This is a genomic window from uncultured Gilliamella sp. (genome assembly GCA_945271295.1).
GTDB lineage: Bacteria > Pseudomonadota > Gammaproteobacteria > Enterobacterales > Orbaceae > Gilliamella.
On sequence record CALYPG010000003.1, the window covers coordinates 57,672 to 163,672 of the forward strand.

The window sequence follows — 106,001 nt, forward strand, 5'->3', positions numbered from 1 at the left end:
TTGTAATAAAGGCAGATTAGCCCCAGAACTAGTAAGTAAAGGTTTAATACTACTCGCTTCTTGCGCTAACATAGCTGCAAGTACATGTTCAGGTTCAATATATTGATTATCTTTGCCAAGTGCCATTGACTGAGCATCAGCCAATGCTTGTTGAAATTTATTTGTAAGTCGGTCTAACCGCATATTAATATCTCCTTAGCAATAAATTTGGCTTAAATGTATTAGAGCACTTAAACCATCTGCTTGATTACTAAATAAGTATGGAAGAATAAATTTCAAGAGCTTGTCAACAAAATTTTTTTGAGGCTTAAAAGTCCGTTGGCAATGCCAACGGATTCAAGCTAGTTTTCAGTTAAAAATCATAATGTAACTTTGCCCAAACTACTCGTCCTGGCTCCGCAATTTGCTGATTTGCGGTATAACCAAAAGTTGCTACACCACCACGATTCAGGTGTTCAACATAGTATTTATTGAATAAGTTATCAACTCCCGCTGATAACCAAAATTGCTTGGTAATGCTGTATTCGCCATTAAGTGAAAAAATACCGAATCCCTTACTACTAGCAAAATCTTTACCAATAACATTACCTTGATCTTTAGCAATACGATGTTGGGAGTTAACTAATCGCCACAAGCTACCAATAGACCAATTATCAGCGTGATAATGTAAACCCAATTTCAATTCTAACGGAGGAATTTGTGGTAATGGTTTATGATTATCACGATTTTTAGCCCAAGAATAATTAAGTGCCATATCAGTAATAATATTGGTGGTGATGTGGTAATTAACATTCAATTCACTACCTAAAGTTCTGGCATCAACATTATTTACATTGTTGGATTTGCCGAGAGTAGTATAAAGAATATAGTCATTCACCCAACCGACATAACTCGACAACTGCACATTTAATGTGTCAGTTTTATAAATTATTCCGGCATCGAGTTGCGTTGTTTTTTCGGGATTAAGTTTTTTAAACATCTGCACTTTATTACTGGCACTAAATAATTCCCAATAATCCGGGAAGCGACTAGTATAACCAAGCCCAGTATATACCGTTGCCACATAATCAGTAAGATCATGTTCATAACGCATAAAACCACCCGGTAACACTTTATGTCGACTCTGATTTAATTGCGTAGCATCGGCACTATAACGATCAACTCGCATACCAGAAATAATCGTGTCCACATCAGTCAAATAAAGGTTTAACTCACTAAATAACCCATAATTAGTAATTTTAGAATCTTTCTGCCAATTATGGGTGGTTAACATATTTCGCCGAGTTTTGCTTTTGTGCGTGTCTTGGCGGCCATCTATCCCTAATTGTAATTTGAAGATATCACTTGATTGCCAAGTAGTATTAATCCTTCCGCCAACGGTTTTTCTAGAAGGATTCGATTCCATTTTACGCATTCTAACAGGGCGCAAATGGTAATTATCCATCATATGATTGATATAATTATAGTAAAGCTGACCTTCAAGCTTGGCTAACAGTTCAGCAATATTTGCTTGTTCAAAGCGCATACCTAAAGATTCACGCAAAAAGCGCGAACCATCCATACCCCGATCTGCGTAACTGGCTTTACCATTACCTTTACCAGCGGTCACTTCTAACGCGGTGTCTTTATTGGGAGTAAAACCTAATGCAATATCACTATTCCAACGACTCCATTTTGAATGCACCCGATCATTGTTACCATCATGATAATCGTTGGCTTTAGCATGATTGCCAATCAACCTAATGTAGCCATCTTCATTACCAAATGCACCATCAAAACTTTGATCGAAGCGACTATTAGTACCTGCTAACAAATCACCACGCATAAAACTATCAGTTTTTGAAAAGCGCAAAATATCCCGTTCAAATAAGATAGTGGCAGCCGATCCCATTGGCCCCCAGATGACTGTTTCAGGGCCTTTTATCATGGTAATTCGATCGTAAGTTTCAGGTGAAATATATGAGGTTGGCGTATCCATTCTACCGCCACAGCCACCTAAAATTGTGCCACCATTAGTCAAGATATTCAGCCTTGAGCCAAACATACCTCGGAACACCGGATCGCCATTAGAACCGCCTTTGCGCACCAGTGAAAATCCTGAAATCGTCTTTAAATAATCAGCTCCATCACTCGCCGGTACGGGTTGCCTTGGTTTTTTAGGATCTGTTATTACCATAAGTGGTGCAGATTGTTCCACCATGGTAACAATCATCGTGTCTTGTGAAGTTTTATCAATTTTGGGATTTACTTCAGTATCAGCATAGGCTAAATCACTTAAAATTAACGCAATTAGCCCACTCAAATAAATTAATTTGTTATTTTTATTGTCAGTAGTCATACCGACTCCTATTGTTTTTACATACAATTAGTCTGAATTTACTAACAGTAAATGACCATTGCATAAACTCGCTGGTAAAAAATTGCGCATAGCATTACAACCAACTTGTTTTATTGGCATTTATTTACTGTTATTAAGATTGAAAACCGTAATTTCACAACTTAAGCATTAGCCTACTTATTGAGTAATTACTGGTAAATTATTGAAAAATTCAAATTAAAGGAGGGGCACGAATGAGGTGACTATTGTAATGGTAAACTTTTACAAACTCGGGTGTGTAATTTTTTATCACCGAGATTGACATAAACACTTTTACCATTGGTGCATTAACATAAATTAATACTGGTACATGCATAAACAGTTCGCAGTAATCACACATACTAGTCCAGCTATCTGGATTGGTGGTATGTTTTACATGGTGTGTTGCCTGGTAAGTTAAATGTGGATCTTTTGCAGTAACCGTATTGGTTTGGTGACAATGTGATGTAGATGACTGCTGATGAATTGTTGGTGCAGTTATTCTAGAGACAAACGGAATCAGCGTTAGTAACAATATACTAACTATACCAAGATAACCGGCGCCATTTTTAAGTTTCATCAGATTATTACATCAATTTGATAACCAGATATTGGCATAGTAACGTAAAAGTGAATTAATTAAAATGATAATCATTATCAATTTTATTGATTTGCTATTTTTACAATAAAAAAATAAGCAATGAACATCTTAAAAAACTAGATAAGATAATTGAGATTATTAATAACTAAATTCAATTGATTAAATTTAGATAACTAACTTATTTAAAAGGCATATTTAACATATATAGGAAAGGTGAATTCAGCGGGTAGTTTATACTAAAACGTATAGTTAACCTGAAACTTTTTTACAAAATATTAATAATCTGGTGCAGTTTCGCCCATGATGAATTATGAGTTTTAAATCAATTCGATAAAACGGTTTGAGTAAAAAGGAATATAACACAAAATAACTTTTGTTTCATAAAAGTCTAAAATGTGTGCAATCAACCCATCCCCAAAATTAATAAAAAAACGATAGCAATTCACCTCTTACTATTTTGATTAATAAACAATTGGTTATAATAAAGGGGATTCGCTTAGGAATAAGCCATATAAATATAAATAAAACACGAACTGCCACTTTGAACTATTGTTTATTTTTTTCACTTAAACTTATATTAAATAGATAACAATAAACTACCATATATTTACAACTATTATCGATTTAATTCACCGGATATCACTTATTTCAATAAATTATCATAATAACTTATTTTGAAAAAAAGATTGCAAAAAATAACAAATCAACGTAATTTACATACACAAATAAGATTATCTTAATTGATAACATAGAATAAGTAACTACAAACTGAATTTAATTATTATAGATATGGATATTACAGTACGGTTCGTTATTCGCTTTTCGACACAATTTAACATTACATTACCTATTTATCGTGCTTTCATACACGATAGTACTGACTTATATATCGATGCAAAATCACCATTTAACCGATGCCATAACTATCATCTAACTGTTAGTAACTCACCGATTAAACAAATAATTTCAAACCCAACAATCATCGATAACAACCTATTAAATCACATAACCAATACCCATTAAGTCAAATGGACAGAAATATCAGGGAGAAACCATATGGTGAAAGAATTAACAAACCTCATTAATCAATTTAGTGAAGGTTTAATCAATGGATTAATCGGTAAGGTTAGCCATAATCGTTACACTTTAACCATTGATAAACTTAGTTCACCAATTTCGATTTTACGGCTTGAAACTCAAGAACAGTTAAATCAACCATGGCGTTACACCATTGCTTTTACCAGTTCAGATAAAATGTTATCAATTAATTCTGTGCTCAACCAACAAGCCACGTTTTCATTTAATCCTGTTACTGACACATTATTAAACACAGCGATACATTCACTCAGCGATTTACCATCCATCAATAATCCACGCCGGATGTATGGTGTGATAACCGAGTTTAGTCAATTATCGGTTAATAAAGACGAAGCACTTTATCAGGTAGTATTATCATCGAGACTAGCAAGACTTGCCTTAAACCGTAATAATGCAATATTTCAAAATATGAGTGTAGTAAGCGTAGTTGAAGAAGTACTACGTAGTCACGGATTTACTGGTATTGATTATCGCTTAGCATTAAAAGATAGCTATCCGATACGCGAATTTATTACCCAATGGAACGAAAGTGATTTGGAATTTATTCAGCGTTTACTGGCAGATGTGGGGATATGGTTTCGTTTTGAAAGTCATACCCAACATGATTGCGACGTAATGGTATTAAGTGATTATGAGCAAGGTTATCATCAAGCGACTGACATTGATTACAAACTTGAAACAGGAACGCTCGACAGTGAAGTAGAAAGTGTTTGGGAGATGGCATTACATAGTCAAATAGTGGAATCATCGGTAAAAGTGCAAGATTATAACTATCGTAAAGCCGATGAAAATCTATTGTGCGAAATGAATACTCAACCGACAGATATCACAACATATGGTACAAACTACCGTTACGCGGAGCATTATAAAAGTACCGGTGGTGACAAACAAAACAGTAATACCCAAGATAACAATCATGACAATAGTGGTAATATTGAAAGCGGTCAATGGTATGCCCGAATTCGTCATGAACATGCAATTAGCCGACAAATTCTTATAACCGGAAAAAGCAATAGCTACACCTTAGCGCCCGGTCAGCATATACGCATTACCGGCAATCCATTACCTGCACTGCAAGAAGGCGTAATAATATTAACTATAAATGGGCAAGGAAATCGTACTGATGCCTTTGAACTGAGCTTTACCGCCATTGCTTACCAGGTTTTAAAACCCTATCGCCCGGCTCCAATAGCGTGGCCCAAAGCCGTAGGTACATTACCTGCTCGAGTGACCAGTCCGGATAACGATATTTACGGTTATATCGATACCCAAGGGCGTTACCGGGTTAAGTTTAATGTTGACTTAAAAAACTGGAAAAATGGTCAAGAAAGTCTGTGGGTCAGACTGGCTAAGCCGTATGCCGGTCATACCTATGGATTTCACTTCCCACTTATTAATAACACTGAAGTAGCCATTGGCTTTATGGATAATAATCCAGATCGCCCCTATATTGCGCATGCCATGCATGACAGTGCTCACCCTGATCATGTAACAACGGTAAATAAACATCGCAATGTCATCCGTACGCCAACTAACAATAAGTTACGCATGGACGATAAACGAGGTAAAGAGCATATCAAGCTTGCTACCGAATACGGCAAAACGCAACTAAATATTGGTCATTTAGTGGATCAAAACAAAGAACAACGTGGTGAAGGGTTTGAGCTACGAACTGATGAATGGGGAGCTATCGCTGCTGAAAAAGGTTTATACCTAACCAGCCAGACCGAGCCAAAAGCACAAGGCAAACAACTTGATATGCAAGGTGCGATAACGCAACTTGAAAATGCGCTATCAATCGCTAAAGCACTGCAAAATGCAGCAAACAGCTCACAAGCACACACCGCTGAGACGGATAGCCAGGCGCAACTTAAAACATCATTAACTCAACTAGCTGAAAGCGGAATATTAGCTTATGCACAAGAAGGTATTGCCTTAACCAGTCCGGAAGATATTCAGCTATCAACCAGCAATAACGTAACTGTCACTGCTGAAAACCAAACGGATATCAGTGCTTTAAAAAATATCACCGCATCATCGGCCGAAGCAATAGGTCTGTTTGCCCATAAATCAGGTATGAAAGTATTTACCAATCAAGGCGATATAGAAGTGCAAGCGCAAAATGCCAATTTAGCCATGGCGGCCAAACAAGACATTAAAATAGATAGTGTAGAGGGTAAAGTAAGTATAACCGCCAGTGAAAACATCACGTTAATTTGTGGTGGTTCATATATCAAAATAAACGAGAGTGGTATCGAGCTAGGGACTTCGGCTAATGTCTATTTTAAATCAAATGCCTTACAAAAAATGAGAACAGCAACATTAAATTATGATCCAATAGATGTTCCTGCTTTATTTACTGCACAAGATATGCAAGAAGGCATCACACTGATGCTTGAAACTGAAGATGGTTACCCAATTCCCATGACCAAATATGTGGTACGGTTTAAAAATGGTGAATTACGACAAGGAAAATTAGATCGCGAAGGGAAAGTAGTTTTAAAAAACGTCCCTATTGGTATGGAATATGCTTATTCGTATCCTGATATAGACGATATATTAGCCAAAGCCAATGCCCAGCGATTACATAAAGCAATCGAAATTGGAAATGCGGGTGAAATGATTAATTACTTAAGCTATGCCGAGGAAATCGTCGCAAAAACGATTGAAGTTTATCAACAGATTTATCACGAAAATCTGGTAGAAAATATTAAAAAATCAATTGGACCTTATAACAATCATAAAGATTTAATTAATTTTCTTATAAGAAAAGCGAATCAAAACAATAAAAAAAATATTAGGATTTAAAACAATGGATACTGAAGATTATATCATTGTTGCCAAACCAGCCTTAAGGTTTGTGACACCAAATAGAAGAATATCCTTTTTTTTAAAGAAGGTTAATCCAGACGCTACAGATGTAGAACATTTAATTGTTAGTTGGTATTGTGTAAATCATAGTGATGAAGAAAAAGAAAAACAGAAAATAATTTATGGACCTAAAACCTCAGAATGGCTAGGAACTAAATGGATATACAGAGGTACACATACTGTGACATGTACCGTGAAGAAAAGTCTAGGTGATAAAAACCCAAAAACTTATCTTTACGTGCAAAATGTGATAAGTGATGAGGAATGCTTAAGTTATGACAGTGGTTCATTTGATGAAACAGATAATCCATTTACTGTATTACATAACTTAAGCAGACAAATTGAATTAATTCGATCCCTTGAATCACAAAGCCAGCTAAGTGAAGAAGAAAACAGCAAATATCAAGAACGTATGGACAATATGGAAACTTATCGTGAAAAATTAGAATATTTGCTAAAAAAAATACCAGATAGCCATAAAGATAATTTTAATAGAATTACTGCCAGACACTACTCATATGAATACCCTGATAGTAACTCAATCCTGTTACAAGTCTGTTATTTTTATAACAATAATAGTACTTATCTATTAGATTGGACTAGTCCTGTACAACAAGGATGGTGCGGAGTATTTATTGGTAAAGGGGATAATGAACAGGCAGCTGTACTTGATGCATTAAAAAAGTGGCAAAGGAATAACCGTTATCCAGAAGGGACCTTAAAATGTCGTTATCTTCGTTTTAATCACCCTACTCTAGAAATTCCTAAATATGATGCTGAGGGGCTACTCCAATGGAGTATAGAAGATCACTATTATTCTGAAGAATATCAATTTACTACCGATGGCAAAACTCTGCAAGATAGCATTTCCAATGCACTGAATTGGGTGGCAATTTGTGGCTCAATCGTTGCTGGAACAATATTATTTTTTGTGCCAGGTGGGCAAGTAGGAACTGCTGCATTAATCGGACTTGCAGCTTCATCATTAGCTACTGTATTAGCTGGTGTTACTGCTTCAACCATTAATATAGCTCAACGTTATAATACTGGTTTCAATAACTGGAAAGAAGATGGCTTAGATTCCCTATGCATAGTTGCATACTTGTTGGGGCTTGGTTCAACAGTAGCCTTAAGAAAATGGGGACCACTATCATTTTTATCTCAGCAAGCAGGTAATGCTGCTAAAGCTAATGCCGTTAAAACCATGTTAATTGGTCAAGTTGCAGCTGATAGTACGCAAGCTATCATGATTTCTGTCGATGTTGCTTCCGCCATTTATTCTACAATAGACGATAAAACCATTCCAGCAGATGAAAAACTATCTCGAATTCTTCGTTTATTAGCGGCAGGTGTCACTGTCGGCGCTTTAACTTATGTTAATATTAAAGCTACTAAGGCTAATTTTGATTTCATAAAGGAAGACCCTTCTGTAATTCGCAAAATGACCAGACAAGAAATCGATGATTTCTTAAACGACCCCAAAACCGTCCTGATTGAAAATGGCGAAGTAATAACTAAAATACCAACTGAGGGAACAACGCATCCAACACAAAGCGAATCCGCTACATATCCCGAATCAAGTGTTGCTATTCGGCAATTGCAAGAGTTAAACTTAACACCTGCTTCAAGTGATTACACCCATTCATCAACGACTATTATTAATAATATTTTAGTCCCTCATCCAATTTATTTACGCTTTTTAAATAGTAAATATGAACCTGAAACTTTTTTAAAATATGTACTTTATCAGCATGTCAATTTTGATAATGGTAATGAAGCAACAAAACGATTACTTTTTAACTCAGAACCACAAATTATAGCCAGAACTAGTAATGCGCAAATACATAAAACAACTGCTAATATTATTGTCAGAGAAGAAAAATTTCTTAATGATATTGCTGCGTTTCAAGCAATGGCTAAGGCAAGGAATATGTCTATTAACAAATGGAAAGAAAAAGTAGCGATATCTCGTGCAACCTGTGAAATTAAGGGGATCACCTTGTATAATACAAGGGAGTTCAGTAACTTACCGTTTGATTTAAAAGCCGCGAAAGAAAAAGGAGTTGTGATTGACACAGGGAAATTTGAAAATGGTTCTGCGCCAATTAAAGTAACTGATATAGACAGGTATATTGCAACACTAAATAAATATTACCCTAGTGAAATGGATGAGTTAACTGAAGGGTGGATAAGAATCTATATAGTTAAACATAATGACCATTTACAAAACCTTAATGGTATGCCAGGCGCACATGCTGAAGTATTAGCGGTTGATGATGTATTAAAACAACTGCGCGCACAAAAATTAGATCCAGAAGAATATTTAAAAGATATTGATGTCTACACCCTTAAAACCAATCGACCGAACAAACAAGATGAATTTTTAAAAGAATTTCCAGCCTGTGCTAATTGTAGTGGTATATTAGATCCACGAATTAACATTCATACAGGACGAACAGGAGAATAAAATGAATACAACAAACAATATAAAAGTATTTAATCAACCCGTACGGGTGGAATTAAGTCATTTACAAATTATCCAAGATTTTTATGTTTTAAATGATGTGTTATTTACCGGCTTGGCTTATGACCACCGGGAAGAAAAGCTATTTAAAGTCTACCAAATCACTGAGGGCAAAATTACCGCTGAGCAGGATTTTGGTTTTTTTAAACATGCCCAGCAAGTAAAAATCGATTATTATGTGATTGTAGATGATTATGAATTCGGGGATGCACTATATTATCATGGTAAACTATTTAATGGTGTTACTTATGAATATAAAGATGGATTTGTTTTTTCTGAGGTATTATGGAATGATGGTTATGCGGTAGAATCGATCGACTGGTATCCTGATGGTTCGGGATTAATTCGTTTCTATGAAACCAATTATAAGGAAGATAAATGTAAATTCGAATGGAATTATAAGCAGCTTATGAATATAAACTGCCGAAAAGAAAATGCGAATTCACTGACGCGTTTTACGCTCGAAATCAACGACCAAAATCAAATTAAATCGTGTGTTTTAAATGCTAACGATATGGCGTGTTTAGATAATTTGATTCCGCGTGATGATATCCCTTTACCCGCCAACAGTTTAAGTGGATTGCTAGCTTATTATCCCTTAGCGGAGGAGATTTCTCTGTACGGTTTAAGTGATAATGGATTTAATTATTTTATGCATCATAGTGATTTTCGGCCCATTAAAAAATTAGAGTTATCCACTGAAAATTTATCTTTGCCAGTACTGAACAAATTAACGACGTTACCCAATTTAAAAACTATTTTTTTTAAAGAAGGTGGGATAAGTCGCTATCAACTTGCAGACTTACCAGAAAAAGAGAGAGCAATCAAACAACAACAGTGCGATGAACGTAATCATGTTTTGTTAGATTTATTATTTGTTCTACAAGCTCAACAAAATTGTGACATTCAGCTTAATGCACGTTCAGGTCTGCTGTTTTTCTATTCCAAACAGGATGGCGAAATAGTTGCCGATGTCAATCAAAGCGATTTTAATTATCTTTTCAATGCGTTACCGCTTGAGCAAATTACTGAGCTTGAGTTACGGCAACATAATTTGCCTGTTGAGTTGTTAGCAAAATTGGCACAATTGAGTCATTTAAAAAAATTATCGATCAAAGAAAAAAAAGGGATCAGTACTGCCCAACAACCGGCAGATAATCAAACTCAAAACATTGCCTACCAACGACGTGAAGCCCGCAATCAAGCTTTATGGACGTTATTAAACCACCTGCAGTCAAAACTGCATTGCGATATCAAACTGATATCTGAAAATTTGCAAGAGTTTGAAAAGCGCTATCAAGATGAATCGATATAATGAATACAACAAACAATATAAAAGTATTTAATCAACCGGTACGGGTGGAATTAAGTCATTTACAAATTATCCAAAATTTTTATGTTTTGAATGATGTGTTATTTACCGGCTTAGCTTATGACCACCGTGAACAAAAGCTATTTAAAGTCTACCAAATCACTGAGGGCAAAATTACCGCTGAGCAGGATTTTGGTTTTTTCAAACATGCCCAGCAAGTGAAAATTGATTATAATGTAGTTATAGATGATTATGAAAACGGGGATGCATTATATTATCACGGTAAATTGTTTAATGGGGTTACTTATGACTATAAAGATGGGTTTGTTTTTTCGGAGATGTTATGGAATGATGGTTATGTTGTAGAGATAATAGGCTGGTATCCTGATGGTTCGGGATTAATACTTTATTACAAAACCGATTATAATGAAGATAAATGTAAATGCGAATGGAATTATAAACAACTTATTAGCATTGATTGCAGAAAAGGAAATATCAATAAAGAAACAAGTTTTACTTTAACCCTCAATGAGCAAAATCAAATTAAGTCGTGTGTTTTAAGTACTCACAATATGGCGTGTTTAGATAATTTGATTCCGCGTGATGATGTCCCATTGCCCGCCAACAGTTTAAGTGGATTATTAGCTTATTATCCTTTAGCAGATGATATTTTTTTGAACATTTTTAGTGATAATGATTTTAATTACTTTATTAACCATACCGACTTTCGGTCGATTAAAAAATTAAAGTTATCCACTGAAAATTTATCTTTGCCAGTACTGAACAAATTAATGGCGTTACCCAATTTAAATACGATTTTTTTGGATGAAGGTGGGATAAGTGACTATCAACTTGCAGACTTGCCAGAAAAAGAGAGAGCAATTAAACAACAACAGTGCGATGAACGTAATCATGCCTTGTTAGATTTATTATTTGCACTACAAGCTCAACAAAATTGTGACATTAGGCTTGATACAAATTCAGGGCTGCTGTTTTTCTATTCCAAACAGGATGGCGAAATAGTTGCCGATGTCAATCAAAGCGATTTTAATTATCTTTTAAATGTCTTACCGCTTGAGCAAATTACTGAGCTAACTTTACGTCAATGTAAATTTCCGATTCCCTTACTCGAAAATCTTGCCCAATTTTCACATTTAAAAAGATTATGTATTGAAGAAGATATCAGTAATAAAGTTAATGATAATCAAAATAAAAACGTTGCTTACCAACAACGAGAAGCTCGCAATCAAGCCTTATGGACATTATTAAACGACCTGCAGTCAAAACTGCATTGCGATATCAAACTGATATCCGAAAATTTGCAAGAGTTTGAAAAGCGCTATCAAGATGAATCAATATAATGAAAAATGAATACAACAAAAAATATAAAAGTATTTAATCAACCGGTACGGGTGGAATTAAGTCATTTACAAATTATCCAAGATTTTTATGTGTTAAATGATGTGTTATTTACCGGCTTGGCTTATGACCACCGTGAACAAAAGCTATTTAAAGTCTATCAAATCACTGAGGGCAAAATTACCGCTGAGCAGGATTTTGGTTTTTTTAAACATGCCCAGCAAGTAAAAATCGATTATTATGTGATTGTAGATGATTATGAATTCGGGGATGCACTATATTATCATGGTAAACTATTTAATGGTGTTACTTATGAATATAAAGATGGATTTGTTTTTTCTGAGGTATTATGGAATGATGGTTATGCGGTAGAATCGATCGACTGGTATCCTGATGGTTCGGGATTAATTCGTTTCTATGAAACCAATTATAAGGAAGATAAATGTAAATTCGAATGGAATTATAAGCAGCTTATGAATATAAACTGCCGAAAAGAAAATGCGAATTCACTGACGCGTTTTACGCTCGAAATCAATGAGCAGAATCAAATTAAATCGTGTGTTTTAAGTACTCACAATATGGCGTGTTTAGATAATTTGATTCAGCATGATGATATCCCTTTACCCGCCAGCAGTTTAAGTGGATTACTGGCTTATTATCCCTTAGCGGAGGAGATTTCTCTGTTCATTTTTAGTGATGATGATTTTAATTACTTTATGAATCATAGTGATTTTCAGTCTATTAAAAAATTAGAGTTATCCACTGAAGATTTATCTTTGCCAGTACTGAACAAATTAATGGCGTTACCCAATTTAAAAACTATTTTTTTTAAAGAAAATGGGGTAAGTGACTATCAACTTGCAGACTTGCCAGAAAAAGAGAGAGCAATCAAACAACAACAGTGCGATGAACGTAATCATGCTTTGTTAGATTTATTATTTGCACTACAAGCTCAACAAAATTGTGACCTTAGATTTTATGCAAATTCAGGTCTTGTATTTTTCTATTTCAAACAGGATGGCAAAATAATTGCCGATGTCAATCAAAACGACTTTAACTATCTTTTCAATGCGTTACCGCTTGAGCAAATTACTGAGCTTGAGTTACGGCAACATAATTTGCCTGTTGAGCTGTTAGCAAAACTGGCACAGTTGAGTCATTTAAAGAAATTGTCAATTAAAGAAAATAAAGGGCTCAGCACTGCTCAACAACCGGCCAATAATCAAATTAAAAACGTTACTTACCAACAACGTGAAGCCCGCAATCATGCCTTATGGACATTATTAAACCACCTGCAGTCAAAACTGCATTGCGATATCAAACTGATATCCGAAAATTTGCAAGAGTTTGAAAAGCGCTATCAAGATGAATCAATATAATGAAAAATGAATACAACAAAAAATATAAAAGTATTTAATCAACCGGTACGGGTGGAATTAAGTCATTTACAAATTATCCAAGATTTTTATGTGTTAAATGATGTGTTATTTACCGGCTTAGCTTATGATCACCGTGATAATATATTTTTGTAAAGAAGTTTCAGGTTAGCTATACGTTTTAGTATTTAAATTCACCTACACCCAGCAATTTAACAATTTGTGATTTACTCAAACCAAATCATTGATGCCATTCTTCCAGTGTTATGTTCACGACGGTAGGAGTAAAATTTATCTTGTTCGGTATAAGTACAATAATCACCACCAAAAATTTGAGTAATGCCTAGTGCAGTTAAACGTTGTTTAGCAATTAAATACAAATCTGCTAGATATTTTTGTTGTGTTGCATTGATTAATTTAAATGCATTGCTTGCTTCATTTGCCACCTTTTCAAATTGCTTTTTCACTTCAATGCCAACTTCAAATTTTTTTGCACTAATTGCAGGCCCCATCCATACTATAATGTCAGATGGTGCACAACTAAATTTGCTTACGGTATTTTCCAAAATGCCATTACATAAGCCTCGCCAACCGGCATGGGCAGCAGCAACTTCATCCCCTTTACTTGAGCAAAATAATACTGGCATACAATCGGCCGTTAATACCACACTAACTTGTTTAGCTTGGTGAGTATATGAGGCGTCAGCCTCAATAATCGTTTTTTGGTCAAGCATACTGTTTGGAAGTTGTAATTTAATAGATGAAATATCAACTACAATAGTACTGTGTGTTTGATTGAGCCAATATGGCTCACTTGGAATTTGTTCAGATTGAATTATGCGTCTGCGATTCTCAACAACATTAGGGTAACTATCACCCGTTTTACTCCCCATATTTAAACTATCAAATGGTGCAATGCTTACCCCACCTATTCTTGTTGTTGTAAAAGCTCGAATATTTTTAGGGGCTGACCAATAAGGGTAAATAGGTTTAATCATAATGGTTACCAATCTAAATCATCTTTATGCAATTCCGTATCTTGTTGCAGTGCTTGAATCAGTTTTTGCATATCTTCAGGAATCGGCGCATGCCATTCCATTTGTTCTCCTGTTACAGGGTGAAATAAACGTAACATGGTTGCATGTAACGCTTGCCGATCAAAATCACGCAAAGTTTGTATGAAAACTTCGCTAGCTCCTTTAGGTGGTTTTGGGCGACCACCATATAAAGGATCACCGACTAAAGGGTGCGCTACATGCGCCAGATGCACACGGATTTGATGAGTTCGTCCTGTTTCTAATCTTAATCGTAAGCGAGTATGTAACCGGTATTTTTCCATAACCCGATAATGCGTTACAGCCGGTTTACCAGTTGGAAATACTGCCATATGTGTACGCTTAGTTGGATGACGGGTAATGGGTTGATCTATCGTTCCACCAGCAGTAATAATCCCCATAGCCACCGCTTCATATTCGCGGGTAATCTCTCTTAATTGCAGCGATTCGACTAAATGAGTTTGCGCGGTAATAGTTTTGGCAACCACCATTAAACCTGTGGTGTCTTTATCTAATCGGTGCACAATTCCAGCACGGGGCACGTGAGCAATTTCAGGATAATAATGTAATAACGCATTTAATACGGTGCCATTAGGATTACCAGCTCCCGGGTGTACAACTAAATCACGAGGTTTATTGATCACTAAAATATCATCATCTTCATAAACTATATCGAGTTTAATATCTTCGGGTTGATGATAAGTTTCTTCTTCTATTTCAGCTGTAATGGTTATTTTTTCACCGCCCAATACTTTTTCTTTCGGTTTATTTACGATAATATCATTAACCGATACCTTATCATTAATAATCCAATCTTTAATTCGTGAACGAGAATAATCAGGGAAAAGTTCTGATAATGCTTGATCTAACCGCATTCCTAATTGGTTTTGTTCAATTTCTGTTGCTAACTTTAACTCGATCATGTGTAATTTATCTATTTTAAGCCGTTATGTTTTAGAGTATTATATACTAATCATGGCCGTTAATGTTTATTTAAATTTTGGATTGAGAACTGAATGAAATTACGTTTACACTATTTATTAGCTATTGCTTTAAGTGGCACGATAATTGGCTGTACTTCTACCAATTCTGATGCAGAAAAGACATCAGAATTTGAACTTCACGCCAAAGTTCAACAAGAGCTTGAAAGTGGTAACATAAAATCCAGTATCACCATTTTAGAGGCTATGGATAAAAATTATCCATTTGGACCTTATTCCCAACAAGTACAACTTGATTTAATTTATGCTTATTATAAATCTGGCGATTTACCACTTGCTATTGCATCTATTGACCGTTTTTTAAAATTGAATCCTACGCATCCTAATATTGATTGGGTGATTTATATGCGTGGCTTGTCTAATATGGCACAAGATGATAACACAATACAAGGTTGGTTTAATGTTGATCGTTCAGATCGTGATGCTGATTTTGCCATTGCAGCCTTTAAAGATTTTAATTATTTAGTTACCAGTTTTCCAACCAGTAGCTATGTAACTGATGCACAAAAACGGCTGATTTTTTTAAAAAATAGGATTTCTCGATATCAATTAAAAGTTGCTCAGTATTACACTAAACGTGGTGCTTATGTTGCAGTGATTAATCGAGCTACACAAATGCTTTCTTTATTTCCCGATACTGATTCAACTAAGCAGGCACTCGTGTTAATGCGTAATGCTTATAACGAATTAGGTTTATTTGAAGAAAAGCAAAAAGTTGATCAAATTATTCAAGCAAATCTTGAAAATATGCCTAAAGAAGAGCAAAGATCTTTCTTGTCTAAATTCACTAGTATATTCAATGGCAATTAAAAATTGCATAACGGGGGATTCCCCCCCTGGTTTGCCATCGTAGATTTATTTATATTTACATCATGTTATCTATTAACTTTTTGATTTAGAATTTAATTTATAGTAAATGAATAATTACATCTCTCCATTCACATATCGTTTGTAAATCGTGTCAATAACCAATACAATTAGCAGATTAATTTTATTAGCAATAATAGATAGGACATTAATTCGTCATGCAAGAACAATATCGCCCCGATGAAATCGAAGCCAAAGTGCAAAAAATTTGGCTTGAAAATAAAACATTTCATGTTACCGAAGATCCTGCCAAACCCAAATATTACTGTTTATCCATGCTACCTTACCCTTCCGGGCGTTTGCACCTTGGGCATGTTCGTAACTATACTATCGGCGATACCATTTCGCGTTATCAACGCTTAAATGGTAAAAATGTATTGCAACCAATTGGTTGGGATGCTTTTGGATTACCTGCTGAAGGCGCAGCGGTAAAAAATAATACTGCACCAGCTAAATGGACCTATGAAAATATTGCTTACATGAAAAAGCAATTGCAACTTTTAGGCTTTGGTTATGATTGGGATCGTGAAGTTACGACTTGCCGTCCAGAATATTATAAATGGGAACAGTGGTTCTTTACTAAGTTGTATGAAAAAGGGTTGGTATATAAAAAAACTTCTGCGGTGAACTGGTGCCCTAATGATCAAACTGTCCTTGCCAATGAGCAAGTAGTTGAAGGATGTTGTTGGCGCTGTAATACACCGGTTGAGCGTAAAGAGATCCCCCAATGGTTTATCAAAATCACTGAATATGCTGAAGAGTTACTTAATGATTTAGATACCCTTGAAAGCTGGCCTGAACAAGTTAAAACCATGCAACGTAATTGGATCGGTCGTTCAGAAGGCGTCGAATTTGATTTTGCCGTTGACAATTATCAAGACAAATTGCGTGTTTACACCACTCGTCCTGATACATTAATGGGCGTGAGCTTTGTGTCAGTCGCCGCCGAGCATCCTTTAGCACAATTAGCCGCTAAAACTAACCCTAACATAGCTGAATTTGTAGCCGAATGTAAGAATACCAAAACTGCCGAAGCTGATATGGCAACCATGGAAAAGAAAGGTATCGCTACTGGTTTTTATGCGATTCATCCACTTACTGGTGATAAAGTGCCTGTTTGGATCGCTAATTTCGTGTTAATTGAATATGGTACTGGTGCCGTAATGGCTGTGCCGGGTCATGATGAACGTGATTATGAATTTGCAACCAAATATAATTTACCAATTAAACCGGTTATCTTAACTCAACAAGGTGAAGCACCAGATTTAACTGAGCAAGCTTATACTGAGCATGGTAAATTGTTCAACTCTGGTGAATTTGATGGCCTTAACTTTGAGCAAGCTTTTAACGCCATTGCCGATAAATTAATTGCGCTTGGAATTGGTCAGCGTAAAGTGAATTATCGCTTGCGCGATTGGGGAGTATCGCGCCAACGTTATTGGGGTGCACCAATTCCAATGGTGACCTTAGATGATGGCACCACCATCCCTACACCAGAAGATCAAATTCCGGTGATTTTACCGGAAAATGTGGAAATGAATGGCATAACAAGTCCAATTAAGGCCGACCCTAATTGGGCTAAGACCACCGTTAATGGTCAACCTGCACTACGTGAGACCGATACTTTTGATACATTTATGGAATCATCTTGGTATTATGCTCGTTATACCTGTCCACACTATGATAAAGGCATGTTAGATGAGAAAGCGGCTAATTATTGGCTACCGGTCGATCAGTATGTTGGGGGTATTGAACATGCGATTATGCATTTACTTTACTTTAGATTCTTCCATAAATTGATGCGTGATTTTGGTTTAGTGAGTTCAGATGAGCCCGCTAAACGTTTATTGTGCCAAGGTATGGTATTAGCTGATGCATTTTATTATACCAGCCCAACCAATGAGCGTATTTGGGTATCACCAACCGAAGTTACTATCGAGCGTGATGAAAAAGGTCGTATTGCTAAAGCCATTGATAGTAAAGGCAATGAGTTAGTACACGCCGGTATGACTAAAATGTCAAAATCGAAAAATAATGGTATTGACCCGCAAGAAATGGTTGAAAAATATGGGGCTGATACTGTTCGATTATTTATGATGTTTGCCTCACCAGCTGATATGACACTTGAATGGCAAGAATCAGGCGTTGAAGGGGCTAACCGCTTTATCAAGCGTGTTTGGCGGTTAGTCTATGAACATACGCAAAAGGGCAAGGTTAAGACTCTAGATCTATCCCAATTAGATAGTGAGCAAAAATCACTTCGCCGGGAGTTACATAAAACCATTGCTAAAGTGAGTGATGATATTGGCCGTCGCCAAACCTTTAATACGGCTATTGCAGCAGTGATGGAATTTATGAATCGCTTACAAAAAGCACCACAAAACACTGAGCAAGATCGGGCTTTGATGGATGAAGCACTAAATGCAATTGTACGGTTACTTTATCCAATGATGCCTCATGCTTGTTTTATTATGTGGCAAGCTTTAGGTCATAGTGAGTCAATTGACAATACGACTTGGCCAATTGCCGACGAATCAGCAATGGTTGAAGATGAAAAACTGATTGTGGTACAAATAAACGGCAAAGTCCGTGGTAAATTTACCGTGCCGGCTGATGCAGATCAGGATTTTGTCGAAAACCAAGCCAAACAGGAAAATAATATTCAAAAATACTTGAGCGAGGTAACCATTCGCAAAGTCATTTATGTACCTGGTAAATTATTGAATTTGGTTGTCGGGTAATATTGTTGGATAACTAAAAACTAAAAATAGGTGATTATGCTTATGAAAAAATATTTAGCACTACTTATGTTATTGACAATATCATTAACAGGCTGTGGTTTTCATCTTCAACACGAACCTGAAGTGCCACCACAATTTAAGACAATGTCTTATATAACTTCAGATCCTTATGGACGCTTGTCTCGCAATATTAAAGAAATATTAAGAGATAACGAAGTGATATTAGTAGATAATAGTGCTTCTGCTCACTACCCATCATTAAGGGTAGTGAGTGAAAATCTTGTGCGCAATACCATTTCTCTATTTCAAGATGGTAAAGCTGCTGAATATCAATTAGTATTAGCAGTTCGTGCACAAATGGTGATTGCAGGACAACAAGTTTATCCAATCAATGTTCGCATATTCCGCAGCTTTTTTAATAATCCATCAGCCGCCTTAGCCAAAACCGCAGAACAAAATTTGATTAAAGATGAAATGTATAAAGAAGCGGCTAAGCAAATCATTCGTAAATTAAAGTCGGTTAATGCAGTAAATTAAAATTGTCATGATAAAAATCAGTGCCGATCAAATCACCAATAAATTAGGTGCAGCCTATTATTTGTTAATAGGCAACGATCCTTATTTGCATCATTATGCACTGACACAATTACAAACGTCATTTAAACAAACAGGCTTTGATGAGCAGATCAGTTTTAATATTGACAATCAAACTGATTGGACAATTATTTATGATAGCTGTCAGGCTATGAATCTGTTTTCGACCAAAACGCTAATTTTTTTAGATTTTAATGATAGTTCTTTAACTACAGCAATAACTGCAAAGCTCAATAGTTTATGCGAAAGATTAACGCCAGATATCGCCTTGGTCATTAGCTTAAACAAAATAACGAAAACGCAAGAAAATGCTAATTGGTACAAGATATTATCTGATAAATTAGTTGTCGTAAATTGTTCTATCCCAGATGCAATGCAATTTCCACAATGGATCAAAAATTATTTACAACATCAAGCAATAGTAATTGAACCGTCTGCCATAGAACTGCTTTGCTATTATTATGAAGGTAACTTGTTAGCACTGACGCAAATTATTGAACAGCTAAAATTACTCTATCCTAATACCGAGATTTCATATGACCAAGTTGAAAGTAATATTCATGATTCAGCTGTGTTTACCCCTTATCATTGGATTGATGCTATGGTGGCTTTTAAAACTAAACGGGCTATACATATTTTGCAGCAATTAAAAATGAATGAGTTTGAAGCATTGATTTTATTACGTATTGTCCAACGTGAACTGATTTTAATCATCAATTTGAAAAAAGGATTACAACACAAATCACTAAAACAAGTTTTTGATGAACATAAAATCTGGCAAAATAAGCGACAATCTTATTCTGATTATCTTAATCGGTTTGAAATTGAGAAATTATATATTACACTAGCTCAATTAACGGATATAGAAATCAATTTGAAAAATAATAGTCAACTACGCATTTGGGACGATCTTGCATCTTTGACTATGCAATTTATGGGATTGAATTAATGTTAACAGCGTTATTTGGTGGGACATTCGATCCAATTCATTATGGACACCTTCTACCTGCCATGGCATTAACTAAAGAAGTGGGATTATCCCAAATTAGTTTACTACCGAATAACATTCCACCGCATAAGCCGCAACCAGAAGCATCAACAGAGCAACGTTTAGCTATGTTAAAATTAGCGATTGAAGATATGCCACCCGTTTTTTCCATCGATACGCGCGAGATTTTCTCAGACAAATTAATGCAACCATCTTATACCATTAATACTTTACAACAATGGCGCATTGAAAATGGCAATAGTGAAGGACTGGCTTTTATTATGGGGCAAGATTCTTTACTTAGTTTACCAACATGGAATCATTGGCAAACACTTTTAGATTATTGTCACCTGTTAATTTGCCGTCGACCTGGTTATGCTGAAAAAACAGATAATGCTGAACTACAATCATGGATTGATGCTCACCAAACCATTAATATTGAAGATCTACACAAAACAGCTAATGGATATATCTATTTTGCTCATACTCCTCTAGAAGATATTTCGGCAACGGAAATTAGGGATAATATTAATAATCAACAAAGCTGTAAGGATTTGTTACCCGCTAAAGTTTGGCAGTATATTCATACACAAGGACTCTATAGTGCAAAGAAAATGTAGAAAGGGCTTTACATCTGGCACATTTTTCGGCATTATTTCGCCGCTGTAGTTAAATATTCTAAGTTCAGCAAACCTGTGTTTATGCTCAATATCAGTAAATCTTGTGAAAAAACTACAATGGTTGTATACAATAGCTTTTTAAAATCGATTTTTACTTCATAAGCATTAAATTAACCAATTGAGTATAATTAATTTGTATTTATTATTAAGAGGCGCCAATGGCAAAAGAAGATAACATTGAAATGCAAGGTACAATACTTGATACACTTCCAAACACGATGTTTCGTGTAGAACTTGAAAATGGTCATGTTGTTACTGCACATATTTCTGGTAAGATGCGAAAAAACTATATTCGTATTTTAACTGGTGATAAAGTCACTGTAGAAATGACACCTTATGATCTATCAAAAGCACGTATCATTTTCCGTAGTCGCTAATAATATCGTTATCAAACTTATTGGTTTTTATAATTATTAAACACTTGATTGTTTATTTCTCTCTTGCTTAATAAAACACCGTCGAAATAAATCGACGGTGAGAGTTTGGATATTAGTAGAACTTAACTGTATTATTTTGTTCTTGAAAAATCCATTTGCTCATATTTAACCCATTTTGTCTTTTTCACTATTTTATAAACAAAGTAAATTGTTAAAAATAATGGTAGACCAATATAAGTAGCAATGACACCATTCCAATCAATGGTATCTTGTAAAAATGCTTCGTAATTTTGTCCTAGTGTGATGGTTAAACATAGTACAAAAGCAAAAATAGGACCAAATGGAAAGCAACTTGAACGATATGGCAATTGACTGACATCATGGCCTTGTGCTATATAACCTTTTCTAAAACGATAATGGCTTATGGCAATACCGAGCCAAGCAATAAACCCGGTCATACCTGACATATTAAGTAACCACAAGTAAACTTGCTGATCTTTAAACATAGAGGTTAAAAAGCAAAGCATTGCCACAAAGGTCGTTGCAATAAGCGCAACTCTTGGCACCCCAGATGACGATAATCTTGCAAAGATTTTGGGTGCTTTACCTTCTCTCGCTAACGCATATAACATGCGGGTAGAAGCATATAATCCAGAGTTACCAGCCGATAAAACTGATGTCAAAATAACCGCATTCATAATTGCCGCCGCAGATAACAGTCCGGCATGTTGAAAGACTAAAGTAAATGGGCTGACACTGATATCGGTCTCTTCATTGCGTAATAAATTGGGATCAGTATAAGGAATAATTAAACTTATGACCAAAATAGCAAAAATATAAAACAATAAAATTCGCCAAAATACTTGTCGCATCGCTTTGGGAATGTTCTTTTCAGGATCTCTGGATTCACCAGCAGCAATACCAATTAATTCCGTACCTTGAAATGAAAAACCAACCACCATGGCTACACCAATCATTGAGGCAAACCCGCCAACAAATGGGGCTTCTTCGATTTGCCAGTTTTGCCAACCAGCACTTTCACCACCTCGCAAAATACCAATAATCATTAACAATCCAACCGCAATAAAAATGACCACTGTCACCACTTTTATCAATGAAAACCAGAATTCTGCTTCGCCAAAACCTTTAACAGAAATATAGTTTAAGCCGAAAATAATAGTTAAGAATAACAAACTCCATAACCAACTATAGTTGCCAGCATCAAACCAATATGAAATCACCAATTGTGCTGCGACCAAATCTACAGCAACCGTAATTGCCCAGTTGTACCAATAGTTCCAACCGATAGCAAAACCAAACGCTTCATCAACATAACGAGCGCCATAAGTTGCAAATGTTCCTGAAACAGGTAAATAAGCTGCAAGCTCACCAAGGCTAGTCATCAAAAAGTAAACCATAATACCAATTATGGCATAAGAGAGTAATGCACCACCAGGACCTGCTTGAGCAACCGTTGCTCCTGATGCTACAAATAAGCCAGTACCAATTGAACCGCCAATAGCAATCATGGTTAAATGGCGTGCTTTTAAATCGCGTTTTAATTTATTTTTCATAGCTATATTCTTCTTTTGGAAAGAGAGTAAGTTTAATGGAGTACCTATCAGTCACTTACTCCACATTAACTGTTAGAACAAGTGAATGAAAATTTGAATAATAAAATGCGTTGAAGTGTATCAAAAAAAAAACTGTGCGAGATAAATAATTCTAATAATACCGCGCGTTTGTTAAATATATGCAATACTTAGGCGCTAGTTAGCTGTTCTAATTGAGTTAAATAATTTAAAGCTTGCTGGCGAGTATCGCCACACATGTCATGGCAGGGTTTTAATCGATTACATACTAATGGCCTGGATGAATGCCCAAATAGTCGACATTGAAAGTTGGAATTTAAATGAACACAAGCAATCCCGGCAGGTTTGCCATTAGGCATATCAGGAATTGCCGATGAAATTGAAGGAGCAATACAACAGGCACCACAATTAGCTCGGCATTGAAACGATTCTGTCATCTATTTTCCTTAAATTTGAATAGTTTTCGATAAATTAGTGGTGACAATAGCAAGTTAGCGCTAAAATAGCGAGTTAATTTTTAACTCTGTATTAATAATCAAAAAGTAAGAATATTATGGCTAAAGCAAATGAAATCAAACGTGGTGATGCAGTCACCTATAATGGCAAATTATTGCTAGTTAAAGATATTGACGTCCAAAGCCCTAGTGCTCGTGGCGCAAGTACCCTTTATAAAATGCGTTTTACTGATGTTAAAACTGGCGGTAAAGTTGAAGAACGCTTTAAAGGTGATGACATTATTGAAACCATTGAATTGTTCCGTCGTCCTGTCAGCTTTTCTTACATTGATGGTGATGAATATGTATTTATGGATAATGAAGATTACACCCCATTTATCTTTAAAAAAGAACAAATCGCCGACGAACTCCTGTTTATTCCTGAAGGGGGAATGGATGGGATTCAAGTTTTAATGGCTGATGGTGAAGTCATCGCTTTAGAACTTCCACAAACGGTTGATCTTGAAATTGTGGAAACCTCACCAAGTATTAAAGGTGCCTCGGCCAGTGCTCGTACCAAACCGGCAACCTTATCAACTGGCTTGGTGATCCAAGTTCCTGAATATATCGATAATAACGAAAAAGTTAAAATTCATATTGCTGAACGCCGCTATATGGGCCGTAGTGAGTAACCAATTAATTACTGATGAATAATTATAATCAAAATAAATTACATAAACGTTTGCGTCGCCTTACTGGCGAAGCAATCGCTGATTTCAATATGATTGAAGAAGGCGATCGGATTATGGTGTGCTTGTCAGGCGGTAAAGACAGCTATACGCTGCTGGATATACTGATGAACTTAAAAATGAGTGCACCCGTTAATTTTGAGCTCATTGCCGTTAATTTAGATCAAAAACAACCGGGCTTCCCTGAACATGTGTTACCTGAGTATTTAAATTCGCTTGGCATTGAGTATAAAATTGTGCAAGAAAATACCTACGGTATTGTTAAAGAAAAGATCCCGGAAGGCAAAACGACTTGTTCACTTTGTTCTCGCTTGCGTCGCGGGATCTTATACCGCACCGCAACTGAACTTGGCGCCACCAAAATTGCGTTAGGACATCACCGTGATGATATTTTAGAAACCTTATTTTTAAATATGTTCTATGGTGGCAAACTCAAAGCCATGCCACCGAAACTGATGAACGATTCTGGCGAACATATCATTATCCGTCCACTTGCATATTGCAAAGAAAAAGACATAGCTAACTATGCCAAATTTAAACAGTTCCCTATCATTCCTTGTAATTTATGTGGTTCTCAACCTAACTTACAACGGCAAGTGATTAAAGAGATGTTAACAAGTTGGGATAAGAAATTCCCAGGGCGTATTGAAACTATGTTTCGTGCTACGCAAAACATCACTTTGTCTCATCTTTGTGATACCAATCTATATGATTTTAAAGGCATCAAAAAAGGGGATCTGGCTATTGATGGTGGTGATACGGCATTTGATTATGAACAATTTACTCCGATTGCCAGTTTTGATTCATCCGAACTGGAGGATCAAAATATGATTCTCTGGAAAGAAGCAACATAACTTGAATTCAAATACCAACTGTAAATCTTCCGTCGAATTAATCGACGGAAGATTTAATCACTAACTAATCGAATTATGATTATTTATAGATAATTGATTATTTCACTAGCTCAGTTTCTGAAACTTTTTTGACAAAAAGTTTCAGGTGTGCTATACGTTTCAGTATAAAAATTTACCTACATTCAACATCTAAGTGCGAATCCAGTCAGTAAAAGGCTTCATAAGGTGTTTTATACTTAAGCCGTTTTCGTGGGCGATGATTTAATCATGCCATAACCATTTAGACCAACTTTGATTAACAATTTGTTGTTCCTGATTAAAAAGAGTTTTATCCACTGTGCTCGGTTGTAGTTGTAACGATAATTGGTGGATTTCATTACGCATATCTATATAGGCTTTAGTTAGTTGTTCTGCTTCCAGAGATGACATGATTTGATAATTAGCAGCAAGCTCTAAAATTCGTACATTATCGCTCCAAGTGGTCAGTTTTGGGTAGTTGTGGGCATAATTAAGCACCAAATATTGAGATAAAAATTCAATATCACCAATACCTCCCTCATCAATTTTTAAATTAAACAAATTGGTATCAGTCGTACCTAAATGCGCTCTCATTTTTTCACGCATTTCGCGTACTTCTGATTTTAACGTGTTCTCATCACGCTCTTTGCAAAGCACATTATGACGAATTTGATTAAAACGTTTGATTAACTCAGATTCACCATAGATTGCGCGCGCTCGAACTAAGGCTTGATGTTCCCAAGTCCATGCTTCATGCATTTGATAGTCATCAAAGGCATCTAGGCTACACGCAAGCAAACCCGCATCCCCTTGTGGACGTAATCTTAAATCAACTTCATAAAGCACACCAAAACTGGTCCGCACATTAAACAGATGGGTGATACGTTGCACTAAGCGTAGGTAAAATTGACGGCTATCTATCTGCTTATTACCATTAGTAACACTAGTAGCTGGGCAATCATGTAAAAATACTAAATCTAAATCAGAATTATAGCCTAACTCCCATCCACCTAATTTACCATAAGCAACCACGACTATGCCTTTTTGTCCATCGGCTAAATGTTCTGGTCGTCCATAACGCTCAACCATTTGATTCCAGGCCATTTGTACCACAAAGTCCAATAATGACTCAGCCACAAAAGTAAGGTGATCACTAACTTTCATAGTGGTTAACACATGCTCAACATCAGCTGCCGCTATATGTAATAATTGCATTTGTTTAAACTGACGTAAGGCTTCAAGTTGTTGTTCTTCATCATCAATTTGAATACGTAACAAGTATTGATAAAGTTCACTTTTATAGGCATCCGGAGGAGTGGTTTGATAAAGTGAGTTAATATCAATTAACTCATCAAGTAAGATTGGATAATGAGTAAGTTGGTTACTAATCATAGGGGAGGCACTACATAAACGAATCAATTGCTTTAATGCGGTTGGGTATTCAAGTAACAATTCTAGATAGGTAGTACGACTAACAATATTAACTAACAAAGGTAAAATACGTGATAGGATAGTTAATACTTGCTTTTCATCACCAATAACAGCCAATAACCGAGGCATTAACTGATCAAGGATTTCACGCCCACGTACGCCTATTGTGCGTTTACTAATATCATTACGGAATTGTACTAACATTTGACATAATTGATTGGCATCATCATCAGAGAAAGCCGTTAATACCGTTTTGACATCACTAGATTGAAGATCGGGTACCCAAAGATCAGCAAATTTATCATCATATTGTCCATGATTTGCTGATGAATCTGATTCATCATCACCAATAAGTTCATTAAATATTAAACGATTAACCTGCATTCTAGCTAGTAATTCGTTGCTGAAATCAAACCAACTATCAAATCCCATACCCTTAGCTAAACGACTCTGATCTAACTCGTTTTCGGGTAAGGTTTGCGTTTGTTGATCGTCAATAGCTTGTAGTAAATTTTCACAGCGACGCAAAAACAGATAATTATCACGTAACGATTGTACTTCATTAGAGTTAAGTAATGCCTCTTGCTCAATGATATTTAATGCAGCTAATAATGAACGTGTTTGTAAGCCAGCGACTCGCCCACCACGAATGAGCTGAAAAAACTGTACGATAAATTCAATTTCACGAATACCACCAGCACCAAGTTTTATATTATTTTTTAATCCGCGACGACGCACTTCACGTTCAATCATACTTTTCATATTTCGTAATGATTGCAATACACTAAAATCAATATAACGGCGATAAATAAATGGATTTAACAATTGATAAAGCTCTTGAGTATACTCATTTTGCTGACAACCAAGCACTTTGGCTTTTACCATCGCATATCGTTCCCAATCGCGCCCTTGCTCTTGGTAGTAATCTTCCATTGCCAAAAAACTTATTACCAAAGGTCCACCGTCACCTAAAGGTCGCAGACGCATATCAACACGGTAAACAAAGCCATCTTCAGTGATCTGATCGAGAACTTTAATAACTCGTTGGCCTAAACGCGTAAAAAAAACGGCATTATCAAGCTCTTTTCTACCACCTTTGGTTTGTCCATGTTCAGGATAAGTGAAAATTAGATCAATGTCCGAGGAAAAATTAAGTTCACCACCACCTAATTTCCCCATACCTAAAACCAGTAACGGTTGCACTTTGCCATGGGCATTACACGGTGTTCCCCAATCTTGGCAGCTTAACTTATACAGCCAATCACGGGTGGTGACAATAATCACTTCCGCCAATTCACTGAGTTGCAGTAATATTTGTTCATCATTGCTTGTTCGAGTTAATTGTGACCATTCAAGACGAGTAAGCAACCAACGTCGGAATTGCCTTAACACTTTCATTAAAGTAATTTCATCAGTAACAGAGGTAAGCTTTTCATTTAACCATGTTTGATAATATTGCCGTTCATCGGCTTGTGGCGGATTTTGTATTATGTCAGAAAGCCAAGTAGGGAAACGGTAAAAAGAGTCAACTAAAAAATCACTTTGTACTAAGATAGCAAGATGTGTTTGCACATGGGTCGAATCACATTGAGATAATTGCACAATCACTTTTTGTTTTTGCTGTTCTAGCTGGCGATTAACGGGTTGTTTGGATCCTGACATACACAAACTCACTTAGAAATCACTTTCATTAAATAAAAATCATCAAAATAGTATTATTTATTATAAATGACATTTATTTTTCATATAGCGTTTTTATGCATTAATTTTTATTTAACACATTAATCTTGTTACAAAAATAGAGAAATGCTATGCTTGATTTAAGTTAGTTTATGTCGTATATTTTTATTTTTTAGGATAGTCATGCAATTTGTTCAAACATTTAATCGTTATTTAATGATCGTTATACGTTCTCTGTTTGCGCTTGTAATCATCCTTTTTTCATTACCCATCACTTTTGCCAATATGCCAACAAAATCTAACTTTACGTCTAATTATGGCTATCAGATCAATGAAAATAATGAAATTATTTTTGTTCCAATGCAAAGTTTTTTTGATATTTATAAAGTTGATGCAGATATAAACAGTATTAAATTTAATTCCGAAAATGAAGATATATCTTGGCCTTGGAGTATTGCAATTGACAAAGATCATGTTTTTTATAAAGGAAGCAAATTACCTCTCGTTGATCCTAATAGTGTCGAGTTTATTGTTTCTAATATATTTAAAGATAAAAATCATGTTTATTGGCTAGGGAGTTCTTTATTAAAGTGTTTTGATGATTTCGATCCGGCAACCTTTCAACTAGTTGGCGATAATAGCTATCTTAGACAATACAGTAAAGATAAAAATGGCGTTTATTTACTAAATCAAAAACTAAATGGAATCAGTTCAGAAGGTTTTGAAATCCTTGATTCTCAGAGTTATCAATTATATATAAGAGACAAAAATGGGATTTATATTGACAACAGAATTAAACTTAAAGAAATTGTCGATCCGCAATCTTTTACCTTAATTGATTTTCACTATTCTTTTGACAAATATTATCTTTATTATCACTTAAGAAAAATTGAAGGAATCGCTGATCCGCAATCTTTCACAACCATTAATAAGCACTATGCTAAAGATAAATACAATCTTTATTATCAGCATAAAAAAGTCGAAGGAATCGCTGATCCACAATCCTTTACCTTTATCAATAATAACTATTCCAAAGATAAATATAATCTTTATTATCAACATAAAAAAATTGAAGCAACCACTGATCCGCAATCATTTACCGCAATTGATGTGAGATATGCTAAAGATAAATATCACGTTTATTATCGTAACAAAATCATTGAAGGGGCTGATCCCAACACGTTTAATAGAAATAGGTACGCGACCAATAATGGCTATTATCTTGTTTATGAGGATAAGAATTTTGAATATTGCCATGGTATAAAAATTTCAGCGTCAGAAAGTGAATCTCAATTATGTAATGAAGAATTCGAAGACGAAGGGGATGACTTAAAATACACAATACGTAACAACTTCGTTTATTACCAAAATGAAAAATTAGATCAGATTGATTTAAATTCTCTCTCTTTTTTGGGGGATAGTTATGCAAAAGATAAAAATGCAGCCTACTATGAAGGTAGACCAATTGCTGAGGAGGTAGATCTTGACACTTTTATGCGGATGGTTGCTACGGTAGATTATGCTCAAGATAAGATGCATATCTACTATAAAGGCAAACTAATCGAAGGGGTAGATTATGCGACGTTTGAACTTGATCGATCTAATCTGCTTTACAGCAAAGATAAAAATAGTGTTTATTATCGAGGTCAAAAAATAGTAGGCGCTAACCCCGTAACATTTAAACCTATTAATGATTTTTATGCTATAGATGACAAATTTGCCTATTATAAAAATCAAATCATACTTAACGCTAATCCAAAAGAGCTAAAGACTATTTTTAACGATGATGAAACAGCCTATGATGACCGATTTCAATACACAGCAGGCAAAATTACTTCAGTCATTGATATAACGCAATCCCCAATAAAAACCACCGATTACCCACTACCTCGCCCTATCTCGTTGATACATACCCTTCCGGAATAAATACTAAGTGATTCGGTTATTTATCATTAATCAGCTATTGTCGAGCTTAACTTGTTGTAGCCGTTAATGAGATAGTGTCTCTTTGTTACCAAAAATTAGGTAATTGATAATAAATATAAATGAAAAAATTAATTTTACACATTCAAGCACGAAATTGTTTCTGTTGCAGATTTACTTTGATAAATAATAAAAAAATCCAGTAATTAATCAGCATTACTGGGTAAAATGAAATCAAATAAACTATAACATAGCACAATCAAAAAAGTGGATTTTAAAAATAACAACTTCATTTATTTTTATTAAAAGTAATCTAATTAATCAATTAGCTAGCTGCTCGATTAGCAATAATTTTAATTTGGTATTAATTTCACTGTAAGCAAACTCTGCTACTGAATTAATTGATAATAAAACCTTTTGCCATTGAGAAAGTTCGGGTTCTAGTGCAATATATTTAGCGAATAAAACTTGATTCACTTGGTTCAATATCTGTTGATAAAAAACTAAGTCATCTGTTTCTAATGCATACTCTTCGTTTTGTTGCCAAAACTGTAATAATAGCCATAAGTTATGCTCAATTGTAGAATCAAAAGCGCATTTTGATAGTGGGTAATTTTGTAACAGTCGATAACCTCTTGAGGCTTTACTTTGTGAAAATAGATGTAAATGAAAACGGCTTAATTCACTAGCAAAATTAAGCAGATCTTGTTTATTACCTTGTTTAATTTCTAACTCAACTTCTAAAATAGGTTTGGATTGATGATTTGATATAATTTCGCCTTGATCTAATGCCACTTCAATTTCACTATTAGCAAACGCAACTAACCAAGTTTGGCGTTTAAAATTAGTGGTAAATAATGGTTTAAGATCTTGTTGTAACTGCTCTATATCACAGTTTGCCGGCAATGCCTGACGGGGTAAAACCGTTAAATCAGGCTTAGAACTAGTTAAAGCCATATTAAATTCAGCCCGCTCATGTAAACCAGCGATTGCTTTACCATCACTTTTCAAGGTAAGCTCAAAATGCATATCCCGATCATCTTCACTACCTCTTACTCGTAAACCACAACCATGGTTACGCAGAAAATAGTCAGGAGTATCATAATAAGTGTTGGTGAGTTTTAATTGGCTACAAACTCGCTTTTTAGTAGATAGCGTAGAAAATTCAATTTCATCACTGCTAGTCCATTGATTTAAAAATAGCTGCAAATTAGCGATATCTTGTTGCTTGATTTCAAACTTTAATTCGATTTCGTTACTCATTAATCTGTTTTCTATTCGTTATTTTGCTATATCATATACTGATTAATAGCAGAAATACACTTAATCAATGAGTAACTGAAAAACTCTGTTTTTGTAGCGTATAAAGCTTGGCAAACAAACCATTATTGGCCATTAATTGCTGATAATTACCTTGTTCAACAATAGTTCCATTATCCAATACAATAATCTGATCTGCCGCTATAATCGTTTTTAGTCGGTGAGCAATCACAATAACAGTTCGATCTTTGACTAATTCAGCTATTGCTTGTTGAATATATACTTCATTTTCCGGATCAAGTGAAGCTGTCGCTTCATCCAATAGAACGATTGGCGCATTTTTTAATAAAGCCCGAGCGATGGAAATTCGTTGCCTTTCGCCTCCGGACAATTTACTGCCATTTTCACCAATTAAAGTATCCCAACCATCTGGTAAGCGTGCGATCAATTCATCACAGCGAGCTTTCTTCGCGGCCAATTTCACTTCTTCATCTGTGGCATCATAACGACCAATACGAATATTATTTAGAATGGTATCATCAAACAAAACCACATTTTGAAAGACAAAGGACATCGAACGCATCAAAGCTTCAGGATCAATTTGTTTAATGTTATTACTACCAATAGTAATTTTTCCACTATTCACATCCCAAAATCGTGCAATCAATTGTAATAAGGTACTTTTACCACTACCGGAAGGCCCAACCAGTGCGGTCATCTTATCTGGTGGAATAACACAACTTAAATCCGTTATTACGGGTGTTTGATTATAAGCAAAATTGATGTGATCAATATTTATGGTCAAATCATCAAAAACAATATCATCACGCCCTTCCATAATAGGTTCTGTTTTTAGATTTTTCATTCGCGTAATTGACACTAGCATATAAAATAATTCAGGTAGCAGGGTTAATACCGAAATTAAAGGACCATAAATTCGTGAGCTAACAATGACAAAAGCTAAAAAGGCAATTGGATCTAGGCTTTCTGCAATCATTAACTTTGCGCCAACTAACACAACAATACCTAAACCAACTTGTAATACCATGACTGAAAGTGTAACAAATATACCCCCAATACCTTCAAACTTAATGGCTGCCCACATCATGTTTTTTAGTGATTTATCTAATGCTTTAAATTTTTCACCACTAAGCCCAAATGCTTTGACAATTTTTATACCATCTAAATACTCTTGAACTTGATCCGAAACGGCTAATTTAGCTTGTACATGTTTTTCTGCCCAATGTTTCTCAATTTTTTTGCCAACAATCACAATTAACAATGCTAAAGGTAATGTACAAAAGATAGCACCAGCCATTCGCCAATCAATTATCGCCATTAATGCACAAGTGATTAGGCTACTACAAGAATAGCCAATTATTTGTGGTACTACATGACTCATCATGTTTTCAATGGTGGTGCAATCGCCCATAATATTTGCGGTTAACTCTGATAAATCTTTGCGATTAAAAAAACTAAGAGGTAATTTACGAATACGTTCAGCCACATCAATACGAATGTTAGCCGCCTCCTTATAAGCACTTTCATAGGTTTTTTTGTATTCTCGTTTGTAGCATATTAAAAAAATCCAAGCGGCCAGCAATCCCAATCCAGCCATTGCCCATAAATAACCTCGATTTAATGCTAAATCACTTGTTAATGGGGTGATAAGTATCACGATAATTTGTATTAAAATCACAAAAGGCAACATTAAAGTAAGATTCGAAATAATGCAGGCAAGAATTGCCTGGTTAAGATTGTTACTGCCAGTTTCTGAAAGCATAAGTAAACGTTTAAACATGGGACACCCCACTTGAATGAGTAACATCATTGGCCTCAGTTGTCAAAGCGTTATTAGATTGATTCATCTGCCAATCTAAAGTTTGCTGATAATATTGCCACATTCGATAATAATACCCGTTATGGTTAATAAGCTGTTGATGCACGCCTTTTTCAACAACCGTTCCCTTATCTAATACGATAATTTGGTTAGCATCTTTTATGGTTGATAAACGATGGGCGATCATAATGACAGTTTTATTTTTGATTAATGCTTTTAATGCCAATTGAATTTGATATTCATTTTCCGGATCAGCAAATGAAGTTGCTTCATCAAGAACCAAAATTGGCGAATTTTTTAAGATCGCACGGGCGATGGCTAAACGCTGCATTTCACCGCCAGACAGGTGTAAACCTTGTGAACCAATAATTGAATCATACCCATTAGGTAATGCTTGAATAAAATCATGGCATTGTGCTGCTTTAGCGGCAGCAATTACCTCATCAAGTGTAGCATCGGCTTTGCCAATTTTAATGTTATCTAAAATTGTTTGTTTAAACATAAATACGTCTTGAAAAACAAAGCTAACTAAAGACAGTAAATAATCACTATTCATTTGTCTTATATCCACACCACCAATACGAATTTGACCATGGTTAGGGTCAAAAAAACGTGGGATCAGTAATGATACGGTACTTTTGCCACTACCGGATAAACCTACTAATGCTGTAATAGCGCCTTGTTTAGCTGTAAATGAGATATGGCTAATGGCATTTTTTGCTTGGTGGTTATTACTATCTGTATTGGTCTGACTGTGCTGGTTAATTGGCAAAGTGGTTGTGGTTGACTCTTGTTGATACGAAAAGCTAACATCATCAAAGCAAATATCATAATTGTCAGTGATTAAACCGGTTTTCGGTTCTACCAAGCATGGCGTATTTAACACTTTATCCATATTTTTAACGCTTTCAGCTGTTTGTTGAAGGCCTCTGGTTACATACATCAATTTTAAAAAAGGTACAGGTAATGCTACAGAAAAAATAAGATAAAAAATGGCTGCTAACACAAAATTGGCATAATTATCTACATTTCCTGATATTAAAATAATTACCGGAACAATAAATAGATAAATATTGTTTAATATCAATAAAAAACATGCCATATGATTTTTAAAACAATAGGTAAATTTTAGGCAGTATACTTGATAGGCTTTAATGGCATCATAAAAACGTTTAAATGAAAAAAAGGTCTGATTGAAGGCTTTTACAACAGTAATACCACGAATATATTCTACCGAAGCATTACTCATAGCAACTAAGCGTATTTGATACTCTTGCATATTGGATTTTATTTCTTTACGGTGATAACCACTAATCAAGACCACATAAGCCAGAATAACTGGAACTAATGTTGCCAAGCCCAGTCGCCAGTCAAAAATACTCAAAATAACCAAAATTGCCACAGGTGCTACAAACGATCCCACAATATCGGGTAGCTGGTGAGCAATAAATTTTTCAATTTTTTCAATATCATCATCGACAATCTTGCGTAACTCCCCTGTCGCATGATTGTTATGGAAGCCTAGCGGTAAATGTGAAATATAACGCACAAAATCATATTTAAGTCGATAAAGGGTTTTAAATGCCGCAATATGGGAAAAACATAAAGCAATAAAATCAAATAACACCGCTGATGCTGTAGCGATAAACGCTAACCAACCATAATTAATCACTAATTCAACATTCAATGGCGTATGATTACTTATACTTACAATTAGTTCATACACAATAAAATAAACAGCAATAAAGGGCAAAAAAGTCGCGATGGTACTCAAAATAGAAAAAAAACAGGAGAATATTATTAATATTTTATAAGTAAATGCTAACTCCCAGAGGCGGGAAACAGCTGTTTGATTGCGTGATTCCATATGATAACCACTCACAAATAGAAATAATTATCATTATTGATAAAGTAAAATAAAATAACAATGCTTTTTATATCCAAATTGATATGTTATAACTATTGCTTTAATAGTTATTATTGTTTATTTTAATATTAGTTTTTCAGGCTTTACCTGATAACAAGAATATGATTGATTCCATTATAAAAAAGCAATCCATGGAAAGAATTACTTTTTTACTATGATCTGATTATTTTACAATATGGAAAGGATTTGTTGGTTTTGTTGTAGTATTTTCTGTAGGTGAAGCTGATATTTCAGTTTGTGTTTGATGATATTGCGGTTCGTCTTCAAAACCAATTCCAACATTATTTTCACGCGCATAAATTGCTTCAATCGCAGCCATTGGCACAACAATATGTTGTGGTATCCCAGAAAATCTCGCATTGAATTCAATTTGCTCATTGGAAACCGAAAATTGACCGACCGAATGTGGTGCAATATTTAATACGATCTGATTATTTTGCACAAATTCTTGTGGAACTAATACACCATATACCGAAGCATTAACGACAATATATGGGGTTAATTCATTATCTACAATCCAATCATAAAACGCCCTAAATAGATAAGGGCGACGTGGCGTCATTTGGTTAGCATTCATAATGCACTGCCTTTTCTAATCAATATTGTAAATTTAATAAAATCAATGATTTTATACTCTTAGCTTTTTCTCATCTTCGGTTAAGGAATTAATAAAAGCCGGACGTTCAAAAATACGTGCCATATATGTAAGGTAATTTTTTTCCGCTACTTTTGGCAATTCAATGCCAAGTATAGGTAAACGCCAAAGTAATGGTGCTAAATAACAGTCACATAATGTAAAATCATCACTCATAAAATAGTCTTTTTCTTTAAATATTATTGAAATAGAGACTAAGTCATCGAGCAAATTTTTTCTTGCTTCTTTTGCTGCTTCACTACTTGGATCAGCAATAATTGTTTCATAGGCGCTGTACCATTCTTTTTTCATACGATACATCGTTAAACGGGAGTTAGCTCGTACAATTGGATAAACAGGCATTAATGGCGGATGAGGAAAGCGTTCATCAAGGTATTCTAGAGCAATGTGAGGCTCATATAATGTAAGATCGCGATCGATTAACGTTGGAATTGAACCATAAGGATTGAGATCCAATAATTCTTGAGGTAAATTATCTGCCGTTACAAACTCAATCTCAGCAGTTACCCCTTTCTCTGCCAACACCAAACGAATCTGATGGCCGTAAATATCTGTTGTATCACAAAATAATGTCATTACAGAACGTTTATTAACAGCAACAACCATGTTCACTCCAATTACGTAAAATAAAAAATAAGTTTACAGGTATTATATTCTAACAAATTGGATAACAAATTTGTTAAAAAAAATGATTTTTCTTCTTATCTTTCTTTAATAATGATATTTTTACAAGATGTTTGAGAATAAACCTACGTTTTAGTACAATATTAACGAATAAATTATATTCATTTATTGTTAAATTAACGTCATGTAAGCAATATTCTGAGGTTTTTTGCATAAAAATCATGTTTTATAATTTTTTTGCACCTACCTGCTATTAAAGCAAAAAAACCCAGTATGGACTGGGTTTTGAAACAATTTTGTAATGTTCTCGTGATGTTGCAATTAACGTTTACTGAATTGTGGACGACGACGTGCTTTGCGTAGACCCACTTTTTTACGTTCAACTTGACGTGCATCACGGGTAACAAAGCCTGCTTGACGTAATGAAGAACGCAACGTTTCATCATACTCCATTAATGCACGCGTAATACCATGGCGAATTGCACCAGCTTGACCTGAAATTCCACCACCTTTAACTGTGATATAAAGATCAAGTTTGTTAGTCATTTCAACTAACTCTAATGGTTGCATTACAACCATACGAGCAGTATCACGACCAAAGTATTGCTCTAATGAACGTTTATTAATAACGATATTGCCACTACCAGGTTTGATAAATACACGAGCAGCAGAACTTTTGCGGCGACCTGTACCGTAATATTGATTATCAGCCATCTTCTATCCCCTTAAATATCTAATACTTGCGGTTGTTGTGCCGCATGATTGTGCTCACTACCAGCATAAACTTTTAGTTTACGGTACATTGCACGACCAAGAGGACCTTTCGGTAACATGCCTTTTACAGCAATCTCAATGACTTGTTCAGGATGACGTTCAATCATTTCTTTAAAAGTCGCTTCTTTAAGTCCACCGATGTAACCAGTATGACGATAGTAGATCTTATCAGTGCGTTTTTTGCCTGTTACCGCAACTTTTTCTGCATTGATAACAATAATATAGTCACCGGTATCAACATGTGGTGTATATTCGGCTTTGTGTTTACCACGCAAACGGCTTGCGATTTCAGTAGCTAAACGACCTAGCGTTTTACCTGCTGCATCGACAACATACCAGTCGCGTTTAACTGTTTCTGGTTTAGCTGAAAAAGTACTCATTTGTAATTATCCAAAATTTAATTAATCTCACGTTAATAAATCATTTGATTTATTTACACTTTTTGATTGCTAATATTAAAATAACTCACCCCTTCGAATGATTAAATTAATCCAGACAATCGAAAACAGCATTGGGAAAAAACACTGTTGTAACGTGGGTGGCAATATTATACAGAAATATAATAAAAGTGCTACAAGTTAAAATAAAAAATCATGGCGAGATAAAACACTTGCTGATAAACTCTTAAACTAAGTTTCAATTACTAATAAATTTTATATGAATAATATAATCCAACTTACTGATAAAGATTATATCAGCAAAGGCTTACACCGAAAATGTTATCATCACCCAGATGATGCTAATAAATGTATCAAAGTTAATTATAATGAAGGGGCTGATGAAGAAACCAATCGTGAGATTGCTTATTATAAGCATCTAATTAAGCGTAATATTAGCTGGAATGCACTGGCTAGGTATTATGGTTCAGTAACAACTAATTTTGGTGAAGGTCAAGTTTTTGAGCTAATTCGTGATTATAACGGTAAAACCGCATCCTCACTTGAAAAGTATCTTGCTGATGAACAACTAACCGAACAATATTATGTTGCGTTAGTTAAATCATTAAAAGAGTTAAAATCAGCCTTGCTTAAAGATCGCATTATTACTATGACAATCAAGAGTAAAAATATCCTATTTCAACATTTAACACCCGAACAAAATCGACTAATTATTATCGACAATATTGGTAATTCAACATTTATTCCTATTGCTAATTACATTTCATTTTTCGCTACTGCCAAAATTGAACGTACTTGGCAACGCTTTTTAACCTCACTTATTCGAGAAAACCAGCATAACTCATTAATCACGCGTTTAATTAATGAAGTGAGTCAGTAAGTCTTAACTGGGCAATCGCACCTTTGACATTATCTTGTCTATTTTTAAGGGTAAACATACCTTGATGTAATTTAGCAATGCGATTGACAATACTTAAACCAAGCCCTATTCCATTATGTTTACGATCCATACGGAAAAAGGCTTGGGTCAATTTGTCACTTTTCGTTTCATCAATTCCATTACCTTCATCTTCAATAGCAATCAGCGTATCTTTATTATCTTTATAGCAACTAATGGTAATTGTTGTATGTTTTGGACTATATCGATGAGCATTTTCTACCAAATTACGTACCAATAATCGAATCAATGTTTTATCACCATTAAAAAGAACTTCATTATTAACAAGATTCCATTTAATGATCTGATTTTTGGGAGCAGTTAATTCGGTTAATTCATCAACTAAAGGGAGCATGATGTCATTATGAAAATTGATTTGTTGGTATTGCCCGACTGTAAATTTTTGGCTTGCACGCGCTAACATCAGTAATTGTTCAACCGTATTAACTAATCGATCGATACGTTCAATTAATTCACAACAATCAATATTATTTTTAGTTTCTAATAATTCAAGATGTAATCGAATACCCGCTAAAGGTGTTCTCATTTCATGTGCCACATCGGCAGTAAACAAACGTTCTTGAGATAAGGTATTGCTTAACCTTGCAAATAGGTTATTTAGTCCAGTAGTAATTGATTTAATCTCACGCATATTACTAATTGGTTGGATAGGATTGAGATTATCTTCTGTTCGCTTATTCAGATCTTGTTCAAGAATTTCAAGCGGTTTAGTGATCCATTTAATAGCTTTATAAGCTAAAAATAAAGTTACTAGCATCATTGAAAAAGCTGAACAAAATAATGCAAAAATTGCTTCAAGTTCTTCATGCTCAACAACTTCATCTATTTTATTTTGACTTAAAGTTAGATTCACTAACACATCAATTTGTTCTTTACTTTCATGCCATAGCCAAAATACAGTAATAATCTGACAAATTAGCATAATAGAACCTAACGTAAAAAAAAGATTCCAACGAATACTTTGTCGAATTTGACTTATAGAATTTGCCAACATAACGTAATCATCTTGCTCAAATTTTATTACATCAACTCTTTACATTAAGTTGATAACCATATCCACGAACAGTGCGAATTAAATCTTTTCCCAGTTTATTACGTAAGCCATGAATATACACTTCAAGCACATTGGAACTCGGATCACTTTGCCAATCATAAAGATCATTTTGCAGTAAATCTCGATGCACTTTTTCACCAGCTTTTAACATCAAACGTGATAATAAAATAAACTCTTTGGGGGTTACAATTACTTCTATATTATTTAAAATCACCTTTTGCTGTTTAATATCAATGGTAATTGGACCACAACTAATCACGTTATCAGCAGTGCCTTGATTACGACGAATTAATGCTCTTATTCTGGCTAATAATTCTGATAAGGCAAATGGTTTAATTAAATAATCATCCGCGCCAAGATCCAATCCCTCAACTCTATCTTCTATGGTATCGCGCGCAGTTAGGATTAAAACCGGTGTTTCAATTTGGTTTTTCCGCCAGCGAGTGAGGAGTTCTAATCCATCACAATCAGGTAAACCTAAATCTAAAATAATTAAACTAAATTGCCCAAATTGTAGGTATTGTTCTGCCTGCTTACCATTTGATGCGACTTCACAAACATAACCATTTGAAGTTATGCCATTATAAAGTCCCTTTTGTAACAAACTATCGTCCTCGACAATCAGTATTTTCATTATCAATTATCCTGTTTATGGATTAATTTTAAAAAACACCCGAAATAGCAGTTGATTTATTATACACTTTAACGAGTCTATCAAAATACTCGGTAATAATTTATTATTAAGCAATAAGCCCAATTAATTTACAGGATATTTTTGAATTATTACGTATTGAGCTATATCTTTATTTTAAAACAAACTATTCGGTCAAAAGTCTGTTTGTCACCAACATTATATTAATTTAATATGAGTTACAGTTAACTAACCTATCAAATTAAGAATCTATGCTATTTTTTTTATGAGATAATAATCGTTTTATTATCGGGTGTATTAAAAACCAAAATTTTTTAATTATATATACCGAAACCATACTCACCAAAAAGCCAACAGCTATATCTAACGGCCAATGGATACCTAAATAAATACGGCTCCAACTTACTAACACTGCCACCAAGACTAATAAAAAAACAAGTTTCTTAAAGCAACGAGCATAATTTAAACAAACGGTTAAACAAATTGTCCATACAAACACTGCATGTTGACTTGGCAATGAACTGGTTTGATCATGTAACAAATAATTGGTACCAATATTTACCGCAAAAGGACGAGGTGAATAGAATAAATGACGAATAATAAAAGTGATCAACAATGCCAGCCCCAAACTCAATATCATCTTGATGACTAATAACCGATAAGATGATTTAAAAAAACAATAGATCGTCATAACCACTATTGGCAGATACATCAAATAATTAGCGCAAAAAATAGCGAAATAAATAAATAGTTTGGATGCTTGATCGGAAGCATTAATAAGTAGAAAGAGTTGAGTATTCATACCATTTAATATTAAAACCAATTAAATCGACAATAACTACAACATAATCTACAGAATTAACCTTAAAAGAACCTTAAAACAAAAGATAAATTAACAAGACTTTAAAGGCATTTAAGCAAATAAAAAAGGATTCAATTCAACTAATTATGCAGCGGTAAGCTGCTTTTGATTATTGAAGTAGAACTCAGTATTTATTTAAACCGCTTATGCAGCGGTGAACCCCCTCAACACCTAAAATAAACCGTACCCAGCTTTCTAAACCGCTTATGCAGCGGTGAACACAACCTACTAATGAAAATCAACCTTTATCATTTTCTAAACCGCTTATGCAGCGGTGAACAAAATGCATTTAAACGAGCAATTGAGCGAACCTTTCTAAACCGCTTATGCAGCGGTGAACATGATTTATAGCGTCCTAATCCATATTTATTGTTTCTAAACCGCTTATGCAGCGGTGAACTTAATGGGCGCGCTGTATCCAATAAAAACCACTTTCTAAACCGCTTATGCAGCGGTGAACCAGATATTAACCAATAAATGCGGTATTAATGCTTTCTAAACCGCTTATGCAGCGGTGAACTCGTTATTAAAATCACCACATTTAAACCGAACTTTCTAAACCGCTTATGCAGCGGTGAACTTAGCATGCACAGCGTGATATTTTGACGGCGCTTTCTAAACCGCTTATGCAGCGGTGAACGGTTGGAATCCATGTTAAAGGGCGGCGCGTTATTTCTAAACCGCTTATGCAGCGGTGAACTGCTATTATTTTAATTAACTTGTCGGCTAATTTTTCTAAACCGCTTATGCAGCGGTGAACGCGTCGGTGGTTTTTCCTTTTTTAGTGCTACTTTTCTAAACCGCTTATGCAGCGGTGAACACATGGTTGCTCTGACTCTGGAGGGGGCAGCCTTTCTAAACCGCTTATGCAGCGGTGAACTAGAATCGAACATACTATAAACCCTGTTTAATAAAAGACAAATAATAATTTTAGTGTTAAAAACCCTTTTTTTGGCATCATTTATAACCTATTGATTTTATGAAATTTTAAAATTGTTCAAAAAAAAAGGTTATTTAACTTTATACTAGACTAATTGCTATCAAATGAGGTGGGTTAGTATGTCAAATCGGGATGTTTGACGCGTTGATATTTTGTCTGGAATAAAGCGTTAATACTTAATGAAAGCGAAAGGTAGCCATGATGCGACCTTTTTGATGATAACATTATAAAACAGTGTGAAAATGTTTCAGGTACACCATGCGTTTTAGTATAAAATCCCTCAAAAGTTATATTAAAAAAATTGACTTACTTTACAAGTGCACCTCAGATTAAAAATTGCTTTGCAATGATGTTAATTTTCTAATCCCACTCGAAATAGTTTACTGCAAGACAGTATATGGTTTAACATTTTGATTATAAAACCTTTCAAAATCTAACCATAATTTTAAACACGTAGTAAGAGCGCAATACTAGATAAATAACCTAAACTCAATTAGCTTTTTATGACTTTTCTAACAAGTCCAATATCTGAACTTGTATTTTTTATTAATGTATATTCTAGCTCCAATTAATATAATGCGGTTATATGATATGAATCGGTACTTTAAATACTGCTTTACGTACTTTTTGTGATTGTTCAACCATACATAAAGCTTGGTGCGGCTCCCCAGGATAAAATGTGACAAAATCCCCAGTTTTTAAATGAATTTTATTGGTTAATTTAGGCGACTGTAAAATAAAAAGATCGGGTTTCTTTTCATAACAAGCTTCGTTAATAGCGTTTGTTAAACTATAACCAATAATTTCTTCACCGTTTAATATTAATTGAATATCTAAAAATTGTTTATGAAATTCAGTGTGTCTTTCGTTTTCAGGTGAGGTAAAAGAATCACTAATATTATAAAACCATTCTTCGCCTTCTTGTTGATAACGACCATCGGCTAAACTCTGTAGATTGGCTAATGTCATTTCAGGTCGAGACAAGATGTTATAAAGTGATTTGGGTAATGTTGCTAACTCCAATATGTTTATATTTCCTGCGATCATGTTTTATCTCCAACTTGCAATTTAACAAATAACATGGTTAATAAATGGAATGCCATCATCCTTGACGACATTCATTTTGATTATTTAGGCTTTTTTGACCCAATCTTCTTCAACCAGAACATATTTAATAGCCATTCTAAAATAGGTGTAGGCAATATGTAGCTTTCCATCTAAACCTTGCTTAATGCTTGGATAAGAAAATTCGCGGTTAAGTTGATCTTTAGAATTATTAGACATGCAATAACCATCCCCTTCATCTAAATTACGAATAAAAGGCCAAGATTTGCCATTGTCAGTTGAAATTGCTAAAGACATGGGGGCTCTAGGTGCTCCCCAAAAAGCATTTTTTTGTCCATCAATAATTGCCGCTTCTTTTTTATTGGCACTGGTTTCATCTTCAATTTCATCATAAAGTGAAACACGGCGTTCTTTGGCATCTTTAGCACTTGAATTATTAAAAACTAATGCAATATGTCCATTATCTAACACCGTAGCTTGAATAGACGAATTATTGTTTGGTAATGAAGTAGGATTAGGTTTACTCCATGTATTACCACCATCGGTTGATCTGCTTTCATAAATATAATCTGCCCAGCGACTACGGAAAAGTGCATATAAACTGCCATCTTTAAGCATCAAAATATTCATATGTACACAACCTAAGCTATCAGGGACATCTACATTTTTCCAGGTTACGCCTTTATCTTTAGATATCATGACACCACTGGTATCATAACTACCAACCCATTTTTCTCCCGGTTTAGCAATGCAATAAAATACTGGCAAAAGCCAATCACCATTAGGCATCACCGTGATTGGCTGGCGGATAAAAATACCTTTATTAGCATCTTGCAGTAAAGTTTGGATAGGTCCCCAAGTTTCACCAAAATCATTTGATTTACGGTAACGAACAATAGCAGTATCTTGATTACCAGAAATTTGAGCGGTATATAAGATCCAAAGTACATTATCAGGATCTAAAAAAAACAATGGATTTTGCTCCGATCGGGTTGAGTCTTCAGATAGTTTTATGGCTTTAGTCCAACTATTACTGCCTTTTTTTAACCTTGAATAATAAGCAGAAATATCAGCAATTCCTTCTTGGGTACCACCAAACCAAGTGCAAAGCATATCGCCATTAGGCAATTGTAATAAATTAGCTGCATGATTTTGGACACAATTGGTCGGTAAATAAGCATCAATACGCTGAGGATCACTACTATTTTTAGTCAGTTCTCCTGAACAATTTAGATTAGGTTCAGTCATTATATTATCTCCTTATTCAGACTTAGCTTTTGTTTTTACAAAAGGGCTAATCAATAATTTATCCAACAACATAATTAATGCAGGTGATAGTAAGGCAACATACATATTATTTATTCCCCATGGATCACCAAAGTAAAACCATAAAGAAGTGATAACTGCTGCACCGACTAGCGCTAAATTTGCTGCGCGCGTACTATTTAAAAATGGTAGATAGAATGCGATCATAGCAACAATGGTAATTGATAAGCGAATCGCTCTGGTAAAGAAAGATAATTTTAGTACTTCCGGAAAGGCTAAAACTAACAGCAAAGGGGCAAAACCAACAATAACAGAGATTATTTTGGTTGCTTTAAATTCCTTTTCTTGAGTTGGTTTATAATACGGAACATAAAAATCTTTAACAATCAATGAAGCTATCGCTAATGCTACTGTACTTACACTAATAAAAATTGAGGCAACTAACGAGGTTGTAATTATACCAGCCATAAATGGGTTCATATCTTGAATAAATACTGGCAAAGCATATAAACTTTTAATTTCCGGATGTAAGAATTTTGCAGCGACACCAATAATGGCAATAGCTAATGCAATTGGTAAACAGAAGAAGAATGCGTACCAACAAGCTTTTTTAGCTGATTTGGCATCTTTGGTAGATGAAATCGCTTGAATTACAAACTGTGTACAGAAAATTGAACCAATTGTACCAATTAGCCAAGCAAAAATGGTACTCGCACCAATACTGCCATCCCATGTCCAGTAATGAGGAGGCATTTGTTCAATCATTGGTCCAAAACCACCTGTGAGGTATAATGCCGTACCAAGAATAAACAATACACCAAAATATTTAACCGCACTGTGAATAATAGTTACATAAGCAACACCTTTTAATCCACCAAATGCAAAATAAAAGGTACTGACAACCGCAGTAATAAACGCCGCTACGGGTAATGAAATTTGAAGTACCGTCGATATGGCCGCCGCCCCACTGATATAATTACCAACATTAACCAAAGTTAGTGCATAAATCATAATAATTGATATTAAATTTTTGGTTGAATTACCATATTTTTGCGCAATAGCTGCTGAAATGGTAATTTCACCAGTATTATATATTTTTTTAACGAGCAATAAACCAAATAATGGGAAACCAATTGCCGCACCAATAACTGACCACGAGGCAGCAATCCCATTATCAAAAGCAGACTGTGCTGTACCAATAGTGGATTTAGCACCGATATATTCTGTCATTAATAAGATACCCACAACAATAGCTGGTACTGCCCGCGACCCTTCCATAAAATCACTATTACTTTTACTTCTTAAAAAATAAGTCATCCAAGATGTAGCTAAAATATAAATAACTACAATACTTACAATAATGATTGTGTCCATCGTTCCAAAGTAATGCATAAATCACCTATCCTGTAATTACATGTTAAATATGAACTATAGTTGATTCACAATAGTTCTAATGGTGGCGATATGTTCATCGGAGAACATGATAGGATAACGGCTGACACCGACCTCTTCGCCCATTAGTGTTAACGCTTTTTTCACCGCTGCTGGTGAAAATACTGTTGCATAAAGATTCTTTCTTAAATCGCCCACTGCATCTTGTGCGGCTTTTGATTTATCCAAATCACCTAATTTAAAATTCTTCCAAATGGCATTAATGTACCCAGGTGCCACATTAGCGAGTCCAGAAATAGAGCCTACTGCGCCACCAACAAATCCTTGATAAATTAAAGAATCGGGGCCTGTTAACACATCAAAACCATCGATTTTATTTGCTACATCGAGGAAAGCTTGTAAACTTTCAGCGCTACCAGCACTATCTTTAATCCCTAAAATATTTGGATGTTCTGCTAGTTTTGCGGCAGTTTCTGGTTGAATAGTGTTGCCGGTTCTTGCTGGAATGTTGTATAAAAACACAGGCACAGTCAGTGCATCTGCAATGGCAGTATAGTGATAGATAAGTTCTTCTTGTTTGACTGGAATAAAATACGGTGCAATGACTGATACCGCATCGACGCCTAATTTTTGAATCTCTTTGCCTAATTTAATGGTCTCACGGGTCGAGATTTCGCCGATATGAGCCATAACCGGTGAACGTCCTGCTACTTCATCAACACAAACTTCGGTCACCTTGATTTTTTCCTGTGTACTTAAAACAAAAAATTCACCATTAGTACCATTACAAAAAACACTATTACCGTTGATCAGTTGACGCTGAACCTGTTTACGCATCCGTTTAGGGCAAAAATCACCATTATCATCAAAGGTTGTGACAATGGCGGTTAAAATACCTTCAATTTTTTTACTCATTATATTTACTCCTGTTGAATAAATTTTTAAAAAAGGGATTGATAAATAGCTAGCACATCCTCTTTGGTTACCTTTTTAGGAACGTTATTCATAAGTCGCTTTACATCCAATGCAGCATCAACGAGATATGGCAAGTTATCTGGCGAGATATTAAGTTCATGTAATTTGGTAGGTAATGCCAATCGTTTTACTAACTCTCTAAAATAATTAACCAAAGCGTGGGATTTTTCTTCAGTAGTTAGTGAATGCTTAGCATCTGGTAATAAGTCATAAGCTTTGGCAAACTTATCAACCACTGCATCACGCACAAACTCCATACAAGGAACAAGTAAAATGGCATTGGCAACACCATGCGCTATATGGTATTTACCGCCTAGTGGATAAGACATAGCATGAACTAAATGCGTACCGGCATGCGCAATAGCAGCACCACCGTAGTAAGAAGCCCAAAGCATATTAAGTTTGGCATCAATATCACCTTTATCACTGACTGATTTTTCAAGTGAACTAAATAGTTTTTGCATACCAATTAATGCATAATTGTCACCAATTGGATTAGCAATACTGGCAGTAAAGCACTCAATCAAATGACACAAGGCATCAACCCCAGTTGAGGCAGCAATATGATTTGGCATAGATGTAGTTAATTCTGGCACTAAACAAACATAATCCGGTAACATTACCGGTGAAATAATACCTTGTTTAGTATCTTTTTCTGGTATTGCTAATATAGCATTAGGCGTTGCTTCTGAACCTGTGCCGGCAGTGGTTGGAATTAAAATTGAGGTGCACCGTTTAGTGGGCTTATCACCTGCTAATAATTCAGTTAGTGTTATATTTGCATCTTTCACACATAAAACGGAAATTAATTTAGCGACATCAAGTACGCTCCCGCCACCTACACCAATGACCAGATCAGCATCTGATACTTTCATATTATTTAATAAATCGGTGACATCGTGATGACTCGGTTCTGGCGGAATATCATCAACTAAAGTAACTATAGGCACAGTATCTTTGACTTTATTAATCAATGTTGATACTTCAGGTAGATTGATAATATTTTTATCGGTAATAAATAATGTATGTTTTCGTCCTTTTAATAAAAAATGAAGATCTTTTAATATCCCCTGTCCACTTAGGATGGTACTGTTTATGTGCATAATTAACTCCGGTTAATATTTCAAAGCTAAAATGAATAATAAAAATCAATTTGATTTATTTTGCTCAATAATAATAGGGTAAAATAGCATAAATGAACAAATATAATATTTAAAAACATGATCAAGATCACAAAACAATTAAAATGATTAAATTTAATCATTTTAATTGCGTTTTTTTAAAAGAAATCGGTATAATCGAAAAATGAAAAAATTTATAACAATAGGTAATCAATGATTGAATTAATTATTGCTGATGATTTCACTGGCTCTAATGATGCAGGAGTACAATTGGTTAATAAGGGAATGACCGTCAATGTTTTTTTTGATTGGCAACATGCTAATTTTTGTGAAAATAATTCAAATGCCGAGCATACAAATAGCGTGATGGTAATTAATACTGAAAGCCGAGCAACGACCAGTGAAGAAGCACAGAAAAGAATCAAAACGGTAATGGCGAATAATAGCAAAGATAAACATTGTTATAAAAAGATTGATTCGACCCTGCGAGGTAATATTGGCGCTGAAATAGAAGCACTTTTAGATAGTACTCATTATAAAGTAGCATTAGTTATTCCTGCTTTCCCTAAAATGAAACGTATCACCAAAAAAGGGAAGTGTTATATTGATGGTATTGAACTAATCAAAACTGAATTTGCTAGCGATCCTAAAACACCGATTTACTCATCAAATATCAAAGCGTGTATTGAACAGCAAACAACTTTGTTATGTGAAGAAATTTATTTAGAAACAGTAAGAAGTCAGCAATTACAACATCAAATAGAAGCGCTAATTGATAAAAATCATAAAATTATTGTGATTGATGCCGAAAGTGATCAAGATCTACAACTGATTATTCAACAAATTTTGCCGATACAAGAACAAGTATTACTCGTGGGTTCTGCTGGACTGATTGATTTTTTACCAATAGTAGCAAAACAAAAAGTAAAAACCGATAGCAACACTAAGAGTAATCCACTGCTAGTTATAGCTGGTTCAATGAGTGAAACAACACAACAGCAAATTAGCTACACCATAAAAAATGGGAATAACAATTGGAAAGTTGTCGATATTGAGATTACTGATTTAATACTAAAATTCCCAGATAGGAAATTAACAAAGTATATAGAACAAATTCAACAAATACTTGATTATCACCAACACTGTATTGTTAGAACTAGCTCAAATCGTGCAGACCGTCATAAGATTGATAGTTATTGTCAAAAATATCAGTTGACGCGAACTCAATTAGGAGAACAAATCTGTCAATCATTAGGGTTATTAGTCAATCATTTACAATTTCATAACCTGTTTTTAACCGGAGGTGACGTTGCTATTTCAGTTGCAAAATCATTAGGCGCAATTGGTTTTAAAATTGAAGGAGAAGTCAGTGTCGGTGTACCTTATGGCAAATTGATAAGTGAAAAGAACTTACATTATCGGGTATTTACCAAAGCAGGTGGCTTTGGATGCCAAGACATATTTTTAAAAGCATTAGCATTTATTTAAAGGAGACTAATTGTGTCAAAAATCGTAGCGATAACTATGGGCGATCCCGCAGGCATTGGTCCTGAAATTATTGTCAAAGCTTTACAAGCAGATATTTTGAAAAATATCCATTCGGTTGTGATTGGTTCAGCTGAATTATTGAAAAAACAATTAAATATGGGGTTATTTAAGCAGGTTAACTTTAATGTAATTGATAAAGTTAGCGATGCCAATTTTTCACCTAACATTATCAATGTGATTGATATTAAATTAGCAGATTTTGATTCTTTACAACCAGGAATAATTCAACCTCAAGCTGGTGATTTAGCTTATCGCTGTGTAAAAAAAGCCACTGAGCTAGCATTAAAAGGAGAGGTCACAGCAATTGCTACCGCACCACTAAATAAAGAAGCATTACATTCCGCCGGGCATATGTATCCGGGCCATACCGAATTATTAGCTAAATTAACTAACAGTAAAGATGTGGCTATGGTACTTTATACTGATTCACTCAAAGTCATTCACGTCACCACGCACGTATCACTACGTAAATTTTTAGATACCTTAAATTGTGATCGAATTGAAAAAGTGATTAAAATTGCTGATGATTTTCTTAAAAAGATTGGTATTAAACATCCTAAAATTGCGGTTGCCGGCGTTAATCCACATGCAGGCGAACATGGTTTATTTGGTGATGAAGAAATTAGATTTGTTACACCCGCTATCGAAACCATGCGTCAATGTGGCTGTGATGTAACTGGTCCATGTGCACCAGATACGGTATTTTTACAAGCTCAGCAAGGTAAATTTGATATGGTGGTCGCGATGTATCACGATCAGGGGCATATCCCCCTTAAATTATTAGGATTTTATGATGGAGTGAATATTGCTGCTGGTTTACCGTTTATACGCACATCAGCCGATCATGGCACCGCATTTGATATTGCATGGCAAGGTGTTGCCAAAGCCGATAGTATGATAGAATCAATCCGCTTAGCGGAACTGTTATCTTAATAGGGTAGTAGAAACAAAAAAAGAGGATTGTACAGTGGGAAAATATAATCGACTAGATCAAATCATGGACTATCTAAAAATTCATAATCTCGTGACTGTCGAAGAGTTAGTGATAGCAACAGAAGCTTCCCCTGCGACAATCCGTCGAGATTTGATTAAATTAGATCAGCAAGGAGTAATTAGCCGAACTCATGGGGGGGTCACCCTTAATCGGTTCATTCCTGCTCAACCCACAACTTCAGAAAAAATTCATAAAAATTTTACTGAAAAACAACTTATTGCTGACATGGCAGCCCAACTGATTAAACCGGGTGATTCAATTGCGCTTGATGCAGGCACCACAACCCTTGAAATCGCTAAAAGAATTACTCAAATGCCGATTAGGGTTATTACCTCTGATTTACATATTGCCTTATTCTTATCGGAATTTAAGCAAATTGAAGTCACCATTATTGGTGGGAAGATTGATGATAGTAGCCAGTCTTGTATCGGCGAACATGGGCGCTCATTATTACTACAAATTAATCCTGACATCTCTTTTATTAGTTGTAATTCATGGAGCCTGAATAAAGGAGTCACGGCACCAACTGAAGATAAAGCCTTAATTAAAGCTAGTTTTGCCGAAAAAGCCGATAGAGTTATTCTGGTTGCCGACAGCAGTAAATATGATTCTTATTCGCTATTCACCTCAATTCGATTAAACCGCTTTACGGATATTATTACAGATAATCATTTGGATGCCCAAACGCTACAATTGCTTCAATGCCAGCCATTTACATTACACATAGCAGGTTAATTATCTATTTTTAACACAACACGTAAAAAAATAGAGCGCAAATTGACTAGCAAAGATAGCAAAGATAGCAAAGATTATTATGCGTTAATCAATAATTAATGCTGTTAATAAACAATTTCACTATCGACAAAAAAGTAAGCAATTTCTCTGGCAGCTGATTCTAGAGAATCTGAACCATGCACGGCATTTTCTCTTACACTATCGGCAAAATCAGCACGTAATGTTCCTGTTCGCGCTGTTGCCGGATCGGTTGCGCCCATTAACTCGCGATAACGACTAATCGCATTTTCAGCTTGCAATACCTGAACAACAATTGGGCCTGACACCATAAACTTAACTAAATTGTCAAAAAACGCTTTATCTTGATGTTCGGCATAAAAGCCCTCCGCTTGAATTTTAGTTAGCTTGAGCATTTTCAAGGCCACAATATCAAATTTTGCCTGAGTTATACGTGTTTCAATTTCACCAATTAACTGTTTTCTAACTGCATTGGGTTTGATGATGGAGAGTGTACGTTCAATAGCCATATGTGTTATCCTTGATTAATCCAATGTAAATTTTATGCGATAAATTTGACCACTTTCATCAAATAATAATAAATGCTGTAGCCCTTTTTTTTCTACTGTTAATACCACTTTCTCATTATCTTTAGAGCGTGCAATTAATGCCCCATTTAAAAACCACCATTTCTGCCCTGCCCCTCCTTGTGGTGTTAAATCAATGGTTACTGATTGATGACCGGGTAGTCGTTTTATCAATTGATTATCAAGTATTCCAGTAATAATTAGTGGTGAAAAAACATCATTGCCAAATACTGGGCAATTTCTATCAATTGGTGGTAACAGTGATTGCCGACGCTCTTTTGGTAATAACCATTCTTCTAAGGCTATTGGCCAAAGTGCAATGGATTTTTTTTGAGCATCTTTACAATCTGCAGCGACGCGTTCTCCGTATTGATTAACCCAAATATTGATCCAGCCTGAACGATAGATATTATTCTTAAGCACATTCAATGTATCAAGCGTTGGTGGTATCATATTATTAAATATCCATGCGTTTTTTTGTCGATGGCAATTTGGGTCATTTGCAGCTAATACTTGACCCGATGGCCAACAGATTTTTTCGGCGGTTACTGAATCTGGTTTGGTCACAGTGGGCAATGCTCGATTCAGGCGACGTTCCTTATTTAACAATAAAGCATTTACTTGTTGTAAAATTGGTACTGCAGTCACTGCGCCATATTGCCCAACCACAGGGCTGCCATCAGGTCGGCCAACCCATATGCCAATTAAATAACGCGGGTTAAGCCCTATTGCCCAAGCATCACGATATCCGTAACTCGTTCCTGTTTTGTAAGCCAATTGATTATTATTAACTAACATTTCTTTAGTTATCCAAGCACTACCGTCGGCAATCAAAGGTTTCTCGACTAACTGGTCATTTTGAATAAATCGTAAAGGACTTACTTTACCATTGCGGGCAAAGGCACTATAAGCACTGACTAAATTATCCATTCGCAGTGATGCCCCACCTAAAATGTATGATATATTTGGATCATTACCTGCCGACACCAATGGTAAACCAACACTCGCCAGCTTACTAGCAAAACGCCTAGGACCATATAATTCAATTAATTGTACCGCTGGCAAATTTAATGAATTTTTTAATGCATCTGCTGCACTAACCGGGCCGTGAAAATCTTCATCAAAATTAGTCGGTCGATAATCTGAATTAATACGAGGCACATCTTGTAGTAATGATGCAGAATGAATCATCCCCTCATCAATAGCCATCGCATAAATAAAAGGCTTTAACGTAGAACCTGGTGAGCGTAGCGCACTAATCATATCCACTTGTCCAAATCGTTCGTTATCATTAAAATCAGCCGAACCAACATAGCCTTTTACAGACATATCCGTATGATCTACAACTAAAATGGCAAGTGATGTTTTGGGCGGTAATTGGTTTTTACGATTACTAGCCAGATCTTCAAGGTTATATTGCAAAGAAAAATCAATAGTTGAATGAATAACATCCTTATTTGGATATTGTTGACGCAATCTTTGCGCTAATAATGGCGCAAATTGTGGCGTTTTACGTGGGTAAACCCACACTTCATCTTGGCGAACTTGATTGATGATTTCTGGAGTCCAGACATGATTTTCGGCTAATCGGTCTAACACTTTATCACGAGCTAGCTTGGCTCTGTTCGGGTATCTATCTGGACGTAATCGACTCGGAGCTTGTGGCAAAACCGCTAATAAAACAGCTTCGCTACGCGTCAGTGCCTTCGGTTGCTTTCCAAAATATGACCAACTTGCGGCACCAATACCTTCAATGGTGCCACCATAAGGTGCATGGTTAATATATAAAGTTAATATTTCTTGTTTGCTATAATGCCATTCCAATTGCAAAGTTCGGAATATTTGTTTCAATTTTCCGGTTAAAGAACGATCATGAGGATCAAGTAAGCGAGCAACTTGCATCGAAATAGTACTACCGCCAGACACAATTTTGTTATTAGTCAAATTTTGCCAAGTTGCTCGCAGCAAAGAAAGCGGGTTGATACCGATATGTTTATAAAAATGGCGATCTTCATAATTTAATAACACGTCAAGATAATAATCAGGTACTTCATTTAAATTAACTGAGTAACGCCAAATACCATTGCTATCAGCAAACCGCCAAAGCGGTGTTTTATCCTGAGCAATAACGGTTTGTGTAGTTTTATTTTGCTGAATTGATAAGGGAAATAAATAATCAGCCACTAAAAAAGCAGCAAAGAGAAAAATAAATGAGAACAATAATAAGGTAAATATTTTAAAAAGACGCTTTTTCATTATTGTCAAAATGTTTCAGGTTAGGATGACGTTTCAGTCATAATATTGCCCACCAACTTCCATTGATGGGCAATTGAGTAATGGATAAATTTTAACCATAGCATATTACGCTAAAGGTTGCTAACGTGATTAATTACTCCAATTACGTTGAATAATTGATATTAAATCCAGTGAGCCACCAACAGCAAACCATTCAGGATGATACATAGATTCAACATAAGGATAAGGATTTGTATAATCACCTGCTGTTACTGCTCTAACCAAGTAAGCCACACGTTTTCGATATTTATTTGGCAAAATATAATTATGAATATCAACTGCAGCCACATACCTATCATCTCGATACTCTTGATATTTAATATCATTACTGTTTTCATATTTCAGGATATTAACAAGTTCAGGGATCTCAGTTAAATTCACGCTGCTATCCAATAAATTTTGATTTTCAAGTTCAAATCCTGCAGGCACAAAATCTACAATTAAAGCATCATGAATTGCTTGTTTTGCCATAACTTCTACTACAACAACCATCAAATCGCCTACTTGTAATTTTTCTGGTCTAAGTGCCTCACCTTTTAAATTATAATAAGAGCGACTAATAGTTAGAACATTATCAGACGCTGTAGGAGCGGGTGATTTTTTACTATAACCCGATATGCTAAATTTAAGGTAAAGCGGTTCGGCGTTTTCTGGATTGGTAACAGTTAATCCTTTTTCAAGATAATCATAACTAAATGAACGTGTTAATGTTTGATTTATCTCATTTAATTGTTCATTAATTTGAACCTTGAAAGACGATGAGACTTTACGCTGTTCTAATAACCAACCAGCCCTAAATAATGCGTTTAATTCTTGAGTAGAAAAATAACGTTTATCATTCAATAACTCTGATAAATTAAACAAATAATCAGCTTGTCTGTCAGTATTCAAGTCATTTTCGATTAATAATGATAAGATTAACGCTTTATCGCGAACTGAACTGCCATAATCGCCTAACCAATAATTTTTACTATCATAATTGGTAGTAAATACTTCAGGTGTCAGTTGGTTATAAATATTTTCAAAACCGACTAACTTAGCAGACAATGCTAATTGTGCTATCGGTAATGGCGATAATTTGATTGAGTTATCCGTTTTCACTTGCTCAGACATGCGGTTAATTTCATTACGCATAGCTGGTGTAATTTTATTTTGTTTAGCCAATACCATCAATGCATAAGCTTTAGTAGCAAATTGAATATAATCAGTGTTTACTGAACTATCGTAACTTTGCAGATTATTGAAAGTGTTAGCATCATAAATATATTGTCCAATGCGATTCATGGCTGAATTAAGCGCTGTGTCACTAACCTGATAACCACGTTCTTTGGCTTGTAATAAAAACTCAGTAGCATAAACAGAAAGCCAATGTTCTTCTGAACTTTCTCTATTCCATAAACCAAAACTACCATTTGTACGTTGCATCGATAAGATGCGAGCAATACCTAACTGCACTTGTTCACGCCGTTTTTCATCGGTATCGGTTTTAATTCCTAGTGCAACTAACTGTTCTTGGTTCACATACAAAGACGGATACAATCCACTGATGGTTTGTTCTAAACAACCATAAGGATAAGCAAACAAACTTTTAATATATTGAGCAATATTTAGTGGCGGTTGATTAGATATAATCAATTTTCCATCTACCGTGTTATCGATTAATTCATTTACAATAGGTTCAGAAAATGTCCAACTTTCACCACCATTAATCGCTACAGCATAATTTTTATTGGTTGCTGCATAAGCAGGTCGTACACCAATTTTCCAAGTACGATTTATTTGATAATCAGAACCATCTTCAAGGGTAATACCTTTAACATTAACAGTCACGCCTCCTTGACCATATCCATAGTCAGTGATAACCGGCACTGAAATTATTCTTCGTTGTTGGCTATTAAATGTCAATGTAGTTGATTGAGGTTTTTCTTGATGTAACAGACCTGTAGTTGTAATATCGATTTGCATGGTCTGATTTTTTTCTGTCAAGTTATTAATATCTAAAGCGAGTACCGCATGATCGCCACCAGATAGGAATCGCGGAATAGATAATTCTGCAACAACAGGGGCTGCAACAATCATGGTTTGTTCTGCTTTGCCAAAACGATCATCATCCCATGCTTGCGCCATTATGCGTAATTCACCATTAAAATTAGGTAAAGGGAGATCAATACTGCCTTCCCCCTCTTCATTTAATTCGATAGTAGCGAGTTGTTGCGCAACAATATTGACTTCGGTCATTGGTTTTTTACCACCAGGGGCGCTTTGGCTAAGCATCGCATCCCCACCAAAACTCATATTGACAGTCCGTCCAGTTCCTTCGATTAGTTTGCCATAAACATCATAAAGATCAACATTATAACTTTTTCGTCCTAGGAAGGCACTATAAGGGTCGGGGGTAGCAAAACGAGTTATATTTAATACACCTGAATCAACTGCCGATACCAATATAGTCACTTTTTGATCTGTTTGGACTTGATCTTTATCCAATTTGATTTTAATCGGAATTGTTTTTTCTGGTTCAGTTTTCTTCGGTGCATCAATAACCACATTTAACTGACGATGAGAAGTATCAATTGGTAAGTAGAGCAATCCAATTGCACGTTTAACAGTCTGCACTGCCGCATCGGTTGACGGTCTAATAATCATGGCATTAATATAAATATCATGACGTCCCCAATCTTCTATTGGGATCTCAACATCCAAACCTTTTTCATCTACGACAGCTATATTTTGTTTCCACAACATACCATCGTTAGTTTCGAGAGAAATATAACCCGATCCTGCTACAGGTGCTTGTATATGTACTTTCGCAGTATCACCTACTGCATAAGATGTTTTATCAATGCTCAATTTAACCTGATCTGGGCGGACTGAATTAGAGCCATTAGTATTATCTTCCCAACTATAACCACTCCAGAACCGAACACTGCTCATAATATTATTTTTGGTATCAACTACCTCTAAACGATAACTACCATAATCATCAGGTTGATAGCTAACTTTAGTTGTACTATTTTCTGCAATAGATAATTGTTCTTCTGAGACAATAAATTCACTGGAATTATATTGTTGTTGCCAACCATCACTATCAGACCAGCTCCAATAATAATTACGTCGTTCTCGAACAATTCTCGCTTTTAAGTCATTGGTTGCTTGTTTTTGTCCATCAAAATCGATATAGGCAACTTCAAATTCAGCAATCGACCCTTTATCAATGGTTGGGCGATTTTCATAACGATCAGTCGACCAATCATAATAAGGTGATTCGGCAAACAATGCTTGGATTGCGGGCATTTGGTTGGCAGGCCAAATGGTTTGACTTGCATAACGAGTTACTGGCCGACCGCCAGAATCTAGCAAGCTAGCTTGAAACACAACTTTAACCGGAGAACGTAAATCACGCCAATTACTACTTTCCACATTAACATGGGCAACACCGTTGTTATCAAGTGACTGCTCAATACTATCAAGGTGCTGATCTGTCATATTGTCAGTTATTGCGCCAATTTTATAACCTGCAAGTTCAGCAATAGAGTCAATTTTTTTCAGATAAAGATTACCTTCCAAACTATTGCCTGATGCAGGTGCACCATACAAATACCAAGCTTTAACATCAAAGTCGACGCTTTTGCCTGTGACAATTGGTTTAGACGAAGTTGTGTTGATCTCCATTGCGATACGTTCAGGTAAAAAATCCTCAACTTGGAAATTAGCATAACGATAATTATCATCACCTAAATTAAAACGGAACGTCCATTTACCCGTGGCGGCATCACTTGGAATAACAAATTGCCACTGATATAACCCATGTGAGTTAGGTTTAGCATCGACAGTTAAATTACGCACCACTTGTTCATCAGGTGCTATAACATCGACAATAATTGGCTGTTCTGGTAATAGTTTGCCATCTGCATTACGTAATAATGCATTAAAATATACCGTTTCTTGTGGGCGATATAGATCACGAGCACTAAATGCGAATAATTGTTTTTGATAAAAAGCATTACCAGACCGATTAAACTCACGCAAATCAAGTGCATTGTGTTTTAAATCAACAAATGAAGTTTGTTGCCCATCACTTGCTGTTAGTAATGAATAATCAATTTCATCTGGTAAAGTGATTTCGGCATAACCTTGTTTATCAGATTGCACAACAATAGGGAGACACTTTTCTTTGCTATCGCGCCTACTGTTATTACACTGCATCGATAAACGTATATCAGCAAGTGGTTGGCCATTATCAAGTGCATGAGTAATAACTTCTAATTTTCTATTTTCATAAACATGGACAGAAATTCCAATATTACTAATTGAAAATAGTGTAGCAGGATTAGAAAAATCATAGCTTCCAGCTCGATTCATTACAGCAATATATACACCTTCTTTTTGAAGTTCTTCAATTTTAGATAAATTGATTAATACTGATTCTTGAGCATTGCGTTTAGGATTTAGATCAAAGCGAGAAGAATAAACCAAATCAGCATATTTATTTAAATCCTGAGAATGCCAACTTGTAAAACGATTAATCAATCCAAAATTTTCCATAAATTCAGGCAATTTTTCTGGTCTAATTTTGAAAAAATTAACATCAATTTTATCAACATTAAGCGTAATAACCGGTAAACCTGTCATAGATTTACTTGGTAGTAAAAATCCATTACTAGCAAAACCAACTAACGGTTGTCGATCACGAGTGGTGAATTCGGCTTGATAAACTGATTTTAAATGACTGTCATTAATTGCTGCTAACATTTTATCAATAGTTAAAGATAACTTACGATTAGGTTCTAAAAAACGATGTCTTAATTCAAGACCGTTATCAGAAAGTTCCCAAGCGCCATCTACTTTACCTTTTTCTTGATCAACTAAACGCAGTAAATTAGGAAAATTGAGTTGAGGATTAAGTGGTACGGAAAAAGTGACAACCAAAGTACTTGAACCATCAAGAATAACTTCAGAACTATCAATAACAGTTAATTGTTTATTTCGGTATTTTTCAACCAATTCTGGAGTTGAAGTAAAAGTTTTTGGGGAATGGGAATTTTGATTAACATTATCAACATTCTCTTTAAGCTCAGTTGTTGGTTGAGTTTCGTTGGATGTTGAAACTGAATTTTGTTTATTATTATCGCAACCTAGTAATGCTAATAACATACTTAATATAACCAGTCGCTTTACTAATCCCATTATTTTCACCTTATTCCTAGTTAAAAATCGTCAATTATCATTATAAAAATAAATTATTACCATAATGTCATATGGTATTTTGCCTATATTATGCACGCACGAGATAGGTTTGGCAAAAGATGTTTATTAAAATCTTAGTACAGTAATGAAACAATGATGCTAAAAAGGTAAAGAATAAAATCGATATATTATTGTTAGAATAAGAGATTATGAAAAATTGCCAGCGATATAAATTAAATATTAAGTAAATAAAATTGAAAACGGCTAATCAGCGTTTATTAATGATCAAAACGCTTATTAGCCAATTGAAACACATCTACATTATTTTTTTAATACCAATCTTTCATATTTTGCAATCACTTTAAATGTTGGCTCTTCTTTGGGTGAGATAGCAAAACTTTGATAATTCGAGTTATCGCTGATAACTTTGTATGCAACTTCTATAGGTTTATATTGTAACCTTTTTACCATTAATACATTATTGAATAATATAACATAGATACCGTCTAACGCTTTTGCTTGTTGCCTTTCGTCATAGATACTTACTAATAATGTATCACCAGCTTTAATTGTATCAGCCATACTGTCATCACCGGCAATGAAGGTAGCTAACTTGATGCTTGACAATCCTTGTCGCTCAACAAACTGCTTAGAAAGTATGATTGGTCCAGCATTATTTGCGGTAACCTTTACGTTACTTGCATCAGATGTGTCGACCTCTAATTCAGATACAATTATATAGTTTTTGAAAAAATCATTATCAACCGTTGCTTTAATGAGTTTTTTATCGCTAGTGTCATAATTTATTGTTAATTCCTGCATATAATTATCTTTATTTTTTTCAAGGATCTTTAATAGTTTGCATTTATTTATGACATTAGATACTTCATATTCATAACCGCCGCCTTTTTTTCCTTTAGCTTTACGCTTTGGCCAGTTTTCGTTCTTTGCTCTTAACGATACACCTTGTACAGTTTTTGGGCAATTATATTTACCTGCTATATCTTTTGGCGTTAACCAAATCTCTTTCATGTTTTTGCCTCACATTTAAAGTCAGTTTAAAGTTTTGCTTTAAACTTTAAATTTAAAATAAATAATTATTTATCATTAAGTTAACTAAAGAAAATAAACGAACACGCTGATTTATTATTAAAAATAACTTGAAAGAAACGTTGCAATTATCTTTAAAGTAAATTATTATCACTTACAAGTTGCAGTTACACTTGAAAGTTTAGCTTAGTAGTAAGTAGTTATTGTTACATTTTTTAAAAGGGTGGTAAATATGAAAAATCAAGACTGGCATGTAGAAGATATTAAGTGTGCGCTTCGTAAAAAGCGTATCACTTTAAAATCACTTTCAATTAATGCTGGGTTATCTCCGTCAACACTTAATAACGCTTTACGCGTTTCTTACCCCAAAGCAGAGCGAATTATTGCAGAAGCTTTGGGTGAAAAACCTGAAAACATTTGGCCTTCACGCTACCAATATAAATAAGGACGTTTTATGTGGATAACAGCTCAAGAATTAATAAAAATTACAGGTATGCCTGATACAGTTCAAGGTATTGCGTATAAAGCAAAAGTTGAAAATTGGGAAAGACGTAAAGTAAAAGGTATTAAGAAAGTTACTTATGAGTACAATATATCTTCTTTACCCATTTTCGATCAAGTTAGAATTTTAAAATCACAAAAACAATTAATGGCGGACAATCTAATAATAGATAAGCTTAAACCAAAAGAAAAAAAATACTGTGCCGAAACTCTATGGGCTAAGTATGAACAAGCAACCGATAAACAAAAAGAGGAAGCTAAAATTAAAGTTGGGATAGTTCTCGCCGTTAGGCAATTAATTAACTCAGGCTCAAAAACGGTCGAGGCTTTTAAAGTTGTTGCCAAAACACACAATTATGCTTTTGACACAGTCAAACGATGGTTTTATGACACTAAAGGTATCGAACAATCTGATTTACTACCCGCCTCACTAAGTGGTCATATTTGCCGAAATTACCGATCCCGACATTTTGAAATGACACCGAAAGCTTGGGATTTTTTTGTGGCTGATTATTTTAGACTTGAACAACCAGCTTTTAACACCTGCTATCAAACTTTGTGCGAATTAGCAAAAGTTAACAATTGGATTATTCCCCATCAGTCTAGTTTACGCCGAAAAATCAAACGAGAAATCACACCAGAACAACAAATATTATGGCGTCAAGGTGAACATGCATTAATGCAGTTATATCCAACCCAACAACGCAAAGTAACAGATCTTGATGTACTTGAATGGATTAATGGTGACTGTTATTTACATAAAGTTCTTGTTAAATGGTATAACGGCAAAATAGTAAGACCTAAAACATGGATATGGCAAGATGTTAGGACGCGTAAAATTCTTGGTTACCGCGTTGATATATCAAAAAACAGTGATATTATCCGATTATCATTAGGTGATGTTATCGAAAATTATGGTATACCAAAACATATCGCTATCGATAATACTCGCACTTTAGCGAACAAATGGCTGAGTAGAGGTCTGCCAAATCGATATAGATTTAAAGTAAAAGAGGATGATCCTTTGGAGATCATTTCCATGCTAGGTATTGAGATACACTGGTCAAACGTACTTCATAGTAAAAGACTTGATCAAACTAATGTGATTGAACGGGCATTTTCTCATGGTGGACTTGGTGAACTGATTGATAAAAATCCACTGTTAACCAGTAATTATACTCAAGCCGATTCGCTTACTAACTCTGTTAATAACAAGGCTAAAAATGTAGTTGATATCGATATATTTATGCAAGCTATTAAAGATGGCATCGACAAATTTAACAGTCAACCCAATCGAAATACTGAGATCTGTCAAGGACGACTGTCCTTCAATGAAGCGTTTAATGCTAGTTATAAATCAAGCATCATTAAAAAAGCGTCATTAGAACAACGTAGATGCCTATTATTATCATCAAAAGCAATCACTGTTTCACTTGATGGAATATTTACACTCCAAACAGGCGGTTCAATTATTAGCAGTACAAATCGCTATTACAATACCAAATTAATTGATATTAAACCTAATAAAGTAATCATTCGGTTTGATCCCCAAACATTACATGATAGCGTATTAGCCTATACGCTTGATGGGCATTTTATTTGTGATGCCAAATGTTTTGATCAAGTTAATTTTGACAATACAACAGCTGTATATGATCAACAATGTCAACATACACTATTTGTGAAACCTCAGCAGCAACCGACTGAAAACCGCGAAAATATTTCTATATTAGAAGCACTAAATACGGCACCAAGTACAAATACGCCAGCGGAAACCAAGTCAAAAGTCAATGAGAGATTCAATCCTCAAAATAGTGAAGCAAAAACTGAAACAGACGATTTTAATCAACATCTTGAAAAAAATAATAAAACTAAACAAAAATAAGGTGAATAAACAATAAAAGTAAATGACACGTTAATAACCAGGGATTGTTAATCATTCATTTTAACTAAACCACAAAGGGAATAACATATAGCAATATGCGAGTGTTAATGTGCTCGCTTAGTTTTGGGGGTATTTCCACACTTTTTAGTACCAAAAGGATAAAGCATATAGCCTCATTTTATATTCAATTGGTGTTCGATAATCTAATGTAGAATGGAACCGTTTACAATTAAACCAAACCATATCGTGATAAAATGCTGTGGAGTACTTTGCCCTTTAATGCTCGTCCACTTAGCGAGTAAATTTAAGATTTTTTGTGGTAAGGCAGACGGTGCTCAACTGGAAAATGCATCCGGGCGGTTAAATGCGCAGTTTAATAAGTTAAGGACGTTGGTTTAATCGTTTTAGAAAAACGCCTTAATACATTAAGGCATTTCCCTAAAATCATACGTTTAGTTAGATTTAAACGCGCTATCGCGCATTTGAATACTATTAGTGACTTCACGCCAAATCACCATCAGTTGCTTTTCAGTAAAGCCTTGTGTTTCGTCTTCGGGCATTCTATAAGTCATTTCTATGCGTAATTGGGGGGTTTTATAAGTTGGATCGGTAGAGTGAATTCCTAATGTAAATACATAGTCCCTATCCTCCTCACTATAAAATTTTGGCGGATCGTCAAAGTATCTACCTTTCACTACCCACTCCTCTAATTTTAAACCATGACTTTCTCGAGTCCCTTTATAAATAGTATGACCAGAACCTTGCGTAAAATAAACTTCGGGTTTATTAAGTAACGCATAATCAGCAGCAAAATCATTAAATTCAAAATAGAAAGAAAAATAGTTAATTTTATCATGTAAATATCCATAATTCATATCTTTCCATTCTCTATCCTCACCTTGCATAAAACTGTTAAACATACAAAAACCGGGTGTGGTTGGGATAATTAAATCATCACGCGGTTTAATCCGATCAAATAGGTTACCTAGCTCTATTAATTTTTGAGGGACATTATTTGTATAAAGTTCGGGGTGTTTTATCCGGTTTTTATCATGCTTTTTATCAGAACCATTTTGAACTTCCATTTCGATTTTTAAGGTAACTTCATCTTGCCAACGGTATCCCTCTAGTATTCTCGCTGAATCATCGGTACCAGGACTTTCCATTCGCTCAAAAATAATTCCTTGCATTTTATTGGGCTGATTAGTGGGTACAGGGTAAATCGCTTTCAAATAATTACCATAACTTGAACTAAGTGGTTTAGTATTTTTTAATTCTTGTTCACGCAGGGCTACCATCTGTTTAAATGGCGGTAAATACTGCTGCTTGGCGGTAATGGTAATATCTTGATCACTGTTATAATATAAAGTGCCTTCGTTGTAAGGTTTAAATTGAGCCGGTAAATCAATTAAATAGGTTCCAACGCAACGGGTGGGGGAGTTTGCAAGTAGCCTAGTCACGGGCTGCTGCTCGTTTGGTGGTAATGTAATCATTTCAATATCCTTATTAAATACCTGGCAACTGGTTAATATAGTCAGTAACAAAACCCCTGCCATTAAACTGCTATGATGTGTATTAAATTTAACAAGCCTAACCATTCGGTGTTACCTCCTGCATTATATCCCTATTGCCCTAAGGGTAAAATCTTGGCTAATTGGCTTTTGATAAGCCGGTTCGTGCTCAACTGGAAAATGCATCCGGGCGGTTAAATGCGCAGTTTAATAAGTTAAGGACGTTGGTTTAATCGTTTTAGAAAAACGCCTTAATACATTAAGGCATTTCCCTAAAATCATACGTTTAGTTAGATTTAAACGCGCTATCGCGCATTTGAATACTATTAGTGACTTCACGCCAAATCACCATCAGTTGCTTTTCAGTAAAGCCTTGTGTTTCGTCTTCGGGCATTCTATAAGTCATTTCTATGCGTAATTGGGGGGTTTTATAAGTTGGATCGGTAGAGTGAATTCCTAATGTAAATACATAGTCCCTATCCTCCTCACTATAAAATTTTGGCGGATCGTCAAAGTATCTACCTTTCACTACCCACTCCTCTAATTTTAAACCATGACTTTCTCGAGTCCCTTTATAAATAGTATGACCAGAACCTTGCGTAAAATAAACTTCGGGTTTATTAAGTAACGCATAATCAGCAGCAAAATCATTAAATTCAAAATAGAAAGAAAAATAGTTAATTTTATCATGTAAATATCCATAATTCATATCTTTCCATTCTCTATCCTCACCTTGCATAAAACTGTTAAACATACAAAAACCGGGTGTGGTTGGGATAATTAAATCATCACGCGGTTTAATCCGATCAAATAGGTTACCTAGCTCTATTAATTTTTGAGGGACATTATTTGTATAAAGTTCGGGGTGTTTTATCCGGTTTTTATCATGCTTTTTATCAGAACCATTTTGAACTTCCATTTCGATTTTTAAGGTAACTTCATCTTGCCAACGGTATCCCTCTAGTATTCTCGCTGAATCATCGGTACCAGGACTTTCCATTCGCTCAAAAATAATTCCTTGCATTTTATTGGGCTGATTAGTGGGTACAGGGTAAATCGCTTTCAAATAATTACCATAACTTGAACTAAGTGGTTTAGTATTTTTTAATTCTTGTTCACGCAGGGCTACCATCTGTTTAAATGGCGGTAAATACTGCTGCTTGGCGGTAATGGTAATATCTTGATCACTGTTATAATATAAAGTGCCTTCGTTGTAAGGTTTAAATTGAGCCGGTAAATCAATTAAATAGGTTCCAACGCAACGGGTGGGGGAGTTTGCAAGTAGCCTAGTCACGGGCTGCTGCTCGTTTGGTGGTAATGTAATCATTTCAATATCCTTATTAAATACCTGGCAACTGGTTAATATAGTCAGTAACAAAACCCCTGCCATTAAACTGCTATGATGTGTATTAAATTTAACAAGCCTAACCATTCGGTGTTACCTCCTTCATTATATCGACTATTGCCCTAAGGGTAAATTCTTGGCTAATCAGCTCTTGATAAGCCGGTTCGTGCTCAACTGGGAAATGCATCCGTGCGGTTAAATATTTCATCGGGATTTCGCCTGAACGCTGTGGCACTGTACCATCGCCATTACCATTCGCGGGTAATAATGTGTATTTTTCATTTACTGCGTCATTTTGTAAAGTTCTACTCCCCAATAACTCCTTGAGATCGAGCCTTCTTTTGTCTCCAATATGGTCAGTCGGAGGCGTGTTATGGCTATTTATTTTTTTTCGTTGCCAATGGGCAGTTTGATAGGTTAATGATGTTGATTTAATCGTGTTAGCATCATTTTCAATACCAAAAAAAGCATAGGTATTCGGGTGATATCGATTAGCAATACTACTATTGAATGGTTGCACTTTATACATAATTATATCTTTATATTTTTGCCAATCTTTTTCCATTTGTATTAAATTATGTGCGGTATTGAGGGGGTTAATCAGGTGTGGCTCACATACACACCACCATTTGTCTTTTGCTAAATAAATTTCCTCATACGGATCTGTTTGAGGATAAGAGGTATCTTTACCATCTGGCCCTTCAATGGTTAGCCAGGCTTGACTACCAATGCCGTATTCTGGTGTGGGTAATAATTGTAATGGCCCCGGGGACTGAGCACAAACCGCGGTCATCTCGGCGGCGTCTTTGCCCAGCACATTTTCGGTTATAGCATCTTTGGGTTTGTTTAAAAAGGTAGTGTTCACCTCTGTCCCCCGCTTCATGCGGGTATAGGCTGCTACCGCCCCCATCGCTGGTTGCACGCCATGAATCACCCCATACACCTTTGTTGATCCGCCAAGCGCCTCTGTATAAAAGCGAGCCACCAATCCCCCCATTGAGTGAGTAATTAAAATCACTTTATCACAAGTTTGCCCTCGTTTTTTATAATATTTGGGTAGTGTGATATTCACCAGTTTTTGTAACGCCATTGCGCTCTCTTCATTAGATTCAAGCCAGTTATACCCCATTGCATGTACCGGAAAATAAAAATGGTTGCAATGATCAATTTTCTTACTATCATAAAATGTTAATAACGTTTTTGAACCTTCATCTAACCTAAACGATGGGGCTTTGATTAAATCATTGAGTAATGATGGCGTGTTACCCTCTGGGTCGAATAGGCTTTCTTGAAGTGTGACTAAAAACTCACCATAACTGATGTTGCCCACCGTCCCCCAACCTCGTTCTTGCCTTAAACCGAACAGCTGATTTTCAGGATTATTTTTTATCGCTTCGTCAATTTTTTGCCGCATCTCTTGTTGAAGCCGTTTCACTTCGTTTATCTTATCTTTATCGTAACCACATAAAATTATTTGGGTATTATAGTAATCTTTTATCCGTTTCACCTCATCGGCAGCGGCATCTTTAACCACACCACGATCATCGACGGTGGTTTTATTAGGGTCAAGTTCTATTTTACGAGCCTTGGCATCACCATAATAGGGCAAGGCCCAGCCAACAACGGAAGATATACCATCTAAACACCACACTTTTTTAGAATCGTATTTACCCGTTTTTTGTTTTAAATTACTACCCATCACCCCTGGGATAAAAATAATGGGCACGATAAGTCGTTCTTTCTCAACTAATAAAGTGTGTAACCTGTTGTCTGACGTTGGTACGGTATTATATTGGAACGTCTGTTTTTGTTTTCGATTATACATATTTGTCCACCTGTCCTATTCCTGCACTATTTTTGGGGGCTAATGATCTGTAGGTAGATTAGCCCTTGATTGCCACTCAAAGTCAACTATTCACGAAAATCACTAGCATTGGCACTTGCCATTGTTAGCACAAAATACCGAGTTAATTGGCTTACCAAAGGTTAAATCAATATCGTAAAAAAGTTACCCCGCTTTGTCCGCACAACTTTAACTCATGACTTGCCATCGTTAAGGTTAATCGCGTTTTGTTATTTAATTTTGAGTCAGCATTCTCCCATACTATAACAAGCAATGACTTTTTCTAATTATTTAACTTTCTATTCAACAATATTTGCCTGAATTTAACTATCGTTATCTATTTTTATTGTAATAAAAGCTAATACACCTAGCCCGATTTTTTCTATCTAATATTGCATAATAAACCAATATAAGGTCTTCTTTTTCTAGCGCTGTGACTCTTTACCCGATTGAAGAAATGGATAATGACAGGTGTGCAAGTAATGCATTAGCAGTCATTTTTCTATTTCTTTGTAATTGATACAAAATTGTCACATTAATCTGCTGTTTCTTATTTGAAAAATAATTTTTTTTTGCTATAACACTATAGCAAATTTTTTTCCAAAAAGTCGGTTAAAATTATCTTTATCAAAAAATACTTTGAATGAAATATGCCTAATTTTCGTTGTTTTATAAAAGATCAACAGCCCTTAGATTAAAACAGAAAATAATCACGTTATAGATGCAATAGAAAATGGTTAACATTAGCGAAATTGATATTGCAATTACTACACAAAACAATATGTTCATAGATAGACTAAAAATAAAAATATGTAAAGAAGTTTCAGGTTAAGTAGATGTTTCAATATAAGATATTAAAACTCATCTAATATTTAGATGAGTTTTGGTGAGTGGAGTGATCAGTTAATTATTAGCTAATTTCAGTTCATTTTTGGCGTTAGGTTCAGCTATCAATTTTTTTAGTAACAAATTTAAGATAACACCATATAGTGGCAAGAAGAACAATCCGCAAATCAAAATTTTAAAGCTATAGTCTATCAATGCTATTTCGGGCCAATTAGTTGCCATAAACTCGTCACTGCTATTATAAAAAGCGATAGCAAAAAAGACGATAGTATCAATCCCATTACCAAATACCGCAGAAGCAGAAGGCGCTACCCACCATTTTTTATTTTGTCTTAAATAGTTAAATACCGTAATATCCATTAATTGCCCAACTAAATAAGCGGAAAAACTGGCTAAAGCAATGCGAAAGACAAAGCTATTAAATTCGGTCAGCGCAGCAAAACCGAGCCAATGGGTTTCGAAAAACAACACCGAAATTGCATACGAAAATAGCAATGCTGGCATCATTACTACAAATATGATCTTTCTGGCCAAGCTGGCACCAAACACCCGAATGGTTAAATCAGTGGTTAAAAAGATAAATGGGAAAGTAAAAGCCCCCCAAGTGGTGTGAAAACCAAAAATATCAAAAGGGATTTGCACTAAATAATTGCTAGAAGCAATCACTAAAATATGGAAAAAAGCTAACCAATAAAGTGCTTTGTGCCGTTGTTCACGGGTAAACTTATGTGGGATTAACCCAGCATGATCATTAACATACATATAATTTCCTTTTTTAATGGGGTGAGAGAACCCAGTTTGAAAAAATTAATAGAATTTATTTAATGGAATGCAAATATTCTTGCAAACCCTTATCACGCAATAGACAACTTGGACATGTACCACAACCTCCTTCCATGCCGTAATAACAGGTATGAGTATGCGTTTGCACATAATCAAGGTAACCTAAATCATCAGCTAATGCCCAAGTTTGCGCTTTGGTCAGATACATCAACGGAGTGATGATATTAAAAGTATAATCCATAGCCAGATTCATAGTGACATTCATCGATTTGACAAACACATCCCGACAATCGGGATAACCACTAAAATCGGTTTCACAAACGCCAATAATAATGTCACTAATACGATGCTGTTTGGCATAACACCCCGCTAAAAGTAAAAATAGCATGTTACGACCATCAACAAAGGTATTGGGATAGTTGCCGTCTTGGGCTGGCTGAATCTGTTGAGAACTATCAATCAAGGCATTATTGGTGGTTTGTTTAATGACGGATGTATCAATTATAGTTTGCTTAACACCTAGATCAGCCGCAATCCATTTGGCCTTTTCAAGCTCAATCACATGCCGTTGACCATAATGAAAACTAATGGTTTGAACATTTTGCTGACCATAATCAGCTATCGCTTGCAGCAAACAAGTGGTTGAATCTTGCCCACCAGAGAAGATCACTAGTGCTTTACGCTGTTGCATTTTACCGTTCCAGTTAAAATTAATAGATTAACGATTATCCACTTTTTCTGGATAAAGATCGTGATTGGCTAAACGATTAACCGCAATTTGCTGCCAGCAAGTGCCAGCTTGACCATAATTAGCATAAGGATCGATAGAGATACCACCGCGCGGCGTAAATTTACCCCAGACTTCGATGTATTTTGGATCCATTAATTTAATCAGATCTTGCATAATAATATTGATGCAATCTTCATGATAATCACCATGATTACGGAAACTGAAAAGATAGAGTTTTAGTGATTTGCTTTCCACCATTTTAATATTCGGTACATAGGATATATAAATGGTGGCAAAGTCAGGTTGCCCGGTGATAGGACAAAGACTAGTAAATTCAGGACAATTGAATTTAACAAAATAGTCGTTGTTGGGATGTTTATTATCAAACGTCTCGAGTATTTCAGGTGCATACGTCGACGGATAGCGAACAGACTGATCGCCTAATAAGGTGATGTTACTCATTATTAATTCCTTAGTTTTTTAGCGTGGGAGGTTCACGAACCACGTAACAAGGCGCACACCATACTCTTTTTGGGTAAAAAAGTCCAATATATAAGACCTATTGAAATTAACCATTGATTTAATCTGTATTTAATTTATACCACTAAGGTTAAACTCAATAAAATGAACTTTCATAAAAAATAGCTGAGCATTATAAAACGCTCAAAATGATTATTTGACAACCAATAGTATAATTGGACTATTAGTGTTTAAACTCTGATAGATTATGTTTAAATTGAGAACGACGTTATTTTATTTTCATCAGCATTAACATGTAATGCTCTACCTTTCATATCAAAGAAGCAATAATGACCAGCAATGCACCTACCAGAAATAACATGGGGGGAAGCCCAATCTATCACTGCTTTTATACTATTGTCATTAAGGTAATAAAGATAGATATCATATCCGCTACCATCCATGCGAACCACAAATAACACCACCATTTGGCCGGTAGAAAAGATCCGTAAATTATTAAATTGTTCGGGTGAAATAGTTAAAGGGATTTCATTATAGTATTGATAATTTCGACGTTTACATAATAATCGAGCTTGATCCTTACTATATTTAAAATACAACATACCTAATTCAGCATTCATAATGATCTTGTGAACACCTGTTTCAATATCAATACTACTACGATTAATTAAATTACGTTTAGGCAGACTATAATAAAATGTTTCAATTTTATTTTCTGGATCGATGGTCACATAATTTTCACCATAATCATCTGTGACAATTTGTTGAATTCGGTTTGGTGCCAAGTCAACTCGCCAAATTACTGACAATGTTTCAGCAATATTAACCACTTCAACGCAATTATTATTAATAATTGTCCAATTAATACCATCAAACTGCCATTGACATAACTGAAATTTAATCACCCCGAGATCGACTGATTTTTGGGTAGTCAAATCAATTTTTTCAACACGATAATAGTTGTCACGTTTAATCAATGCTAAAACTTGCAAACGATTTTTAGAAAGTACCAACGAATCAGCCGCAATCATAAAATAAGCTAGCTGTTTACCCATTTTATCAACCATTATTATGCCGGCTTCACCTAACGCTAACAGATAGTTATCATTAGCTAAGGCTACCATATCGTAAATTGCTCTATGACCCGCTTCCGGAAAATGATAGAGTTGTAAACTATTAACCGTTAATAAAGAAGTCTGTTTTACCAAATTAAGCGATGAAATTGGCATATCGACTTGTAGAGATTTATCCTGAGTGAGTTCAATCAACTTTGCTATATCCGAAATGGAAAATGCATTGGGATAAGTAATAACATCAGCAATAATGATATTAATGAATAGGCGCAATAAGCCTTGCAACTTTTCAATATCTTTTTGCTGGTTTAATATCTCTTTTGCTATGTCTAACCGTTTTTGATAATAATTAGGATTATTTTTTAAAGCGGTTAAACAATCTTCAAGTTTATCAATCGAATCCGGTAATAAAATAAATCTTTTGACTAAAGCTTTGCCACTGAGCTTATCTGTATTGTTAAACCATTGTTCGGCAAGATAACGATACTCTGTTAATGGCCATATTGCATCAATTGCCGCTAACCATTCAGCTTTTTCAGCCAAGGTTTTTGCCCACTCAAGTCTTAATTTATTAGCTAGTTCTGGTTTATTCTTTTCAAGCATCAAAATAGCATTGGCAAAAATATTATCCCGCCTTGCAATCATGATTGCCATATCCCAATTATTGGCTAAACAACAAAGTTTAACAATAAGTTCTGGCTCAGCGTCACGAGCGATCGCTAATTCCATTGCTTGTTTATATAGCTTACGTTGCTCTAAAAATTCAATAGCTTCATTTAGACTATTTAAAAGCTCGACTAAAACAAAAACGGCTTGTTCCACCTTGTCTTGTTTGGCTAATTTTTCAAAACTTTGTCGGTAAAGTGTTTGTAAATGATCGAGAAACTCTGGTTCAAGATAAACTGATGAGGAGCTACCATAAACACGCTCACTTAAAGATAATTTATTGCGTGGTTTAGGTAATCCAAAAGATTGTCCTTGCGAATTGTCATTATTAATGGGTAATGCATAGCGTAGCGCTTCTTCTAAATCGCCATCTGCAAATTTTTTCATCATTTTTTTAATATAATCACCTTGCCGAAAAGCAATCAAATGACTCAATTTTGTAAAAATCGTAAAAATCGTCAAATAGTTACGCCAACGGCTAGATTTGGTCTCTTTTGGTTTGGATCTGGCCGGTAAATTGGTATCCGATCCATTTGCACCATAATTTAACTGAGAGTCCGAATTGTAGACATCATAATCGAGATTGATTTGTGATTTATTATTGTTTGAAGTTTCGTGATCTTGTTTAATATTATATGCGAAATTTTTAATTACTATTTTATCTTGTTTACTTGCTTTGAAATGTGCGGAAATTTTGCCAAAGAAATTTATAGATTTTAAATAAAAAAATAAAATAATGATGCCAAAAATTAAATAAGGAACAAGATTGGTACTCGTTTCTGACGAGGTAATTTGTGTTGCTGAACTGATTTTCGGATTTTTATTGACAAAGCCGTGATACAAGCCAAATAATATTGACGCTAGCGCAATCCATAAAATTGTATAATTTTTTTTACTTGCTTGACCTTGCTTGGTTATATTAGTTGATTGATTAGGAGAATGCTGTTGTTTTAGTTGTTGTTGATGTTGCTCTATATATTTGAGCATTTCTGGACTTGGCGTAGGAATTTTACCATCGAATATCTGTTCAATTGATTTACTTTTTTCAGTAAAATCAATTACCTCATTATACACAATATTGACTGCATAACTCTTTGTTTCAAGCAATTGATAACCATCTAGATCAACCCATTGCGCGGGATCGAGCTCTAACGCATCTTCTAAACAGTAAGTGGTAATTGTATTACCTATAATCAATATTAAATCACAGACTGGCATTTTTTGCCAAAGTGATAGTGGAATTTCACTTGAACAAAGTACACCTGCTTGATAAATCAAAGGCCAGCCATCTAAACTATCGCAATACTGTTTTTGAGCTGACGGGAACTTGAGCAAATCACCTTGTACAAATTGATAAATCTTACAACCCATAAACCAGTTTTTTATTAACAAACTTCGGCGTTGTTCGTTGTTGAACCATTAAGCAGGAAACCATATCCCAATTATATCTTGAGATCCTTTTAAGGTTGGGAATTTAATAAAGTCAGTGCTATTTTGCATATTTTAGTCAGTTTTAATTAATTTCAATCGAATAGATTGGGTGATTAATGAATAAAGCATCAATTCACCGTTTTGGTTAGTTATTGAAAAAGATTTAGCTAACGAATTATAACTATAACTCACAATTTCATTCACTGAACGCAAACATGGTATGATTTTATTATTGAGATAATCAAATAACGCAACTTGCTTTTTATCTTGATTGATCATAACAAAGTTAGTGCAATTTTGCTGAGCATCATAATACAATCCAAATATTTGCCAATCATTGGGAGTAGTCACGTTAATAAAATCATTTTCAGTCGTAAATACCGTCCATTGTCGACCATAACCGATCGCTAATCGCCCAAACCCTTTCAGCCATAAATTTTCGGCAGTAACATAAATTTGTTGATTAACTTGTTTTTCAAAACCTACTAAACAATAGTTTAAATGGGCGTGGTTTAAACCATGAATACAAAGCTGTTGCATATCATTAAGATAAACATAACCAGCACGCCGCTCATCCAATTTAAACAAGGTAATGACATTATCGGCAATTATGTGAAAATTGTTTACTTCATCTTTCTTTTTGGAGATACCATACCAACAGCATAGTAGTGATTTATTTTCTTCAATAAAAAAAACATCATAACCGTGATTACCATAAAGACAAATAAATTGCGGTAAAAGTTTATCTTGATCGAGATTAAAATCCATCGACAACTCAATTTTGGGTTTATTTGATTGCCATAAATACAATTTTTGTTGTTCACAAATAAAAGCAATAATTCGTTTTCCTTGAAAATCCAAACCCAAAACCGAACCTTTTAAATAATAGTATTGAATACGACAGATTTGTTTGGAAGATAGCATATCGTTGATGGTGATAGAATAGGCATTAGTTTTATCATGGGTAAAGGTTAAAATGTGATTACCATCATTTGAGATAATTGGTTTAAATTCAATGTTAATAGGTACAATTGATCGCTTTTCAATTTCGGCAAAGTAATTATCAGAAATAAACTGACCAGACAGCATTTTAGCGCAGATAATATTGTTGGGGAGTGACAAAAGGCAATGTCGCGTTGTTGAGCGGTTTTTGATCTCAACTGATAACTTGTCATAATATTTAATCAGTCGATCAATGCTGACTTGATGAGTAATAAATTCTGCGCTTGGATGATTGCCACCAATTAACCAACATTCATCATAAATCAAATTCGACTGTTTAAAATAATTAGTCCAGTTATTGAACATCTGATTGGTGGCTAACATCTTAGAGCGATGATTAAGTAGGAATTTTAGATCATTAATATCCTTAAATAAAGTTAGCTGAGAAGGATTTTCAATGACACCCCAATAAAATTGACTATGATGATTATACGAACGAATCTCTAATAATAACATTAAAATCAGATGTACAAGTCGCTGTACACCCAATTGCAGCACACTGCTTTCAAACAGCGCAATAATAACACCGTTAGCTTTAGATTTTTCTTGCAAGGGAGCTAAAAATAAGTGTTCATAATTTACTGCTCTTCTTATAAACTCATCTGGTTCATCTTCAGCAATCAACCATTCAGAGAAAAGCAAATGTTCATAATTACCGCGTTGACGTAAATCACCTAAACCTGAAAATAATTTTTGTACATTCCAATGACTTTCTTTAACTGGGCCGAGTAAAATGTTAAGTTGCATCATCAAATCTGCAACCACAGGTTGTAAACTCTCATCAAACCAAGATAACCAAGGTTGCCAAGCTTTAAACGCTTTTGGTAATTGATTATAGCTCATACTCTAATAACTCTTTTGTTAAAGGCCATTTTTGATTTAACGGGATCACTACTTTAGGCTGATCCCATAACAGTGCAGATTCACATTTGAATTGATGAAAAATAGCTTTTGCTAACAATGATGTAGCAATAGATGGTTTAGCATGGCAGGGTAACCAAAGGCCCGGTTCTTGTTTATCAAACATAGCATATTGCACACCATCAACCCATGGCAATAAAGAAGATTGCCCAATAATCACGATAAAGTCATTACCTTTAACAAATTGATATTGCGACAAATCATAGCTATTTTGATTGGTTAATAAATGAGTAATTAAACGTCCGATCACTTCATGCCAGGCAACCACTGCAATTGGCGCAACGGTATCATTATTTGGCTGCCAGTGCCATTGAATATTAGTGTTACTGTTGCTACTCATTTCTTAGGCAATCAATTTTATCAGCTGAATTCTCAACTGTTTTAATTGTTCAGGTATGGTATCAATGGTGTAATTAGCATCAATTTCTCGTAAGACAGCTTCAATATGCACTACCTCACCATTTACGCAATTTGTTGCCATTTCCATCAACCTTTCTAAACGTGCGTTTGGTTGCTGAGTGGCTGATTCAGTTGCATAAAATAACTGTGAATTATTCGATAAAGTAAAAATATCTTTTAATATTTCTTGTCCGCGTTGCTGAATATCTGCAGTTGGAAGCACATAATAAAGAGGCCATAAATCTTGTTTTTCTGCCTCTAGCCTGCCATTAACCAATGCTGCTGCCGCAATAAGTTTTAATGTTTTAACCACTCGCCTATCCGATAGCGTGATGCCATTTTGCCTTAATAATCGAATCGCATCGGCAAAAGGGGTAAATATCTTATCGAGATTAACATGTTGTACCTGACTACTGAGCGCCTCAAGTTCATCAAGGGTAAGTGATACATCAACCGTCGAATATTCAGCTTGCCAGCCTCCGGTTAACATATCTTCAATAAAATTATCGGCTACCGGTTCAACAAAAAGATGTAATAAAAAACGATCGGCAAAAGCTGCTAATCCTTCGTCTTCTGGCAAACTGTTAGAAGCCCCAATACATATCTTTAAAGGACAGGCTATTTGAGTGTGGCCTCGTCTAAATTGCCGCTCATTTAAAATACCCAGTAAGGTATTGAGTATTGCTGTCGATCCTAAAAAAACCTCATCTAAAAAAACAATTTCTGCTTCAGGTAACATACCTTTGGTATCCGTTTCAACAGTTCCTTCACGTAGTTTTTTCAAATCAACTGTACCAAACAGTTCTGAAGGTTCAGTAAAGCGACCTAGGAGATATTCAAAATATTGACCATTCATGGTTTTTGCAATTCGCCTTACTACAGCACTTTTAGCTGTGCCCGGCGCACCAATGACTAATAGATGTTCTTTAGCGATCGCCGCTAAAATTATCAGTTCGGCAAGTTGTTGGCGACCAACAAAACCTTGAGTGGCAATTTTAATACATTGTCGGATTTTAGATAAATTTTCCATTATATTTCTTAATTTTAATATAGCTTATTAGATTTATTCTTTTTTAATTATAGAGTATTTATACAATAAAAAAAGTGGATAAATGATAAAAACTATTTGCTTAAAAATGAGCTTATAACAAAAAATATCGATCCTTTAGCACAGTAATTTGCCCTAAATCAGGGCATGGATTGTAAAGATGTTTCAGGTTAACTATACGTTTCAGTATAGATTTTGCTCTATTTCGCCGAGAGTTCTTGATAAAATGCTGTTAATTTAATCTTAGCCTCACTCAATTCTTTTTCGGCCTCACTTAATTTTGTTTTTTGCTTGGCAATTTTTTGTTGATTACCTTTGCCTTGAGCGTCTGCCAGTTCTTGCTGCCTTTCTGTCACTTTAGCCGTTTTTTCAGTAATCTCTTTTTTATACTTCGCTTCTAATTCATCATTGGTACAATGAGTATTTACTGCATATAACGCTTTTTCAAACCCTTGAATACGATGGATATTGTTATTTTTTTTAGCCAAACCAATTTGTGATTCAATGATTTGTTTTTTGCCATTACATGTTAAACCTTGTTCATCAAAATCAGTAGCATAGGTTGCCAATGAAAATAGACTTATTAATATCAAAACCGTTAATTTACTTATGGACCTAATTATTGTAGTCATAACAATTCCTATTAAGTTAGATTTATTTTCTTAATTGAACATTATCTATTTTATGATCTTTACCTTTAGTTAAAATTAAACTTGCTCTTTCCCTGGTTGGCAAAATATTTTCAATCAGATTCAGTTCATTAATTTCATGCCAAAGACGATTGGCAATGTTGATAACTTCTGCTTCTGGTAGCTGTGAATAGTGATTAAAATAAGAGTTCGGATCACTAAAAGCCCCTGCTCTAAATTTTAGAAAACGATTAACATACCAGTCATGTAATAATGGTAAATCAGCATCAACATAAATCGAAAAATCGACATAATCAGACACAAATACTCGATTATTTGCCTGCGGATAATTTAATGTTCCTTGTAATACATTTAAGCCTTCGAGAATCAAAATATCCGGGCTGTCGATGGTAATTTCTTCATTTTCAACAATATCATAAACTAAATGAGAATAAACTGGTGCTTTCACTTCAGCCTGACCTGATTTGACATCAGCAACAAAATTAATTAATTTTTTGATATCGTAAGATTGTGGGAAACCTTTTTTGTTCATAATGCCACGTTCTTCAAGGCATTTATTCGGATATAAAAAGCCATCTGTTGTCACTAATGCCACTTTTCGATGTTCTGGCCAGCGCGTTAATAATGCTTGTAACACCCTAGCGGTAGTACTTTTACCCACTGCTACACTACCAGCAATCCCAATCACATATGGTATTTTTTGGCTTTTACCTAGAAATTTAGATAATACCACCTGCCGTGTTAAGCTATTACTAATATAATAATTAAGCAATCGAGACAAGGGTAAATAAATTTGACTGACTTCGTCCATGGATAGATCTTCGTTAATCCCTTGTAATGAAGTCAACTCTTCAGAAGTTAAGGTCATTGGTACCGCGTTACGCAAGCTTGCCCATTCTTGACGGCTAAAATGCATATAAGGACTCAAATGATTGTTCATAATTCATCTTTCTCTAATTGCTCCAACTTATTTGGCTCAGATTATACATAAATTAATTTTTTTACAATCATAAATTAGCTTTAAGTCTTAATCATAGCTATCTTGGTGACTTACTGTTAAAATGCTCACATTATTTTGTCATTCAAATTATAAAATAGTTTATATGTTAAAAAATAAATCGAAACAGAAATCTAAAATAAGCCGTCAAGAGATCAATGAGGCGTCACGAGAACTCAAAAAAAAGCGTAAACATAAAGGATTACCTAGTGGATCTAGATTTAATAATAATGATGACAGCCAAAATCAAAAATCGACAAAAGCAATAAAAGATCCGCGTGTTGGAAGCAAAAAACCTATTTCGTTAGTGGTAACCGATTCGACTAATGTAAGTAAAATGACCAAAGCTTCAAAACCCATTAAAACAATCCTGTCACCCGAGCAAGAGCTGGATCAATTAGAAAATGATCCTAAATTAGAACAATTACTCGATTTAGTTGAACAAAATAGCAAGTTAACTCAAGAACAACAACTTTATCTTGATAGCAAATTACAACGTATTGATGAACTTATGCAAGAACTTGGTTATACCGATGCAGATTTTGATGATGTTGAGGAGAAACCAGAAGATATTGTTAGTTTATTAAAACGTAATTAATTACTTTTTACCTATTAATACATTAGCTTATAGTACATAAAAGAGAGCATAGCAAATGCCAATATTTATTATGCTAGGTTTATATTTAGGGTTATTTATTTGCACATTGCTATATTTGAAAAAGACTAATTGTATCAAAATAAAAACCAAAGCCAGAATACAACAAAAGACCATTTCAAAAAGTCATGGAAAGAGCGATGTCAAAAACCAGTTTAAACAGAAACGATAATATGACTATAACGCAATTTTGGGATCAAACGTTAATTGAAAAATATAACTATACAGGTCCAAGGTATACATCATACCCAACAGCATTAGAATTTAATGATAATTTTAATGATCAGGATTTTTTATCGGCTGTAACTTGTTACCCTCAACGTCCTTTAGCACTTTATATACATATTCCTTTTTGCCATAAGCTTTGCTATTTTTGTGGTTGCAATAAACTTATTACTCGCCAAACGCATAAAGTGACAAAGTACCTTGATATTCTTGACATTGAGATCGCACAGCGAGCTAAATTATTTAATCATCGCATAGTATCGCAAATGCATTGGGGCGGAGGCACGCCCACATTTTTAACTGATGAGGAAATTACTCGCCTTATTTGTTCACTTAAACAGCATTTTAATTTTGCTGATAATGCAGAGCTATCGATTGAAATAGATCCTCGTGAAATCACCCCTGAAACTATCGATCACTTAGCTCACGTTGGTTTTAACCGATTAAGTATGGGGATTCAAGATTTTAATCACGAAATTCAAAATTTAATTAATCGCAAGCAAGATGAAAACTTAATCCGTTCACTAATCAATCAAGCTCGCAAGAATAATTTTCAGTCAATCAGTCTTGATTTAATTTATGGTTTACCTAAACAAACTGTGGCAAGTTTTACCGAAACCTTAAATAAGGTGATTGATATTTCACCTGACCGGCTCAGTGTCTTTAATTATGCTCATTTACCCAGTCGTTTTGCTGCACAACGTAAAATCAAAGATAATGATTTACCCAATGCTAATCAGAAGTTACAAATTTTACAAACTACTATCGAGAAATTAACACAGTCTGGTTATCAATTTATCGGCATGGATCATTTTGCCAAACCCACCGATGAATTAGCCATTGCTCAGCAACAAAACAAACTACATCGTAATTTTCAAGGTTATACCACTCATGGTGATGCGGATTTATTAGGGCTGGGTGTGTCTGCGATCAGCATGTTAGGTGATAGTTATGCGCAAAATCAGAAAGATTTAAAAATTTACCAAATGCAAGTCGAACAAACTGGTAATGGATTATGGAAAGGATTTAATTTAAACCATGACGATATAATTCGCCGTAGTGTAATTAAACAACTTATCTGCCATTTTTATTTGGATAAAAAACAGATTGAACAACAATATAATATTCAATTTGATGATTATTTTAGTGAAGATTTGAAACTACTTGCCCCACTGCAACAAGATGGTTTAGTCGCGGTGACACCAAATACTATTGTAGTACCACCCAAAGGTCATTTATTGATTCGTAATATTTGTATGTGTTTTGATATCTATATGCGCAAAATAGCCAGACAACAACAGTTTTCGCGAGTGATCTAAAATCAGCTATTGAGATTTTACTAATTATAGTATCCAAACTTAATCTGCATTATTTGCCTTTTAAAAAAAGATATTTCTATTATCAGATCAATAATTGTTATCGATTTTCTTTTATGCTAGCATTAGCGCAAAATTAACTATTTATTTACAATTATGCCTTTAGATGACTACCCTTTTCGCGGTTTTGAACCGCTCAAACCTGCTTTTTTCAATGTTAAATTTACAGTTAAAGATAAAGAGCAATTTAAACAAATGATGCTAGAGATCTATAATAAAAGTATGTTTCATGGAAAACTACCATTTATCATAGCTGTTATATCGGTTATTGCGCTTATTTTTATTGCCACTTTTGCCTATCATAATACATTTGCACAATTTATTTTAATCGCACTAACGATTAGTTCATTATTTGGATTTTTATTTGCTCTTGCTTTTTATATTCCATCGAGTATTTTCAAAAAACAAGTTGAAAAAAATTATCTACAAGATAATTTTACCTCACCTTTTATCTATAATTTTTATGATGAAGGTATTGAAATGGATACCCCTATCATGAAAGGGATGTTTGGCTGGCAAGATATTCAACTAGCTATAATCGATCCAATAAGTATAATATTAAGTTTCTCAAAACAGACGCCTAATGGCAAAACTATTGGGAAAATTAAAGCATATTATGGGGGTATCGTCATTCCATTTATGTTATTAGATGAAGAAACCAAACAACAATTGATTGAAATAACGAAATTAGCATATCAACAAGGCGCAATAAATCAATTAAATATCAATAAAAAGTTACGATAATAATCGTACCTTTTTACCGATAAACTAAAAAATATAATGATTAAAAGATTGATGTTTTAGATATAAGCCAAATAGACCTTAAATTTTGTGGTTTGCGCAATCACTTCTACACGATTAAATGTATCATCTAATAGGGTTTGATATGGTAAGAATGAATTTGCCACAAGGCATAAATGACCGTTAGGTTTTAAATGCCTTTTGGCTTCTTTAATCAATGAATTAACCGCAATATAACTGGTTTCCTTGCCATCATGAAATGGTGGATTAGATATAATGAGGTGATATTTATCATTAAGATGAGAAAAAACATCACTCGCCACCACTTGCGCTTTAACTTGATTACTGGCTAATGTGGCTTTACTTGATTCAATAGCAACACTACTCACATCAGATAAGGTCAATTCAATATTGGGATATAACTTGCCAATTACTGTCGACAATATACCCGAACCACAACCCACATCTAACACATTATCTTTAATAATATCCGCATGTTCCAGCAATGCGTTTAATAACAATTCACTACCAGCATCTAATCCTTTTTGACTAAATACTCCTGGTAAACTCTTGATTTCTATGTTTTGATCTTCGATAGTTAGCTGATAACTTAACCACCACTCTGATAAATCAAAGGCTAATCGACTATCGGCATGAAAATGATACAAACCACAGCGTCTAGCGCTATCTATCTTTTGAATCGTGCCAAAATCCGTTAATAAAGCTTCAACACTTTTAACACCGGTGCGGTTTTCTCCTACAATAAAAATATCACTATCTTTGGGCATATTTTGTAATAGATAGGACAGTTGAAATTGAGCTTCACTTTTGGTTTTTGGCCAATAGTAAATTAACGTATTCATGTCTTTATAGAACTCGGTATCAGGCAACAATGAAAATAAAACCTGCCTACCACGTGAACTATTATTTAAACGTAAATAAGTATGAAATTGACTACAATGGATATTAACTTGTTTTGCTGAAATAGCTAACGGATAACTATCTTGGATATCACCAGCGATAATTACATTTTTATCACTAAAAAATTCCTGGTGGCGCTCAAGTACTTGACTTGCAGGAGTATAACCGGATGCTGCCATATTGCCTCAATCAAAAAACCTTTATAATTTTAGCCTATGATTATACAATTAACCCATCTTAATCTCTAATAAAAAAGCAACTCAATAATGAGCAAACAAGATTGGTATTTAAAACAGTGTAACATTACCCAATATGTTTTGCGTAACCCAGCAGTGTTTAAAGGTGAAATTGCCACACATATTGGCAAGGAAATTCGTTTGATTGTTGTTGCCAACCAACAACCAACACAAAAAATCTATTTTGATATTTTGAAAGCTATTCATTTGACTGAAGATCAAGTGATGGTATTAACACCATCACAACTCATTATGCCAGCAAGCGAAATTCAAACGGTAGTTTGGTTTATTGATGTCAAACCTGACGAATCATGGTTAAATCCACTTACCGTACAAACAATTAGCTTAGATCTTCTTCCTAGTGCTCCACAACAAAAACGCCAACTTTGGCAACAGTTATGTCAATATGAAAACTATTTCCATCCTGAACGAGCATGATTTGGCTGATGCCTATCAGTTAGAACTTCTTTGCCATTTGATGCCATGGTCAAAACAGGTATTTTATTCAAATCAAGGCGAACGTTATTTAAATCTTAAAATAAGTGTAAATCAGCAAATAGTCGGTTTTTGCATTTGTCAGCAGGTTGCGGATGAAGCCAATTTATTTAATATTGCCATTCATCCACAATTTAGGCAGCAAGGACTAGCCAAAGATTTACTTAATGAATTGATTGATAGATTATTAACAATTAACTCGCCCAATGCTCCTGCTACACTATGGTTAGAAGTACGCGAATCGAATCAAGCTGCGATTAAGTTATATCATTCTTTGGGTTTTAATGAGATTACTATACGCAAAAATTATTACCCAACAGTAGAGGGAAACACCGAAAATGCCATTATTATGGCCTACACCTTGAGATTATAACAAGGAAGCAATAATGACTAACAAAGCGCTACTTTTTGTCAATGGTGAACCACCACAATATTATCCAACTAATTTAGATTGCTATAATTATATTGCTTGCACTGATGGCGCTTATCATAATTATTTAATTAAATCGCAAATTATTCCGGATTTTATTATCGGTGATCTAGATAGCTACGATAAAACCCAGCCCATTGCTGAGCAAACCCAAATTATTTATACGCCCGATCAAAATAAAACAGATTTTGAAAAAGCCCTGTTATTTTTAACAACTAAAGGGATAACAGAGTTTATAGTTTATGGAGCCACTGGCCATGCTAGCGATCATTTTTTGGGTAATCTTTCGGTAGCAATGCAATATTATCACCAATATAAAATCGTTTTTTATGATAATTATTGCCACTTCTTTTTCGCTCGTCACCATGAAAAAATTCATAATGTCAAAAATCGTATTATTTCACTTATACCATTATCAAAAGTAACTCAGTTAACCATAACTGGTTTTCAATACCCTTTAATTGAACAAACATTAATGCTAGGTGGGCAAACTAGTCTTCGTAACAAAGCAGTAACTGATTTAGTTGAAATCGCTTTTAAAAACGGGGAGTTATTAGTTTTCATTGAAGATTTACATAGTTAAGATTGACAATAATCTTTACATTACTTTACACTACAATAGATATAATATTATATAACTTATAAGATCAATGGAATTTAGGAATATATCATGCCTTTAAAAAAACTGCCGATGCTTGTTTGTTGGTTATTAATACCTTGTATGGCTTCAGCTCAAAACAATGCTGTTGAGAATGGTACAAATAAGCTTATTGAGTCTTTTCTTAACTGCGATGCCCAATTTTTTCAGCAGTTAGCTAAACACAAAACCTTATTTAAACAATTTTTTGATTTAGAAACCACCGATAATGTTACCTATATCCCTGTCGAAAATATCAACAAAAATGATAAAAACAGTGTAATTTTCAAAAAACCAATATTATACAAAGGTTTAACTATCACTGGCTACCAAAATATATCTATTAAAATTCCTTTTTATGGTCAGTATTATTATTGGGGTTTTATTATGAATGATAATTTAGATAAAACCAAAGAGGCATTCAATAACCTTAATTGGTCACCTTATAACTCGACAACTTACATTGCTAATGCACAAATTTACGATCGCAGAACTAAAACGAATGTTTGGCAAGATAATCCCTATGCAATTGATAGAGTCATCCCTAGACAAGCAACAGCTGAAAAGTCACTTTATTTAGAACAAGTAAATGATAACCAAACTAATATAGTATGTTCTATACAGGGCGATCTAACTAAAGAAATCTTGTATCTAAACAGACCTGACATGAAACCTATACACGAAAAAATAGAAGCCAAACAGCAAGAAAAGATAAATGACATTAAATTACAAAAACAAAAAGAACTCACACCACAGCTACAAAACCAACAATCTCAACCCGATACTAATAACAAAACACATGAAAATGACCAAAAAAGTGTGCCTATTAATACAGATGAAGTTTTGAAAGATCCTAGAGTTGGTAAACAATATATCCCAATTAAAAAATCTAACCAAGAAAAAAGGGTTAGCTATTCCTTCCTCGATAGAACTTCAGTAGCTTTACACCCTTATAATAAAAAAATTAGAGTTTTCGATGAAATAGTTAATTTTGTTCCTGAGCAAATATATGAAAATAAAAAAGAGCAAAACGAAACTTATAGATCATTAAAGATCATGCATTATGCTAATTGTGATCTAAAGGAAATAGCCAAAAGCAATATACAAATATTTGAAAAATATTTTGCTGCTGGCAAATTAATTGATAGTAATGATACCCCTCATCGCTGGATAGATACAAAACAACAAGGTGATAAGCTTCAGTTATCCATTATTGCTTGTTCACTACAACTTGCTGACCAACAAAAAACTGATTAATTCCCATATTTATTCTGCTACCAAGCTGTGGCAGAATATATCGCTTTGTGCTAATATTTTAATACTGTTTTCAATATATTAATTCTATTGTTATGAATATCACACAATTCCATACTCTTACTGATCAACTGTTTAATCAAATTGAAATATTTTTGGATAATTATGCCGATGAACATGATAGTGATATTGACTATGAAACACAAGGTAATGTCATTACCATTGCCTTTCCAAATAACAGCAAAATTATTGTTAATACTCAAGAACCATTGTTGCAAATTTGGTTGGCAACCCGCCAACAAGGATACCATTTTGATTATGTGAATAATCAATGGCGTTGCAATCGTAGCAATGAACCATTTGATAAAATTTTTGCTAAAGCAGTGGAAGATCAAGCTAACGCTTGACCGCTGAAAGTACAAAATGCTAAGAGGAATAGATTAAATATTCACTATTTTTGAATCTACCCTAAAAGCAATTAAATTAAAGTGAGATTAGCAAGTTTAATCACTAACCATTTTATACCTTCATTAACAAAAGCAATTTGTACACGCCTATGCTCACCTTCGCCATCAATATTTATAATGGTTCCTTCCCCAAAGCGTTGGTGTTTAACTTTTTGACCTAAAGTATAACCATCATTAACACGAGCTTTTTCCTGATAAGATTTTTTACGATCATTAAGATATTGTTCATGTTTACTTAACTGATTATGTTTTGCATCTGGTAGAGTTGTGATTCCACGATAGCTAATTTCATTTAAATGTTCTGTCGGTAACTCGGTCAAAAAACGAGAAGGTAAGTTACGTTCATCTCGTCCATAAAGTCGTCTTAATTCACATAATGTTAAAGTTAACTGTTTACGTGCACGGGTAATACCAACATAAGCTAAGCGTCTTTCTTCCTCCATTCTATCCATTTCTTGCACGGAACGTTGTGCCGGGAAAATCCCTTCTTCAAGTCCTACAATAAACACATTATCAAACTCTAACCCTTTAGCTGAATGTAATGTCATTAACTGCACTGCATCTTGTTCTTTAATGACATCCCGACTCTCTAACGATGTATAGGCTAAAAATGATTCCAATACGTTAAGTGTTTTACCAGTTTGGTTATCTTCAATCACAGTATTTTCATTATTTGCATAGAATTGTTCAGCCGCTGAAACTAATTCTTCAAGGTTTTCTAGCCTTGATTGCCCTTTAATCCCCGGTTCTTGTTCATACATCTGTAGTACACCGGATAATTTAATAATCGCATCTAGCTGTTTATAAAAAGGTAACGATTCTACTTCAACATAAATTGATTCCATTAACTCTAAAAAACGACTAATACCAGAGCGTTGCCTTTCGGTTAAGGCATTTTTTTCGATTAATAGTAAACATGCATCCCATAATGAAAGATCATTTTGCTTAGCCGTAAGCTTGACCTTATCTAGCGTGACGTTACCAATACCACGTGTTGGTGTATTGATAGTCGCTTCAAAAGCTATGTCATTATTGTGATCGTGTAATAATCGTAAATAAGCTAATGCCAATTTGACTTCTTGTCGTTCGTAAAAACGGATAGAACCATAAATTTGATAAGGTAATCCAGCTTGCAATAGTGTGTCTTCAAAAATACGTGACTGAGCATTATTGCGATATAAAATCGCGCAACTGGCATAAGGTTCACCTTCGGTATGTCGTTTTTTAATCTGTCCAATAACAAAGCGGGCTTCATCAATATCGTTAAAACCGATATAAAGAGAGATCTTTTCACCAATACCACTATCAGTCCATAAATTTTTGCCTAAACGATTCTGGTTATTGGCAATTAATTGATTGGCCGCATTTAAAATAGTACCAGTTGAACGGTAGTTTTGCTCTAATCGAATAATTTCAGTTTCGGGATAGTCATTAATAAATAATTGTAAATTGTCAGCATTAGCCCCACGCCAGCTATAAATAGACTGATCATCATCACCAACGATCATAACATTGGCCGTTGTGCCAGCTAACTTCTGAACCAATTGATATTGAATCAGATTAGTATCTTGAAATTCATCAATTAATACATTAGTAAAACGCTGATGACAATAATTTAAAACATCTTTATTACGGCACAGTAGTTCATAAGCACGAAGAATTAACTCAGAAAAGTCGACATAACCAACTCTGTCACAAATTGCTTGATAATCACGATAAATATTTTGCCACATGACTTGTTTCGGATCTTCGGCAACAATAGCATCAGCGCGCAAACCTTTTTCTTTTTGTGCTGAAATGTAGGCAACACACTCCTTGGATGACCATTGTTTTTCATCGATCTTCAGTTCACGAAAAATACGTTTTACCAATCGATTTTGATCTTCTGTATCAATGAGTTGAAAATTAGCCGGTAAGTTAGCTTGTTCTGAAAACATGCGTAACAAACGATGGGTTAAACCATGAAATGTACCTACCCACATGCCATTAAAATAACCTTCACCCACCAAATTTTGAATACGTTCTTGCATTTCATTAGCGGCTTTATTAGTAAACGTTACTGCAAAAATTGAATGTGGCGAATATCTTTTTTCGAGGCATAACCAGGCAATACGGTGAACTAATACGCGAGTTTTTCCACTGCCCGCACCTGCAAGGACAATGGTATATTGACTATCAGTGGTAACCGCATTTTGTTGTTCAGAGTTAAGGTCCGTTAATAATAATTTATTCATATTTGCTTTGTATTAAGCCATTGAGATAAGAATAACCACTAAGTGGTGTTATTTTTTGTTATTATCAATATTCTCATTATCTTTCAAGATGCTACTTAGTCGACTATTATCAAATGGGATATAAAGATAGGTTATTTATTAAATAAAATTAATAGCTAAATTGCAATTAACTGTCTATTTATACATATATAATAAATTATAACAGATTATCCAGTTCTGACAATTGGGTTATTTCAATATGTGGTAAACATCTTGCGTCAGAAAGATGAAAAATATCCTGATTAAAGATATTAATCCAACATGCCAAAAAATCACTATTAATCGCGCCGTTAACATCTGTAGATAAATTATCACCTACATGTAAGATATGATGTGCCGGAACATTTAATTTTTGGCTAGCCAACTCAAATATTTCAGGAAAAGGTTTTGATCGACCATCTGGCCCACCTCGCAATGAAAATTGAAAATAGTCACCCAGACCTATTTTAGCTATTTCAACATTACCATTTGTAATCACTCCCAATGGGTATTTAGTTGCTAACTTAGTTAGTAATGTATGTGTTGCTAGTGGAATTTGCATTTTATGGCGCCAAATATTAAAAGTGGCTAAACACTCATCAACAACATGAGTTATTTTTGATATTGGAAATTTAGCCTTAGCCAATATTGATTTAATTGTTTCAATTCGCCAAAGAATAACATCATGATAAATCTCGGAATCATTTTCAAATACACGATTTTTTTCAGCAAAATAATCAGTTTTAGTAATATTATGTAGTGGATCATATTGTTGTAATGTTTTGATAAGTTCTTCTTCTGCTTTTTCAACAATCAGACTATTGTCGTATAATGTATCATCAAGATCGAAAGTAATTGCTTGTATTTGATTAATTGTTCGATAAAAGTGCATCACTATTTTCCCCTTTTAGCTCTAGGATGAGCTGAATCATAAACATTTGATAGATGCGAAAAATCAAGATGAGTATAAACTTGCGTGGTAGACAAATCTGCATGACCAAGTAATTCTTGGACCGCCCGTAAATCACCACTTGATTCAAGCATATGTGTTGCAAATGAGTGACGTAATTTATGAGGATGAACATGCACACTCAAACCTTGTTTAACGCCCCACTGTGCAAATCTTTTTTCTACGTTACGCGCTGAAATCCGCTTACCTAATTTTGAAATAAATAGCGCATCATCTTTTGGTTCTAAAAAATCGCGCATTGACAACCAATGTTCGATCCATTTTATCGATTCACGCCCCAATGGTAATTTGCGTTCTTTATTCCCTTTACCTAAGACGCGAATTTCGCCACCGTTCAAATTAAGTTCTCGACAATTAAGATTAATAAGCTCAGAAAGACGAAGACCGGAACCATACATCAATTCAAGCATAGTCCTATCGCGCACAGACAATGGATCATTATATTCAATATTAAGTAATTGGTTAATCTCATCAATATCAATATTTTTAGGCAGATGCCGACCTTGTTTAGGATTCAATACACCTCGAGCTGGGTTAGCAGTAAGTTGACCATTTTTCACTAACCAATCACAAAAACTACGTAATGCCGATAACCTTAATGCCAAACTTCTCGCTTGTAAACCCTTACGTTTACTGCGACTTATCAAAAACCTCACCACAGATGAATCTAAATTACACCAATTTGAAAATTCTACTTCACTAGCCAGAGTAATAAGCGCGTACAACTGACGGCGATAATTAATTTGCGTATTTAAACTAAGTTGTTTTTCAGATTTTAAATAATTTAAAAAATGCTCGACAGGCTCTATTAATAAATTAGTATCATTTTGCTGAGGTCGATTCATTACATTTTTCCTATTCTTTTACGCATAACCCATTTTTCAATCAAACAAGGTAATATTTCACTAATCTTTTCTAATAACAATGTTCCTTGCCCAGCTTGATAATGTTGTGGATTAGAACTAGTAAAAATCAAAATACCTAAATCGCCAAATTGCCCTAAAAGAGATAATGCCACAGAACCAACATAACCATGTTTAGGTAATAAAAAATCTAATTCTGTTGTATTTAATGTACCCAAGTATTGGTGACTATATTGCAAGTGCCTTACACGAATAAAATCAAATCGTGATGAACTTAATGCAAAATGATGATAATTCGAAGGTGCATTAAGTAACCATTTATCTTCAAAAAGGTATAAATATGCTCCGCTTAAGCCTAACGATTTTGCCCATATAGTTAACAATTGAACTAACTCATTTAAATCTGATGCTTTAATCAGTTGAATTTGCAAATTTATGAGCTGATTGAAAAGCGCTTCATTAGTGCAAGCATGTTCCATTAATAATGTAATTTCAGACTCTAATTGACTAATTTTATTACGTTGCCTTGCCATTTGCCATTCAGGTAATGAAACTACACCACGCACCGGATGCGGCACTTGCATAGATTCAATACATCTGGCATTTCTAATGAAAAATTCTGGATTATCAATTAGATACTGACAGACAATATCGTCATCTAATTCAACTTTAGTGATTCCTCGCCTAGCATTTTTGTCTTTCAATGATTGTGTAATCTTCGCTATCATAGTTAATCGCTATTATAACTGATCTAACACTGTTCTAGATATAATTATTAAACAGTTTTCTAATTAATAAATCTATTATATCTATAGCCTTAGCCTTATATACAAAATTAATTAGAAAATATCGATATGTTTTAATATAAAATTAAATGGCAATAAATCCATCATAAACATGTGTCGCAGGCCCAGTCATATAAAGTGGTTCATTAACCCCTTCCCATTCTATCAACAGCTTACCTCCAGGTAAGTTGACATTAACAGCTTTATTGAGTAATCCTTGATTGATACCTATTGCAACTGCCGCACAAGCTCCAGTACCACAAGCCTGTGTTTCACCAACTCCACGTTCAAACACCCGCAAATTGATATTATCACGATCTATAATATGCATAAATCCAATGTTTGCTCGTTCAGGAAAACGTTCATGTGTTTCTAAGAGTGGGCCTAAGGTCGTCACCTCAGCGGTTAATATATTATCAACTTGCATCACACAATGCGGGTTACCCATTGACGCAACCCCACATAATACAGTTCGTTCTTGTGCTCGAATAATATAGGTTTTTTCTTCTTTTATTGCTTTAAAAGGTATTTTATTCGGTTCAAAAATTGGTAGCCCCATATTAACCCGTACTGTTTCATCATCATTAACGGTTAACATAATATTGCCTTTCATGGTACTTACCTTTATCACACGTTTTTTAGTTAACCCTTTTAAACGTACAAATCGAGCAAAACAACGGGCACCATTACCACATTGCTGAACTTCATTACCATCAGCATTAAAAATTCGATAATGGAAATCAGAATCAGGAGTATAAGGCGGTTCAACAATAAGCAACTGATCGAACCCAATACCAGTATATCTATCAGCAAGGCGTTTTATCATGTCAGTGGAGAGATGAACATTTTGCGTTACCGCATCAATGACCATAAAATCATTTCCTAATCCATGCATTTTTGAAAAGTTCATCGTAAAGTTACCTTCTATCGTAAATCTATGTCATTTGTTAAATATGCTATATTTTTATTAATACTAGCTATTTACAATACTTACTCCTTTAACAACTGCTAATTCAATCCATTTAGTAAATATGCTATAAAACTATTTCACCCTGCCATAAATCATCCATTGTTTCACGTTTACGAATAATTTGATGTTCCTTATCATCTATCAGCATGACTTCTGCCGGTCGCGGATGACTATTATAATTTGAAGCCATACTAAATCCATAAGCACCCGCACTGCAAATTACTAACAAATCATCTTGTTTAACCGAGAGTTCACGTTGAAATGCTAGCACATCACTTGATTCACAAATAGGACCAACAACATTATAACTATAAGTTTCATCGGTAACTTGTGGTTCTTTTTCTGGCAAAACGCGCATCCATGCTTTATAAAGCGCAGGGCGAATTAAATCATTCATACCCGCATCTACAATAGCAAAATGATTATCATCTTGATGTTTAGTGTATTCCACCTTAGTAATCAATAAACCAGCATTGGCAACAAGCGATCGACCCGGTTCAAATAAAATTTCAATATTGGGATAATTGTCTAACTTACTTAGTAATTGTTTAACTAAAGATGATGGGCTAGGAGGTTGTTCGTCATTATAACAAACCCCAAGACCACCACCTAAATCAATATGTTCAATATTAATATTGTTAGATTTGAGTTTATCAAGTAATACAAGTATACGATCCGTGGCATCAAGAAATGGTGATAATTCGGTTAATTGTGAACCAATATGACAATCAATACCCCGGATTTTAATATTCGCCAGAGATTGCGCTTTATAGTAAACCTCTTCTGCTAATTGATAACTAATTCCAAATTTATTTTCACGTAATCCAGTAGAGATATACGGATGCGTTTTAGCATCAACATCAGGATTAATTCGTAATGAAATTGCCGCTATTTTACCTATCCGCTCAGCAATTGCATTTATACGGTACAATTCCGCTTCAGATTCAACATTAAAACATTTGATACCAACTGCTAATGCACGTTCAATTTCGATAGTAGTTTTTGCCACACCTGAAAAAACAATTTTCTTAGGATCAGCTCCGGCTTTTAAAGCTCGCTCTAGTTCACCTTGCGAAACAATATCAAATCCTGCACCCAATTTAGCAAGTAAACTCAATACTGATAAATTACTATTTGCTTTAACGGCATAACAAACTAAATGTTTGCGATTCGCAAGCGCTTGTTCATATGCATGAAACTGTTTAATGATATAAGGAGCTGAATATACATAAAGTGGAGTGCCGTACTGTGAAGCCAATTCAGAAATAGGAATTTTATCTGCTAATAAGCGACCATTTTGGTAATTTAAAAAATCCATTAACGGGTTCCTTTAGGCTATTTGGTTAAATGAATTATAATCAACCAACACATTATCGCTCGGATAATAAAGAGGACCTTTTAATCCACAACTAGCTAGTGTCAATACAACTAAAAATACCGAAAGTAATTTAATAAAAAATTTCATACAATATTCACTATTATTCTATATTTTTTGATAGTTATTATATTACACGATAGCCAAACTCGTGCAAAGAATTAATCATCATTGCAATAATAACAATCTCTTAGTTTGACAGGAATTAAGCGTAAGGCAACTTAAAAAAGTACCATTTTATCTACACAACTATCATTTAGACATTAATGTATTTTTGCCGATCAGGCAGCCAACATTCAACTAATTGATTAGCTGTGTCAGGATAATTTTGTTGCAAATTGTGAGAAACTTTTTGTACATCACTAATTAAATGTTGATCACGAATAAGATCGACAATTTTGAAGTTGGCTATGCCCATTTGGCGCGTACCCAGAATTTCACCACTGCCACGGATTTCTAGATCTTTCTGCGCGATGACAAAACCATCATTACTATCTCGCATCACTTTCAGCCGAGCTTGTGCTACTTTACTTAATGGTGGTTGATACATTAGTACACAGTGAGAAACGGCTGTTCCTCGTCCAACTCGTCCACGTAATTGATGTAATTGAGCTAGACCTAAGCGTTCAGCATTTTCAATGATCATTAAACTAGCATTAGGGACATCAACACCCACTTCAATAACCGTAGTCGCTACCAAAAGTTGAATTTCACCTTGTTTAAACCCTTGCATTACCGATTGTTTCAGGTCAGATTTCATTTTGCCATGAACAAGCGCAATAGTTAAATTAGGCAGTTTTTCTCGTAGCTCTTCTACTAGCATTTCAGCCGCCTGCGCATCAAGGGTTTCTGACTCTTCAACTAGAGTGCATACCCAATAAACTTGACGACTTTCCAAACAGGCTTGGTTAACTCGCTCAATGATTTCATCACGGCGAGAATTAGGAATAACAACTGTAGTAATTGGTCTTCTGCCGGGAGGTAATTGATCAATAATTGACACATCTAAGTCCGCATATATTGTCATGGCAAGGGTTCTTGGTATAGGCGTTGCAGTCATAATTAACTGGTGAGGATATAATTGATTGTTAATGCCTTTTTCCCATAAACTCAATCTTTGGTTGACACCAAAGCGGTGTTGTTCATCGATAATGACTAATCCTAAACGGGCAAATTGGACTTTATCAACAAATACGGCATGCGTGCCAACCAACATGGCAATATCACCATTTTTGATCCTATCATAACGTTGCTGTTTATTTTTGGCAGTTAAACGACCTGATAACCAATCAACTTTAATTGCGAGTGGCTCAAACCATTGTTTAAAATTGTTAACATGCTGCTCTGCTAATATTTCTGTTGGTGCCATTAAAACAACTTGATACCCATTTTCAATAGCATTTAAAGCGGCTAAAGCCGCTACTAGTGTTTTGCCGGAACCGACATCCCCTTGAATTAAACGCATCATGGGTATTGATTTTGCCATATCTTGATAAATATCATGAATAACGCGTTGCTGAGCATTAGTCGGCGTATAGGGTAATGATGATAAAAAAAGAGGTATATAGTGTTGATTCGGAAAAATTGAATAAGCTTGTTGTTCTTGATTATGTGTTTTTAACATAAGCATGCTAAGGTGATAAGCAAGTAACTCTTCAAAAATAAATCGTTTAATCGCTGGGTGTTCGCCCATTGATAATTGTGCGATATCAGTACCTATTGGTGGATTATGAATAATATTCAAAGATTCCAATACATCTAAATAGTGGCTGGCTAAAGGTTCAGGTAGAATTTCGACCGGAGGATTACGCTTTAACAATAATAAGGCTGCATGAATAAATTTACGAATTACATTTTGTGTCAGACCGGAGGTGGTTGAATAAATCGGTGTATATCGCTCTTGTTCATCATCTAAACTAATTGCATGGTCTTCATGATTCGCTTTTAGTTTGAATTGTGGATGAATAATTTCAGGATATGTTTTGCCATTTTTTATCTCTCCATAAGCACTAATCCATCTACCAGGAACTAATGTTGATTTCATACCTGTATTGAAATGCATAAATCTCAATATAGCTATTCCGGAATCATCTTGAATATGACAAATCAGCATTTGTCGACGTTTAAAAACAATCTCACTTTTAATAATACGCCCTTCAATGGTGGTATATTCACCTATAGCAGCATCAGCAATTGCATATGCGGTAGAACGATCTTCATATCGTAATGGGAAATGGAGTAATAAATCTTGAACAGTATAAATACCTAAGGAATGGAATTTTTTTTCTAAAGCACTACCTATGCCCGCTAATTGTATGAGTGGTAGATGGCTAAAAAAACGATTTACCATAGTCGTTAATTGATATTACGAAAAACACTAACAACATCTTGTTGTAATGAAATTTTGCGCATTAATTCACTTAGTTGCTGAGAATTTTTTACTTCCAGTTGCAAAATGATGGTATAAATTTGCCGATCTTTTTCTTCAGTATTCAACCACTGCAAATGAGCTTTTTCTTCATTAATGATAGAAAGGATATGCCCTAATACACCTTGATTATTCAAAATATCGACCCAAATTTCAGCCACAAAAAATTGCGCAATATTACTAGCCCATTTCAATGAGATATAACTTTCAGGATAATGTTGATAACCTGAAATATTTCTACATGATTCATGATGAACAGTTAATCCTTTCTCAGGGCTTACATGCCCAATAATTGGATCATTGGGAATCGGGTGGCAACATTTTGAAAACGTCACTAAGACACCTTCAGTACCAGTTATAACTAACGTTTTATCTTTATCTGGCTGATTTTGTAATAACTCTTTATGCTCCAAACCTTTAGCCACAAAATGACTCATAATGTTACCAAGCCCAATTTCAGCTAATACATCATCAAATGTGGCTAATTTAGTTAAATCAACAATTTTCGCTATTTTTTTTGCTGAAAGTGCAGCAACACCACCGGTTTTCACCAAAGAAAGATCGAGTAACCGTCTTCCTAACTCAATGGCATCTTCACGTTTTAATGTTTTGAGAGCTTGACGAATACGCGATCTCGCTTTCGCACTAACCACAAAATTGAGCCAACTTGCGTTAGGCCGCCCTTCAGGCGAAGTGATAATTTCAACCGTTTGACCATTACTTAATGGTTGCGATAACGGATAAGGTTTGCGATCAACAAAAGCACCAATACATTGATAACCAATATCTGAGTGTACCGCATAGGCCAAATCGACAGCTGTTGAACCTTCAGGTAATTGCACAATGCGACCTTTAGGGGTGAAGACATAAATTTCTTTAGGAAATAAATCTGATTTTACATTTTCAATAAATTCGAATGAATTACCAACACTTTGCTGTAATTCTAATAAACTTTGCATCCAACGTTGAGCTTTAATTTGTGCAGTAGTATTGTTTAGCTCGTCGTTTTCATTATAAATCCAATGTGCTGCTACACCCATTTCAGCCATTTGATCCATATCTTCTGTACGGATCTGAACTTCCACTGGCGTACCATGCGGACCTATTAATGAAGAATGTAATGATTGATAACCATTTGCTTTAGGAATAGCAATATAATCTTTAAATCGATTAAGTCGTGGTTTGTATAAATTATGAACTAACCCTAATACCCGATAACAAGTATCAACATCTTCGACCACAATCCTAAAAATATAAATATCCATGATTGAACGAAAATGTTGCTCACGCAGTTGCATTTTTTGGTAAATGGCATAGATATTTTTTTCTAACCCTTCAACTACTGCATCAATTTGCGCTTCTGATAAACGTTCTTTAATTTCAGATAAAATTTGTTGAATCAACTCTTTTCTAGTGCCACGTGCAGCCTTAACGACTTTTTCAATGACTTTAGCTCGATTAGGATACATCGCAGTGAAACCCAAAATTTCCAGTTCCGTTTTTATATGATGGATACCTAATCGATGAGCTAATGGTGCATAAATTTCGAGTGTTTCTTTGGCTATACGACGGCGTTTATCAGGCCTCAATGCGCCAAGCGTTCGCATATTATGAGTTCGATCAGCAAGTTTAATTAAAATAACCCGCACATCTTCGGTCATGGCGAGCACCATTTTCCGAAAATTTTCGGCTTGTGCCTCTTGTCGATTACGAAATTTTAATTTATCAAGTTTAGATACACCTTCAACTAAAATAGCCACATGTTTACCAAATTTTTTGGTTATATCTTGGAAAGTAACTGGTGTATCTTCAATTGTATCATGTAAGAGTGCGGCGATAATTGTCTCGTAATCGAGTCGCATATCGGCCAAAATTGTTGCTACTGCAACAGGGTGAGAAATATAAGGTTCACCACTACATCGTAATTGCCCTTCATGTGCTTTTTGAGCAAAGAGGTATGCATCTTGGATAAATTCAACTTGTTTAGCTGGTAAATATGATGTAACAACCTCTTTTAAGCTATCAAAATATTGCATAGGCAATCCAGCAAAGCTTATTCGTAAGATGGCGTATTTTCGAGAAGGATCGATTCATGCAGCGTTGAACGAACTTCTGCTTCTTCATCTTGGCGTGCTTGAAAATCAGCCGTATCAAGAATTTGTTTGTTAACAAGTCCATCTTCAATTTCACGTAATGCAACGACCGTTTCTTTGTCATTTTCTTCAGGAAGTAATGGTGATTTATTTTCAATTTGTAATTGACGAGCTCGTCTTGCTGCAACTAAAACGAGATCAAAGCGATTACCAATTTTTTCTACTGCATCTTGGACGGTTACACGAGCCATTTTTACCCCTAATATTTATACTTAATTGTATCTTTCAAAAGATCAGCTATTCTACTTAATTTTGTAGGGAATTGTCTATAACTAATATTTAGATGTTACTTAAATCTGTTACGACCATTATTACCTAACATTATGATAACGATTTTATAGTTGGTAAACTATTGAATCATATCTAACCAAATATTAGGTCCAATAATGGGCATATTTAATAAATAGCGACGCAATGCATCTAAAGCTATACTAGCTAAAATCTGTTGCTCAGTCTGTCGGTGTTGCTTACGGCCAGTATAGTTTAAATTAAACTGTAACACTTGTTGCTTCGTGGCTATAATTATAGAGAATTGCCTATTTTCCTCTCTAAAATTAATTAACCCTAACGCTATATCCGCTTCGTTTTTAGTTAATAAATCTAAAAAGAATTCGTTAGGTTTTTCGATTAAACCGCGAATAACTTCAAACTTAATTATTGGTGCACTTGATTCTAACAATTGATAACCAATCATACCTGCTGAGTGCTGTTCAATAACAATAATACTGAGATCTCTTTCATACAATAGTTTAGCCACAATTTTTGCTAACTCTATTTCGGGTTGTTTAGTTGTACCACCTTCATAAAGTAAATTGTCGTTAACTAATGCTTTCATCTGTTGCCATAATCTTTCCATTGTTCTTTTTTGATGAAAAGGTCCAGTTAATTTTAATTCAATAATAGGCATTGCTGCACGATAACCAACCACTATATTATTAGGAATATTAAGCACTGATTCTAATTCTGTCGCTAAATCACTTTCAGTACGCCCCATTGTGGTTAAGCTATAACATAACGAACTTTCTACGTTAGGATAACTCATTTTGATCTGCGGAAAGACTGATGTTGTTATCATCTCTTTAAATTCAGAAGGTACACCTGGCGTAAAAAATAAAATACAGTTATTGATCTGCATTTTAAAACCACAAGCGGTACCAATAGGGTTATCAATAATTGTAGCGCTTTGTGGCAGCATTGCTTGTTTGCGATTACTCGAAGGCATCAACCGCCCACGGGTAGCAAAATAGCTTTCAATTTTAATTAACCATTCTTGATGCATTACCAGCGGTTCATTATTGGCTAATGCAGCTGCTTGCGCGCTTAAATCATCACTCGTCGGACCGAGTCCACCATTTATAATTAAAATATCATTAAATGCGCTACGTTCTTGAATGGCGTGAACTAACTGAGCTAAATCATCCCCCACAGTAAAGCGCGAGTTGATTAAAAAACCTTTTTGAAATAGAAAATCAGACAGCCAAGCGGCATTAGTATCAACAATTTGACCATACAAAACTTCATCACCAGTACTGAGCATTTCTATTTTAACTTTACTGCTAGTTTGATTCATATTATCCCTTAATAGTACGCAAGATATGATTTACAACAATTGACTTATTAACATTAACTATCGTAATCGTACTCGTCCTCTTTGTTTTCCATATGCTCCTTACTTTGCACAAATCTAACCGCAAAATAGAGATCATAAGCAAACTCAACATAATTTTCATCAAGTTTAATATTCATCTGTTTAAACCAGTTTTTTAAGGTTTTACGTCTTCCGGATAGTATTAAAATTACGTTTCGTACTTTTAATGACCTGACAAGCTCGTCAATGCCTGACAAAACACTGACATCTTTATAGGTAAAACAAGGTATCGCATCAACAATCACATAATTTATTGGTTCATCAGCTTCATCAATATAACTGATGATTCGGCGTTTAAAATAGGCAATATTAAAATAAGTCAGTGGCGAATTAAAGCGATAAATCAAGGTATTATTTACGGGTAAAACATCTTGCCCTAATGAATGAATTCGACCACTTTCATCAACTCCAAGTAGTTGATCTTTAGGCCGAAACACGCGACGTAAAAATAAAAATAACCCCAACAATACCGCTAAAGCCATACCCGGAATTATACCAATAACTAATACAGCAATAAGCGTTGATAAACTGAGATAGAAGGCATCGCGATCAAATTTAAAAAATCGCCAAATAGTTTGAAAATTTATTAGCGACACAGACGAATAAATCAATATGACACCTAAAACACAAGTTGGAATATATTGCAGTGGCGATAAGAAAAATAACACAACAATGCCAATAAGTATGGCAGCAATGATTGAAACTAGTTGCGTTTTACCACCATTAGCATCATTGACTGCAGTTCGTGAAGAAGTACCACTCACTACAAAACCTTGTGATAAACCAGCAGCAATATTGGCCAAACCAAGTGCCTTAAACTCAATATCAGCATTGGTTTCATAATTATTTTTAGAGGCAAAGCTACGAACAGTTATCATCATGCTTACAAAACAAATAATAGCAATGTTAAGTGATGGTACCACTAAATCTCGCATTAAGCCTTTATCAAAAATAAGCCATGATTGAGCAGGAATAAAATCGCCACTTACTTGACCAATAATATGAATATTATAGTGTTCAAAGTTAATTAACCATGAAAGAAATGTCATAATAATCACTGCTACAAGCGGCGCAGGATAACGTGGCTTTACTTTATTTAAAATAATTAAAATTGCCAAAGTAAGCAGTGAGATCAATGCTGTTCCAAAATGTATTTGGGTAATTTTGAATGGAAAATAAACGATTCGTTCGATCAAATAGGAATAATCATATTTAAACCCTAACGTTTTAGCTAATTGATCAACCATAATGGTAATAGATATACCATTTAATAAGCCAATTAAAATTGGTTGGCTCAACAAATCCGCTAAAGCGCCAAGATGAAACTTCCCAGCAATAATACACCAAATGCCAATCATAATGGTTAGCAAAACTACAAGTTGCCAGCGTAAAATTGGATCATTGGCCGCTAATGGTAACACCACAGCCGCTACTACCGCGCAAGTTGCTGTATCTGGACCAACGATAAGTTGCCGTGATGAACCAAACAGGGCATAAACAATTAGTGGTAAAATTGTTGAATATAAGCCAGCAATTGCGCCAACTCCAGTTAATTCAGCATAGGCAATTGACACAGGCAGTGATACCGCAGCCACCGATAACCCTGCTTTAATGTCAAAACTCAAAAATTCACGTTTATATTGTAATAAATTTTTCAGTCCAGGCATCCATGATGTTATTTTTTGGAAAAGTGTACTATTGATGAATTTTCCCATATTTTTCCTTATTTACCCGCTATACTCATATTATCTATCAAAATTGAACCGCATTGGATATTACCTCTTGTTTCAAGATCATTACCTATAGCCACAATATTTTTATATATATCTTTGAGATTACCAGCAATAGTAATTTCATTAATCGGATATTGAATTGTTCCGTTCTCCACCCAAAATCCTGTCGCACCACGAGAATAGTCACCCGTCACATTGTTGACCCCTTGCCCCATTAGAGAAGTGATCACAACACCTTTATCTAGTTTTTTTACCATTGCATGAAAATCAGCATCTATCTGGCTTGGTGAGACTAACCAGTTATGAATACCACCTGCGTGACCTGTTGAACTCAAACCTAATTTTTTGGCTGAATAGTTGCTAAGCAAATAGGTTTGCAATACTCCTTGCTCAACGATATTACGTTTAACCGTTTTTGTACCTTCACTATCGAATGGCGAGGAACCAATACCTTTCAAAATATGCGGATCTTCATAAATAGTTAACCATGAAGGAAATATCTCTTGTCCGATAGCATTTAATAAAAACGAAGATTTACGATATATTGCTCCACCGCTAAGCGCACCAATTAAATGTCCCAGTAAACCAACCGCAACATTTGCACTAAAAAGAACAGGTACTTTCATAGTCGCTATTTGTTTTGCACCTAATTGAGCAACCGTTTTTTCTGCGGCTTCTTGTCCTACTGAAGCTGGAGTATGGAGTTGTTTAATATCACGCGATGAGGTGTAGGCATAATTACGTTCCATTTGCCCATCTTGCTCAGCAATGACCGAACAAGAAAGTGAATGTGAACTCGCACAATAACCTTGTAACATACCTAAACTATTGCCATAGACATAAATTCCATAGCGACTACTAAAATATCCACCATCACTACTCATAATTTTAGGATGGGCTAAGGCGACTTGCTCGGCTTGCTTTGCTTGTTCTATAGCATTATCAACATTCAAATCACTTGGATAAAATAAATCCAAATCAGGTGGATTAAATGCCATTAAATTAACATCACCTAAACCAGAATAGGGATCTGATGAAGTATATTGCATGATTTTAATTGCCATATCTATCGTTTGAGTAATTGCATGTGCTGACAAATCATTAGTTGAAGCACTCCCTTTACGTTGATTTTGATAAACAGTGATAGCTAATGCTCCGTCACTATTAAATTCCACGTTTTCAGTTTCACCTAAACGTGTACTGACACTGATACCCGTTGATTGGTTGATTGAAACTTCTACCTCGTCTACCAGAGTTTTAGCTTGCTTAATAGCACTGGCAACAATAGAGGATAATTTAGTTTGTTGGATTTTGGCGTCTTTTTTGATTTGATCAATACTCATCTTATTATTTTCTACAATTATGCTAGTGATACGTTATAATAAGCCACAATTGTACTTTAGTTAACAGTTAACAATAGAAATCATATGAATAACCTAAAAAAAACAGTAATAGCACCGATTTTTACTGATAATCCTGAAGAAGAAATCATCTATGTCAGCAAAAGTGAAATAAAACGAGATGCGGAAGTACTCAAAAAATTAGGAATAGAATTAGTTAATTTAAGTAAAAATGAAATTATAAAAATACCATTGGATGATGATTTACTTAATGCGATTGATTTAGCCCAACGAATCAAAAAAGAAGGATATCGTAGGCAAATTCAGTATATTGGCAAATTATTACGCAACCGCGATATCGAACCGATTACTCAAGCACTAGATAAACTTAAAAATCGCCATAATCAGCAAGTTGCTCAGTTTCATAAATTAGAGAAACTTCGGGATGAACTGATCAAAACTGGCGATGCAGAATCCATTATTAGCCTGTTCCCAACTGCGGATAGGCAACAATTACGCACTTTAGCGCGTTTAGCCAAAAAAGAGTTAGAAACAAATAAACCACTTAAAACTAGCAAACAAATTTTTCAATATTTAAAACAATTGAGTGACACTGAATAATCTTTATAATGTGCGCTTATCATTTTTTATTAAATAATATTATTAATCAAGATAGAGGATACAAAGATGGGACTATTAAATGTACCTGCCGGTAAAGAGTTACCAGACGATATTTATGTTGTGATTGAAATTCCAGCCAATGCTGATCCAATCAAATATGAAGTAGATAAAGATACTGGCGCGGTATTTGTTGATCGCTTTATGGCAACAGCAATGTTTTATCCATGTAATTATGGTTACATTAATCACACTTTATCCCTTGATGGCGATCCTGTTGATGTATTAGTTCCAACACCATATCCGTTACAACCGGGCTCAGTTATTCGTTGCCGCCCTGTTGGAGTGCTAAAAATGACAGATGAATCAGGTGTTGATGCTAAATTAGTGGCAGTGCCGCACACCAAGCTTTGCAAAGAATATGATCATATTAAAGATGTGAATGATCTACCTGAACTACTTAAGTCACAGATCAAACACTTTTTTGAACAATATAAAGCGCTTGAAAAAGGTAAATGGGTAAAAGTAGATGGTTGGGAAAATGTCGATGCAGCCCGCAAAGAGATCATCGAGTCATTTGAGAGAGCAAAAAATAAGTAACATACCAATATCGATCATTAAGTAAATAAAGTAACCGTTAAACGAGGTGCATGAATTTTGTCATATGCACCTTATTATTTTTAATTTATTTTTGACTTTCGAAATAAATTAAAAACTTCCAAAATACAATAATTTGCATTATTTCAAACAAAACCTTTTGATATAAAAATTAAGAAAAAACTGTACTATAAGATGAAAAAAATGTCATTAATGTCTTGCTTTCGATTATAATTTATGCGGTAATAGTAGCAGACATTTAACGCTGTATATTTTTATGAAAACGGTTAACTTTATAATCCAGTTTTTACTCATTATAGTTGTTTATTTGTTTGCATATTAATATCCGTGTTAATCGTCTAAGCGAGCCTATAAAGGCAAATATTAATTATTGTTAGGATGTCTAATAAATGAATAAGAAAACTGGCCAAGTAAAATGGTTTAACGAAAGTAAAGGTTTTGGGTTTATTACTCCAACTGATGGAAGCAAAGATGTATTTGTTCACTTTTCAGCAATTTCTGGGGATGGATTCAAAACCCTAGCTGAAGGGCAACAAGTCGAATTTGCTATCCAAGATAGCCCTCGTGGACCAGCAGCGGCTGAAGTTGTCGTTGTTTAATTATCTAATTAAATAATTCATTTTAAGCAAAACGGTTCGTTTATATAAATGAACCGTTTTTTATTGCACATAAAAAAGTGACTAAAAAGTCACTTTTAATTAATGAAATATTACTTATTTTTTAGAAATAACAGCAATTAAATCTAAAACTTTGTTTGAATAACCCACTTCGTTATCGTACCAAGCAACAAGTTTAACAAAGTTGTCACTTAACTGAATACCTGCTTTTGCATCAAATACTGAAGTGCAAACTTCGCCTAAGAAGTCAGTAGAAACAACATCATCTTCAGTGTAACCAAGAACGCCTTTCATTGGTCCTTCAGCTGCAGCTTTGACTGCTTTACAAATTTCTTCATATTTAGCTGGTTTTGCTAAACGTGCAGTTAAGTCAACAACAGAAACATCTGGAGTCGGTACACGGAAAGCCATACCTGTTAATTTACCGTTTAATTCAGGAATAACTTTACCTACAGCTTTAGCTGCACCAGTTGATGAAGGAATAATGTTTTGCGCTGCACCACGACCACCACGCCAATCTTTATGAGATGGACCATCAACAGTTTTTTGAGTTGCTGTAGTTGCGTGAACAGTTGTCATTAATGCTTCAACAATACCAAATTTATCATTGATAACTTTAGCTAAAGGCGCTAAACAGTTAGTTGTACATGAAGCGTTAGATACGATATCTTGACCAGCATAATCTTTATCATTAACACCAATTACAAACATTGGCGTTGCATCTTTTGAAGGGCCAGTTAAAACAACTTTTTTTGCACCTGCTTGAATATGTTTACGAGCAGTTTCGTCAGTTAAAAATAGACCAGTTGCTTCGGCAACAACATCAACACCCACTTCATTCCATTTTAAGTTCGCAGGATCTCTTTCAGCTGTAACGCGAATTGTTTTACCATTTACTACTAATTTACCATCTTTAACTGCAACAGTACCATCAAAACGACCATGTGTTGAATCATATTTTAGCATATAAGCCATATATTCAACGTCTAATAAATCATTAATAGCAACGATTTCAATGTCTGAACGTTTTTGTGCAGCACGGAAAACAATACGACCGATACGGCCAAAACCATTAATACCTACTTTGATTGTCATAACATTTACCTTCTTTATTGTTAAAAAATAAAATTAAACCCTAGTAAACTACCAAATTTTACTCGGTTATTCAAGAACATTCCGCATAATTAGACATGAATTAAGTAAACTATTTTCAGTTATTAAATCGATTTAAATAGCAATGCTATAAAATCAATACTCCGTGCTTTAACAAAATAGTAGCAAATCACAGATAGCTAACTTAACTCATTAACAAAACAGCAATTTTATAAAACAAGAAACCATACTATGATTAATGAAGAAAACTTAACCGACCATATATCAATGATCAAATAGTTGGGGTTCGTTATAGTTTTTGATTAATAAAGGGCTAGTGTAGCCCTTTGAATC

The 106,001-nt window shown here is 34.8% G+C and carries 84 protein-coding genes, 2 pseudogenes, 1 CRISPR repeat array and 1 riboswitch (1 of these 88 only partly in view); of the genes and pseudogenes, 32 read left to right on the top strand and 54 right to left on the bottom strand.

The window, feature by feature from the left end:
- The 3 genes from clpB to Q0K76_RS02995 form a co-directional block, all read right to left on the bottom strand.
- Positions 1-183 carry the start of an ATP-dependent chaperone ClpB gene (gene clpB / locus Q0K76_RS02985; RefSeq protein WP_294611039.1) on the bottom strand. It extends 2,388 nt beyond the left edge of the window, so only the first 183 of its 2,571 coding nucleotides appear in the window; the start codon lies at positions 181-183; the stop codon falls past the left edge of the window.
- 169 nt (positions 184-352) lie between these two features.
- Complete coding sequence (locus tag Q0K76_RS02990; protein WP_294611042.1) at positions 353-2,338, bottom strand: TonB-dependent copper receptor; 1,986 nt, start codon at positions 2,336-2,338, stop codon at positions 353-355.
- A gap of 211 nt (positions 2,339-2,549) precedes the next feature.
- A complete protein-coding gene (locus Q0K76_RS02995) occupies positions 2,550-2,936 on the bottom strand; it encodes a DUF2946 domain-containing protein (RefSeq protein ID WP_294611045.1) in 387 nt (128 codons plus the stop codon).
- Positions 2,937-4,013: 1,077 nt separating this feature from the next.
- On the opposite strand from Q0K76_RS02995, the gene vgrG reads away from it, so the two are divergent.
- The 6 genes from vgrG to Q0K76_RS03025 are packed head-to-tail and all read left to right on the top strand — an operon-like array spanning position 4,014 to position 13,653.
- Complete coding sequence (gene vgrG, locus Q0K76_RS03000) at positions 4,014-6,863, top strand: type VI secretion system Vgr family protein (RefSeq protein ID WP_294611048.1); 2,850 nt, start codon at positions 4,014-4,016, stop codon at positions 6,861-6,863.
- A 4-nt stretch (positions 6,864-6,867) separates the two neighbouring features.
- Positions 6,868-9,393 (top strand): YwqJ-related putative deaminase, encoded by a 2,526-nt coding sequence (locus tag Q0K76_RS03005; protein ID WP_294611051.1) that lies wholly within the window; start codon positions 6,868-6,870, stop codon positions 9,391-9,393.
- 1 nt (position 9,394) lies between these two features.
- Positions 9,395-10,765, top strand: a complete 1,371-nt coding sequence (locus Q0K76_RS03010) for a hypothetical protein (RefSeq protein ID WP_294611054.1) — start codon at positions 9,395-9,397, stop codon at positions 10,763-10,765.
- The gene (locus Q0K76_RS03015; RefSeq protein WP_294611057.1) at positions 10,765-12,123 is read left to right on the top strand and encodes a hypothetical protein; all 1,359 of its coding nucleotides are present in this window, start codon (positions 10,765-10,767) and stop codon (positions 12,121-12,123) included. Before Q0K76_RS03010 ends, Q0K76_RS03015 begins: the two co-directional genes overlap by 1 nt.
- A gap of 6 nt (positions 12,124-12,129) precedes the next feature.
- Positions 12,130-13,500, top strand: coding sequence for a hypothetical protein (locus tag Q0K76_RS03020; protein WP_294611060.1), 1,371 nt, complete (start codon positions 12,130-12,132; stop codon positions 13,498-13,500).
- A 6-nt stretch (positions 13,501-13,506) separates the two neighbouring features.
- Complete coding sequence (locus Q0K76_RS03025) at positions 13,507-13,653, top strand: hypothetical protein (RefSeq protein ID WP_294611063.1); 147 nt, start codon at positions 13,507-13,509, stop codon at positions 13,651-13,653.
- A 71-nt stretch (positions 13,654-13,724) separates the two neighbouring features.
- Here the strand turns inward: Q0K76_RS03025 and pgeF are convergent, their stop codons facing one another.
- Entirely contained in the window at positions 13,725-14,492 is a 768-nt protein-coding gene (pgeF, locus tag Q0K76_RS03030; protein WP_363322386.1) for a peptidoglycan editing factor PgeF, read from the bottom strand.
- A gap of 8 nt (positions 14,493-14,500) precedes the next feature.
- Positions 14,501-15,475: a 23S rRNA pseudouridine(1911/1915/1917) synthase RluD gene (gene rluD, locus Q0K76_RS03035; protein WP_294611068.1), complete on the bottom strand. Its 975-nt coding sequence runs from the start codon at positions 15,473-15,475 to the stop codon at positions 14,501-14,503.
- A gap of 93 nt (positions 15,476-15,568) precedes the next feature.
- On the opposite strand from rluD, the pseudogene bamD reads away from it, so the two are divergent.
- The 6 genes and pseudogenes from bamD to infA all read left to right on the top strand — a co-directional run.
- Positions 15,569-16,291 (top strand): annotated as a pseudogene (bamD, locus tag Q0K76_RS03040) (outer membrane protein assembly factor BamD); the annotation flags it as partial.
- 287 nt (positions 16,292-16,578) lie between these two features.
- Positions 16,579-19,161, top strand: a complete 2,583-nt coding sequence (gene leuS, locus Q0K76_RS03045) for a leucine--tRNA ligase (RefSeq protein WP_294611076.1) — start codon at positions 16,579-16,581, stop codon at positions 19,159-19,161.
- Positions 19,162-19,203: 42 nt separating this feature from the next.
- Positions 19,204-19,698, top strand: coding sequence for an LPS assembly lipoprotein LptE (lptE, locus tag Q0K76_RS03050; RefSeq protein ID WP_294611079.1), 495 nt, complete (start codon positions 19,204-19,206; stop codon positions 19,696-19,698).
- A 7-nt stretch (positions 19,699-19,705) separates the two neighbouring features.
- Positions 19,706-20,704 (top strand): DNA polymerase III subunit delta, encoded by a 999-nt coding sequence (holA, locus tag Q0K76_RS03055; RefSeq protein ID WP_294611082.1) that lies wholly within the window; start codon positions 19,706-19,708, stop codon positions 20,702-20,704.
- The gene (gene nadD / locus Q0K76_RS03060; protein WP_294611086.1) at positions 20,704-21,363 is read left to right on the top strand and encodes a nicotinate-nucleotide adenylyltransferase; all 660 of its coding nucleotides are present in this window, start codon (positions 20,704-20,706) and stop codon (positions 21,361-21,363) included. The genes holA and nadD overlap by 1 nt, the downstream gene beginning before the upstream one ends.
- Positions 21,364-21,581: 218 nt before the next feature.
- On the top strand, positions 21,582-21,800 hold the full coding sequence (gene infA / locus Q0K76_RS03065; protein ID WP_025315083.1) for a translation initiation factor IF-1: 219 nt from the start codon (positions 21,582-21,584) through the stop codon (positions 21,798-21,800).
- Positions 21,801-21,931: 131 nt separating this feature from the next.
- On the opposite strand, the gene Q0K76_RS03070 is transcribed toward infA, so the two are convergent.
- Positions 21,932-23,380, bottom strand: a complete 1,449-nt coding sequence (locus tag Q0K76_RS03070) for an amino acid permease (RefSeq protein WP_294611342.1) — start codon at positions 23,378-23,380, stop codon at positions 21,932-21,934.
- 182 nt (positions 23,381-23,562) lie between these two features.
- A complete protein-coding gene (locus tag Q0K76_RS03075; protein ID WP_294611144.1) occupies positions 23,563-23,829 on the bottom strand; it encodes a YkgJ family cysteine cluster protein in 267 nt (88 codons plus the stop codon).
- Between the two features lie 116 nt (positions 23,830-23,945).
- On the opposite strand from Q0K76_RS03075, the gene yeiP reads away from it, so the two are divergent.
- Positions 23,946-24,518, top strand: coding sequence for an elongation factor P-like protein YeiP (gene yeiP, locus Q0K76_RS03080; protein ID WP_294611146.1), 573 nt, complete (start codon positions 23,946-23,948; stop codon positions 24,516-24,518).
- A gap of 14 nt (positions 24,519-24,532) precedes the next feature.
- Positions 24,533-25,429, top strand: a complete 897-nt coding sequence (gene ttcA / locus Q0K76_RS03085; protein WP_294611148.1) for a tRNA 2-thiocytidine(32) synthetase TtcA — start codon at positions 24,533-24,535, stop codon at positions 25,427-25,429.
- Between the two features lie 261 nt (positions 25,430-25,690).
- On the opposite strand, the gene glnE is transcribed toward ttcA, so the two are convergent.
- Positions 25,691-28,540, bottom strand: coding sequence for a bifunctional [glutamate--ammonia ligase]-adenylyl-L-tyrosine phosphorylase/[glutamate--ammonia-ligase] adenylyltransferase (gene glnE, locus Q0K76_RS03090; protein WP_294611150.1), 2,850 nt, complete (start codon positions 28,538-28,540; stop codon positions 25,691-25,693).
- Between the two features lie 201 nt (positions 28,541-28,741).
- Between glnE and Q0K76_RS03095 the strand changes: the two genes are divergently transcribed.
- Entirely contained in the window at positions 28,742-30,484 is a 1,743-nt protein-coding gene (locus Q0K76_RS03095) for a DKNYY domain-containing protein (RefSeq protein WP_294611152.1), read from the top strand.
- 318 nt (positions 30,485-30,802) lie between these two features.
- On the opposite strand, the gene Q0K76_RS03100 is transcribed toward Q0K76_RS03095, so the two are convergent.
- The 7 genes from Q0K76_RS03100 to rplM form a co-directional block, all read right to left on the bottom strand.
- Positions 30,803-31,744, bottom strand: a complete 942-nt coding sequence (locus tag Q0K76_RS03100) for a CYTH domain-containing protein (protein ID WP_294611154.1) — start codon at positions 31,742-31,744, stop codon at positions 30,803-30,805.
- Between the two features lie 64 nt (positions 31,745-31,808).
- Positions 31,809-33,542, bottom strand: coding sequence for an ABC transporter ATP-binding protein (locus Q0K76_RS03105; RefSeq protein WP_294611155.1), 1,734 nt, complete (start codon positions 33,540-33,542; stop codon positions 31,809-31,811).
- Positions 33,535-35,448 carry an ABC transporter ATP-binding protein gene (locus tag Q0K76_RS03110; protein WP_294611158.1) on the bottom strand — a complete coding sequence of 638 codons (1,914 nt, stop codon included), beginning with the start codon at positions 35,446-35,448 and terminating at the stop codon, positions 33,535-33,537. Before Q0K76_RS03110 ends, Q0K76_RS03105 begins: the two co-directional genes overlap by 8 nt.
- 223 nt (positions 35,449-35,671) lie before the next feature.
- Positions 35,672-36,085 (bottom strand): ClpXP protease specificity-enhancing factor, encoded by a 414-nt coding sequence (locus Q0K76_RS03115; RefSeq protein WP_294611161.1) that lies wholly within the window; start codon positions 36,083-36,085, stop codon positions 35,672-35,674.
- Between the two features lie 51 nt (positions 36,086-36,136).
- Positions 36,137-36,769 carry a stringent starvation protein SspA gene (gene sspA, locus Q0K76_RS03120; RefSeq protein ID WP_294611164.1) on the bottom strand — a complete coding sequence of 211 codons (633 nt, stop codon included), beginning with the start codon at positions 36,767-36,769 and terminating at the stop codon, positions 36,137-36,139.
- A 339-nt stretch (positions 36,770-37,108) separates the two neighbouring features.
- Positions 37,109-37,501 (bottom strand): 30S ribosomal protein S9, encoded by a 393-nt coding sequence (gene rpsI / locus Q0K76_RS03125; RefSeq protein WP_294611167.1) that lies wholly within the window; start codon positions 37,499-37,501, stop codon positions 37,109-37,111.
- Between the two features lie 11 nt (positions 37,502-37,512).
- A complete protein-coding gene (gene rplM, locus Q0K76_RS03130) occupies positions 37,513-37,941 on the bottom strand; it encodes a 50S ribosomal protein L13 (RefSeq protein ID WP_034901369.1) in 429 nt (142 codons plus the stop codon).
- Between the two features lie 277 nt (positions 37,942-38,218).
- On the opposite strand from rplM, the gene Q0K76_RS03135 reads away from it, so the two are divergent.
- Entirely contained in the window at positions 38,219-38,839 is a 621-nt protein-coding gene (locus tag Q0K76_RS03135) for a YrbL family protein (RefSeq protein ID WP_294611189.1), read from the top strand.
- Here Q0K76_RS03135 and pmrB read toward each other — a convergent pair.
- The 8 genes from pmrB to Q0K76_RS03175 form a co-directional block, all read right to left on the bottom strand.
- Positions 38,820-39,911 carry a two-component system sensor histidine kinase PmrB gene (gene pmrB / locus Q0K76_RS03140; protein WP_294611192.1) on the bottom strand — a complete coding sequence of 364 codons (1,092 nt, stop codon included), beginning with the start codon at positions 39,909-39,911 and terminating at the stop codon, positions 38,820-38,822. The two genes, Q0K76_RS03135 and pmrB, sit on opposite strands and share 20 nt — an antisense overlap.
- 31 nt (positions 39,912-39,942) lie before the next feature.
- A complete protein-coding gene (pmrA, locus tag Q0K76_RS03145; RefSeq protein ID WP_294611194.1) occupies positions 39,943-40,605 on the bottom strand; it encodes a two-component system response regulator PmrA in 663 nt (220 codons plus the stop codon).
- A 259-nt stretch (positions 40,606-40,864) separates the two neighbouring features.
- A complete protein-coding gene (locus Q0K76_RS03150; protein WP_294611197.1) occupies positions 40,865-41,425 on the bottom strand; it encodes a phosphatase PAP2 family protein in 561 nt (186 codons plus the stop codon).
- Between the two features lie 132 nt (positions 41,426-41,557).
- Positions 41,558-42,365: direct repeats of the CRISPR family, unit length 28 nt; unit sequence TTTCTAAACCGCTTATGCAGCGGTGAAC.
- Between the two features lie 642 nt (positions 42,366-43,007).
- Entirely contained in the window at positions 43,008-43,472 is a 465-nt protein-coding gene (locus Q0K76_RS03155; RefSeq protein WP_294611200.1) for a YhcH/YjgK/YiaL family protein, read from the bottom strand.
- Between the two features lie 84 nt (positions 43,473-43,556).
- Positions 43,557-44,738: an exo-alpha-sialidase gene (locus Q0K76_RS03160; RefSeq protein ID WP_294611203.1), complete on the bottom strand. Its 1,182-nt coding sequence runs from the start codon at positions 44,736-44,738 to the stop codon at positions 43,557-43,559.
- Positions 44,739-44,750: 12 nt separating this feature from the next.
- Positions 44,751-46,148 carry a sodium:solute symporter family protein gene (locus Q0K76_RS03165; RefSeq protein WP_294611205.1) on the bottom strand — a complete coding sequence of 466 codons (1,398 nt, stop codon included), beginning with the start codon at positions 46,146-46,148 and terminating at the stop codon, positions 44,751-44,753.
- 36 nt (positions 46,149-46,184) lie between these two features.
- Positions 46,185-47,063 carry a dihydrodipicolinate synthase family protein gene (locus Q0K76_RS03170; protein ID WP_294611208.1) on the bottom strand — a complete coding sequence of 293 codons (879 nt, stop codon included), beginning with the start codon at positions 47,061-47,063 and terminating at the stop codon, positions 46,185-46,187.
- Between the two features lie 26 nt (positions 47,064-47,089).
- The gene (locus Q0K76_RS03175) at positions 47,090-48,226 is read right to left on the bottom strand and encodes an iron-containing alcohol dehydrogenase (protein ID WP_294611211.1); all 1,137 of its coding nucleotides are present in this window, start codon (positions 48,224-48,226) and stop codon (positions 47,090-47,092) included.
- A gap of 231 nt (positions 48,227-48,457) precedes the next feature.
- Between Q0K76_RS03175 and Q0K76_RS03180 the strand changes: the two genes are divergently transcribed.
- From Q0K76_RS03180 to Q0K76_RS03190, 3 genes are read left to right on the top strand one after another with little or no spacing between them, the layout of a single operon-like run.
- Positions 48,458-49,732, top strand: coding sequence for a four-carbon acid sugar kinase family protein (locus tag Q0K76_RS03180; protein ID WP_294611214.1), 1,275 nt, complete (start codon positions 48,458-48,460; stop codon positions 49,730-49,732).
- Between the two features lie 12 nt (positions 49,733-49,744).
- On the top strand, positions 49,745-50,725 hold the full coding sequence (pdxA, locus tag Q0K76_RS03185) for a 4-hydroxythreonine-4-phosphate dehydrogenase PdxA (RefSeq protein ID WP_294611217.1): 981 nt from the start codon (positions 49,745-49,747) through the stop codon (positions 50,723-50,725).
- A 34-nt stretch (positions 50,726-50,759) separates the two neighbouring features.
- A complete protein-coding gene (locus Q0K76_RS03190; protein ID WP_294611220.1) occupies positions 50,760-51,521 on the top strand; it encodes a DeoR/GlpR family DNA-binding transcription regulator in 762 nt (253 codons plus the stop codon).
- 104 nt (positions 51,522-51,625) lie between these two features.
- On the opposite strand, the gene ndk is transcribed toward Q0K76_RS03190, so the two are convergent.
- The 4 genes from ndk to Q0K76_RS03210 form a co-directional block, all read right to left on the bottom strand.
- Entirely contained in the window at positions 51,626-52,048 is a 423-nt protein-coding gene (gene ndk / locus Q0K76_RS03195) for a nucleoside-diphosphate kinase (protein ID WP_294611223.1), read from the bottom strand.
- A gap of 15 nt (positions 52,049-52,063) precedes the next feature.
- Positions 52,064-54,361, bottom strand: coding sequence for a penicillin-binding protein 1C (gene pbpC, locus Q0K76_RS03200; protein ID WP_294611226.1), 2,298 nt, complete (start codon positions 54,359-54,361; stop codon positions 52,064-52,066).
- 129 nt (positions 54,362-54,490) lie between these two features.
- Complete coding sequence (locus Q0K76_RS03205) at positions 54,491-59,587, bottom strand: alpha-2-macroglobulin (protein ID WP_294611229.1); 5,097 nt, start codon at positions 59,585-59,587, stop codon at positions 54,491-54,493.
- 321 nt (positions 59,588-59,908) lie between these two features.
- Complete coding sequence (locus Q0K76_RS03210) at positions 59,909-60,619, bottom strand: S24 family peptidase (RefSeq protein WP_294611232.1); 711 nt, start codon at positions 60,617-60,619, stop codon at positions 59,909-59,911.
- 250 nt (positions 60,620-60,869) lie between these two features.
- Here Q0K76_RS03210 and Q0K76_RS03215 point away from each other — a divergent pair, with 250 nt between their 5' ends.
- Both Q0K76_RS03215 and Q0K76_RS03220 read left to right on the top strand, forming a co-directional pair.
- Complete coding sequence (locus Q0K76_RS03215) at positions 60,870-61,082, top strand: helix-turn-helix transcriptional regulator (RefSeq protein WP_294611235.1); 213 nt, start codon at positions 60,870-60,872, stop codon at positions 61,080-61,082.
- A 9-nt stretch (positions 61,083-61,091) separates the two neighbouring features.
- Complete coding sequence (locus tag Q0K76_RS03220; protein WP_294611238.1) at positions 61,092-63,023, top strand: transposase domain-containing protein; 1,932 nt, start codon at positions 61,092-61,094, stop codon at positions 63,021-63,023.
- Positions 63,024-63,475: 452 nt separating this feature from the next.
- On the opposite strand, the gene Q0K76_RS03225 is transcribed toward Q0K76_RS03220, so the two are convergent.
- The 12 genes and pseudogenes from Q0K76_RS03225 to coaA form a co-directional block, all read right to left on the bottom strand.
- Positions 63,476-64,516, bottom strand: coding sequence for a T6SS immunity protein Tli4 family protein (locus Q0K76_RS03225; RefSeq protein WP_294611241.1), 1,041 nt, complete (start codon positions 64,514-64,516; stop codon positions 63,476-63,478).
- A 304-nt stretch (positions 64,517-64,820) separates the two neighbouring features.
- Positions 64,821-65,861 carry a T6SS immunity protein Tli4 family protein gene (locus Q0K76_RS03230; protein ID WP_294611241.1) on the bottom strand — a complete coding sequence of 347 codons (1,041 nt, stop codon included), beginning with the start codon at positions 65,859-65,861 and terminating at the stop codon, positions 64,821-64,823.
- Between the two features lie 97 nt (positions 65,862-65,958).
- Positions 65,959-67,704, bottom strand: a complete 1,746-nt coding sequence (locus Q0K76_RS03235) for a hypothetical protein (protein ID WP_294611244.1) — start codon at positions 67,702-67,704, stop codon at positions 65,959-65,961.
- A 921-nt stretch (positions 67,705-68,625) separates the two neighbouring features.
- A complete protein-coding gene (locus Q0K76_RS03240; RefSeq protein ID WP_294611247.1) occupies positions 68,626-69,330 on the bottom strand; it encodes a 7-cyano-7-deazaguanine/7-aminomethyl-7-deazaguanine transporter in 705 nt (234 codons plus the stop codon).
- Positions 69,331-69,385: 55 nt separating this feature from the next.
- Positions 69,386-70,042, bottom strand: a complete 657-nt coding sequence (gene queC, locus Q0K76_RS03245) for a 7-cyano-7-deazaguanine synthase QueC (RefSeq protein WP_294611250.1) — start codon at positions 70,040-70,042, stop codon at positions 69,386-69,388.
- Between the two features lie 27 nt (positions 70,043-70,069).
- Positions 70,070-70,543 carry a preQ(1) synthase gene (gene queF, locus Q0K76_RS03250; RefSeq protein WP_294611253.1) on the bottom strand — a complete coding sequence of 158 codons (474 nt, stop codon included), beginning with the start codon at positions 70,541-70,543 and terminating at the stop codon, positions 70,070-70,072.
- A gap of 4 nt (positions 70,544-70,547) precedes the next feature.
- A riboswitch (PreQ1 riboswitch) is annotated at positions 70,548-70,592 on the bottom strand.
- Between the two features lie 220 nt (positions 70,593-70,812).
- Positions 70,813-73,707, bottom strand: a pseudogene (locus Q0K76_RS03255) (bpX6 domain-containing protein); the annotation flags it as partial.
- Between the two features lie 96 nt (positions 73,708-73,803).
- Complete coding sequence (locus Q0K76_RS03260; protein ID WP_294611256.1) at positions 73,804-75,576, bottom strand: hypothetical protein; 1,773 nt, start codon at positions 75,574-75,576, stop codon at positions 73,804-73,806.
- Positions 75,566-75,994: a hypothetical protein gene (locus tag Q0K76_RS03265; RefSeq protein WP_294611259.1), complete on the bottom strand. Its 429-nt coding sequence runs from the start codon at positions 75,992-75,994 to the stop codon at positions 75,566-75,568. The genes Q0K76_RS03260 and Q0K76_RS03265 overlap by 11 nt, the downstream gene beginning before the upstream one ends.
- Before the next feature lie 3 nt (positions 75,995-75,997).
- Positions 75,998-77,083: an AAA family ATPase gene (locus Q0K76_RS03270; RefSeq protein WP_294611263.1), complete on the bottom strand. Its 1,086-nt coding sequence runs from the start codon at positions 77,081-77,083 to the stop codon at positions 75,998-76,000.
- A gap of 218 nt (positions 77,084-77,301) precedes the next feature.
- Positions 77,302-77,733: a DUF1090 domain-containing protein gene (locus Q0K76_RS03275; protein ID WP_294611265.1), complete on the bottom strand. Its 432-nt coding sequence runs from the start codon at positions 77,731-77,733 to the stop codon at positions 77,302-77,304.
- Between the two features lie 22 nt (positions 77,734-77,755).
- Positions 77,756-78,691 (bottom strand): type I pantothenate kinase, encoded by a 936-nt coding sequence (coaA, locus tag Q0K76_RS03280; RefSeq protein WP_294611268.1) that lies wholly within the window; start codon positions 78,689-78,691, stop codon positions 77,756-77,758.
- Positions 78,692-78,854: 163 nt separating this feature from the next.
- On the opposite strand from coaA, the gene yihI reads away from it, so the two are divergent.
- From yihI to Q0K76_RS03295, 3 genes are all read left to right on the top strand, one after another.
- Positions 78,855-79,346 (top strand): Der GTPase-activating protein YihI, encoded by a 492-nt coding sequence (gene yihI, locus Q0K76_RS03285; RefSeq protein WP_294611270.1) that lies wholly within the window; start codon positions 78,855-78,857, stop codon positions 79,344-79,346.
- Positions 79,347-79,576: 230 nt separating this feature from the next.
- Complete coding sequence (gene hemN / locus Q0K76_RS03290) at positions 79,577-80,947, top strand: oxygen-independent coproporphyrinogen III oxidase (protein ID WP_363322387.1); 1,371 nt, start codon at positions 79,577-79,579, stop codon at positions 80,945-80,947.
- Between the two features lie 153 nt (positions 80,948-81,100).
- Positions 81,101-81,748, top strand: a complete 648-nt coding sequence (locus tag Q0K76_RS03295; RefSeq protein WP_294611274.1) for a hypothetical protein — start codon at positions 81,101-81,103, stop codon at positions 81,746-81,748.
- Between the two features lie 56 nt (positions 81,749-81,804).
- Here the strand turns inward: Q0K76_RS03295 and rsmC are convergent, their stop codons facing one another.
- Positions 81,805-82,845, bottom strand: coding sequence for a 16S rRNA (guanine(1207)-N(2))-methyltransferase RsmC (gene rsmC, locus Q0K76_RS03300; protein ID WP_294611277.1), 1,041 nt, complete (start codon positions 82,843-82,845; stop codon positions 81,805-81,807).
- Between the two features lie 87 nt (positions 82,846-82,932).
- On the opposite strand from rsmC, the gene Q0K76_RS03305 reads away from it, so the two are divergent.
- From Q0K76_RS03305 to cyaY, 5 genes are all read left to right on the top strand, one after another.
- A complete protein-coding gene (locus Q0K76_RS03305) occupies positions 82,933-83,340 on the top strand; it encodes a DNA polymerase III subunit psi (RefSeq protein WP_294611279.1) in 408 nt (135 codons plus the stop codon).
- Positions 83,309-83,770, top strand: a complete 462-nt coding sequence (rimI, locus tag Q0K76_RS03310; protein ID WP_294611281.1) for a ribosomal protein S18-alanine N-acetyltransferase — start codon at positions 83,309-83,311, stop codon at positions 83,768-83,770. The genes Q0K76_RS03305 and rimI overlap by 32 nt, the downstream gene beginning before the upstream one ends.
- A 13-nt stretch (positions 83,771-83,783) precedes the next feature.
- Complete coding sequence (locus Q0K76_RS03315; RefSeq protein ID WP_294611285.1) at positions 83,784-84,410, top strand: thiamine diphosphokinase; 627 nt, start codon at positions 83,784-83,786, stop codon at positions 84,408-84,410.
- Positions 84,411-84,497: 87 nt separating this feature from the next.
- Positions 84,498-85,721 carry a surface-adhesin E family protein gene (locus tag Q0K76_RS03320; RefSeq protein WP_294611288.1) on the top strand — a complete coding sequence of 408 codons (1,224 nt, stop codon included), beginning with the start codon at positions 84,498-84,500 and terminating at the stop codon, positions 85,719-85,721.
- A 92-nt stretch (positions 85,722-85,813) separates the two neighbouring features.
- A complete protein-coding gene (gene cyaY / locus Q0K76_RS03325) occupies positions 85,814-86,125 on the top strand; it encodes an iron donor protein CyaY (RefSeq protein ID WP_294611292.1) in 312 nt (103 codons plus the stop codon).
- A 71-nt stretch (positions 86,126-86,196) separates the two neighbouring features.
- On the opposite strand, the gene uvrD is transcribed toward cyaY, so the two are convergent.
- From uvrD to pmbA, 13 genes are all read right to left on the bottom strand, one after another.
- Entirely contained in the window at positions 86,197-88,419 is a 2,223-nt protein-coding gene (gene uvrD, locus Q0K76_RS03330; protein ID WP_294611296.1) for a DNA helicase II, read from the bottom strand.
- Positions 88,420-88,615: 196 nt separating this feature from the next.
- Positions 88,616-89,329 carry a 5-amino-6-(5-phospho-D-ribitylamino)uracil phosphatase YigB gene (yigB, locus tag Q0K76_RS03335; protein WP_294611299.1) on the bottom strand — a complete coding sequence of 238 codons (714 nt, stop codon included), beginning with the start codon at positions 89,327-89,329 and terminating at the stop codon, positions 88,616-88,618.
- A gap of 2 nt (positions 89,330-89,331) precedes the next feature.
- Positions 89,332-90,252, bottom strand: coding sequence for a tyrosine recombinase XerC (gene xerC, locus Q0K76_RS03340; protein WP_294611301.1), 921 nt, complete (start codon positions 90,250-90,252; stop codon positions 89,332-89,334).
- Positions 90,252-90,998, bottom strand: a complete 747-nt coding sequence (locus tag Q0K76_RS03345; RefSeq protein ID WP_294611304.1) for a DUF484 family protein — start codon at positions 90,996-90,998, stop codon at positions 90,252-90,254. Before Q0K76_RS03345 ends, xerC begins: the two co-directional genes overlap by 1 nt.
- A gap of 142 nt (positions 90,999-91,140) precedes the next feature.
- Positions 91,141-91,965: a diaminopimelate epimerase gene (dapF, locus tag Q0K76_RS03350; protein ID WP_294611307.1), complete on the bottom strand. Its 825-nt coding sequence runs from the start codon at positions 91,963-91,965 to the stop codon at positions 91,141-91,143.
- Between the two features lie 124 nt (positions 91,966-92,089).
- Positions 92,090-93,343, bottom strand: coding sequence for a diaminopimelate decarboxylase (gene lysA, locus Q0K76_RS03355; RefSeq protein ID WP_294611310.1), 1,254 nt, complete (start codon positions 93,341-93,343; stop codon positions 92,090-92,092).
- 12 nt (positions 93,344-93,355) lie between these two features.
- On the bottom strand, positions 93,356-93,490 hold the full coding sequence (locus Q0K76_RS03360) for a lipoprotein (protein ID WP_294611313.1): 135 nt from the start codon (positions 93,488-93,490) through the stop codon (positions 93,356-93,358).
- Positions 93,491-93,656: 166 nt separating this feature from the next.
- Positions 93,657-95,750, bottom strand: coding sequence for an ATP-dependent DNA helicase RecG (recG, locus tag Q0K76_RS03365; protein WP_294611316.1), 2,094 nt, complete (start codon positions 95,748-95,750; stop codon positions 93,657-93,659).
- 5 nt (positions 95,751-95,755) lie between these two features.
- Positions 95,756-97,864, bottom strand: coding sequence for a bifunctional GTP diphosphokinase/guanosine-3',5'-bis pyrophosphate 3'-pyrophosphohydrolase (spoT, locus tag Q0K76_RS03370; RefSeq protein ID WP_294611318.1), 2,109 nt, complete (start codon positions 97,862-97,864; stop codon positions 95,756-95,758).
- A 17-nt stretch (positions 97,865-97,881) separates the two neighbouring features.
- A complete protein-coding gene (gene rpoZ / locus Q0K76_RS03375; protein WP_294611321.1) occupies positions 97,882-98,172 on the bottom strand; it encodes a DNA-directed RNA polymerase subunit omega in 291 nt (96 codons plus the stop codon).
- 158 nt (positions 98,173-98,330) lie between these two features.
- On the bottom strand, positions 98,331-99,551 hold the full coding sequence (locus Q0K76_RS03380; protein ID WP_294611324.1) for a CinA family nicotinamide mononucleotide deamidase-related protein: 1,221 nt from the start codon (positions 99,549-99,551) through the stop codon (positions 98,331-98,333).
- Positions 99,552-99,604: 53 nt separating this feature from the next.
- Positions 99,605-101,344 carry a SulP family inorganic anion transporter gene (locus Q0K76_RS03385; protein WP_294611326.1) on the bottom strand — a complete coding sequence of 580 codons (1,740 nt, stop codon included), beginning with the start codon at positions 101,342-101,344 and terminating at the stop codon, positions 99,605-99,607.
- A gap of 8 nt (positions 101,345-101,352) precedes the next feature.
- A complete protein-coding gene (gene pmbA / locus Q0K76_RS03390) occupies positions 101,353-102,705 on the bottom strand; it encodes a metalloprotease PmbA (protein ID WP_294611328.1) in 1,353 nt (450 codons plus the stop codon).
- 84 nt (positions 102,706-102,789) lie between these two features.
- Here pmbA and yjgA point away from each other — a divergent pair, with 84 nt between their 5' ends.
- The 3 genes from yjgA to Q0K76_RS03405 all read left to right on the top strand — a co-directional run bounded on the left by yjgA (position 102,790) and on the right by Q0K76_RS03405 (position 104,537).
- Positions 102,790-103,323, top strand: coding sequence for a ribosome biogenesis factor YjgA (yjgA, locus tag Q0K76_RS03395; protein ID WP_294611331.1), 534 nt, complete (start codon positions 102,790-102,792; stop codon positions 103,321-103,323).
- Positions 103,324-103,389: 66 nt separating this feature from the next.
- Entirely contained in the window at positions 103,390-103,920 is a 531-nt protein-coding gene (gene ppa / locus Q0K76_RS03400) for an inorganic diphosphatase (protein ID WP_294611334.1), read from the top strand.
- A gap of 407 nt (positions 103,921-104,327) precedes the next feature.
- Complete coding sequence (locus Q0K76_RS03405; RefSeq protein ID WP_294611337.1) at positions 104,328-104,537, top strand: cold shock domain-containing protein; 210 nt, start codon at positions 104,328-104,330, stop codon at positions 104,535-104,537.
- 114 nt (positions 104,538-104,651) lie between these two features.
- Here Q0K76_RS03405 and gapA read toward each other — a convergent pair whose 3' ends face one another.
- Positions 104,652-105,650: a glyceraldehyde-3-phosphate dehydrogenase gene (gene gapA, locus Q0K76_RS03410; RefSeq protein WP_294611339.1), complete on the bottom strand. Its 999-nt coding sequence runs from the start codon at positions 105,648-105,650 to the stop codon at positions 104,652-104,654.
- Positions 105,651-106,001 lie beyond the last annotated feature (351 nt).

Bases quoted from the DNA above. Each gene is read 5' to 3' on its own strand.
- Q0K76_RS02990 (WP_294611042.1), bottom strand. From the start codon at position 2,338: ATGACTACTGACAATAAAAATAACAAATTAATTTATTTGAGTGGGCTA.
- Q0K76_RS02995 (WP_294611045.1), bottom strand. From the start codon at position 2,936: ATGAAACTTAAAAATGGCGCCGGTTATCTTGGTATAGTTAGTATATTG.
- vgrG (WP_294611048.1), top strand. From the start codon at position 4,014: ATGGTGAAAGAATTAACAAACCTCATTAATCAATTTAGTGAAGGTTTA.
- Q0K76_RS03005 (WP_294611051.1), top strand. From the start codon at position 6,868: ATGGATACTGAAGATTATATCATTGTTGCCAAACCAGCCTTAAGGTTT.
- Q0K76_RS03010 (WP_294611054.1), top strand. From the start codon at position 9,395: ATGAATACAACAAACAATATAAAAGTATTTAATCAACCCGTACGGGTG.
- Q0K76_RS03015 (WP_294611057.1), top strand. From the start codon at position 10,765: ATGAATACAACAAACAATATAAAAGTATTTAATCAACCGGTACGGGTG.
- Q0K76_RS03020 (WP_294611060.1), top strand. From the start codon at position 12,130: ATGAATACAACAAAAAATATAAAAGTATTTAATCAACCGGTACGGGTG.
- Q0K76_RS03025 (WP_294611063.1), top strand. From the start codon at position 13,507: ATGAATACAACAAAAAATATAAAAGTATTTAATCAACCGGTACGGGTG.
- rluD (WP_294611068.1), bottom strand. From the start codon at position 15,475: ATGATCGAGTTAAAGTTAGCAACAGAAATTGAACAAAACCAATTAGGA.
- leuS (WP_294611076.1), top strand. From the start codon at position 16,579: ATGCAAGAACAATATCGCCCCGATGAAATCGAAGCCAAAGTGCAAAAA.
- lptE (WP_294611079.1), top strand. From the start codon at position 19,204: ATGAAAAAATATTTAGCACTACTTATGTTATTGACAATATCATTAACA.
- holA (WP_294611082.1), top strand. From the start codon at position 19,706: ATGATAAAAATCAGTGCCGATCAAATCACCAATAAATTAGGTGCAGCC.
- nadD (WP_294611086.1), top strand. From the start codon at position 20,704: ATGTTAACAGCGTTATTTGGTGGGACATTCGATCCAATTCATTATGGA.
- infA (WP_025315083.1), top strand. From the start codon at position 21,582: ATGGCAAAAGAAGATAACATTGAAATGCAAGGTACAATACTTGATACA.
- Q0K76_RS03075 (WP_294611144.1), bottom strand. From the start codon at position 23,829: ATGACAGAATCGTTTCAATGCCGAGCTAATTGTGGTGCCTGTTGTATT.
- yeiP (WP_294611146.1), top strand. From the start codon at position 23,946: ATGGCTAAAGCAAATGAAATCAAACGTGGTGATGCAGTCACCTATAAT.
- ttcA (WP_294611148.1), top strand. From the start codon at position 24,533: ATGAATAATTATAATCAAAATAAATTACATAAACGTTTGCGTCGCCTT.
- glnE (WP_294611150.1), bottom strand. From the start codon at position 28,540: ATGTCAGGATCCAAACAACCCGTTAATCGCCAGCTAGAACAGCAAAAA.
- Q0K76_RS03095 (WP_294611152.1), top strand. From the start codon at position 28,742: ATGCAATTTGTTCAAACATTTAATCGTTATTTAATGATCGTTATACGT.
- Q0K76_RS03100 (WP_294611154.1), bottom strand. From the start codon at position 31,744: ATGAGTAACGAAATCGAATTAAAGTTTGAAATCAAGCAACAAGATATC.
- Q0K76_RS03105 (WP_294611155.1), bottom strand. From the start codon at position 33,542: ATGTTTAAACGTTTACTTATGCTTTCAGAAACTGGCAGTAACAATCTT.
- Q0K76_RS03110 (WP_294611158.1), bottom strand. From the start codon at position 35,448: ATGGAATCACGCAATCAAACAGCTGTTTCCCGCCTCTGGGAGTTAGCA.
- Q0K76_RS03115 (WP_294611161.1), bottom strand. From the start codon at position 36,085: ATGAATGCTAACCAAATGACGCCACGTCGCCCTTATCTATTTAGGGCG.
- sspA (WP_294611164.1), bottom strand. From the start codon at position 36,769: ATGGTTGTTGCTGTTAATAAACGTTCTGTAATGACATTATTTTGTGAT.
- rpsI (WP_294611167.1), bottom strand. From the start codon at position 37,501: ATGGCTGATAATCAATATTACGGTACAGGTCGCCGCAAAAGTTCTGCT.
- rplM (WP_034901369.1), bottom strand. From the start codon at position 37,941: ATGAGTACTTTTTCAGCTAAACCAGAAACAGTTAAACGCGACTGGTAT.
- Q0K76_RS03135 (WP_294611189.1), top strand. From the start codon at position 38,219: ATGAATAATATAATCCAACTTACTGATAAAGATTATATCAGCAAAGGC.
- pmrB (WP_294611192.1), bottom strand. From the start codon at position 39,911: ATGTTGGCAAATTCTATAAGTCAAATTCGACAAAGTATTCGTTGGAAT.
- pmrA (WP_294611194.1), bottom strand. From the start codon at position 40,605: ATGAAAATACTGATTGTCGAGGACGATAGTTTGTTACAAAAGGGACTT.
- Q0K76_RS03150 (WP_294611197.1), bottom strand. From the start codon at position 41,425: ATGAATACTCAACTCTTTCTACTTATTAATGCTTCCGATCAAGCATCC.
- Q0K76_RS03155 (WP_294611200.1), bottom strand. From the start codon at position 43,472: ATGATCGCAGGAAATATAAACATATTGGAGTTAGCAACATTACCCAAA.
- Q0K76_RS03160 (WP_294611203.1), bottom strand. From the start codon at position 44,738: ATGACTGAACCTAATCTAAATTGTTCAGGAGAACTGACTAAAAATAGT.
- Q0K76_RS03165 (WP_294611205.1), bottom strand. From the start codon at position 46,148: ATGCATTACTTTGGAACGATGGACACAATCATTATTGTAAGTATTGTA.
- Q0K76_RS03170 (WP_294611208.1), bottom strand. From the start codon at position 47,063: ATGAGTAAAAAAATTGAAGGTATTTTAACCGCCATTGTCACAACCTTT.
- Q0K76_RS03175 (WP_294611211.1), bottom strand. From the start codon at position 48,226: ATGCACATAAACAGTACCATCCTAAGTGGACAGGGGATATTAAAAGAT.
- Q0K76_RS03180 (WP_294611214.1), top strand. From the start codon at position 48,458: ATGATTGAATTAATTATTGCTGATGATTTCACTGGCTCTAATGATGCA.
- ndk (WP_294611223.1), bottom strand. From the start codon at position 52,048: ATGGCTATTGAACGTACACTCTCCATCATCAAACCCAATGCAGTTAGA.
- pbpC (WP_294611226.1), bottom strand. From the start codon at position 54,361: ATGAAAAAGCGTCTTTTTAAAATATTTACCTTATTATTGTTCTCATTT.
- Q0K76_RS03205 (WP_294611229.1), bottom strand. From the start codon at position 59,587: ATGGGATTAGTAAAGCGACTGGTTATATTAAGTATGTTATTAGCATTA.
- Q0K76_RS03210 (WP_294611232.1), bottom strand. From the start codon at position 60,619: ATGAAAGAGATTTGGTTAACGCCAAAAGATATAGCAGGTAAATATAAT.
- Q0K76_RS03215 (WP_294611235.1), top strand. From the start codon at position 60,870: ATGAAAAATCAAGACTGGCATGTAGAAGATATTAAGTGTGCGCTTCGT.
- Q0K76_RS03220 (WP_294611238.1), top strand. From the start codon at position 61,092: ATGTGGATAACAGCTCAAGAATTAATAAAAATTACAGGTATGCCTGAT.
- Q0K76_RS03225 (WP_294611241.1), bottom strand. From the start codon at position 64,516: ATGATTACATTACCACCAAACGAGCAGCAGCCCGTGACTAGGCTACTT.
- Q0K76_RS03230 (WP_294611241.1), bottom strand. From the start codon at position 65,861: ATGATTACATTACCACCAAACGAGCAGCAGCCCGTGACTAGGCTACTT.
- Q0K76_RS03235 (WP_294611244.1), bottom strand. From the start codon at position 67,704: ATGTATAATCGAAAACAAAAACAGACGTTCCAATATAATACCGTACCA.
- Q0K76_RS03240 (WP_294611247.1), bottom strand. From the start codon at position 69,330: ATGTATGTTAATGATCATGCTGGGTTAATCCCACATAAGTTTACCCGT.
- queC (WP_294611250.1), bottom strand. From the start codon at position 70,042: ATGCAACAGCGTAAAGCACTAGTGATCTTCTCTGGTGGGCAAGATTCA.
- queF (WP_294611253.1), bottom strand. From the start codon at position 70,543: ATGAGTAACATCACCTTATTAGGCGATCAGTCTGTTCGCTATCCGTCG.
- Q0K76_RS03260 (WP_294611256.1), bottom strand. From the start codon at position 75,576: ATGAGCTATAATCAATTACCAAAAGCGTTTAAAGCTTGGCAACCTTGG.
- Q0K76_RS03265 (WP_294611259.1), bottom strand. From the start codon at position 75,994: ATGAGTAGCAACAGTAACACTAATATTCAATGGCACTGGCAGCCAAAT.
- Q0K76_RS03270 (WP_294611263.1), bottom strand. From the start codon at position 77,083: ATGGAAAATTTATCTAAAATCCGACAATGTATTAAAATTGCCACTCAA.
- Q0K76_RS03275 (WP_294611265.1), bottom strand. From the start codon at position 77,733: ATGACTACAATAATTAGGTCCATAAGTAAATTAACGGTTTTGATATTA.
- coaA (WP_294611268.1), bottom strand. From the start codon at position 78,691: ATGAACAATCATTTGAGTCCTTATATGCATTTTAGCCGTCAAGAATGG.
- yihI (WP_294611270.1), top strand. From the start codon at position 78,855: ATGTTAAAAAATAAATCGAAACAGAAATCTAAAATAAGCCGTCAAGAG.
- hemN (WP_363322387.1), top strand. From the start codon at position 79,577: ATGACTATAACGCAATTTTGGGATCAAACGTTAATTGAAAAATATAAC.
- Q0K76_RS03295 (WP_294611274.1), top strand. From the start codon at position 81,101: ATGCCTTTAGATGACTACCCTTTTCGCGGTTTTGAACCGCTCAAACCT.
- rsmC (WP_294611277.1), bottom strand. From the start codon at position 82,845: ATGGCAGCATCCGGTTATACTCCTGCAAGTCAAGTACTTGAGCGCCAC.
- Q0K76_RS03305 (WP_294611279.1), top strand. From the start codon at position 82,933: ATGAGCAAACAAGATTGGTATTTAAAACAGTGTAACATTACCCAATAT.
- rimI (WP_294611281.1), top strand. From the start codon at position 83,309: ATGAAAACTATTTCCATCCTGAACGAGCATGATTTGGCTGATGCCTAT.
- Q0K76_RS03315 (WP_294611285.1), top strand. From the start codon at position 83,784: ATGACTAACAAAGCGCTACTTTTTGTCAATGGTGAACCACCACAATAT.
- Q0K76_RS03320 (WP_294611288.1), top strand. From the start codon at position 84,498: ATGCCTTTAAAAAAACTGCCGATGCTTGTTTGTTGGTTATTAATACCT.
- cyaY (WP_294611292.1), top strand. From the start codon at position 85,814: ATGAATATCACACAATTCCATACTCTTACTGATCAACTGTTTAATCAA.
- uvrD (WP_294611296.1), bottom strand. From the start codon at position 88,419: ATGAATAAATTATTATTAACGGACCTTAACTCTGAACAACAAAATGCG.
- yigB (WP_294611299.1), bottom strand. From the start codon at position 89,329: ATGCACTTTTATCGAACAATTAATCAAATACAAGCAATTACTTTCGAT.
- xerC (WP_294611301.1), bottom strand. From the start codon at position 90,252: ATGAATCGACCTCAGCAAAATGATACTAATTTATTAATAGAGCCTGTC.
- Q0K76_RS03345 (WP_294611304.1), bottom strand. From the start codon at position 90,998: ATGATAGCGAAGATTACACAATCATTGAAAGACAAAAATGCTAGGCGA.
- dapF (WP_294611307.1), bottom strand. From the start codon at position 91,965: ATGAACTTTTCAAAAATGCATGGATTAGGAAATGATTTTATGGTCATT.
- lysA (WP_294611310.1), bottom strand. From the start codon at position 93,343: ATGGATTTTTTAAATTACCAAAATGGTCGCTTATTAGCAGATAAAATT.
- Q0K76_RS03360 (WP_294611313.1), bottom strand. From the start codon at position 93,490: ATGAAATTTTTTATTAAATTACTTTCGGTATTTTTAGTTGTATTGACA.
- recG (WP_294611316.1), bottom strand. From the start codon at position 95,750: ATGGTAAATCGTTTTTTTAGCCATCTACCACTCATACAATTAGCGGGC.
- spoT (WP_294611318.1), bottom strand. From the start codon at position 97,864: ATGCAATATTTTGATAGCTTAAAAGAGGTTGTTACATCATATTTACCA.
- rpoZ (WP_294611321.1), bottom strand. From the start codon at position 98,172: ATGGCTCGTGTAACCGTCCAAGATGCAGTAGAAAAAATTGGTAATCGC.
- Q0K76_RS03380 (WP_294611324.1), bottom strand. From the start codon at position 99,551: ATGAATCAAACTAGCAGTAAAGTTAAAATAGAAATGCTCAGTACTGGT.
- Q0K76_RS03385 (WP_294611326.1), bottom strand. From the start codon at position 101,344: ATGGGAAAATTCATCAATAGTACACTTTTCCAAAAAATAACATCATGG.
- pmbA (WP_294611328.1), bottom strand. From the start codon at position 102,705: ATGAGTATTGATCAAATCAAAAAAGACGCCAAAATCCAACAAACTAAA.
- yjgA (WP_294611331.1), top strand. From the start codon at position 102,790: ATGAATAACCTAAAAAAAACAGTAATAGCACCGATTTTTACTGATAAT.
- ppa (WP_294611334.1), top strand. From the start codon at position 103,390: ATGGGACTATTAAATGTACCTGCCGGTAAAGAGTTACCAGACGATATT.
- Q0K76_RS03405 (WP_294611337.1), top strand. From the start codon at position 104,328: ATGAATAAGAAAACTGGCCAAGTAAAATGGTTTAACGAAAGTAAAGGT.
- gapA (WP_294611339.1), bottom strand. From the start codon at position 105,650: ATGACAATCAAAGTAGGTATTAATGGTTTTGGCCGTATCGGTCGTATT.